The sequence below is a fragment of the Ensifer sp. R1-3 genome (assembly GCF_056739175.1).
The window spans coordinates 1,410,615-1,524,848 of record NZ_CP096515.1; the positions used below are offsets into that span (position 1 = coordinate 1,410,615).

Annotated in this window: 99 protein-coding genes and 3 tRNA genes (1 of these 102 cut by a window edge); 42 read left to right on the plus strand and 60 right to left on the minus strand. The window is 62.7% G+C overall.

Going from position 1 to position 114,234, the window contains the following annotated elements; genetic code table 11:
* Together M1D43_RS06845 and M1D43_RS06850 are read right to left on the minus strand one after the other, a co-directional pair.
* Positions 1–2,234: the 5' portion of a penicillin-binding protein 1A gene (locus M1D43_RS06845; RefSeq protein WP_127541600.1), read on the minus strand. The gene continues 220 nt to the left of window position 1, outside the view; the window shows 2,234 of its 2,454 coding nt (coding positions 1–2,234); it begins with the start codon at positions 2,232–2,234; its stop codon lies off the left edge, out of view.
* 364 nt (positions 2,235–2,598) lie between these two features.
* Entirely contained in the window at positions 2,599–3,831 is a 1,233-nt protein-coding gene (locus M1D43_RS06850) for an N-acetylmuramoyl-L-alanine amidase (protein WP_192923464.1), read from the minus strand.
* A gap of 758 nt (positions 3,832–4,589) precedes the next feature.
* Between M1D43_RS06850 and M1D43_RS06855 the strand changes: the two genes are divergently transcribed.
* Positions 4,590–7,364: an Rne/Rng family ribonuclease gene (locus M1D43_RS06855; protein ID WP_153314177.1), complete on the plus strand. Its 2,775-nt coding sequence runs from the start codon at positions 4,590–4,592 to the stop codon at positions 7,362–7,364.
* A gap of 165 nt (positions 7,365–7,529) precedes the next feature.
* Positions 7,530–7,745: a hypothetical protein gene (locus M1D43_RS06860; RefSeq protein WP_153314175.1), complete on the plus strand. Its 216-nt coding sequence runs from the start codon at positions 7,530–7,532 to the stop codon at positions 7,743–7,745.
* 470 nt (positions 7,746–8,215) lie between these two features.
* Here M1D43_RS06860 and M1D43_RS06865 read toward each other — a convergent pair whose 3' ends face one another.
* Positions 8,216–9,373 (minus strand): pyridoxal phosphate-dependent aminotransferase, encoded by a 1,158-nt coding sequence (locus M1D43_RS06865; RefSeq protein WP_003533080.1) that lies wholly within the window; start codon positions 9,371–9,373, stop codon positions 8,216–8,218.
* Positions 9,374–9,601: 228 nt separating this feature from the next.
* On the opposite strand from M1D43_RS06865, the gene M1D43_RS06870 reads away from it, so the two are divergent.
* The 5 genes from M1D43_RS06870 (at position 9,602) to aat (ending at position 13,435) form a co-directional block, all read left to right on the plus strand.
* A complete protein-coding gene (locus tag M1D43_RS06870; RefSeq protein ID WP_003533078.1) occupies positions 9,602–10,369 on the plus strand; it encodes a DsbA family protein in 768 nt (255 codons plus the stop codon).
* A 139-nt stretch (positions 10,370–10,508) separates the two neighbouring features.
* Positions 10,509–10,955: a type II 3-dehydroquinate dehydratase gene (gene aroQ, locus M1D43_RS06875; protein WP_003533076.1), complete on the plus strand. Its 447-nt coding sequence runs from the start codon at positions 10,509–10,511 to the stop codon at positions 10,953–10,955.
* A 23-nt stretch (positions 10,956–10,978) separates the two neighbouring features.
* Positions 10,979–11,455, plus strand: a complete 477-nt coding sequence (gene accB, locus M1D43_RS06880; RefSeq protein WP_003533074.1) for an acetyl-CoA carboxylase biotin carboxyl carrier protein — start codon at positions 10,979–10,981, stop codon at positions 11,453–11,455.
* Positions 11,456–11,467: 12 nt separating this feature from the next.
* Entirely contained in the window at positions 11,468–12,811 is a 1,344-nt protein-coding gene (accC, locus tag M1D43_RS06885; protein ID WP_003533072.1) for an acetyl-CoA carboxylase biotin carboxylase subunit, read from the plus strand.
* 9 nt (positions 12,812–12,820) lie between these two features.
* Positions 12,821–13,435 (plus strand): leucyl/phenylalanyl-tRNA--protein transferase, encoded by a 615-nt coding sequence (gene aat, locus M1D43_RS06890; protein ID WP_003533070.1) that lies wholly within the window; start codon positions 12,821–12,823, stop codon positions 13,433–13,435.
* 94 nt (positions 13,436–13,529) lie between these two features.
* On the opposite strand, the gene M1D43_RS06895 is transcribed toward aat, so the two are convergent.
* From M1D43_RS06895 to gatB, 4 genes are all read right to left on the minus strand, one after another.
* A complete protein-coding gene (locus tag M1D43_RS06895; protein ID WP_003533068.1) occupies positions 13,530–13,982 on the minus strand; it encodes a DUF2155 domain-containing protein in 453 nt (150 codons plus the stop codon).
* Positions 13,983–14,100: 118 nt separating this feature from the next.
* Positions 14,101–14,496 (minus strand): NADH:ubiquinone oxidoreductase subunit NDUFA12, encoded by a 396-nt coding sequence (locus M1D43_RS06900; RefSeq protein WP_003533066.1) that lies wholly within the window; start codon positions 14,494–14,496, stop codon positions 14,101–14,103.
* A gap of 167 nt (positions 14,497–14,663) precedes the next feature.
* Positions 14,664–15,161 carry a GNAT family N-acetyltransferase gene (locus tag M1D43_RS06905; protein ID WP_003533058.1) on the minus strand — a complete coding sequence of 166 codons (498 nt, stop codon included), beginning with the start codon at positions 15,159–15,161 and terminating at the stop codon, positions 14,664–14,666.
* A 2-nt stretch (positions 15,162–15,163) separates the two neighbouring features.
* Positions 15,164–16,666, minus strand: coding sequence for an Asp-tRNA(Asn)/Glu-tRNA(Gln) amidotransferase subunit GatB (gene gatB / locus M1D43_RS06910; protein WP_028011285.1), 1,503 nt, complete (start codon positions 16,664–16,666; stop codon positions 15,164–15,166).
* Positions 16,667–17,000: 334 nt separating this feature from the next.
* Here gatB and M1D43_RS06915 point away from each other — a divergent pair, with 334 nt between their 5' ends.
* Positions 17,001–17,255, plus strand: coding sequence for a YjhX family toxin (locus M1D43_RS06915; RefSeq protein WP_003533053.1), 255 nt, complete (start codon positions 17,001–17,003; stop codon positions 17,253–17,255).
* Between the two features lie 104 nt (positions 17,256–17,359).
* Here M1D43_RS06915 and gatA read toward each other — a convergent pair whose 3' ends face one another.
* The 3 genes from gatA to M1D43_RS06930 all read right to left on the minus strand — a co-directional run bounded on the left by gatA (position 17,360) and on the right by M1D43_RS06930 (position 19,987).
* Positions 17,360–18,841, minus strand: a complete 1,482-nt coding sequence (gene gatA, locus M1D43_RS06920; protein ID WP_028011286.1) for an Asp-tRNA(Asn)/Glu-tRNA(Gln) amidotransferase subunit GatA — start codon at positions 18,839–18,841, stop codon at positions 17,360–17,362.
* A gap of 49 nt (positions 18,842–18,890) precedes the next feature.
* On the minus strand, positions 18,891–19,178 hold the full coding sequence (gene gatC, locus M1D43_RS06925) for an Asp-tRNA(Asn)/Glu-tRNA(Gln) amidotransferase subunit GatC (RefSeq protein ID WP_003533050.1): 288 nt from the start codon (positions 19,176–19,178) through the stop codon (positions 18,891–18,893).
* Positions 19,179–19,282: 104 nt separating this feature from the next.
* Positions 19,283–19,987: a metal-dependent hydrolase gene (locus tag M1D43_RS06930; protein ID WP_003533048.1), complete on the minus strand. Its 705-nt coding sequence runs from the start codon at positions 19,985–19,987 to the stop codon at positions 19,283–19,285.
* 123 nt (positions 19,988–20,110) lie between these two features.
* On the opposite strand from M1D43_RS06930, the gene ruvX reads away from it, so the two are divergent.
* Entirely contained in the window at positions 20,111–20,608 is a 498-nt protein-coding gene (gene ruvX, locus M1D43_RS06935; protein ID WP_010969171.1) for a Holliday junction resolvase RuvX, read from the plus strand.
* Here the strand turns inward: ruvX and M1D43_RS06940 are convergent.
* Both M1D43_RS06940 and M1D43_RS06945 read right to left on the minus strand, forming a co-directional pair.
* Positions 20,542–20,877: a DUF6105 family protein gene (locus tag M1D43_RS06940; RefSeq protein ID WP_003533044.1), complete on the minus strand. Its 336-nt coding sequence runs from the start codon at positions 20,875–20,877 to the stop codon at positions 20,542–20,544. The genes ruvX and M1D43_RS06940 overlap by 67 nt on opposite strands.
* The gene (locus tag M1D43_RS06945) at positions 20,874–21,029 is read right to left on the minus strand and encodes a hypothetical protein (RefSeq protein WP_192923465.1); all 156 of its coding nucleotides are present in this window, start codon (positions 21,027–21,029) and stop codon (positions 20,874–20,876) included. Before M1D43_RS06945 ends, M1D43_RS06940 begins: the two co-directional genes overlap by 4 nt.
* 205 nt (positions 21,030–21,234) lie before the next feature.
* Here M1D43_RS06945 and M1D43_RS06950 point away from each other — a divergent pair, with 205 nt between their 5' ends.
* Positions 21,235–22,170: an AEC family transporter gene (locus tag M1D43_RS06950; RefSeq protein ID WP_003533040.1), complete on the plus strand. Its 936-nt coding sequence runs from the start codon at positions 21,235–21,237 to the stop codon at positions 22,168–22,170.
* Here M1D43_RS06950 and M1D43_RS06955 read toward each other — a convergent pair.
* Complete coding sequence (locus M1D43_RS06955) at positions 22,152–23,804, minus strand: acyl-CoA dehydrogenase family protein (protein ID WP_003533037.1); 1,653 nt, start codon at positions 23,802–23,804, stop codon at positions 22,152–22,154. The genes M1D43_RS06950 and M1D43_RS06955 overlap by 19 nt on opposite strands.
* 142 nt (positions 23,805–23,946) lie before the next feature.
* Here M1D43_RS06955 and M1D43_RS06960 point away from each other — a divergent pair, with 142 nt between their 5' ends.
* The 10 genes from M1D43_RS06960 to rpmG all read left to right on the plus strand — a co-directional run bounded on the left by M1D43_RS06960 (position 23,947) and on the right by rpmG (position 35,899).
* The gene (locus M1D43_RS06960; protein WP_003533035.1) at positions 23,947–24,888 is read left to right on the plus strand and encodes an aspartate carbamoyltransferase catalytic subunit; all 942 of its coding nucleotides are present in this window, start codon (positions 23,947–23,949) and stop codon (positions 24,886–24,888) included.
* Positions 24,885–26,177 (plus strand): dihydroorotase, encoded by a 1,293-nt coding sequence (locus tag M1D43_RS06965; RefSeq protein WP_153314173.1) that lies wholly within the window; start codon positions 24,885–24,887, stop codon positions 26,175–26,177. Before M1D43_RS06960 ends, M1D43_RS06965 begins: the two co-directional genes overlap by 4 nt.
* Positions 26,178–26,212: 35 nt before the next feature.
* The gene (gene plsY / locus M1D43_RS06970; protein WP_027989611.1) at positions 26,213–26,818 is read left to right on the plus strand and encodes a glycerol-3-phosphate 1-O-acyltransferase PlsY; all 606 of its coding nucleotides are present in this window, start codon (positions 26,213–26,215) and stop codon (positions 26,816–26,818) included.
* Positions 26,818–27,969 carry a DNA-processing protein DprA gene (dprA, locus tag M1D43_RS06975; protein WP_153314171.1) on the plus strand — a complete coding sequence of 384 codons (1,152 nt, stop codon included), beginning with the start codon at positions 26,818–26,820 and terminating at the stop codon, positions 27,967–27,969. The genes plsY and dprA overlap by 1 nt, the downstream gene beginning before the upstream one ends.
* 209 nt (positions 27,970–28,178) lie before the next feature.
* Entirely contained in the window at positions 28,179–30,863 is a 2,685-nt protein-coding gene (gene topA, locus M1D43_RS06980; protein ID WP_153314168.1) for a type I DNA topoisomerase, read from the plus strand.
* A gap of 2 nt (positions 30,864–30,865) precedes the next feature.
* Positions 30,866–33,235, plus strand: coding sequence for a ribonuclease R (gene rnr, locus M1D43_RS06985; protein ID WP_028002974.1), 2,370 nt, complete (start codon positions 30,866–30,868; stop codon positions 33,233–33,235).
* 36 nt (positions 33,236–33,271) lie between these two features.
* Positions 33,272–33,727, plus strand: coding sequence for a DUF983 domain-containing protein (locus M1D43_RS06990; protein WP_010969162.1), 456 nt, complete (start codon positions 33,272–33,274; stop codon positions 33,725–33,727).
* The gene (locus M1D43_RS06995; RefSeq protein WP_153314166.1) at positions 33,724–34,440 is read left to right on the plus strand and encodes an NUDIX hydrolase; all 717 of its coding nucleotides are present in this window, start codon (positions 33,724–33,726) and stop codon (positions 34,438–34,440) included. Before M1D43_RS06990 ends, M1D43_RS06995 begins: the two co-directional genes overlap by 4 nt.
* Positions 34,441–34,452: 12 nt before the next feature.
* Positions 34,453–35,637 (plus strand): MFS transporter, encoded by a 1,185-nt coding sequence (locus M1D43_RS07000; RefSeq protein ID WP_127541591.1) that lies wholly within the window; start codon positions 34,453–34,455, stop codon positions 35,635–35,637.
* Positions 35,638–35,731: 94 nt separating this feature from the next.
* Positions 35,732–35,899, plus strand: coding sequence for a 50S ribosomal protein L33 (gene rpmG, locus M1D43_RS07005; protein ID WP_003537640.1), 168 nt, complete (start codon positions 35,732–35,734; stop codon positions 35,897–35,899).
* 486 nt (positions 35,900–36,385) lie between these two features.
* On the opposite strand, the gene M1D43_RS07010 is transcribed toward rpmG, so the two are convergent.
* Together M1D43_RS07010 and M1D43_RS07015 are read right to left on the minus strand one after the other, a co-directional pair.
* Positions 36,386–37,753 (minus strand): PleD family two-component system response regulator, encoded by a 1,368-nt coding sequence (locus M1D43_RS07010; RefSeq protein WP_153314164.1) that lies wholly within the window; start codon positions 37,751–37,753, stop codon positions 36,386–36,388.
* A 17-nt stretch (positions 37,754–37,770) separates the two neighbouring features.
* Positions 37,771–38,142 carry a response regulator gene (locus tag M1D43_RS07015; protein ID WP_003537642.1) on the minus strand — a complete coding sequence of 124 codons (372 nt, stop codon included), beginning with the start codon at positions 38,140–38,142 and terminating at the stop codon, positions 37,771–37,773.
* A 156-nt stretch (positions 38,143–38,298) separates the two neighbouring features.
* Between M1D43_RS07015 and M1D43_RS07020 the strand changes: the two genes are divergently transcribed.
* The 3 genes from M1D43_RS07020 to M1D43_RS07030 all read left to right on the plus strand — a co-directional run bounded on the left by M1D43_RS07020 (position 38,299) and on the right by M1D43_RS07030 (position 41,424).
* A complete protein-coding gene (locus M1D43_RS07020; RefSeq protein ID WP_153314162.1) occupies positions 38,299–38,568 on the plus strand; it encodes a DUF3572 domain-containing protein in 270 nt (89 codons plus the stop codon).
* 206 nt (positions 38,569–38,774) lie between these two features.
* Positions 38,775–40,067, plus strand: a complete 1,293-nt coding sequence (locus M1D43_RS07025) for a DNA polymerase IV (RefSeq protein ID WP_153314160.1) — start codon at positions 38,775–38,777, stop codon at positions 40,065–40,067.
* Positions 40,068–40,197: 130 nt separating this feature from the next.
* Complete coding sequence (locus M1D43_RS07030) at positions 40,198–41,424, plus strand: L,D-transpeptidase family protein (RefSeq protein WP_498814163.1); 1,227 nt, start codon at positions 40,198–40,200, stop codon at positions 41,422–41,424.
* A gap of 279 nt (positions 41,425–41,703) precedes the next feature.
* Here the strand turns inward: M1D43_RS07030 and dnaE are convergent, their stop codons facing one another.
* The 4 genes from dnaE to proS form a co-directional block, all read right to left on the minus strand.
* A complete protein-coding gene (dnaE, locus tag M1D43_RS07035) occupies positions 41,704–45,213 on the minus strand; it encodes a DNA polymerase III subunit alpha (RefSeq protein ID WP_153314155.1) in 3,510 nt (1,169 codons plus the stop codon).
* A gap of 468 nt (positions 45,214–45,681) precedes the next feature.
* Complete coding sequence (locus M1D43_RS07040) at positions 45,682–46,368, minus strand: ABC transporter ATP-binding protein (RefSeq protein ID WP_010969157.1); 687 nt, start codon at positions 46,366–46,368, stop codon at positions 45,682–45,684.
* Between the two features lie 17 nt (positions 46,369–46,385).
* Positions 46,386–47,699, minus strand: a complete 1,314-nt coding sequence (locus M1D43_RS07045) for a lipoprotein-releasing ABC transporter permease subunit (protein WP_003531874.1) — start codon at positions 47,697–47,699, stop codon at positions 46,386–46,388.
* Positions 47,700–47,716: 17 nt separating this feature from the next.
* Positions 47,717–49,045 carry a proline--tRNA ligase gene (proS, locus tag M1D43_RS07050; RefSeq protein ID WP_003531873.1) on the minus strand — a complete coding sequence of 443 codons (1,329 nt, stop codon included), beginning with the start codon at positions 49,043–49,045 and terminating at the stop codon, positions 47,717–47,719.
* Between the two features lie 415 nt (positions 49,046–49,460).
* Here proS and M1D43_RS07055 point away from each other — a divergent pair, with 415 nt between their 5' ends.
* Complete coding sequence (locus tag M1D43_RS07055; protein ID WP_234889495.1) at positions 49,461–49,835, plus strand: hypothetical protein; 375 nt, start codon at positions 49,461–49,463, stop codon at positions 49,833–49,835.
* A 209-nt stretch (positions 49,836–50,044) separates the two neighbouring features.
* Here M1D43_RS07055 and M1D43_RS07060 read toward each other — a convergent pair whose 3' ends face one another.
* The 22 genes from M1D43_RS07060 to M1D43_RS07165 all read right to left on the minus strand — a co-directional run bounded on the left by M1D43_RS07060 (position 50,045) and on the right by M1D43_RS07165 (position 69,754).
* Entirely contained in the window at positions 50,045–50,314 is a 270-nt protein-coding gene (locus M1D43_RS07060) for a DUF1467 family protein (protein WP_013844284.1), read from the minus strand.
* 139 nt (positions 50,315–50,453) lie between these two features.
* On the minus strand, positions 50,454–50,858 hold the full coding sequence (gene mce, locus M1D43_RS07065; RefSeq protein ID WP_153314153.1) for a methylmalonyl-CoA epimerase: 405 nt from the start codon (positions 50,856–50,858) through the stop codon (positions 50,454–50,456).
* Positions 50,859–50,916: 58 nt separating this feature from the next.
* Complete coding sequence (locus M1D43_RS07070) at positions 50,917–52,584, minus strand: ribonuclease J (RefSeq protein ID WP_498814165.1); 1,668 nt, start codon at positions 52,582–52,584, stop codon at positions 50,917–50,919.
* A gap of 27 nt (positions 52,585–52,611) precedes the next feature.
* Positions 52,612–53,379, minus strand: a complete 768-nt coding sequence (locus M1D43_RS07075) for a biotin--[acetyl-CoA-carboxylase] ligase (protein ID WP_153320621.1) — start codon at positions 53,377–53,379, stop codon at positions 52,612–52,614.
* The gene (gene nuoN / locus M1D43_RS07080) at positions 53,376–54,818 is read right to left on the minus strand and encodes an NADH-quinone oxidoreductase subunit NuoN (protein WP_003531859.1); all 1,443 of its coding nucleotides are present in this window, start codon (positions 54,816–54,818) and stop codon (positions 53,376–53,378) included. The genes M1D43_RS07075 and nuoN overlap by 4 nt, the downstream gene beginning before the upstream one ends.
* Before the next feature lie 19 nt (positions 54,819–54,837).
* Positions 54,838–56,349, minus strand: coding sequence for an NADH-quinone oxidoreductase subunit M (locus M1D43_RS07085; RefSeq protein WP_003531857.1), 1,512 nt, complete (start codon positions 56,347–56,349; stop codon positions 54,838–54,840).
* Complete coding sequence (gene nuoL / locus M1D43_RS07090; RefSeq protein ID WP_003531855.1) at positions 56,349–58,343, minus strand: NADH-quinone oxidoreductase subunit L; 1,995 nt, start codon at positions 58,341–58,343, stop codon at positions 56,349–56,351. The genes M1D43_RS07085 and nuoL overlap by 1 nt, the downstream gene beginning before the upstream one ends.
* 7 nt (positions 58,344–58,350) lie before the next feature.
* Entirely contained in the window at positions 58,351–58,659 is a 309-nt protein-coding gene (gene nuoK / locus M1D43_RS07095) for an NADH-quinone oxidoreductase subunit NuoK (protein WP_003531854.1), read from the minus strand.
* Between the two features lie 29 nt (positions 58,660–58,688).
* Positions 58,689–59,303 (minus strand): NADH-quinone oxidoreductase subunit J, encoded by a 615-nt coding sequence (locus tag M1D43_RS07100; RefSeq protein ID WP_003531851.1) that lies wholly within the window; start codon positions 59,301–59,303, stop codon positions 58,689–58,691.
* 151 nt (positions 59,304–59,454) lie between these two features.
* Positions 59,455–59,946 carry an NADH-quinone oxidoreductase subunit NuoI gene (gene nuoI, locus M1D43_RS07105; protein WP_003531850.1) on the minus strand — a complete coding sequence of 164 codons (492 nt, stop codon included), beginning with the start codon at positions 59,944–59,946 and terminating at the stop codon, positions 59,455–59,457.
* A 64-nt stretch (positions 59,947–60,010) separates the two neighbouring features.
* Positions 60,011–61,054, minus strand: coding sequence for an NADH-quinone oxidoreductase subunit NuoH (gene nuoH / locus M1D43_RS07110; RefSeq protein WP_003531848.1), 1,044 nt, complete (start codon positions 61,052–61,054; stop codon positions 60,011–60,013).
* 20 nt (positions 61,055–61,074) lie between these two features.
* The gene (gene nuoG / locus M1D43_RS07115) at positions 61,075–63,156 is read right to left on the minus strand and encodes an NADH-quinone oxidoreductase subunit NuoG (protein WP_003531846.1); all 2,082 of its coding nucleotides are present in this window, start codon (positions 63,154–63,156) and stop codon (positions 61,075–61,077) included.
* Between the two features lie 200 nt (positions 63,157–63,356).
* Positions 63,357–64,001 carry a helix-hairpin-helix domain-containing protein gene (locus M1D43_RS07120; RefSeq protein ID WP_153313281.1) on the minus strand — a complete coding sequence of 215 codons (645 nt, stop codon included), beginning with the start codon at positions 63,999–64,001 and terminating at the stop codon, positions 63,357–63,359.
* Between the two features lie 6 nt (positions 64,002–64,007).
* Positions 64,008–65,312: an NADH-quinone oxidoreductase subunit NuoF gene (gene nuoF, locus M1D43_RS07125; RefSeq protein WP_003531839.1), complete on the minus strand. Its 1,305-nt coding sequence runs from the start codon at positions 65,310–65,312 to the stop codon at positions 64,008–64,010.
* Between the two features lie 14 nt (positions 65,313–65,326).
* Complete coding sequence (gene nuoE, locus M1D43_RS07130) at positions 65,327–66,154, minus strand: NADH-quinone oxidoreductase subunit NuoE (RefSeq protein ID WP_010969146.1); 828 nt, start codon at positions 66,152–66,154, stop codon at positions 65,327–65,329.
* A 16-nt stretch (positions 66,155–66,170) separates the two neighbouring features.
* Positions 66,171–66,425, minus strand: coding sequence for a hypothetical protein (locus tag M1D43_RS07135; RefSeq protein WP_153313282.1), 255 nt, complete (start codon positions 66,423–66,425; stop codon positions 66,171–66,173).
* Positions 66,425–67,615 carry an NADH-quinone oxidoreductase subunit D gene (locus M1D43_RS07140; RefSeq protein ID WP_153313283.1) on the minus strand — a complete coding sequence of 397 codons (1,191 nt, stop codon included), beginning with the start codon at positions 67,613–67,615 and terminating at the stop codon, positions 66,425–66,427. The genes M1D43_RS07135 and M1D43_RS07140 overlap by 1 nt, the downstream gene beginning before the upstream one ends.
* Positions 67,616–67,671: 56 nt before the next feature.
* Positions 67,672–68,277 (minus strand): NADH-quinone oxidoreductase subunit C, encoded by a 606-nt coding sequence (locus M1D43_RS07145; RefSeq protein WP_003531830.1) that lies wholly within the window; start codon positions 68,275–68,277, stop codon positions 67,672–67,674.
* Between the two features lie 17 nt (positions 68,278–68,294).
* Entirely contained in the window at positions 68,295–68,873 is a 579-nt protein-coding gene (locus M1D43_RS07150) for a NuoB/complex I 20 kDa subunit family protein (protein WP_003531828.1), read from the minus strand.
* Positions 68,864–69,229 (minus strand): NADH-quinone oxidoreductase subunit A, encoded by a 366-nt coding sequence (locus M1D43_RS07155; RefSeq protein ID WP_003531826.1) that lies wholly within the window; start codon positions 69,227–69,229, stop codon positions 68,864–68,866. Before M1D43_RS07155 ends, M1D43_RS07150 begins: the two co-directional genes overlap by 10 nt.
* Positions 69,230–69,531: 302 nt before the next feature.
* A tRNA-Asp gene (locus M1D43_RS07160) sits at positions 69,532–69,608 on the minus strand.
* Between the two features lie 69 nt (positions 69,609–69,677).
* Positions 69,678–69,754 (minus strand) — tRNA-Asp (locus M1D43_RS07165).
* Between the two features lie 443 nt (positions 69,755–70,197).
* Here M1D43_RS07165 and M1D43_RS07170 point away from each other — a divergent pair.
* Positions 70,198–70,273: transfer RNA gene (locus M1D43_RS07170), tRNA-Val, on the plus strand.
* A 945-nt stretch (positions 70,274–71,218) separates the two neighbouring features.
* On the opposite strand, the gene M1D43_RS07175 is transcribed toward M1D43_RS07170, so the two are convergent.
* From M1D43_RS07175 to M1D43_RS07190, 4 genes are all read right to left on the minus strand, one after another.
* Entirely contained in the window at positions 71,219–72,397 is a 1,179-nt protein-coding gene (locus tag M1D43_RS07175) for an IS110 family RNA-guided transposase (protein WP_192923391.1), read from the minus strand.
* Positions 72,398–72,728: 331 nt separating this feature from the next.
* The gene (locus M1D43_RS07180) at positions 72,729–73,127 is read right to left on the minus strand and encodes a (R)-mandelonitrile lyase (RefSeq protein ID WP_153314783.1); all 399 of its coding nucleotides are present in this window, start codon (positions 73,125–73,127) and stop codon (positions 72,729–72,731) included.
* 88 nt (positions 73,128–73,215) lie between these two features.
* Positions 73,216–76,677 carry an ATP-binding protein gene (locus tag M1D43_RS07185; RefSeq protein WP_153314782.1) on the minus strand — a complete coding sequence of 1,154 codons (3,462 nt, stop codon included), beginning with the start codon at positions 76,675–76,677 and terminating at the stop codon, positions 73,216–73,218.
* Entirely contained in the window at positions 76,677–77,969 is a 1,293-nt protein-coding gene (locus M1D43_RS07190; protein ID WP_153314780.1) for a metallophosphoesterase family protein, read from the minus strand. The genes M1D43_RS07185 and M1D43_RS07190 overlap by 1 nt, the downstream gene beginning before the upstream one ends.
* A gap of 254 nt (positions 77,970–78,223) precedes the next feature.
* Here M1D43_RS07190 and M1D43_RS07195 point away from each other — a divergent pair, with 254 nt between their 5' ends.
* The gene (locus M1D43_RS07195) at positions 78,224–78,697 is read left to right on the plus strand and encodes a MarR family winged helix-turn-helix transcriptional regulator (protein ID WP_003531815.1); all 474 of its coding nucleotides are present in this window, start codon (positions 78,224–78,226) and stop codon (positions 78,695–78,697) included.
* 186 nt (positions 78,698–78,883) lie between these two features.
* Here M1D43_RS07195 and M1D43_RS07200 read toward each other — a convergent pair whose 3' ends face one another.
* The 7 genes from M1D43_RS07200 to M1D43_RS07230 form a co-directional block, all read right to left on the minus strand.
* Entirely contained in the window at positions 78,884–81,076 is a 2,193-nt protein-coding gene (locus tag M1D43_RS07200; RefSeq protein WP_153314776.1) for an esterase-like activity of phytase family protein, read from the minus strand.
* A 230-nt stretch (positions 81,077–81,306) separates the two neighbouring features.
* Positions 81,307–81,579, minus strand: coding sequence for a DNA-binding protein HupB (hupB, locus tag M1D43_RS07205; RefSeq protein ID WP_003531811.1), 273 nt, complete (start codon positions 81,577–81,579; stop codon positions 81,307–81,309).
* 221 nt (positions 81,580–81,800) lie between these two features.
* A complete protein-coding gene (gene lon, locus M1D43_RS07210) occupies positions 81,801–84,221 on the minus strand; it encodes an endopeptidase La (protein ID WP_003531808.1) in 2,421 nt (806 codons plus the stop codon).
* Positions 84,222–84,694: 473 nt separating this feature from the next.
* The gene (clpX, locus tag M1D43_RS07215) at positions 84,695–85,972 is read right to left on the minus strand and encodes an ATP-dependent Clp protease ATP-binding subunit ClpX (protein WP_003531807.1); all 1,278 of its coding nucleotides are present in this window, start codon (positions 85,970–85,972) and stop codon (positions 84,695–84,697) included.
* Positions 85,973–86,265: 293 nt separating this feature from the next.
* Positions 86,266–86,892: an ATP-dependent Clp endopeptidase proteolytic subunit ClpP gene (clpP, locus tag M1D43_RS07220; RefSeq protein ID WP_003531805.1), complete on the minus strand. Its 627-nt coding sequence runs from the start codon at positions 86,890–86,892 to the stop codon at positions 86,266–86,268.
* 276 nt (positions 86,893–87,168) lie between these two features.
* On the minus strand, positions 87,169–88,734 hold the full coding sequence (locus tag M1D43_RS07225; RefSeq protein ID WP_127515188.1) for a phospholipase D family protein: 1,566 nt from the start codon (positions 88,732–88,734) through the stop codon (positions 87,169–87,171).
* A gap of 108 nt (positions 88,735–88,842) precedes the next feature.
* The gene (locus M1D43_RS07230) at positions 88,843–89,700 is read right to left on the minus strand and encodes an endonuclease/exonuclease/phosphatase family protein (protein ID WP_003531801.1); all 858 of its coding nucleotides are present in this window, start codon (positions 89,698–89,700) and stop codon (positions 88,843–88,845) included.
* Positions 89,701–89,871: 171 nt separating this feature from the next.
* Here M1D43_RS07230 and M1D43_RS07235 point away from each other — a divergent pair, with 171 nt between their 5' ends.
* The gene (locus M1D43_RS07235) at positions 89,872–91,119 is read left to right on the plus strand and encodes a cytochrome P450 (RefSeq protein WP_153314774.1); all 1,248 of its coding nucleotides are present in this window, start codon (positions 89,872–89,874) and stop codon (positions 91,117–91,119) included.
* Between the two features lie 987 nt (positions 91,120–92,106).
* On the opposite strand, the gene M1D43_RS07240 is transcribed toward M1D43_RS07235, so the two are convergent.
* The 3 genes from M1D43_RS07240 to M1D43_RS07250 are packed head-to-tail and all read right to left on the minus strand — an operon-like array spanning position 92,107 to position 94,203.
* The gene (locus tag M1D43_RS07240) at positions 92,107–92,448 is read right to left on the minus strand and encodes a cupin domain-containing protein (RefSeq protein WP_498814168.1); all 342 of its coding nucleotides are present in this window, start codon (positions 92,446–92,448) and stop codon (positions 92,107–92,109) included.
* Positions 92,449–92,466: 18 nt separating this feature from the next.
* Positions 92,467–93,747 carry an O-acetylhomoserine aminocarboxypropyltransferase gene (locus M1D43_RS07245; protein ID WP_153313621.1) on the minus strand — a complete coding sequence of 427 codons (1,281 nt, stop codon included), beginning with the start codon at positions 93,745–93,747 and terminating at the stop codon, positions 92,467–92,469.
* Between the two features lie 27 nt (positions 93,748–93,774).
* Complete coding sequence (locus M1D43_RS07250) at positions 93,775–94,203, minus strand: CoA-binding protein (RefSeq protein WP_153313620.1); 429 nt, start codon at positions 94,201–94,203, stop codon at positions 93,775–93,777.
* Positions 94,204–94,394: 191 nt separating this feature from the next.
* On the opposite strand from M1D43_RS07250, the gene M1D43_RS07255 reads away from it, so the two are divergent.
* Positions 94,395–95,231 carry an EamA family transporter gene (locus M1D43_RS07255; protein WP_192923420.1) on the plus strand — a complete coding sequence of 279 codons (837 nt, stop codon included), beginning with the start codon at positions 94,395–94,397 and terminating at the stop codon, positions 95,229–95,231.
* 86 nt (positions 95,232–95,317) lie between these two features.
* Here the strand turns inward: M1D43_RS07255 and M1D43_RS07260 are convergent, their stop codons facing one another.
* Positions 95,318–96,139: an enoyl-CoA hydratase gene (locus tag M1D43_RS07260; RefSeq protein WP_153313618.1), complete on the minus strand. Its 822-nt coding sequence runs from the start codon at positions 96,137–96,139 to the stop codon at positions 95,318–95,320.
* Positions 96,140–96,308: 169 nt separating this feature from the next.
* Between M1D43_RS07260 and M1D43_RS07265 the strand changes: the two genes are divergently transcribed.
* From M1D43_RS07265 to argC, 5 genes are all read left to right on the plus strand, one after another.
* On the plus strand, positions 96,309–96,740 hold the full coding sequence (locus tag M1D43_RS07265) for a PaaI family thioesterase (protein WP_127514035.1): 432 nt from the start codon (positions 96,309–96,311) through the stop codon (positions 96,738–96,740).
* 219 nt (positions 96,741–96,959) lie between these two features.
* Positions 96,960–97,424, plus strand: coding sequence for a 50S ribosomal protein L13 (gene rplM, locus M1D43_RS07270; protein WP_003529229.1), 465 nt, complete (start codon positions 96,960–96,962; stop codon positions 97,422–97,424).
* A gap of 2 nt (positions 97,425–97,426) precedes the next feature.
* Entirely contained in the window at positions 97,427–97,894 is a 468-nt protein-coding gene (gene rpsI / locus M1D43_RS07275; protein ID WP_153313617.1) for a 30S ribosomal protein S9, read from the plus strand.
* 154 nt (positions 97,895–98,048) lie between these two features.
* The gene (speB, locus tag M1D43_RS07280; RefSeq protein WP_153313616.1) at positions 98,049–99,005 is read left to right on the plus strand and encodes an agmatinase; all 957 of its coding nucleotides are present in this window, start codon (positions 98,049–98,051) and stop codon (positions 99,003–99,005) included.
* 93 nt (positions 99,006–99,098) lie between these two features.
* Positions 99,099–100,031: an N-acetyl-gamma-glutamyl-phosphate reductase gene (gene argC, locus M1D43_RS07285; RefSeq protein ID WP_153313615.1), complete on the plus strand. Its 933-nt coding sequence runs from the start codon at positions 99,099–99,101 to the stop codon at positions 100,029–100,031.
* 70 nt (positions 100,032–100,101) lie between these two features.
* Here the strand turns inward: argC and M1D43_RS07290 are convergent, their stop codons facing one another.
* Entirely contained in the window at positions 100,102–101,205 is a 1,104-nt protein-coding gene (locus M1D43_RS07290) for a COX15/CtaA family protein (RefSeq protein ID WP_153313614.1), read from the minus strand.
* Between the two features lie 175 nt (positions 101,206–101,380).
* On the opposite strand from M1D43_RS07290, the gene M1D43_RS07295 reads away from it, so the two are divergent.
* Positions 101,381–101,593, plus strand: coding sequence for a DUF2842 domain-containing protein (locus M1D43_RS07295; protein ID WP_003529239.1), 213 nt, complete (start codon positions 101,381–101,383; stop codon positions 101,591–101,593).
* 11 nt (positions 101,594–101,604) lie between these two features.
* Positions 101,605–102,345: a metallophosphoesterase family protein gene (locus M1D43_RS07300; RefSeq protein ID WP_153313613.1), complete on the plus strand. Its 741-nt coding sequence runs from the start codon at positions 101,605–101,607 to the stop codon at positions 102,343–102,345.
* 3 nt (positions 102,346–102,348) lie between these two features.
* Here M1D43_RS07300 and M1D43_RS07305 read toward each other — a convergent pair whose 3' ends face one another.
* Positions 102,349–102,999 carry a CatB-related O-acetyltransferase gene (locus M1D43_RS07305; protein ID WP_153313612.1) on the minus strand — a complete coding sequence of 217 codons (651 nt, stop codon included), beginning with the start codon at positions 102,997–102,999 and terminating at the stop codon, positions 102,349–102,351.
* Between the two features lie 281 nt (positions 103,000–103,280).
* Between M1D43_RS07305 and M1D43_RS07310 the strand changes: the two genes are divergently transcribed.
* Positions 103,281–104,534 carry a GNAT family N-acetyltransferase gene (locus M1D43_RS07310; RefSeq protein ID WP_153313611.1) on the plus strand — a complete coding sequence of 418 codons (1,254 nt, stop codon included), beginning with the start codon at positions 103,281–103,283 and terminating at the stop codon, positions 104,532–104,534.
* A 2-nt stretch (positions 104,535–104,536) separates the two neighbouring features.
* Here M1D43_RS07310 and M1D43_RS07315 read toward each other — a convergent pair whose 3' ends face one another.
* Positions 104,537–106,675 carry a GumC family protein gene (locus M1D43_RS07315; RefSeq protein WP_153313610.1) on the minus strand — a complete coding sequence of 713 codons (2,139 nt, stop codon included), beginning with the start codon at positions 106,673–106,675 and terminating at the stop codon, positions 104,537–104,539.
* A gap of 209 nt (positions 106,676–106,884) precedes the next feature.
* Here M1D43_RS07315 and M1D43_RS07320 point away from each other — a divergent pair, with 209 nt between their 5' ends.
* From M1D43_RS07320 to M1D43_RS07345, 6 genes are all read left to right on the plus strand, one after another.
* Positions 106,885–107,460, plus strand: a complete 576-nt coding sequence (locus tag M1D43_RS07320) for a polysaccharide biosynthesis/export family protein (RefSeq protein WP_003529250.1) — start codon at positions 106,885–106,887, stop codon at positions 107,458–107,460.
* Positions 107,461–107,465: 5 nt separating this feature from the next.
* Positions 107,466–108,635 carry a glycosyltransferase family 4 protein gene (locus M1D43_RS07325; RefSeq protein ID WP_127514048.1) on the plus strand — a complete coding sequence of 390 codons (1,170 nt, stop codon included), beginning with the start codon at positions 107,466–107,468 and terminating at the stop codon, positions 108,633–108,635.
* Positions 108,636–108,693: 58 nt separating this feature from the next.
* Positions 108,694–110,256, plus strand: coding sequence for an undecaprenyl-phosphate glucose phosphotransferase (locus M1D43_RS07330; protein ID WP_010969121.1), 1,563 nt, complete (start codon positions 108,694–108,696; stop codon positions 110,254–110,256).
* Positions 110,253–111,497: an O-antigen ligase family protein gene (locus tag M1D43_RS07335; protein ID WP_028010344.1), complete on the plus strand. Its 1,245-nt coding sequence runs from the start codon at positions 110,253–110,255 to the stop codon at positions 111,495–111,497. Before M1D43_RS07330 ends, M1D43_RS07335 begins: the two co-directional genes overlap by 4 nt.
* The gene (locus tag M1D43_RS07340) at positions 111,494–112,738 is read left to right on the plus strand and encodes a glycosyltransferase family 4 protein (RefSeq protein WP_153313609.1); all 1,245 of its coding nucleotides are present in this window, start codon (positions 111,494–111,496) and stop codon (positions 112,736–112,738) included. Before M1D43_RS07335 ends, M1D43_RS07340 begins: the two co-directional genes overlap by 4 nt.
* A 370-nt stretch (positions 112,739–113,108) precedes the next feature.
* Positions 113,109–113,372 (plus strand): hypothetical protein, encoded by a 264-nt coding sequence (locus M1D43_RS07345; protein ID WP_003529259.1) that lies wholly within the window; start codon positions 113,109–113,111, stop codon positions 113,370–113,372.
* A gap of 178 nt (positions 113,373–113,550) precedes the next feature.
* Here M1D43_RS07345 and M1D43_RS07350 read toward each other — a convergent pair whose 3' ends face one another.
* Positions 113,551–113,817, minus strand: coding sequence for a hypothetical protein (locus M1D43_RS07350; protein ID WP_153313608.1), 267 nt, complete (start codon positions 113,815–113,817; stop codon positions 113,551–113,553).
* Between the last annotated feature and the right edge of the window lie 417 nt (positions 113,818–114,234).

Consider the following 114,234-nt stretch of genomic DNA (forward strand, 5'->3'; position numbering starts at 1 on the left):
GGCACCACGAACTTGCCGGGACGAGTACCCTCCACGGCCTTCTGCATGAAGGTGTTGAAGATCGGCGCTGACAGGCCGCCGCCGGTCGCCCCGCGCCCGAGCGGTGCCGGATCGTCGAAGCCGAGATAGAGCCCCGCGACGAGGTCGGGAGTGTAACCCACGAACCAGGCGTCCTTCTCGTCATTGGTCGTGCCGGTCTTGCCGGCGACAGGGCGATCGAGCTTGATCTTGCCTGCCGCGGTCCCCCGCGCGACGACGCCTTCCATCATGGAGGTGATCTGATAGGAGGTCATCGGATCGAGGACCTGCTCACGATTGTCGATCAGCACCGGCTCTTCCTGAGCTTCCCAATCGTCGGCATTGCAATTCTCGCAGGCCCGGTCCTCGTGGCGGAAGATGGTCTTGCCGTAACGGTCCTGGATCCGGTCGATCAGCGACGGCTTGATCTGCTTGCCGCCATTGGCGATGACGGCATAGGCGGAAACGAGACGCAGCACCGTCGTTTCGCCGGAACCGAGCGACATCGCAAGAAGCGGTGCCATCTTGTCGTAGATCCCGAAACGTTCGGCATATTCGGCGACGATGTTCATGCCCAGGTCGTTGGCAAGCCGGACCGTCATCAGGTTGCGCGATTTTTCGATGCCGAGGCGGAGCGTCGACGGTCCGGCAGAGCCGCCGCCGTAGTTTTCGGGGCGCCAGACCTGACCGCCCGCGACGATCTCGATGGGCGCATCCAGAATGACCGATGCCGGCGTATAGCCGTTGTCGAGGGCGGCCGCGTAGACGAAGGGCTTGAAGGCGGAACCGGGCTGACGCATCGCCTGCGTCGCGCGGTTGAACTCGGACTGTCCGTAGGAGAACCCGCCGACCATCGCCAGCACGCGGCCGGTATGCGGGTCCATCGCGACCAATCCGCCCTGAACCTTCGGCGGCTGGCGCAGCCGATATTCGCCGGCCTCCTCCAACGGCTCGACATAGACGACGTCGCCCGGGCCGAAGACCTCTTCCGGCGACTTGGCGCTCTTGCGCTTGCCGCCGGCGGAGCGGTGGGCCCACTGCATGTTCTTCGCGGCAATGCGCCCGGTCACCCGTTCAGGCACGATCTTGCCCGAGACTTCCTTGTCCGGCTGGATGCCGATTTCGGCGCCTTCGCTGTCTACCGAGAGCACGACCGCCAGTTTCCATTCCGGCACGTCGCTGAGCATGGGGATCTTGCTCAGCGGCTCGCCCCAGTCGCCGCCGATCTCGATCGTTTTCACCGGACCGTGGAAGCCCCGCCGCTCGTCGTAGCTCAAAAGTCCGTCCTGAAGCGCCTTGCGCGCCGCAATCTGCAGCCGCGGATCCAGCGAGGTACGCACGGAAAGCCCGCCCTCGTAAAGGGCCTTGTCGCCGTATTTCTGGATGATCTGGCGGCGCACTTCCTCGGCGAAGAAGTCGGAGGCGAAGAGGTGCGCGCCGCCGCGGCGCGGCTTGACGCCGAGTGGTTGCTGCTTTGCCTCCTCGCCGTCAGCCTTGGTGACGTAACCATTTTCGACCATCCGATCGATCACCCAGTTGCGGCGCTCGATCGCAGCCTCGACCTTGCGGAACGGGTGGTAATTGGCCGGCCCCTTGGGCAGGGCCGCAAGATAGGCGGTCTCGGCAATCGTCAGTTCCGTCACCGACTTGTCGAAATAGGTCAGCGCCGCGCCGGCGATGCCGTAGGAATTCAGCCCGAAGAAAATCTCGTTGAGATAGAGCTCGAGAATGCGGTCCTTGCTGTAGGCCTGTTCGATGCGGAAGGAGAGGATCGCTTCCTTGATCTTGCGATCGAGCGTCTGGTCGGAGCTCAGAAGGAAGTTCTTGGCGACCTGCTGGGTGATCGTCGAGGCGCCGACGGGGCGCCGACCGGAGCCGAAATTCTGCAGGTTGACGGCGATGGCGCGCGCGAGGCCCGTCACGTCGATGCCCGGATGCTGGTAGAAGTTCTTGTCTTCCGCCGAGATGAATGCGGCCTTGACGCGATCGGGTATTGCCTGAATGGGCAGATATAGCCGGCGCTCGCGCGCATATTCGGCCATCAGCGCGCCGTTACCCGCATGGAAGCGTGTCGTCACCGGCGGAGCATAATTGGCCAGAACCTCGTAATCGGGGAGGTCCTTCGTGATGGCGCCGAGATAGATCGCGACGGCCGCGGCTGTGCCAAGCAGCAGAAACGCACCAATGCCGAAAAAATATCCAATCAGTCTGATCATCAGTCAGGTACCGGTATCTAATTATCGTCCCATTGCGAGGTCGCCGAATGCCCGAACGCTCGTTTTCCGCGAAGGAAGCCGACCTCGCCAAACTCTTCCAAAGAAATCGTCTGGCATTTGCAGTTATACGCGTTTGGGCTCCCTCATATGGCCAGGAACCTGAAGCATCAACACCGTTTCCCAACAAATCGGGACGCCCTCCCCCTAAGGGGCCCGGATTGTGAGTAAAATAGGGCTGTTATCGGATTATACGGTGCGCATCTGCTGAAAAGCATATCGCTGTTACCGGCTCGACACAAATCACATCCCCAGTCAGTGGCGTCGGGCAGGCGCGAAATCAAGGATCCCGGAACGCCCTGCGCATTCAACCGCCGTTTGCAACAGCGGAGTTCCGGTAGCGCTGCACGGCGTCCGCAAGCAGCGTGGATACCTTCTTCCTCCATTCCGCATCGAGCAGTTGCTTCTCATCTTCCTTGTTCGACAGGAAACCGAGCTCGAGCAGCACCGAGGGCACGTCCGGCGCCTGCAGGACGCGGAACCCCGCATGACGGTGGGGATTGTTGATCAGCTTGATCTGCCCTTCAAACGAGGAAATGACGCTTCGGGCGAGATTGACCGAGAAAGCCTGCGTTTCGCGGCGGGTGAGATCGATGAGGATATCCGCGACTTCGGCCGGCTCGCTTTCGAGCGGAATCCCGGCAATCTCGTCGGAGAGATTCTCGCGTGCGGCAAGATCGGCCGCGAGGTGGTCGGACGCCTTGTCGGAGATCGTGTAGACCGTGGCGCCCCGAATTTCCTTTTGCCGCAACGTGTCGGCGTGAACCGAAATGAACAGGTTGGAGCCTCGCTGGCGTGCGATCTGCACGCGTTGAGGCAGGGAGAGAAATTCGTCGCGCTCCCGCGTCAGAAACGCCTCGATGCCGGGTTCGTGATTGAGCCGTTCCACCAGCTCCTTCGCGAAGGCAAGGGTCACATGTTTCTCTTCGGTTTTCGTGACGCCGCCGATCGCACCGGTATCGATTCCGCCATGCCCGGCATCTATCGCAACCACGAAAACGCCGGCCTTCGGGGGCGGCGCGGCGGCCGGCCGGTCGGTCTTGGCGGAGGGCACCGTGCCCGTCCACTGCTGCTCGGCCAGGAGCTTGTCGAAGCGGTCCTGGCCGATCCTCTCAGCATCGAGCACGAGGCGAAAGCCCTTCCCGTCCTCCACCGGCTTCACTTCCGCATGGGTCACCTCCGTCGGCCCGTTGGCGGAGAGCACGAGCCGCGAGGTCCCTGCCCCCATTCCGCCATAGCGGATGGCGTCGAACAACCCGCGAGGCTGCAGGCTCTCCGGCTTCAGTCCGAACGACGTTTCCGGCAGGTCGACGATGACGCGAACGGGATTGGCGACGTAGTGGATGGAGAAGGCCGGCTCGCGATCGAACTCGATGACCAGGCGCGTGCGGGCATCGTCGCCGGCAATCCGCGCGGCATAGGCGAGGAGAGGCACCGGCTCGCCGGCGCGCACGACCGCCACGGGTGACAAGAGAAGCAAAACGGCACCAAAGGCAGCGACGAACATGCGCATGCCGCGATGACGCCCGATCGCCTCCATTGAACACAGCCTAGTCGCCGAACGCTTCACCTGAAACCCCGCATCCATCCAATCAATATACCGGCGAAGGTCTCCCCGGCTGCCCTTATCCGCCCCTCAACCAATGAACCCTCAGGGTTAACCAAAGCTTGACACGGGGGCCGCCGCACCGCCCCTCAGCCGGCGCAGTCTTCTCCTGAAGGTCCGGTTACACCCGCGCAAGCGAATCGATCAATATTGTGGCGGCAAAGGCTTTTCCCTTGCCAATGTGACATGGAAAACATAAAAGCGTCACAAGGAGAAAGTGTTGACGGGATAGAATCGTCGGCCGGGCAGCCGGAGCTTTTAGACGAGCTTGGCGCCAGGGAGTGATCGAGCCGGAACAACCGGTTGCAACCGTATCAAGCTTCCGCGGCCGCAGGAATTCATCCGCCGTCGCCGCATTTCCTCCTCCGTATACTGGTTCGCAAATTTCCGGCGGTGGCCGGAGTTCTTGATGGTGAATTTCACCGGATGCCCGCAAGCGGGCGCATTCATCGGGCCTCTTTCAGAGGTCCAGGACATTGGCATTCTTGTTTGGTCTTTGATGTGACTCAGCAGTATCGGTCAGAAGTAGAGCGGCCCCGGGACCTTAGCGTTCCGGCTGCCGTCTGGCTGCTGCACCATCGCTTGCGCCAAACAGGACCTTTTATATCCGGCGCAGCCTCCGACGTCTTCGACAGCCTTCTTGAAAAAGGCACTCTGTCTGTCGTCCCGCCGCGCCGAGGAGCACAGCTTAGATGGCAGAGAAAATGCTTATCGATGCGTCTCACTCAGAGGAGACGCGCGTCGTTGTCGTACGCGGAAACCGCATAGAAGAATTCGATTTCGAATCGGAACATAAGAAGCAGATCCGCGGCAATATCTACCTGGCGAAGGTAACCAGAGTGGAGCCGTCGCTCCAGGCGGCCTTCGTCGATTACGGCGGCAATCGCCACGGGTTTCTGGCCTTCGCCGAAATCCATCCCGACTACTACCAGATTCCCCTCGCCGATCGTCAGGCCCTGTTGAAGGCGGAAGCCGAAGAGGCTCGCCGCGACGATGACGAGCCGAACGACACCGTGGCGGAACAGAAATTCGCGCCGGCTGGCGATACGGTTGCCGAAGTCGTGGCACAGGCCGAAGCCGCCGAGGCAGCCGGAGAAGCCGCTGAGGCCGCTGCGGAGAAGCCGAAGGCCAAGGCCAAGCCGAAGCGTACCCGCCGCGCGAAGCCGAAGGCCGACGAAGAGGCCGTGGCGCCTGAAAGCGGCCCGTCGGAAGACGGCGAAGGCGACAAGAACGAAATGGCCGCGGTGGTCGATACCGACTCGATCTCCGAGGATATCGACGCGCGCCGTCAGCGTGACGACGACGATGACGACGACAATCACGACGGCGAAAAGGAAATCATCGAATCCGTCGGCGCCGAAGATGCCATGGAAGAGGTGGCGGATCGTCATATCCGCAAGCCGCGCAAGCAATACCGCATCCAGGAAGTGATCAAGCGCCGGCAGATCCTGCTGGTGCAGGTCGCAAAGGAAGAGCGCGGCAACAAGGGTGCGGCACTCACGACCTATCTTTCGCTCGCCGGCCGCTACTCCGTTCTCATGCCGAACACGGCGCGCGGCGGCGGTATTTCGCGCAAGATCACCAATCTGCAGGACCGCAAGCGTCTGAAGGAGATCGCCCGCGGTCTCGACGTGCCGCAGGGGATGGGTGTGATCCTGCGCACCGCCGGAGCCAATCGCACGAAAGTCGAGATCAAGCGCGACTTCGAATATCTCATGCGCCTGTGGGAGAACGTCCGCACGCTGACGCTGAACTCGACTGCCCCCTGCCTCGTCTACGAGGAGGGCAGCCTTATCAAGCGATCGATCCGCGACCTCTACAACAAGGACATCAGCGAGATCGTCGTTTCGGGCGAGGAAGGCTACAAGGAAGCCAAGGGCTTCATGAAGATGCTGATGCCGAGCCACGCAAAGGTGGTGCAGCCCTATCGCGACGTGCATCCGATCTTCTCCCGCTCCGGCATCGAAGCACAGCTCGATCGCATGCTGCAGCCGCAGGTGACTCTGAAGTCGGGCGGCTACATCATCATCAACCAGACCGAAGCTCTGGTTTCCATCGATGTGAACTCCGGTCGTTCGACGCGCGAGCACTCGATCGAGGATACGGCTCTCCAGACGAATCTCGAGGCAGCCGAGGAAGTAGCGCGGCAATTGCGCCTTCGCGACCTTGCCGGCCTGATCGTCATCGACTTCATCGACATGGAAGAGAAGCGGAACAACCGCTCCGTCGAGAAGAAGCTCAAGGATTGCCTGAAGAACGATCGTGCCCGTATCCAGGTCGGCCGCATCTCGCATTTCGGCCTGCTCGAAATGTCTCGCCAGCGCATCCGCGCCTCGGTGCTGGAAAGCACGATGCAGACCTGCCCTCACTGCAACGGCACGGGCCACATTCGCTCGCAATCCTCCGTTGCCCTGCATGTCCTGCGCGGCATCGAGGAACATCTGCTCAAGAACACCACGCACGACATCAGCGTGCGGACGACACCCGATATCGCGCTCTACCTGCTCAATCAGAAGCGCAGTTCGATCACGGACTACGAGCAGCGCTTCGGTGTCTCCATCTTCATCGAAGCGGACGCTCATGTCGGTGCGCAGCACTTCGCGATCGATCGCGGTGAACCGGTCGAAAATCCGGTGAGGATCGACCAGATCCTGCAGTTCGAGCCGGAGCCGGAAGACGAAGAAGAGGTCCTCATCGAGGAGGAGTCCGACGAAGAGGAAGTGGAAGAGATTGCTGCCGAGCGTCAGGACCCGAAAAAGGGGCAGACCGACGAACAAGGCGGCCGCAAGCGCAAGCGTCGTCGCCGCCGGCGCGGCAAGGGTGCGGGTCAGGGGGCGGACGAAGCCTTCGCTGACGCCGCCGACGCGGCTGAGGACGAGACCGGCGACGAAGCCGCCGTGGACGATGCCGAGGATGAAGGCGACGCTACGGATGCCCTGAATGGCGATAGCGAGCAGAAGCGCAAGCGTCGCCGCCGCGGCAAGCGTGGCGGCCGCCGCAGTCGTCAGGACGAACTGGCCGAAGCCGAGGGCGAGACCGGCATGGCTGCAGAAGCCGGCGAAGGAGCCGGCGACGACGCAGAGGCGGAAGTCGCCCCAGCCGCGGCAGCCGAGGAGACGTCACCGGATATCGCGGCAGCCGCTGCCGTCGAGGCAGCAGCGGAGGAGCCGAAACCGGCAAAACCCCGGCGCAGCCGCAAGAAAGCAGTCAAGGCCGAGGAGCCGGCCGAGAGTGTCGATGAAGTAGCCGAGAAGACCGTCGAGGCCCAACCCGAAGCAACCGAAGCCGCCCCCGAGGCCGTGGAGGAAGCTGTTGCCGATCTGGAAGGCGCAAAGCCCGCGCGCGCAAACCGGGATCTGTCGGCGATCGCTACCGAGCCGGTCGTGACGTCCAGCAAAGGCGAGGGCGAAGAGGAGCCGACAAAACCCAAAAAGGGCGGCTGGTGGCAGCGCCGCGGTTTCTTCTAAGAAGAATAGGAAAAAGCCCGGAGCGATCCGGGCTTTTTCATGGCTGGGGCCGCGTGGCGGCTCAGTTGTGACCTGCCTCTTTGAAAACTCCGCACTTTCCGGACGGAAAGCGGCACACGCTTTTCCTTATCCCGCTCTATACTTTCCCGAAGGGAGGACGAGGCCATGCGCAAGTTCACAGTCATCGTTACGGAAGAGTTCGAAGCCGACACTGCCGAGGAGGCCGCCTTGCTCATGTATCAGCAACTGACCAACGGGCCGGCACCTCTGCATTATTCGGTCACGGATGAAACGAAGATTGCAACCAGCCTGACACTGGACCGGAAAAAGGCAGATGAATTTGCCAGTGTCGATCACACTGCAGACCCCGGCAATTGGTAAGCCACGCGTAACCGGCCGATGTGCGGATACCCATGTCTGGAGCAGAGCACTTCCACGCAAAGCATGACAGCTCTCCGTCGGAGGTGCTTGGTCGAACGACCGAAAGCGTTTCGCCGTCCAGTGAAACGTGAAGCGCTCTAAAGGCCTGTTGAGATCCGGGATACCCGGGGCGGCTTGTTTGATTACCTCATCCCTGTGCTCGTCACAGGATGAGGTGAGGAGAGATTGCAGTCCTCCGATAGGTTTCACAGGCCGGTTAGAGCCAGGCCATGCGCGCCGACAAAACAGCCCAGAGCTCCAACGCCATCACCCATCTCGCAGCAGCCGTCATAAACTCCGGATGAACCTCAACAGGCCTTAGAGCGGGATGAGGAAAAGTGTGTGCGGTTTTCCGCCCGCATCCCGCTCTAAACTATTGGAATCGATCACGTTCATGTTTTTAGGTCGACCCGACCTAAAAACATCGTGATCTAGGCCAGCCAGCGCGCGATGCGGTTCATCGCCTCCTCCATCTCGGTAGCCGCGCCCGCATAGGAAAAGCGCATGGTGCGATGCCCTTCGAGGGGATCGAAGTCGAAGCCGGGCGTTGCCGCAACGTCGATCTCGGCCAGCATCCGACGGGCGAAGGCCATGCTGTCATTGGTGAAGCGGCTGACATCCGCATAGGCGTAAAATGCGCCGTCCATCGGCGAGGCGATCGAAAAGCCGATCTGCGGCAGCCGTTCGAGCAGCAATGCGCGGTTCGCGGCATAGGCGCGCTTGTAGCCGTCGAGCTCCTCATGCGCGCCGAGGGCCGCCTCTGCGGCAATCTGTGATAGCTCCGGCGGCGAAATATAGAGGCTCTGCGCGATGCGCTCGAAGGCACGCACCCGCGCCTCGGGCAGAACCATCCAGCCGATGCGCCATCCGGTCATACAATAATATTTGGAGAAGGAGTTGATCACGACGGCGTCGTCGGCGACTTCAAGCGCCGTCGTCTCTTCCCCGGCGAAAGTAAGGCCGTGATAGATCTCATCGGAAATGAAGGCTATCGAGTGGTCCCGGCAATAGTCGGCGAGCGCCTTCAGCTGCGCCTTGCCGGTCACCGTTCCCGTCGGGTTCGCGGGGCTTGCGAGAAGCACGCCCTTCAGCGGTTTTCCGGCACGTGCCGCGGCGCGCTCGAGGCTGTCCGGGGTCAAAGTGAAGCCGGCCTCGGCATTGGCTTCGATCTCGACCACTTCGAGGCCGAGCGCAGCCATGATGTTGCGATAGGCGGGATAGCCCGGCCGGGCGATGGCCACGCGATCGCCCGGATCGAACAGGGCGAGAAAAGCGAGATTGAACCCGGCCGACGATCCGGTCGTCACCGCAATCCGCTGCGGATCGAGCGTGATGCCGTGCCGGCTGTGATAATGAGCGGCAATCGCCCTCTTCAGGGAGAGTGTGCCAAGAGCGTCCGTATAGCCGAGCCGACCGTGATCGAGCGCCCTCCTTGCAGCATCGAGTGCCGCTTTCGGCGCCGGATGCGCGGGCTGACCGACCGCCATGGATATGACCGGGTGGCCGCAATCGCGCCGCCGCGTGGCTTCGGCCAGCACGTCCATGGCGTGGAACGGCTCGACTGCGCTGCGTTTCGACATCTGTGCCAAATGACTGGTCCTCACGAGTTTCTCTATGCCCTTTGCCCCATCGCTTACGGCTTCACAAGTCCGCGAACGCCGCAATTCGGCCCATTTTGCCGTTTCGTTTGCCCGGGCCAGGTCCTATGGTTCAACCAATCGGCGCAAGCCGGGACTTGTCGTCGTCTTCAAACTGGCGCATTGACGCAAGCGTGCGGACTCTACGACCGACATAGAACAGCAGACCACGAGGAAAGAATGACGCTCAAGATGAAGATGATTGCCGCAGCATCCCTGATCGCGCTTGCTGCCGGCGTCGCCCTGCCCGGGCCGGCGGCGGCGCTCGATGCCAAGCAGAAGGAGGAATTCGGCGCCTTCATCAAGGAGTACCTGCTCGCCAATCCGGAGATCATGCTGGAAGTGCAGGAAGCGCTCACCTCCAAGCAGCGGGCCAAGCAGCAGGAAACCGCCCAGGCGGCAATCGCCGACAACAAGAAGGCGATCTTCAACTCTGACTACGACATAGCCCTCGGCAATCCGGATGGCGATGTGACGATCGTCGAGTTCTTCGATTACAACTGCGGCTATTGCAAACGGGCCATGTCCGACATGGACGACATCCTCGCCAAGGACAAGAATGTCCGATTCGTTCTCAAGGAGCTCCCAATTCTCGGACCGGATTCGCTCGCGGCCCACAAGGTCAGCGCCGCCTTCCGCGTGATCGCACCGGAGAAATACGGCGATTTCCATCGCGCCCTGCTCGGGGCAGAGGAACGGGCGACGGAGGAAACCGCGATCGCCGTTGCGGCCAAGCTCGGGGTGACCGAAGCGCAGTTGCGCGAAAAGATGGATGACGGACCGTATGATGCCTCGGTGCGCGAAGCCTATACGCTCGCCAACGAGCTCGGCATCACGGGAACGCCTTCCTATGTCGTCGGCAACGAGGCGGTCTTCGGCGCTGTCGGGGCGCCTGAGATCGAACAGAAAGTCGCCAACATGCGTGCGTGCGGCAAGACGGTCTGCTGACGGCCGGCCGGCACGCCGGCGGCTTTCGCCCTATCGGAACAGCACGACTTGTGGACAAATCCCGCGGGAACCCAGGGGGCTTTTCCTCGGGGAACCATCAGTCTATAGGTAACCCTCCATCACCGGACCGGAATCCCTTATGCCTTCGACTATCTTTGTGCTGAACGGCCCAAACCTGAACGCGCTCGGCAAACGCGAACCGGGTATCTATGGCGGCAAGACGCTTGCCGACATCGAAGCCATGTGCAAGGAGGAGGCCAAACTCCTGGGCTTCGACGTCGACTTCCGGCAGTCGAACCATGAAGGCACCTTGGTCGACTGGTTGCACGAGGCTGGCGAAAAGGCAGTCGGCATCGCCATCAATCCCGCCGCCTACGGACACACCTCCATCGCCATGCACGATGCCATTCGGGCGATCACCGTCCCCGTGGTGGAGCTGCATCTTTCCAATATTCATGCGCGCGAAGAATTCCGGCACAAGTCGATGATCGCGCCGGCCGTCAAAGGCGTTATCTGCGGTTTCGGCGCACAGAGTTACATTCTGGCGCTGCATGCGCTAAAGAACCTGACGGAAAAATCCAAATAAGAAGAACACGAGGCTCATATCCCATGGCTGAAAAGAAACCGGGTATCGATCAGGCGCTGATCCGTGATCTCGCCAATATCCTCAACGATACCGACCTGACCGAGATCGAAGTGGAACAGGACGATCTGCGCATCCGCGTTTCGCGGAACGGCACGCCTGTTGCCATGTCCATGCCGGCGATGCCCGCCTACCAGGTGCCGCCCGCCATTGCCGCCGGCCAGCCGGCTGGTGCGCCCCAGGGTGCCGCCGAAGGCGGTCACAATGCCAAGAACGCAGTGACGGCCCCCATGGTCGGCACCGCCTATCTCGCCCCGGCTCCGGGTTCCCGCCCCTTCATCGAAGTCGGTGCGGTGGTAAAGGAAGGTCAGACGATCCTGATCATCGAGGCAATGAAGACGATGAACCAGATTCCCGCCCCCCGCTCCGGCAAGGTGACGGAAATTCTCGTGCAGGACGCCGCTCCGGTCGAATATGGCGAACCCCTGATCGTGATCGAGTAGGGCACGGTGGCGATGATCTCGAAAATCCTCATTGCCAATCGCGGCGAAATTGCTCTGCGCGTCCTGCGCGCCTGCAAGGAGCTCGGCATCGCGACCGTAGCCGTGCACTCGACGGCGGACAGCGACGCCATGCATGTCCGGCTCGCCGACGAGAGCGTCTGCATCGGCCCGCCGCCTTCGCGCGAGAGCTATCTGAACATCCATCAGATCGTTGCCGCCTGTGAGATCACCGGTGCGGATGCGGTGCATCCGGGTTACGGCTTCCTCTCGGAGAACGCAAAGTTCGCCGATATCCTCGATGCGCACGGCATCACTTTCATCGGACCGACTGCCGAGCACATCCGCCTCATGGGCGACAAGATCACCGCCAAGAAGACGGCGGAAGAACTCGGCATTCCGGTCGTTCCGGGCTCCGATGGCGAAGTGAGGCCGGAGAATGCCCTGGAGATCGCCCGCCAGATCGGATTCCCCGTGCTGATCAAGGCGACGGCGGGTGGCGGTGGCCGCGGCATGAAGGTCGCCCGCACCGAGGAGGAACTCGAAAATGCGGTTGCGACGGCACGTTCCGAAGCCGCGGCCGCATTCGGCAACGACGCGGTCTACATGGAGAAGTTTCTCGGCAAGCCGCGCCATATCGAAATACAGGTCGTCGGGGACGGCGAAGGCAATGCGATCCATCTCGGTGAACGCGACTGCTCGCTGCAGCGCCGCCATCAGAAGGTATGGGAAGAAGCCAACTCCCCGGCCCTGAACGTCGAACAGCGCATGAAGATCGGTCAGGTCTGCGCCGACGCGATGAAGAAGTTGAAGTATCGCGGCGCCGGCACGATCGAATTCCTCTACGAGAACGGCGAGTTCTACTTCATCGAGATGAACACGCGCCTGCAGGTCGAACACCCGATTACCGAAGCGATCACCGGGATCGACCTCGTGCACGAGCAGATTCGCGTGGCGTCCGGAGCCGGCCTCTCCGCCAAGCAGGAGGATATCGTCTTCTCCGGTCACGCCATCGAATGCCGCATCAATGCCGAAGATCCGCGCACCTTCGTCCCTTCCCCGGGCACGATCACGCATTTCCACGCCCCGGGCGGCCTCGGTGTGCGCGTCGACAGCGGCGCCTATCAGGGTTACCGCATACCCCCCTACTATGACAGCCTGATCGGTAAGCTGATCGTCCACGGCCGGACGCGCGTCGAGTGCATGATGCGGCTGCGCCGCGTGCTTGACGAATTTGTCATCGACGGAATCAAGACGACTCTTCCCCTTTTTCAGGACCTGATCAACAATCAGGATATCGCAAACGGCGATTATGATATCCATTGGCTGGAGCACCATCTGGCCACAACATCCGCATAGGATACGACATTGAAGGAGACGCGCAGCAAACAACCGGATATCACGCCGGACATGTTGTTGCGCGCCTACTCGATCGGTCTCTTCCCCATGGCCGACTCGGCCGACGATCCGGAACTTTTCTGGGTCGAGCCCGAGATCCGCGGCATCATTCCGCTGGACCGGTTTCACGTCTCGCGCAGCCTCGCCAAAGCGATCCGCAGGCGCCCCTTCGACATTCGCTTCGATACGGCCTTCGCTGAAGTCATGGAGGGGTGCGCGCAGCCCGCACCGGACAGGCCGACGACCTGGATCAACGACACGATCCGCTCCCTCTATGCGGCCCTGCACAATATGGGCCATGCGCACAGCGTCGAGGCCTGGGAGGGAGATGCGCTCGTCGGCGGCCTCTACGGCGTTTCACTCGGCGCAGCCTTTTTCGGCGAGAGCATGTTCTCGCGCCGCACCGGCGCATCCAAGATCTGCCTCGTCCATCTGGTCGAGCGATTGAGGTCGAAGGGGTTTCAGCTCCTCGACACGCAGTTCACGACCGAACACCTGAAGTCCTTCGGCGCAGTCGACGTGCCGAAGGCTCAGTACGAAGTTCTGCTCGCGAAAGCGATCGCCTCGCCAAATCTCGAATTTTGAGGATTATGCCTTCTCAAAGGGAAGGCTTACGCTTTGCGTCGCTCCAGTGACACGCACAGGGAGAACGATCGCAGAAGGCGCCCTGTCAAGTGCTCTATTGCTTTGCCGCAGTGTCGGGCGGCGGAACTTCGGAGGTGGACTTGCAGGATTGCAGCCAAACGTCATAGACGGGGTGCTCGACGGCGTTGAGCCCCGGGCTGTCGGCAAACATCCAGCCGGTAAAGATGCGGCGGATCTTCCGGTCGAGCGTGATTTCGTCCACCTCCACAAAGGTGGTCGTCTTCGGCGCTTCCGTTTCGTCGCGGCTGTGGCAAACGCGCGGAGTTACCTGCAGCGCACCGAATTGCACCGTTTCGCCGATATAGACGTCAAAGCTGGTGATGCGGCCGGTGATCTTGTCGATGCCGGAGAAGACCGCCACGGCGTTGGAAAGGCGTGCCGCCTGCGCGGTTTCGACGGCAGACGTCACCGGAGCGGCAAGGAGAAGGGCAATGGCCGCAAACCGCCCTCCCCGGCCAATCAAATCCCGCAGACAGAAACCCGCCATTACCGCCAATCCCCCGCACATTGCTGTTAGTCCCGGATGGACTTCAGGCGCTAAACCCGAAATGTGGCTGCGCCGTGATCGTCCCGCAAGTCGCGGGACGATGCCCGAGAAGCCCGGCTCAGGAGCGCGGCGTCCAGGCGTCGTAGTCGCCGGTCACACGCGGGCGCTTGCCGGCACCGGCAATCGACCCCTTCGGCCGGTAGGCATTGGGCGTACCGGTCGGGTTGGCGCGGTGCGGCTTCTGCCATTCGCGGACCGCATATTTCTCGTCGGCGGGGGAGACGTCGGTGCGATGATGCATCCAGCCATGCCAGCCCGGCGGGATCGCAGACGCCTCGGCGGGACCGTTGTAGATCACCCAACGCCGCGTCCGTCCCTCGGAGTCCGTGCCGCCCTGATAGTAGACGTTGCCGAATTCGTCTTCCCCGACGCGCTGGCCATGGCGCCAGGTGTGAAACCGGGTACCGATCGTCTGTCCATTCCACCAGGTGAAAATCTGCAGCAGGAGCTTCATATGCATCGTCCTTTACCGGCCGATGGGAGCCGGCCGGATATCAAAATCTCGCCCCCGCTTATGCCGCGCCGCTTTCGCCTTGTCCAGTGATTCCGCTCCCGGCTCGGGTCTTTCACCCGCATCTCGAGGCCGAAGCGCCTGTGTTCGCATCGATGCGGCGTGAAAGGTCAGGAAAGGCGCTTTTCCAGGATGAGCGCCGGTATGCCGGACTGCTCGTCGCCGCAACTGGATGTTTTTGCGACTTCCACAAATCCGTGTGCGCGATAAAAGGCGAGCGCGTGCAGGTTCTGCGGCTCCACCTCCACCCGCATGCGTTCCGCATCCGGGAAGCAGGTCTCGAGCTCCGCGAACATGTCGCGGCCGACGCCATGGCGTTGATGCTTCGGCAGCACATAGAGCTGGTGCAGCACGGCTGTCTTTTCCAGCGACTCGGACATGGCGGCATAGCCCATGCCGGCAAGCTCGCGGCCGTTGTCGGCGACGACAAACTCGGAATGCTTGCGCTGCAGGCGCGCGCGAAGGGCCTCGATCGAATGCCACTTCGCCGTCAGTTCATTGACCTTTTCGGCACCGTAGAACGTATCGTAGGTCGCGTGCCACGTCTCGGCGAGCAGAGCGCGAACCTTCTCGAGGTCACGCTCGCTCGCGGTTCGGACGAAGAACATCGTCACTCCTCGATGCCGAGTTTGGATTTTACCAGGGCCTGCACCGCCTGCGGATTGGCCTTGCCGCCGGTCGCCTTCATCACCTGCCCGACGAACCAGCCGGCGAGCGACGGCTTCGCCTTGGCCTTTTCCACCTGGTCGGGATTGGCGGCGATGATCTCGTCGACCGCCTTCTCGATCGCACCGGTGTCGGTGACCTGCTTCATACCGCGGCTCTCGACGATTTCGGCCGGATCGCCTCCCTCGTTCCAAAGGATTTCGAAGAGGTCCTTTGCGAGCTTGCCGGAAATGGTGCCATCCTTGATGAGATCGATGATGCCGCCGAGCTGCGCCGGCGAGACCGGCGTTTCCTCGATGGTCTTGCCGGCCTTGTTCAGCGCGCCGAGAAGATCGTTGATCACCCAGTTCGCCGCCGCCTTGCCGTCACGGCCTTCGGCCACGGCTTCGAAGTAATCGGCAATCGCCTTTTCCGAGACGAGAACGGACGCATCGTAAACGGACAGGCCGAGATCGCGAACGAAGCGTTCCTTCTTGTCGTCCGGCAATTCGGGGAGGTCGGCCTTGAGCGCTTCCACGAAGGCATCGTCAAACTCGAGCGGCAGGAGATCCGGATCGGGGAAGTAGCGGTAGTCGTGCGCCTCTTCCTTCGAACGCATGGAGCGGGTCTCGCCCTTGTTGGCATCGAAGAGCCGGGTCTCCTGGTCGATCGCGCCGCCGTCTTCAAGGATCGCGATCTGGCGACGGGCCTCGTACTCGATCGACTGGCCGACGAAGCGGATCGAGTTGACGTTCTTGATTTCGCAGCGCGTGCCGAAAGCTTCGCCCGGACGGCGAACCGAGACGTTGACGTCCGCGCGCATCGAGCCCTCGTCCATATTGCCGTCGCAGGTGCCGAGATAACGCAGGATCGAGCGAAGCTTGGTGAGATAGGCTTTCGCCTCGTCCGACGAACGCAGGTCCGGCTTCGAGACGATCTCCATCAGCGCGACGCCCGACCGGTTGAGGTCGACATAGGACATGGCGGGATGCTGGTCGTGCATCGACTTGCCGGCATCCTGCTCCAGGTGCAGGCGCTCGATGCCGATCTCGACGTCTTCGAACTGCCCCTGGCGGTCCGGACCGACGGAAATGATGATCTTGCCCTCGCCGACGATCGGGTCCTTGTATTGCGAGATCTGGTAGCCCTGCGGCAGGTCCGGATAGAAATAGTTCTTCCGGTCGAAGATCGAGCGATTGTTGATCTTTGCCTTCAAGCCGAGGCCGGTGCGCACGGCCTGCTTGACGCATTCCTCGTTGATGACCGGAAGCATGCCCGGCATTGCGGCATCGACGAGCGAAACATTGGCATTCGGCTCCGATCCGAACTCGGTCGACGCACTGGAGAACAGCTTCGAATTGCTCAGCACCTGCGCATGGACCTCCATGCCGATGATGACCTCCCAGTCGCCGGTGGCGCCTGGAATGAAGCGTTTCGGATCAGGAGTGCGGACGTCGACGATGCTCATGTCATGCTCTTCTTTGAAGCCTGAATTCGTGGTTTCTCGGTAGAGCAATTGATCCCACGGTGCAAGCTTTCAAGGCGCGGCCGCACACATGGGGCGCTGGACAATGCCGGCTCTGGCAGCCGGTCTTTGCAACCTTGACGATTGCGCGACGATCTCCTAGAAAGCGCGAGATCCGACAGGAGTATTTATGTTCCATCAGTCTGAGTCCCGGTAAGGGCCCTGCCCGCTTCCACTGAAAAGCGTGCATGGGCCGGAAACGTAAACCCCGCTCTTCTCACGAAGAACGGAACGTTTTCCTGCGTTCTGATGAACGCTATTCCGGAATACTCTAACGATGGACATTTCGCGCGCCGAACAGCGCATTCTTCACCATTTGGCCCAGGGCGGCCGCATTGAAATCACCCGCGAAGGCAAGGCGATCGCGGAAATTCGCTGCTTTACGAGAGACGGCTGGGTCTATCCCGGCGTAGATCTCGAGCTTTTCCGTAAGCTGAAACGGAAGAGAGCGATCAAGTCATCCGCCGGTAAGCCCTATCGCATTACCGAACGCGGACTGCACCTGGTCAGATCGGAGCTCAACAACCGCTGAGCGCCGGCGATCCGCATCGCATCGGATACCGGAGATATCGTCTCCGGTGTTCGATGCGGTCGGTATTGCCGCGATTTCCGGCAGCTTGCGGTCTCTTTACGCCGTCACCACCATTTAGACGGCGTGAAGCGGCCGGCTGCCTGTTCGATGACATGGGCCGTCTTGAACAGCGTTTCTTCCTCGAAGGGCTTGCCGATGAGCTGCAGACCGAGCGGCAGCCCCTTGCGGTCGAGCCCGCCCGGCACCGCAATGCCCGGAAGGCCGGCCATGTTCACCGTCACGGTGAAGATGTCGTTCAGGTACATCTTCACCGGATCGGATGCGAGGTCCTCGTCGGCAATGCCGAAGGCGGAGGACGGCGTGGCCGGCGTCAGGATCGCATCGACGCCCGCCTGAAATGCGAGCTCGAAGTCGCGCTTGATCAAAGTCCGGACCTTCTGCGCGCGCAGGTAATAGGCATCGTAATAGCCGGCGGAGAGCACATAGGTGCCGATCATGATACGACGCTTGACCTCCTGGCCGAAGCCGGCGGCGCGCGTCTTTTCATACATGTCGATGATGTCCTTGCCGTCGACACGCAGGCCGTAGCGAACGCCGTCGTAACGCGCGAGGTTGGACGACGCTTCGGCCGGAGCGACGATGTAGTAAGCGGGCAGCGCGTATTTCGTATGCGGCAGCGAGATATCGACGATTTCGGCGCCGGCGTCCCTAAGCCAGGCGATACCCTGCTGCCAGAGCGCCTCGATATCCTCCGGCATGCCGTCGACGCGGTATTCCTTGGGAATGCCGATCCGCATGCCCTTGATCGACTGGCCGATCGCGGCTTCGTAGTCCGGCACCGGCAGATCGACGGACGTCGTGTCCTTCGGATCGATGCTCGCCATCGACTTCAACAGGATCGCCGCATCGCGCACGTCGCGGGCGATCGGGCCCGCCTGGTCGAGCGACGAGGCGAAGGCGACGACGCCCCAGCGCGAGCAGCGGCCATAGGTCGGCTTGATGCCGACGGTGCCGGTGAACGCCGCCGGCTGGCGGATCGAGCCGCCGGTATCGGTCGCGGTGGCGCCGGCGCAAAGACGCGCCGCGACCGCGGCCGCCGATCCGCCGGAAGAGCCGCCCGGAACCAGGTCCAGATTCGAGCCCTTAGCGCGCCACGGGTTCTTGACCGGTCCGTAATAGGAGGTCTCGTTAGACGAGCCCATGGCGAACTCGTCCATGTTAAGCTTGCCGAGCATGACGGCGCCGTCGTTCCACAGGTTCTGGGTCACGGTCGACTCGTAGCGCGGCTCGAATCCGTCCAGTATGTGGCTGCATGCCTGCGTGTGGATGCCCTCCGTGCCGAAGAGATCCTTGATACCGAGCGGGATGCCCTCGAGCGCGCCGGCCTTGCCGGCTGCGATGCGGGCGTCCGAGGCCTTCGCCATCTCGCGGGCCTTTTCCGGCGTAACGGCGACATAGGCGTTGATCGTCTCGTTGGCTGCCTCGATCGCGCCAAGATAGGCGTCGGTCAACTCGACCGCGGTGATTTCCTTGGCGGAAAGCTTCGCGCGGGCTTCGGCGATCGTGAGGCTCGTAAGGTCGGTCATGGTGTAATCGGACTTTCGCATTCGGAACGGCGGGACGGGCGGCGGGTGGTTACTCGACCACCTTCGGAACGAGGAAGAAGTTGCGATCCGAATTCGGCGCATTGGCGACAATGTCGTCCGCCTTGTCACCATCCGCGACGATGTCGTCGCGCTTTTTCATCTTCATCGGCATCACCGACGTCATCGGCTCGACTCCGTCGACATCCACTTCGGAGAGCTGCTCGACGAAGCCCAGGATACCGTTGAGTTCGCCGGTCATCCGCTCGGCTTCCTCATCGCTGACGGCGATGCGGGCAAGGCGCGCGACGCGCTTCACGGTGGCAAGGTCTACGGACATGATCGTCTCCGGTATCGCAAAGTTTCCCCCGCTATAAAGGCGAGTTGCACAACGTGCAACTCGCGAATGGCGCCGACCGGCTTCCGGCTGGGCTGCGCTCCTCTTCAGAGGGTTACTGCGCCACCGACCTCGGGGGTGGCGACCAATGTCGAGGCGCCGTCCATGCCGGCAATGAAGGTCTCCGGCGTCTGGTCGATGATCGGGAAGGAGCCATAGTGGCAAGGGATCGCCGTGTTGAACTTGAAGTAACGCTGGCACGCGAGCGCGGCCACGGCACCGCCCATGGTGAAACGGTCGCCGATCGGCACGATGCCGATTTCCGGCTCGTGCAGTTCCTGCACGAGCGCCATGTCGGAGAAGATGTCCGTGTCGCCCATGTGATAGAGCGTCGGCTCGTCGTCGAAATGGAGAACGAGGCCATTGGCATTGCCGAGCGAATGCGAAACGCCGTCGTCGGTGATCTGCGCCGATGAATGCAGCGCGTTGACGAATGTGGCGGTGAAGCTCCCGAGCTGGATGGTTCCGCCCGTATTGCCCGGCTCCAGCTTCGAAATGCCCTGCCGGCCGAGCCACATGCAGAGGTCGAAATTGGCAAGGACCGTCGCGCCGGTTTCCTTGGCTATGGCAACGGTGTCGCCGACATGGTCGCCGTGGCCGTGGGTCAGCAGAATGTGGGTCAGTCCCGCCGTTGCGGCCTTGCGCTCCTCGTCCCGAAAGGCCGGATTGCCGGTGAAGAACGGATCTATCAGGATTTTGGCTTTCGCCGTTTCGATATGGAAGGCGGAATGTCCCAGCCATTTGATGTTCATGATGTTCTCCTCAGATCGCGCGCGGCACCCCAGGCGAGTCGGGCGATAAAATTGATCGATTTATGTCTAGGACAAGCATATGGATCAGACCAGCGCACTGGAAAGATCGAATCGGTAAATCCCATGGCAATTCTCACGATGGAGGAACTCGCGGAGCGGCTGCCGCCCTATCAGTCGGTGGCAGGCCTGGACCTCGGGACGAAAACGATCGGCATTTCGGTTTCCGATCTGGGGCGGCGCTTTGCGACGCCGCGCGAGGTGATCCGCCGCGTCAAGTTCGGCGCCGACGCGCAGGCGCTCCTGTCTTTTGCGGAGAAGGAAAAAATCGCCGCCTTCATCATCGGCTTGCCGGTGAATATGGACGGATCGGAAGGGCCGCGCTGCCAGGCGACGCGGGCCTTCGTGCGCAATATGGGAGAAAAGACCGATATCCCCTTCGTCCTCTGGGATGAACGCCTGTCCACGGTGGCAGCCGAGCGGGTACTGATCGAAATGGACGTATCGCGGAAAAAGCGGGCCGAACGCATCGATTCGGCCGCCGCTTCCTTCATCCTTCAGGGAGCGCTGGATAGATTGGCATCGCTGGCGAGAGGCGCTTCCGGCGATCGGGACGCGCCGTAACGGCGCCGATACCAGGCCGCGATCTGCCTCCGCTTCCTGAGCGCGACAAGGCCGAACACGATCAGGCTGTCGACGATCATGGCCCGGGCGACGAGCGGCGGAATGGTTTCCGGCGGGATTCCCAGGATACTCCCGTAAACCCGGAAGACGAGCTCATGCGCCTCTCGCGTCAGCATGAAGACGCCGAAGCTCATGTCATAGTAGGAGAGCCCGTACCAGCCCGTAAGCAGCATCACGGGACCGCCCCAGAAGATCAGCAACCACTTCATGAAGCGCCCCTCTCCGGCTGGTGACCGCTAAGAAGCGGAACGATTGCACGATCAAGCAGGACGAACGTGGTCAGGACGGCCGCGAGGTTCGCTATGTCGAGCGCCAAGCCGGCGAAAAAGATCACCATGATGATCAGCAAGGCAGCTCTCACCGGCCGCTCCGTTCCATCCTTAAAAAATCACACCGCCAGTATCTCCGCCTCGGAGGCAGAAGCGCAACGTAAACCATTTGTTAAGGTTAATATTCACAGTGAAAGCCGGCTTGCGGCCGCCTGTCCAGCGCTCTACAGCGAGTTCTGCGCAGCTCATGGGACGCGCGGCGCTGCGTGCGTGAACCTCCGTCTGCCTGGAGCCCTGATGACCATCGTCTTCGAAAGCATTCTGCCGGTCTTCCTGCTCGTGATCCTTGGTGTCGCGCTCCGGCGATCGACGCTTGTCGACCAGGGGCTATGGATCGGGCTCGAGCAGTTCGGCTATTATTTTCTCTTTCCCGCTCTGCTCTTCTCGACGCTGGCGAAGGCGGACCTGGCCGGCCTCGAGGCTGATGCGACGGCCGTCGCTACGGTCGGCAGCGTCACATTGATGTCGGCCGCCCTCCTCTCGGCCTGGCCTCTGCTGCGCCGAGGCGGCATTTCCGGCCCCACCTTTACATCGGTGTTCCAGACGGCCACGCGATGGAATGCCTTCATTGCACTGGCGGTCGCTGAAAAACTATTCGGCACGGCTGGACTCAGCCTGACGGCTCTCGTCATGGCACTGCTCATCATCCCGATCAATTTCTACAATATCGCCGTTCTGACCTGGTTCGGCGGCGGCAGCCGTGGCATCGGTTTTTTCTTTTTGAAGATCATCACCAATCCGCTGATCATCTCGTCGGCGCTCGGGATACTGTTCAACTTGACGGGCATCGAACTGTATGAGCCCGTGATGACGGCGGTCGACATGCTGGCGAGCGCTTCGCTCGGGCTTGGGCTGATCCTGGTCGGGGCCGGCCTCAAGATTGCCGACGCCTTGAACCCGAGCATCCCAGTCCTGTTCGCGGTCGTGCTCAAGCTGATCGTCATGCCGGTGTTCATGGTGGGCGGCAGCGCGCTTCTCGGCATCCGGGGGGATGCCCTGCTCGTCATCGCCGTGGGTGCGGCCGTCCCGACCGCGATGAACGGCTATCTTCTGGCCAAGCAGATGGGGGGTGACGCGGAGCTTTACGCCTCCGTCGCCACGATCCAGACGGCGGCCTCGTTCCTGACGATACCGCTCGTGCTCTTCGTTACGGGCTATGTTGCGGCCGGGTAGAGCAAATCGAGGACATAGGCCGAATCGAAGCGCGAATCGAGCATGCCGTAAGTCGAGCGCCAGCCGGCGGCCAGGCGCGATTCCAGGAACGCATCGGCGATGCGCCCGGCCCCGAGCCTGTAGAGTTCGGCAGCAGCCGCCGCCAGCGCCAGTTGCTCGACCAGCATGCGTGCCGCGCCCTCGTCGCGCTCGCAGAGCGACATGGCGGCACGCAGAACCTCGATCGTCTTGCGCCCGGCGGGGCCGAGATCGCGGCCGATCGTTGCGAAGAGCTGTTCGAACAGTTCCTTCCGGCGCCCGAGCACCCGCAGGACGTCGAGCGCCATAACGTTGCCGGAGCCTTCCCAGATCGCATTGACCGGGGCTTCGCGGTAGTGGCGCGCAAGCGCCCGCTCCTCGACATAGCCGTTGCCGCCCATGCACTCCATCGCCTCGTAGATCAGCGCGGGGGCGATCTTGCAGCACCAGTATTTCGCGACCGGCGTCATGATACGGGCGTAGGCGGCATCCTCCGCGCTGCTATGGGCATTATCGAAGGCTTCGGCCAGGCGGAACGACAGTGCGCTTGCGGCCGCGACATCCAGGGCCATATCGGCGAGCACCCTGGTCATCATCGGCTGGCTGACAAGCGCCTTGCCGAAGACCTTGCGGCCGCGGGTATGATGCACGGCTTCGGCGAGCGATGCGCGCATCATCCCGGCCGAGGCCAGCGCGCAGTCGAGCCGGGTCAGCGTCACCATGTCCAGGATCGTGCGGATACCGGCATCCGGCGTACCGAGCAGGAAACCGAAAGTGTCGGAAAACTCGACCTCGGAGGAAGCATTGGAACGGTTGCCCAGCTTGTCCTTCAGGCGCTGGAAACGCAGACCGTTGGCCCCGCCGTCCTCCAGCAGCCGCGGGACCAGGAAGCAGCCGAGCCCCTCCCGGGTCTGTGCCAGCATGACGAAAGCGTCGCTCATCGGCGCGGACATGAACCATTTGTGTCCGGTGAGGCGATAAATGCCCTCCCCCACCCGTTCGGCCGTGGAGGTATTGGCGCGCACGTCGGTGCCGCCCTGCTTCTCGGTCATGCCCATGCCGATGGTGACCGCGGATTTCTGCATCCACGGCCGATTGGACGAATCATATTTGCGCGAGAGGATCTTCGGCGCCCATTCCTTCTGGACGGCGGGGGAAGCGGTAATCGCCGCGACCGAGGCACTGGTCATCGTCAGCGGGCAGAGATGGCCGCATTCGAGCTGCGCGGTCAGATAGAAGCGGATCGCCCTTACCTTGTGCGAGCGGCCGCGCTCATCGGGCAGGTTCTCCCAGGCAGAAGAATGCAGACCGGTCGTCATGGAGCGGCGCATCAGCGCATGCCAGGCGGGATGGAACTCGACGACGTCGAGGCGCTCGCCGCGCGGCCCGTGCGTCTTCAGCTTCGGCACGCCTTCATTGGCCATCCGGGCCAGTTCCTGTGCCTCGGGCGAAGTCACATAGCGCCCAAGCCCATCGAACTCGTCGCGCAGCGTCTTCGGCATGCTGGACGTGATGTCGACCACCAGCGGGTCGGAGCGAAAGGCGTTGACACCGGACCAGGGCTTGGGCTGGTTCAGTTCTGCAAGTTTTTGTTCTGTCCGGTTCATCTGATTCATGGGCCGGTTTTAGAGCCTTTCCTGTCCAAATGGAAACAATTCTGTTGGCCCAAGTTTTCTTCGGAACGGGCGGCGCGCCGCTTGCCGCGCCGGGGTCCACGTTCTATAGAGCGACCGAATTCCAGAAATGCAAGGGCGGCTCATGATCACCTTCCCGCATCGCCACCTGCTCGGCATCAAGGGGCTGACGGAACAGGATATCACGCTCCTGCTCGATCGCGCCGACGAGGCCGTCAAGATCTCTCGACAGAGGGAAAAGAAGACCTCCTCGCTGCGCGGGCTCACGCAGATCAATCTGTTCTTTGAAGCCTCGACCCGTACCCAGTCCTCATTCGAGCTCGCCGGAAAGCGGCTCGGCGCCGACGTCATGAACATGTCCGTCGGCAATTCCTCGGTGAAGAAAGGCGAGACGCTGATCGATACGGCGATGACGCTGAACGCCATGCACCCGGACGTGCTGGTCGTTCGCCACTCGTCGGCGGGGGCTGCCTCGCTGCTTGCCCAGAAGGTCTCCTGCTCGGTCGTCAACGCCGGCGACGGCCAGCACGAGCACCCGACGCAGGCGCTGCTCGACGCGCTGACGATCCGGCGCGCCAAGGGCAAGCTCTCGCGGATCATCGTGGCGATCTGCGGCGACGTTCTCCACTCGCGCGTCGCCCGCTCCAATATCCTGCTTTTGAACCAGATGGGCGCCCGTGTGCGGGTCGTCGCGCCGGCGACGCTGCTTCCCGCCGGCATCGCCGAGATGGGCGCCGAGGTCTACCACTCCATGGCCGAGGGCCTCAAGGATGCGGACGTGGTGATGATGCTGAGACTCCAGCGCGAGCGCATGGCCGGCTCCTTCGTGCCTTCGGTGCGCGAGTACTTCCATTACTACGGCCTGGATGCCGAGAAGCTCAAGGTCGCGAAGGACGACGCGCTCGTCATGCATCCGGGGCCGATGAACCGCGGCGTCGAGATCGCCTCGGAGATCGCCGACGGGCCGCAAAGCGTGATCGAACAGCAGGTCGAGATGGGCGTCGCCGTGCGCATGGCGGTGATGGAAACATTGCTTCTCTCCCAGAACCAGGGGCCGCGCCTATGACCAGACCACTCGTTCTGCAGAACCTCCGCATCGTCGATCCCTCGCGGAAACTGGACGAAATCGGCACCATCATCGTCGGGGACGACGGCCGTATCCTCGCGGCCGGGAAGGATGCGCAGAACCAGGGCGTACCTGCGGACGCCTTCGTCAAGGACTGCGCCGGCCTCACCGCCGTCCCGGGATTGGTCGATGCGCGCGTCTTCGTCGGCGAACCGGGCAGCGAACATCGCGAGACCATCGAGTCGGCCTCGCGTGCAGCGGCAACCGGCGGCGTCACTTCTTTCATCGCCATGCCGGACACCGATCCGGTGATCGACGATATCGCGCTTGTCGAATTCGTGCAGAAGACCGCGCGCGACAAGGCGCTCGTCAACGTCCATCCGGCGGCGGCCCTGACCAAGGGACTGCTCGGCCAAGAGATGACCGAGATCGGGCTGCTTCGCGATGCGGGCGCCGTCTGCTTCACCAACGGGCGACAGCCGGTGCACGATACGCTCGTGCTTCGCCGCGCGATGACCTACGCGCGCGAGTTCGGTGCCGTCGTCGCGCTCGGGACGCGCGACAAGTATCTCGGCGCCAACGGCGTCATGAATGAAGGGCTGCTTGCGAGTTGGCTCGGCCTTCCCGGCGTGCCGCGCGAAGCCGAGATCATTCCGCTCGAACGCGACCTGCGCATCGCCGGCCTGACGCGTGCGGCCTATCACGCGGCTGAAATTTCCGTTCCCGAATCGGCCGAGACCATTCGCATCGCCCGCGAGCGCGGCACCAACGTCACCTGCGGCATCTCGATCAACCACTTGACCCTGAACGAGAACGACATCGGCGAGTACAGGACTTTCTTCAAACTCTCGCCGCCCTTGCGCACCGAGGGCGATCGCGTCGCGATGGTCGAGGCGCTGGCCGACGGAACGATCGATATCATTGTCTCGTCTCATGATCCGCAGGACGTCGACACCAAGCGCCTGCCCTTCGCGGATGCCGCGGACGGGGCGATCGGCCTCGAAACACTGGCGGCAGCGGCGCTGCGGCTCTATCACAGCGGCGAAGTGCCGCTGATGCGGCTGATCGATGCTCTGTCCACCCGCCCGTCCGCGATCTTCGGCCTGGATGCCGGCACGCTGAAGCCCGGCGCCCGAGCCGACATCGCCGTCATCGACCTTGACGAGCCTTGGGTTCTCCACAAGGAGACGCTCGTCTCACGCTCCAAGAACACGCCTTTCGAAAATGCACGCTTTACCGGACGGGTCGTCCAAACCTATGTTGCTGGCGAACTCGTGCATTCGGCATAACCGGCGCGGGTCAGCGGAAGGGGGGACCGGTGGACATGTTTTCCTGGCAGTTGGGGCTGCCTTCGACTCTCGCATGCCTTGTTTTCGGTTATCTGCTGGGCTCGATCCCGTTCGGCCTCATTCTGACGCGAATGGCCGGCCTCGGTGACGTACGCAAGATCGGCTCCGGCAATATCGGCGCGACGAATGTGCTCAGAACCGGCAACAGGAAGCTTGCCGCCGCCACGCTGCTGCTCGATGCCCTGAAGGGCACGGCTGCCGCAGCGATCGCATCCTACTGGGGTGTCGAAGCGGGCATTGCCGCCGGTTTTGCCGCCTTTCTCGGGCACCTTTTTCCCGTCTGGCTTTCCTTCAGGGGCGGCAAGGGCGTTGCGACCTACATCGGCGTACTGCTCGGCCTCGTGCCGGTAATGGTGCTCCTTTTCGCAGCCATCTGGCTGGCGATGGCAAAGATCACCCGCTACTCCTCTCTTTCGGCACTCGTCGCGACCGCCGCCGTCCCCATCGCGCTCTATGCAGCCGGCAACGGCAAGGTGGCCGGGCTCTTTGCGGTCATGACGGCCATCGCCTGGATCAAGCACCGCGCCAACATCCAGCGACTCCTGAGCGGCACCGAAAGCCGGATCGGAGAAAAGGGCTGATGCCGCCGGGCGGCGCTCGACGGACCGGGACCGCGCTCAGCGAACGGCAGAAGATCGCATGGTTGCGGCTCATCCGAAGCGACAATGTCGGCCCGGCAACCTTCCGCGATCTGATCAGCCATTTCGGCAACGCAGAGGCGGCGCTCGAGGCGCTGCCGGAACTTTCGCGTCGTGGCGGGGCGGACCGGTCCTTCCGCATTGCCACGGTGGACGAAGCCGAGCGAGAACTCGAGGCCGCACACCGGTTCGGTGCCGTGTTCGTGGGCATCGGCGAACCCGATTATCCGGACGCGCTCAGACAGATCGACGGCGCCCCGCCGCTTCTCGCGACGAAGGGCAATTTGAACGCGACGGCCCGTCCCTCGCTTGGGATCGTCGGCTCACGCAATGCCTCGGTCAGCGGCGCGAAGTTCGCGGCGATGATCGCCCGCGACGCCGGAGCTGCCGGCTATGTCATCACATCAGGGCTCGCCCGCGGCATCGACACCGCCGCGCACCGCGCCAGTCTGCGGACAGGCACGATCGCCGTGCTCGCCGGTGGCCTCGACCGCCCCTACCCGCCGGAGAATCTCGGCCTCCTGCAGGAAATCGTCTCCGGCGAGGGGCTGGCGGTCAGCGAGATGCCCTTTGGCTGGGAACCGCGCGCCCGGGATTTCCCGAGACGAAACCGGCTCGTCGCGGGCATCAGCCTCGGTGTTGCGATCGTCGAAGCCGCGAACCGTTCAGGGTCACTGATCACTGCGCGCTATGCCGCCGATTTCGGCCGGCTGGTCTTTGCCGTTCCCGGGTCGCCTCTCGATCCGCGCTGTCATGGCACGAACGATCTCCTGAAACAGGGGGCGACCGTCACGACCTCTTCGGCGGACGTGATCGAGGCGCTGGTGCCTCTCAGCCGCGACGACCTTTTCTCGCGGCTGGAAGCCAACGAGCCAAGCGCCGAGGAGCCGCGGCCGATGCCGCAGCCGCCGGACGACACAGATCGCTCGCGCGTCGTCGAGGCTCTCGGGCCGACGCCGGTCGCAATCGACGATCTCATCCGATATACCGGCCTTGCCGCACCGCAGATCCATATGGTGCTCGTCGAACTGGATCTTGCCGGTCAGCTCTGCCGTCACGGAGGCAATCTCGTATCCCTCGCGACGGCCGAATGACGGCCAGGACCTGTCGCTCCGCCGCGTCAAAGACAGCGGCAAGAATGACGACCACTGGTTGAGCCGATTCGAATGTTGCCGCTTGGTTGCGGTCGAGCGTGATATAGCTATTTTCGATCAAACCCCTTGACCGCGCCCGAATCCCTGTCCATGTCGTGGCGTCGGATTGGCGCGCAGGGTCGCCAAACAAGTTGTTTCAGAGAATGTCGATGAATGTTGTAGTGGTGGAATCGCCTTCCAAGGCCAAGACGATCAACAAGTACCTGGGCCCAGGCTACAAGGTGCTTGCCTCGTTCGGCCACGTGCGTGACCTGCCTGCCAAGGACGGATCGGTTCGCCCCGACGAAGACTTCGAGATGTCCTGGGAGGTCGACGGCGCTTCCGCCAAGCGGATGAAGGACATCGCCGATGCGGTAAAATCGTCCGACGGTCTCATTCTCGCGACCGACCCCGACCGCGAGGGCGAGGCGATCTCCTGGCATGTGCTCGACCTTCTCAGGAAGAAAAAGGTCATCGGCGACAAGCCGGTCAAGCGCGTCGTCTTCAATGCGATCACCAAGAAGGCCGTGCTCGATGCGATGGCCGAACCCCGCGACATCGATGCCTCGCTTGTCGACGCATATCTCGCACGCCGCGCTCTCGACTACCTCGTCGGCTTCAATCTTTCGCCCGTGCTCTGGCGCAAGCTGCCGGGCGCACGCTCGGCGGGCCGCGTGCAATCGGTGGCGCTGCGCCTCGTCTGCGACCGCGAGGCGGAGATCGAGCGCTTCGTCACCGAAGAATACTGGAACATCTCGGCGCTTCTGAAGACACCGCGCGGCGACGAATTCGAAGCGCGCCTCGTTTCGGCCGACGGCAAGCGGCTGCCGCCGAAGGCGATCGGCAATGGCGAGGAAGCCAACCGGTTGAAGTCCCTGCTCGACGGCGCGAGCTACGTCGTCGAGAGCGTCGAGGCCAAGCCGGTCAAACGCAATCCCTCCCCGCCCTTCACCACTTCGACGCTGCAGCAGGCCGCCTCCTCGAAGCTCGGCTTCTCGGCATCGCGCACCATGCAGGTGGCGCAGAAGCTCTATGAAGGCGTCGATATCGGCGGAGAAACCGTAGGTCTCATCACCTATATGCGAACGGACGGCGTGCAGATGGCGCCGGAAGCGATCGAGGCCGCGCGCCAGGCCATCGGCAGCCAGTTCGGAGAGCGTTATCTTCCGGAAAAGCCGCGCTTCTATTCCACCAAGGCAAAGAATGCCCAGGAAGCGCACGAGGCCATTCGCCCGACCGATTTCGACCGCACGCCCGACCAGGTCCGGCGCTTCCTCGACGGCGACATGCTGAGACTGTACGATCTTGTCTGGAAGCGCGGTATCGCGAGCCAGATGGCGTCTGCGGAGATCGAGCGCACCACCGCCGAGATCGTCGCCGACAATGCCGGCAAGAAGGCGGGTCTCAGGGCAACCGGCTCGGTCATCCGCTTCGACGGCTTCATCGCTGCCTATACCGACATGAAGGAAGACGGCGAGCAGGCGGATGACGGCGACGAGGACGGCCGCCTTCCGGAAATCAACGCACGCGAAAATCTTGCCAAGCAGAAGATCAACGCCAGCCAGCACTTCACCGAGCCGCCGCCGCGCTATTCGGAAGCGATGCTCATCAAGAAGATGGAAGAGCTCGGTATCGGCCGCCCGTCAACCTATGCGGCGACCGTCACGACCCTCATCGACCGTGACTATGTGGAGATCGACAAGCGCAAGCTGGTGCCGCAGGCGAAAGGCCGTCTGGTCACTGCGTTCCTCGAAAGCTTCTTCACCCGCTATGTAGAATATGATTTCACCGCGTCGCTCGAGGAGAAACTCGACCAGATTTCGGCAGGCGAACTCAATTGGAAGGACGTGCTGCGCGACTTCTGGAAGGACTTCTTCTCCCAGATCGAGGACACCAAGGAACTGCGCGTCACCAACGTGCTCGATGCGCTCAACGAGGAACTGGCTCCGCTCGTCTTCCCGAAGCGGGAAGATGGCGGCGACCCGCGCATTTGTCAGGTCTGCGGCACCGGCAAGCTGTCCCTGAAGCTCGGCAAATACGGCGCTTTCGTCGGATGCTCCAATTACCCGGAATGCAACTACACGCGCCAACTCTCCTCCGACAGCAACGGTGACGCCGAAGCAGCTGCAGCGAACGAGCCGCAAAGCCTCGGCAAGGATCCGCATACCGGCGAGGAAATCACGCTGCGCAACGGCCGCTTCGGCCCCTATGTCCAGCGCGGCGACGGCAAGGAGGCGAAACGCGCCAGCCTGCCGAAGGGTTGGACGCCGGCGGCGATCGATCACGAGAAGGCCCTCGCCCTGCTCTCCCTGCCGCGCGATATCGGGCCGCATCCGGAAAGCGGCAAGATGATCTCCACCGGCATCGGCCGCTATGGCCCCTTCGTGCTTCACAACGGCACCTATGCCAATCTGGAATCCGTCGAGGACGTCTTCTCTATCGGTCTGAACCGCGCGATTTCCGTCCTTGCCGACAAGCAGTCCAAAGGGGCTGGCGGCGGACGCGCTAGCGCGGCGGCCCTCAAGGAGCTTGGGGAACATCCGGACGGCGGCGCGATTACTGTTCGCGACGGACGCTTCGGGCCCTACGTCAACTGGGGCAAGGTGAATGCCACGCTGCCGAGGGGTAAGGACCCGCAATCGGTCACGGTCGAGGAAGCGCTTGCGCTCATCGCCGAGCGCGAAGCGAAAGGCGGCGTGACCAAGGGCAAGGCGGCAAAGGGAAAATCGGCCGGGGGAAAATCGGCCGGAACGAAGTCTGCCAAGGCTGCATCGGCCGGAACTGCGAAAGCGGAGAAGCCGAAATCAGCAGCGAAGACGAAAACGAAAGCGGCCGCGAAGGCCAAGAAGGACTGACCTTGACCAGGATTCCGCGCGACCCGACCGAAACGCCCGCAAAGGGCGCAGGCAAGAAGAACGGCCGCGCGGCCAGGACGGCACCGGCCGGAGAAAAGGAGACGATCGTTCATGGCGTCGTTCCTTCCCGCGAGGTGCTGATGCGCTTCATCGCCGAGAACCCGCAACACGCCTCGAAGCGCGAGATCGCCAAGGCGTTCGGCCTGAAGGGCGAGGCACGGGTAGAACTCAAGGGACTGCTGCGATCGCTCGAGGAGGACGGACTCGTCGAGAAGAAGCGCAAGTCGCTCGTTCGCCCCGGCGGGCTCCCGCCCGTCACCGTTCTTGACATTACCATTCGCGACGTCGATGGCGACCTGATCGGCCGGCCGGCCGAGTGGCTCGACGACGACGGCGTCGCGCCCGCAGTCCTGATCAAGCAATCAAGCGTCGCCAGGGCCAAGGGCAAGACGCCGGTAGGCGGTCTCGGCGACCGGGTGCTCGCGAAGATTTTCCCGGCCAAGGAACGCGGCGGCCCTGCCTATACCGCGCGTATCATCAAGGTGCTCGACAAGCGCAAGGACGCGGTCCTCGGCGTCTTCCGCGCCACGCCCGGCGGCGGCGGCCGGCTGATGCCGATCGACAAGCGTGGCGAGGAGCTCCTCATCGATCCGGAATTCACCGGTGAGGCCAAGGAAGGCGATCTCGTCGAAGCGCATCTTTCGCGGATCGGCCGCTACGGCCTGCCGCGGGCGCAGGTGCAGAACGTCATCGGCTCGGTCGCGTCCGAAAAGGCGATCTCGATGATCGCCATCCATGCCCATGGTATCCCGCACGTCTTTCCGGAGAGGGTGCTGCAGGAGGCGGAAGCCGCGCGTCCTGCAACCATGGCGCATCGCGAGGACTGGCGCACCCTGCCGCTCATCACCATAGACCCGGCGGACGCCAAGGATCACGACGACGCGGTCTACGCGGAGCCGGACCCGTCGCCGGACAATCCCGGCGGGGTCATCGTCACGGTCGCGATCGCCGACGTCTCCTGGTACGTCAGGGCACGCTCGGCCCTCGATCTTGAGGCGTTGAAACGCGGCAATTCCGTCTATTTTCCCGACCGGGTCGTACCGATGCTGCCCGAGCGCATATCCAACGACCTCTGCTCCCTGAAGGAAGGCGTCGACCGCCCGGCGCTTGCGGTCCGGATGCGCTTTTCCAAGGAAGGCCGCAAGGCCGCGCATACGTTTCACCGCATCATGATGCGAAGCGCCGCCAAGCTCTCGTACCAACAGGCGCAGACCGCGATCGACGGTGCTCCCGACGACAAGACCGGCCCCATACTGGATACGATCCTCAAGCCGCTCTGGGAAGCCTATCGTACCCTCACGCGCGGAAGGGAGCGCCGTCAGCCGCTCGAACTCGACGTGCCGGAGCGCAAGATCATCCTGAAGCCGGACGGCACGGTCGATCGGGTCTTCGTGCCGGAACGCCTCGATGCGCACAAGCTCATCGAAGAGATGATGATCCAGGCGAATGTCGCCGCAGCCGAGACGCTGGAACAGAAACGTCAGGTTCTGATCTATCGTGTCCACGACCAACCCTCGCTCGCCAAGCAGGAGAGCCTTCGCGAATTCCTGGCGACGCTCGATATCGCGCTCGCCAAAGGTGGCAACATGCGGGCGAACCATTTCAACGGCATTCTCGCCAAGGCCGACGGAAAGCCTTACGAGACGATCGTGAACCAGATGGTGCTTCGTTCGCAAAGCCAGGCGATCTACAGCCCGGAAAATATCGGTCATTTCGGCCTGAACCTGTTGCGCTACGCCCACTTCACCTCGCCGATCCGGCGCTACGCGGATCTGATCGTGCACCGCGCGCTCGTTTCCGCGCTCGGGCTCGGCGAAGGCGGCATAATGCCCGAGGAAGAAGCAGCGCTCGACGATATCGCCGCCGAAATCTCGACCTTCGAGCGGCGCGCCATGGCGGCTGAACGCGATACGATCGATCGGCTGATCGCCCACCATCTGAACGGCCGCGTCGGCGAAGAGTTCGACGGACGGGTTTCCGGCGTCACCAAGGCGGGACTTTTTGTCACCCTCCCCGCCTATGGCGCCGACGGCTTCATCCCTATATCTACGCTCGGGCGCGACTATTTCATCTATGATGAGGCGCATCAGGCCCTTTCCGGCGAGAAATCCGGACTGGGTTACCGTCTCGGGGACCCGGTTCAGGTCAAGCTTGTAGAAGCGGTGCCGTTGGCCGGTGCACTCCGTTTCGAAATGCTGAGCGAGGGACGAAAGATGCCGACGGCAATGCGCTCCTTCCACAAGGCCGGCCGCCGCGACCGGACGGGTGCGCGCAAACGCCCGGGAACGCGACCGCCCCGCGGCAGGCACTGACAGCCGGACGCGCGACGTCCGGCACGAGGATTGGACATGAAGGCAACGGCGACGGACATGCTTCAGCTCGGCGGAGCGGAGGGCGACAAAAGGCCTGTCGGCCGCTCGATCAAGCGTGGCCTTTTCGGGACCTGTCCGGCCTGCGGCCGCGGCCGGTTGTTCCGCGCCTTCCTCAAATCGGTGGACGCCTGCGACGCCTGCGGCGAACGCATGGATCACCACCGCGCCGACGACTTCCCGCCCTATATCGTCGTCACGATCGTCGGCCATGTCGTGCTCGGCGGTTATATGATGACCGATCTCGTGCTGCCGCTTACGACATGGCAGCATCTCGCGATCTGGGCGCCGGTTACGCTTGCCAGTTCGCTCGCCCTGATGCAGCCCGTCAAGGGCGCGGTCATCGGCCTGCAATGGGCGTTGAGAATGCACGGCTTCGGCGGTCACGACGATCTGCCTGAAGACGTCCTCCCGCCGCGAGATCCTTCGGCATGACCCCGGAGCCGCTTGGCGGCCGCGCTTTCGCACTCAAGGCCGAAGCGGCGAGTTCTCCTACGGTCAGGACGCGCGATGCGGCCTCCATCATGCTTCTCGACAGATCCGGCAAGGACATTCGCGTGTTGATGGGCAAACGCCACAGCGCCCACGTCTTCATGCCGGACCTTTACGTCTTTCCGGGTGGCCGCCGCGATCCCGGCGACCATCGCCTGAGATTTGACGGCGATCTTCATCCGGCGGTTCTGCGATCTCTCAGGGCAGGCGACGGGCGGGCGATCACCGAGGCTCGCGCACGGGCGCTAGCACTTGCGGCCGCGAGGGAACTTTACGAAGAAGCCGGGGTAAGCCTCGGCCGGACGCGCGAGCGCCAAGGCGCGGTGCTTCCGTTTCTTCCCGATCTTTCGAACTTGCGCTATATGGCGCGGGCCATTACTCCTCCGGGACTGCCGAGGCGGTTTGACACGCGGTTCTTTGCCGTTTTCGCGGACGAGGCCGAGATCGATCCCTCACTGGTGGCGGAAAGCCGGGAGCTTCAGGATTTGCAGTGGATCGATGTCAACGACTTTTCCGCGCTTCGCGTGCCGGAGATCACCGCAATCATCCTCTCGGATCTGAGAAACGATCTCATGTCGGATCCTTCGCTTCCGCCTGAAAGAACCGTTCCATTTTATTTTACGCGCCATGGGCGCTTTCACCGCACGCTTCTCTGAGGGCCCTATCGCATGTCGAAGCCGCCGCCCGGTACGTCAGGACCGGTTGACGAAATCCACTGGCCTTCATTGATCGCCGCGCTCGCGTCGATCACTGCCGTCGGCATCGCGATCGGCCTGGGGCTCCCGCTGCTCAGCGTCATCATGGAAAAGCGCGGCATCGCGCCCACGCTGAACGGGCTGAATGCGGCAATGGCCGGCCTCGCATCGATGGCCGCCGCCCCGTTCACGATGAAATTCGCCCATCGTCACGGCGTCGCTCCGACCATGCTGCTGGCGATAATGTTTGCGGCCACGAGCTCGCTCGGTTTCTACTACCTCACGAATTTCTGGCTCTGGTTTCCCCTGCGCATCGTCTTTCACGGCGCAATCACCGTCCTCTTCATCCTTTCGGAGTTCTGGATCAACGCCACCGCGCCCCCCAACAGGCGCGGCTTCGTGCTCGGGATTTACGGCACGGTACTCTCGCTCGGCTTCGCGAGCGGTCCCCTGCTCTTCTCCATCCTGGGCAGCGAAGGCTTCCTGCCCTTCGCTGTCGGCGCGGGCGTCATCCTGCTTTCCGCGATCCCGATCTTTCTCGCGCGCAATGAAAGCCCGGTGCTGGACGAAAAGCCGAAGCGCCATTTCATGCGTTATGTCTTCCTGGTGCCGACCGCGACGGCCGCCGTCTTTATCTTCGGCGCAGTGGAATATGGCGGGCTTTCCCTGTTTCCCATCTTCGGGACCCGCGCGGGTTTCAGCGAATCGCAGGCAGCGCTGCTGCTGACGGTCATGGGCGTCGGCAATTTCATCTTCCAGATCCCCCTCGGCATGCTTTCCGACCGCGTGAAGGACCGCCGTACGATCCTGTCGGCGCTGACCCTGATCGGGCTCGTAGGCGCCCTGTTCCTGCCTACGCTGGTTGAAAACTGGTTCCTGATGGCGCTTGTTCTTCTGTTCTGGGGCGGATGCGTCTCCGGTCTCTATACGGTCGGCCTCAGCCACCTCGGTTCCCGTCTTCAGGGAGCGGACCTTGCGGCCGCCAACGCCGCCTTCGTGTTCTCCTACGCCGTCGGCACGGTAGCGGGTCCGCAGGTGATCGGGGCGGCCATGGATGTGACGGGCAATGACGGCTTTGCCTGGGCAATCGCCGGCTTCTTCGGGCTTTATGTCGTACTTTCCCTGGTCCGCATCGTTTTGAAACCAAAACGGCCTTGACTTTTCGGTCGTGATTTGTAGTTTCGCGGCAACTTGACCGTGGCCCGCAATCGGTTGTCCACGGCTTTCAATTTTTCATAAAGGCAGGACGACCATGGCGAAAGCTACCACCATCAAGATCAAGCTGCTGTCGACGGCCGACACCGGTTACTTCTACGTCACCACCAAGAACAGCCGCACGATGACGGACAAGATGACGAAGACGAAATACGATCCGGTCGCGAAGAAGCACGTCGAATTCAAGGAAGCCAAGATCAAGTAAGATCGCCGCTTTCTTCGATCGAGGAGCGCCGCCCGCAGGGCCGGCGCTTTTTCTTTGCGCTTTTCCGTTCTTTGCGCTTTTCCGGCGCTTGAACCTGAAACGAACGGAAGAGACGAAAACGCCGCCTCTTTCGAAGCGGCGTTTCGAATGGGGGTCGACTGGTCCGGTTGCAGCACGAGGAATCCGCAAGTCCGAGGCCAGCCGACCGACCCCACGACCCAGGAGATGCGGCGGACCTGAGCATCATGGGGTAACCGAATGCTGTGGAAGTTTCCTTCCTCGCTTATCAGCATTGCCTGAAACTAAAAAAAAATCAATGCATTCTTAATCGCCGAAGAGGGGTTGCTCGGCGTTTGGTTAATTCTGTTTCAGAATCGGACAGTGTCGCCTGCAGATGTGCTTACCCCGGCACGGGCCACGCGAAGAAAAACGGAACCTGAAGGAACCCGCGCGCGAGGCCCTGAAAAGCTCAGCATGTGCGGCGGATCAGGCAGCGGCAGCGACGACGCGGTTCCGTCCGCCGTTCTTCGCCTGATAGAGCGCCATGTCGGCCCGCTTCAGCAAAGCCTCGGCCGTATCGCCATGCGGCCTCAGGGTTGCAATGCCGAGCGACGCCGTTACGTTCAGGACCGTCGCGGCCTGCGGAATGTCGAAGCCACGGCTCTCGACCGCCAGTCGAAGCCTCTCCGCAACGATTGCAGCCATTTCGGGCGGCGTATCCGGCATGACGACCACGAACTCCTCCCCGCCGAAACGGCAGGCAAGATCCGCGCCGCGCACCGTGGCGCGAACACGGTTGGCAAATTCGCGCAGTACATCGTCACCGGCATCATGGCCGTGAGTGTCGTTCACACGCTTGAAGCGATCGATATCCGTGATGCAGATCGACAGCGGACGCCCCCTTGTGGTCGCGCGATCGATCAGCAGCTTCAGGTGGTTTTCCAGATAACGCCTGTTGTGGAGGCCGGTGAGATCATCGGTCACGGCCAATTCGATCGTCTGCTGGACACTTGCGCGCAGGCGATCGTTGCAATGCTTGCGCCGGATCTGCGTGAGGGAGCGGGCGACAAGTTCGTTCGGATCGACGGGTCGCATGATGTAGTCCGTCACGCCCAGTTCGAGTGCGCGGACGATTCTCTCATCGTTTCCTTGCTCGGTTACCAGCAGGATCGGAATGAAGCGGGTCCGCTCGAGCGAGCGCAATTGCGAACACAGACGCAAGGGATCGTAATCGTCGAAATTCGCGTTGACGATGATCAGGTCGAAACTGCTTTCGGCGGCCTCGAACAGAGCGGCCTGCGGGTCCGATATGACGGCGACATCGGCGATCGGCTTCAGGGCACGGGTGAGCCGTTCCTGTGATGAAGCGCGGCCATCGACCAGTAGCACGCTGCCGGGCTCGTCCGGCCGATCGACACGGGGCAGTTCCTGCAGCCCGATCGTTTGCGCCGTCTGGGCTCTGAGACGCAGCTCGTCGCTGACGTTCTTCAGGCGTACGAGGCTTTTCACGCGCGACATGAGCTGCAGATCGTTCACGGGCTTGGTCAGGAAGTCGTCGGCGCCGGCCTTCAGCCCGCGCACACGATCGGACGGCTGATCGAGCGCCGTTATCATCACGACCGGAATATGCGCGGTCCGGCTGTTCGCCTTCAGTCTTTCGCAGACCTCGAAACCGTCCATCCCCGGCATCATGATATCGAGCAGGACGAGATCCACCGGCGTCTTTTCGCATGTCGCCAAAGCGGCGTGCCCGTCCCCGGCCGTAAGCACGTCGAAATATTCGGCCACGAGCCGCGCTTCCAGGAGCTTCACATTGGCTGGTACGTCATCAACGACGAGGATGCGCGCAGTCATATCGATCTTTCCGGCAGTCAGGCATCGCCCAGATATGTTTTGATCGTCTCAATGAATTTTGGAACGGAAATCGGCTTGGAGACATAGGCCTCGCATCCCCCTTGGCGGATGCGTTCCTCGTCGCCCTTCATGGCAAAAGCGGTTACGGCAATGACCGGAATCACGTGAAGCTCATCATCTTCCTTGAGCCATTTCGTGACCTCAAGGCCGGAGACCTCCGGCAATTGGATGTCCATCAGAATCAGGTCGGGACGATGCTTGCGCGCGAGTTCCAGGGCTTCCATGCCGTTGCGCGTCTGGATCGTCGCGTAGCCCGAAGCCTCAATCAGGTCGCGGAAGAGCTTCATATTCAGCTCGTTATCCTCAACAATCATTACCTGTTTGGGCATGTCGATCCCTTGCTGTCTGCCGCCGCCTTGCAAGTCTCCGGGAGAGATTTAAGTTGCAACAACGGCGACTCGACCCATTTCGTCGATCGCCAGGCTAGCGCGATTTGGTTGAAAAATAGGTAATTGCGGCCGCCAAACGAGAAGAGAGCGCATATCATGAAGAACGCTGACGATACGGCGATCGCCATCCTCACCTGGCTCGCGAACGAGCCTGAGCTGATGTCGCGCTTTCTGGCGCTTACCGGCACCGATCCCGCCTCCCTGCGCAGCGCCATCGGCGAGCCGGGCTTTATGGGCGGACTCGTTGCGTTCCTGATGGAGCACGAACCGACGCTGATGGCCTTCTGCAACGAAACGCAAACCTCGCCGGAAGAGGTCGTCCGGGCGCACCATGTCCTCTCCGGCTCACGTGACTTCGAGGACTGAATGGTGCCGATACGCGATGTGCGCGGCGCGGTACACCGCCCGACGCCGAATGCGCCCTGACGACCAAACAGTACCCCGAAGTCCGGCCGGCGATCGGCCGGCACCATCTCAAACTTAACAGCGATATCCAAAACAGCCTCCAGCCGCCGCCTTGAGACTCAGCAGCGTAGAGCGTAAAGTCGCCGCGTTCAACATTTGTTCCGGATATGATCGACAGCGCCGCCCCACCCTCCGGCTTCTGCCGTGATTGCCTCAAGGAGCAAGCCGCCCATTCACGGCGGTGCCTCGCCTGCGGCAGTCCGCGGCTCCTCCGGCACTCCGAACTCTACCGGTTGACCCTCGCGCATATCGACTGCGATGCCTTCTATGCCTCGGTCGAGAAGCGCGACAATCCGGAGCTCGCCGACAAGCCCGTGATCATCGGCGGCGGTAAGCGTGGCGTCGTCTCCACGGCCTGTTACATTGCCCGCATCCATGGCGTGCGCTCCGCCATGCCTATGTTCAAAGCCCTCGAAGCCTGCCCGCAGGCCGTGGTGATCAAGCCCGACATGGAGAAATATGTGCGCGTCGGGCGCGAGGTCAGAGCGATGATGCAGGAGCTGACGCCTCTCGTGCAGCCGCTGTCGATAGATGAGGCCTTTCTCGATCTGAGCGGCACCGAGCGGCTTCACCACGATCCGCCCGCCCGAACGCTTGCCCGCTTCGCCAAGCGTGTAGAGCAGGAAATCGGCATCACCGTTTCCGTCGGGCTTTCCTACTGCAAATTCCTGGCCAAGGTCGCCTCGGACCTTCAGAAGCCCCGCGGCTTTTCGGTCATCGGCCAGGCCGAAGCCGTCGACTTCCTGAAAGCCAAGCCCGTTACCCTCATCTGGGGCGTCGGCAAGGCCTTCGCCGCCACGCTCGAAAGGGACGGAATCCGCGCGATCGGGCAGCTCCAGACGATGGAAGAGGCGGACCTCATGCGCCGCTACGGCACGATGGGCCGGCGGCTCTACCGGCTTTCGCGCGGCCTGGACGAAAGGTCCGTGGAGATCGACGGAGAAGCGAAGAGCGTCTCCTCCGAGACGACCTTCAACGACGACCTGGCGCGCCAGGAGGACCTCGTAGCGCATCTGAGGGGCCTCAGCGAACAAGTGGCATTCCGCTTGCGAAAATCCGCGCTGGCAGGGCAGACGGTGGTGCTGAAGCTCAAGACCGCGGACTTCAAGACCCGAACGCGCAACCGCCGGTTGGAAAGCCCGACCCGCCTGGCCGACCGCATCTTCCGCACCGGCCTGCAGCTGCTCGAGAAGGAGGTAGACGGGACGAAATACCGGCTGATCGGCATCGGCGTCAGTGATCTGGTCGATCCCGATCTCGCCGATCCGCCGGATCTTGTCGATCCGCAGGCCTCCCGGCGTGCCGCCGCCGAGGACGCGATCAACAGGCTGCGCGACAAGTTCGGAAGGACAAGCGTCGAGACCGGCTACACATTCGGCAAGGGGCGGCGCGGACAATAGCCGTCACGGTTGCCCGACCGGACGGCTCCCGCATCGTATGGGGCAATTCCTTAAAGATTGGACGGTAGCCTGCTTCCACGGCTCCGTCGTCCGTCTTGCGGCGCCGCCACTGTCTGAACGAGGGTAGGTGTTGCGTTTCGCTCTCCGGATGGTATTCGCGGTTTTCGTCATGGCGTCGCCGCCCGCGATTGCGGCCGGCGCCAAGACGCCGTTGCAGGTCGTCGTATCGAGGGAGCAGCAGTCCCTCGTCGTCTATGACGGCGACACGGTGGTCGCCACGTCGAAAGTGTCCACAGGAAAGGCCGGGCACGCAACGCCGACGGGCATTTTCTCGATCCTGGAGAAGCGCCGACGTCACGAGTCGAACATCTATTCGAATGCGCCGATGCCGTTCATGCAGCGGCTTACCTGGTCCGGCATTGCGCTGCATGGCTCAAACCATGTACCGGATTATCCGGCTTCGCACGGTTGCGTGCGGCTGCCGAGCAAATTCGCGGCGAGCCTGTTCAAGATGACGGGCTACGGCATGCATGTGGTCATATCGGATCGGCAGATCGCCCCTGTCGAGGTCGCGAGCGAAATGCTTTTCCAGCCAAGCGAGTCGCGACCGCAGGGACCTGCCCTGTCGGACGTCCCCCTGCGGCCGGCGATCGGGGAGTTCAACCAGAGCGCAATTGAAGTCGCCATGACCGACAAACGCCCCTCGCCCGTCGCATCCGACGAGGAGAAGGTCCCGATACGCATTCTGATTACCCGGCGCGGTACGCAAGAGAGCGTGCGCGACCTCCAGACGCTCCTCAATACGCTCGGCTACGATGCAGGCCTGCCGGATGGCTTCAGCGGTCCGGCGACGGCCGCCGCAATCGAAGCGTTCCAGAGGGCCGAAGGGCTGCCCGTCGAAGGCAAGATAACGCCGGAGCTGATCGAAGCCGTCTTCCGCAAGGCGGGCCGCAGCGCACCGCTGAATGGCGTATTGCGGGTGCGCCGGCAATTCCAGCCGCTTTTCGAGGCCGAGGTCGCCATCGCAGAACCGGAAATGGCGCTCGGAACACATTTACTGCAGTTCCAGGATCTCGACACGAACACCGGACGGGGCAAGTGGTTCGGCATGTCGCTCGAGAACAGGCTGCCGAAAACGACCAAGAAGCGACTTGGCATCACAGCGGAAGGCGAGCCAGACCGGCCCGGCGCGCTGGAGCGAACGCTGAGCCGCATCACCGTACCCAAAGACGTTCGCGAACGCCTCGCCGGCTTCCTTGCAAACGGCTCGTCACTCTCGATCACCGATACCGAATCGGGGCTGGAGACCGGCAAAGGAACGGATTTCATCACCGTGACGAGGGAGCGGCGCGGGTGAGGAATGGGGTGATTTCCGCACCCTGGTTTGCCCCTCATCCCCCTGCCGGGACCTTCTCCCCGCAAGCGGGGCGAAGGGACAAGCGGCAAGCGCCCGCTTTCGACGGAGTGATTTAAGGGCTGTTGAGATTCGGGATACCCGCCGCGGCTTATTTGATCTCCTCATTCCTGTGCTCGTCACAGGAATCCAGCCAGCCCAAGTCCTTGGGCTGGAAGAACTCTTCCCCGCGCCGCAGACGCGACGCTGCTGCATCTCTGTGACAAGCACAGAGAACAGACCTTAAACCAGCTCGACGTCCACCACTCCGGGAGCGGAGCGAAGGGCGGCGGCGATCTCGGGTGAGATCCGGTATTTCTCGTTGAGCTCGACTTCGATCTCCCGCTGTCCGTTGTCCTTGATGACGATAAAGGAAACCAGGCCGTCCCCCTTGGCGTTCAGATGCGAGGCGATGGAGCGCAGCGGTCCGCAGTCGCGCACATAGACGCGCAAGGCCTTCTGCATCTGCAGCGATTCCTCCTCGAGCGAACGCAGGGTTCGGATACGAAGGCCGATCCCTTCCGGCCGCTCCTCCGCATCGACCGTCATCACCAGCGATTTGCCGGGCTCCAGAAGATCGCGATACTGGTTCAGCATTTCGGAGAAGAGCACGGCCTCGAACTGGCCCGAAGCGTCCGAGAAGGCGACGATCCCCATCTTGTTGCCGGTGCGCGTCTTGCGTTCCTGCTTCGACGTCACCGTACCGGCGAGGCGGCCCGCCGCCGCTCCCTTTTTCACGGCTGCCGAGAAATCCGCAAATGTCTGCACGCGCATCTTCGCGAGCAGATTATTGTAGGTGTCGAGCGGATGGGCGGAGAGATAGAAGCCCAAGACCTGGAACTCGCGATGCAGCTTCTCCGAGGCGAGCCACGGCGTATAGGAAGGTAGCGCGATCTTCTCGGGCCCCGTCGCGGCGCCCGCGCCGAACATGTCGCTCTGGCCGCTCACCTTGTTTTCCTGGGCGCGCTGCGCGAAACCGAGGATGCGATCGAGCCCGCCGATGAGCTCCGCCCGGTCGTAGCCGAAGCAGTCGAAAGCACCGGCGGCGATCAGACTTTCGAAAACACGTCGGTTCAAGAGCTTCGGATCGATCCTCAGGCAGAAGTCTTCGAGACTTGCGAAGGGCCGATCGCCACGCACGGCGACGATGTGGTCGACGGCCGACTCGCCGACGCCCTTTAGGGCGGCGAGCGAGTAATAGATGCGGTTGTCGCCGGTTTCGAAGTGGCGGTGGGAGGTCTGCACGGACGGCGCGACCACCTGAATGCCGAGGCGCATCGCGTCCTGACGGAAATCGTTGATCTTGTCCGTGTTCGACATGTCGAGCGTCATCGACGCTGCGAGGAACTCGACCGGATAATGCGCCTTCATGTAGGCGGTCTGGTAGGAGACGATGGCGTAGGCGGCGGCATGCGACTTGTTGAAGCCGTAATTGGCGAACTTGGCGAGAAGGTCGAAGATCAGGTCGGCCTGCGGCTTCGAGACGCCATTCTTGACGGCGCCATCGACGAAGCGGGCGCGTTGCTTGTCCATCTCCGCCTTGATCTTCTTGCCCATGGCGCGGCGCAGGAGGTCGGCCTCGCCGAGCGAATAGCCCGAGAGCACCTGAGCGATCTGCATCACCTGCTCCTGGTAGACGATGACGCCCTGCGTCTCCTTGAGCAGGTAATCGATCTTCGGATGGATCGATTCGATCTCTTCCTCGCCGTGCTTGCGGGCGTTGTAGACCGGGATGTTCTCCATCGGACCCGGGCGATAGAGCGCCACGAGCGCGATGATGTCCTCGATGCAGTCCGGGCGCATGCCGATCAGCGCCTTGCGCATGCCGGCGCTTTCCACCTGGAACACGCCGACCGTCTCGCCACGCGAAAGGGTCTCGTAGGTCTTCGGATCGTCGAGCGGAATGCTTGCGAGGTCGATATGGATGCCGCGCTTGCCGACGAAGTCGACGGCGGTCTTCAGAACGGTCAGCGTCTTCAGGCCAAGGAAGTCGAACTTCACGAGACCCGCCTGCTCGACCCATTTCATGTTGAACTGGGTCACCGGCATGTCGGAGCGCGGATCGCGGTACATCGGCACGAGCTGCGAGAGCGGCCTGTCGCCGATGACGATGCCGGCCGCGTGCGTCGAGGCGTGGCGGTAAAGCCCCTCGATCTTCTGGGCAATGTCGAGGAGACGGGCAACGACCGGCTCCTTTTCCGCCTCTTCCTGCAGGCGCGGTTCCTCCTCGATCGCCTTGGAAAGCGGCGTCGGGTTGGCGGGATTGTTCGGCACCAGCTTGCAAATCTTGTCGACCTGGCCATAGGGCATTTCCAGCACGCGGCCGACGTCGCGCAGTGCTGCACGCGCCTGCAGCGATCCGAAGGTGATGATCTGCGCCACCTGCTCGCGGCCGTATTTCTGCTGCACGTAGCGGATGACCTCCTCGCGCCGGTCCTGGCAGAAATCGATATCGAAGTCGGGCATCGACACGCGCTCGGGATTGAGGAAGCGCTCAAAAAGCAGCGAGAAGCGCATCGGATCGACATCGGTGATCGTCAGGGCATAGGCGACCAGCGAGCCGGCACCCGAGCCGCGGCCCGGCCCGACCGGAATGTCATGCTGCTTGGCCCATTTGATGAAGTCCGCAACGATGAGGAAGTAGCCCGGAAACTTCATCCGCTGGATGACGCCGAGTTCGAAGGCCAGCCGCTCCCGATAGTCCTCTTCCTTGTAGCCGGGCGCCATGCCGAGCTTGGCAAGGCGTTCCTCCAGCCCCTCCTCCGCCTGCCGGCGCAGTTCCGCTACCTCCGCGCGTTCAGCCTCCTCCGGATCATCCGAAGCGCCGGTAAAGCGCGGCAGGATCGGTCCGCGGGTCTTCAACATGAAGGAGCACCGCCGCGCCACCTCGATCGTATTCTCCAATGCCTCGGGCAGATCCGCAAAGAGCGCCGCCATCTCCTTGCGGCTCTTCAAATAATGGTCCGGGGTCAGACGGAAGCGGCTGTCGTCGGACACCATCGCATTGTGGGCGACGGCCATCAGCGCATCGTGGGCATCATAGTCGGACGGCGACGGGAAAAACGCCTCGTTGGTGGCGACGAGCGGAACGTCGAGCCGATAGGCGAGATCGATCATGCGGTTCTCGTGACGCCGGTCGTAATTCCCGTGCCGCTGCAGTTCGACATAGAGGCGATCGCCGAAAAGCTCGATCAAGGCTTGCAGGCGTGCCTCGGCCAGAGCCGGCGAACCCGACTTCAGCGCCATGTCGACCGGGCCGGCTCCCGCACCGGTGAGCGCGATCAGGCCGGTCGTGCCGCCAGCCGCAAGCCAGGAGCGGCTTATTCGCGTTTGCTGGTGACCCTCGCCTTCGAGATAGGCGCGGCTCACGAGCTCGACGAGGCGGGCGTAACCGTCCTCGGTCGCCGCGATCAGCACGATCGCGGGAAGTTTGACGAACTGATGGGCGTGTCCGCGCCGCTCGCCTTCCGCCTCGTCTTCCATATCGATCGAGAGCTGGCAGCCGATGATCGGCTGCAATCCGTCGTCGGCGGCCTTCTGCGAGAATTCGAGTGCCGCGAAGAGATTATTGGTGTCGGCGATGCCGATCGCCGGCTGATCGTCGGCGACCGCCTTGCCGATGATCTTCTTCAGCGGCAAGGCGCCTTCCAGCAACGAATAGGCGGAATGCACCCGCAGGTGAACGAACTGCGGATCGGCCGCAGCCCCTGTGCCGTGCCCGATACCCTGCCCGATACCCTGGTTGCCTGTCATCGCCGCACTCCGATTCTTGTCCGGCGTCGAGGATATCCTGTTTCCCGTCCCAACTGTCCAGTCTCAAGGACGGGCCGCCGGGGTTTTTGCCCGGCTGTGGTGTTTACTGCGCGTTCGACAGGACGCGGAGCACGCTGGATAAATCCCGGTCACAGGCCGAGAGCGATTACCGAGATGCTCACGATGAAAAGGCTCATCGAGGCGAAGGCAGCAAGATCACGTACGAAATCAGCCATAACTTGTCTCCTTTCCGCTACTGTTCCCTTTTTGTTCTATTTCCGTTCGATAGTCAAGGAAGTCTGCATGGAAGACCCGCTATTCAGTGGCTATGGTTAATGTGCACCGACGGCCCCCATTCGCGCATGCGTTCCGAGGAGCGACACGCCTCGAACGGAACATGCAAGGAACGCCAAGCGGTGACCGCGCCTCGAGCGAGGTCGGGGCTGAATACGCGCCGCCGCGGCCGGACTATTTCAGTTCGACCACCTTGCCGTCCTCGATCGTCACGCGGCGATCCATGAGCGAAGCGAGTTCGTGATTGTGGGTGGCGATCAGCGCCGCGAGCCCGGACTGGCGCGCCAGGGCTTCCAGCGCCTCGAATACATAGCCGGCCGTCTCGGGGTCGAGGTTGCCGGTCGGCTCGTCCGCCAGAAGGATGAGCGGCGCATTGGCGACCGCCCTGGCGATGGCGACGCGCTGCTGCTCGCCGCCGGAAAGCTCGGTCGGGCGGTGGCTGCCGCGATGGCCGATGCGCATATAGTCCAGAAGGGCCGATGCCCGCTCCGCCGCCTCGGCCTTGGGCAATCCGGCGATCAGTTGCGGCATCATGATGTTCTCCAGCGCCGAGAATTCCGGCAGGAGATGGTGGAACTGATAGACGAAGCCGATCTCGTTGCGGCGGATTGCCGTTCGCCGGTCGTCGCTGAGTCCGTTGCATGAGGTGCCGTTCACGAGCACCTCGCCCTCATCCGGGTGTTCGAGCAGCCCGGCGATATGAAGCAATGTCGACTTTCCGGTACCGGACGGTGCCACGAGGGCGACTGTCTCGCCGCTTCGCAACGTCAGGTCGGCTCCCTTGAGGATCGGCAGAAACGTGTCGCCCTCGCCATAATGCCGCTCGATGCCGGAGAGCTGCAGTGCCACGCGCGCATTCATTTAAGCTGTTGTCCTTGTTATTCGTACCGCAGGGCCTGCACCGGATCGAGGCGCGAGGCGCGCCAGGCCGGGAAGATCGTGGCAAGGAAGGAAAGCGCAAGCGCCATGACGACGACGGTGACGGTCTCGTCGGCATTCATGTCGGCCGGAAGCTGGCTGAGGAAATAGAGCTCCGGATCGAAGAGCGTGGCGCCGGACACCCAGGAGAAGAACTGGCGGATCGACTCGATGTTGAGGCAGACGACCACCCCGAGGGCGACGCCGGCGATGGTTCCCGTAACCCCGATTGCGGCGCCGGTCATGAAGAAGATGCGCATCACCGAACCGGAGGTCGCGCCCATCGTCCTGAGGATCGCGATATCGCTGCCCTTGTCCTTCACCAGCATGATCAGCCCGGAGATGATGTTCAGCGCCGCGACCAGCACGATCAGCGTCAGGATCATGAACATCACGTTCCGTTCCACCTCGAGCGCGGAAAAGAATGTCCTGTTGCGTTCGCGCCAGTCGGTAATAAATATCTGCCGGCCGGCGGCGTCCTCCACCGGCTTGCGAAGCTCGTCGACCGCGTCCGGATGCTCGGCGAATATCTCGATCGACTGAACGAGGCCTTCGGCGTTGAAATAGAGCTGCGCTTCCTCGAGCGGCATGAAGATGATGGTCGCGTCGTATTCCGACATGCCCATCTCGAAGATGGCCGAGACGGTATAGGCCTTGACCCTCGGATTCATGCCCATCGGCGTGACGTCGCCGTTCGGCGAGGTGAGCGTGATCGTCCCGCCCACCCGGATGCCCAGCTGCTCGGCCATGCGCGAGCCGATGGCGACGCCGCTGCCCGAGGCGAAGCCGACGAGGTCGCCGGACTGAATATGCTCGGAGATCGACTTCAGCTTGGTGAGGTCGTCGGCGCGTATCCCGCGAACGAGCGCACCCGTCGACGCATCGCCCAGGCCTTGCGCGAGAACCTGGCCCTCGACGATCGGAATGGCCATGGTCACGCCCGGAACGGCGGAGAATCTGGTGGCTAGATCGGCGTAATTGGTGAGCGGGCCGTCCAAGGGCTGGACGATCATATGGCCGTTCATGCCGAGAATGCGTGAAATGAGCTCGGTTCGGAAGCCGTTCATCACCGCCATGACGATGATCAGCGTTCCCACCCCGAGCATGATCCCTATGAAGGAGAAGCCGGCGATGACCGAGATGAACGCTTCCTTCCGCCGCGAACGCAGGTAGCGCCAGGCGACCATACGCTCGAAGGCGGAGAAGGGACGGCTGGAAGATATGCTGGATGGAGCGGCAGCTTGCACTTGCTCATCCGTCGCCGCGGTCATCATCGATCCCTTCGTCTCTGTTATCTCGCCGCGACCAGTTTGTTGATCGCCGCTTCGACGGTCATCGTCTCCCGCGCGCCGGTCTTGCGGTCCTTCACTTCGACTTCGCCGTTCGCGATCGAACGCGGTCCGACGATCACCTGCACCGGCACGCCGATGAGGTCGGCGGTCGCGAACTTCCCGCCGGCGCGCTCGTCGGTGTCGTCAAGAAGAACATCGAATCCAGCCTTGCCGAGATCGGAGTAGACCTTGCCGCAAGCCGCATCGCAAGCTTCATCGCCCGTTTTCATGTTGATGACGACGACGTCGAACGGGGCGATGCCCTTCGGCCAGATGATGCCGTTGTCGTCATGCGAAGCTTCGATGATCGCCGGCACCAGGCGGGTCGGACCGATGCCGTAGGAGCCCATATGCACGGTGTGTTCCTTGCCGTCCGGCCCAAGCACCTTCGCACCCATCGCCTCGGAATATTTGGTGCCGAAATAGAAGATGTGACCCACCTCGATGCCGCGCGCGGACAGGCGCTCGCCTTCGGCGATGGCGCCGAAGGCGGCCTCGTCATGCATTTCCGAGGTCGCCGCATAACGCGACGTCCATTTGTCGAAGATCGTCTTCAGGCCGGCGACGTCGTCGAAATTCGTATCCTCGCCCGGAATGTCGAAGCCGAGGAAGTCCTTGTGGCAGAACACCTCGGACTCGCCGGTGTCGGCAAGGATGATGAACTCGTGGCTCAGGTTTCCGCCAATGGGACCCGTGTCGGCACGCATCGGTATGGCGCGCAGGCCCATCCGGTCGAAGGTGCGCAGATAGGCGGCGAACATCTTGTTATAGGCGTGCTCCGCCCCTGCCCGGTCGAGATCGAACGAATAGGCGTCCTTCATCAGAAACTCGCGCGAGCGCATGGTGCCGAAGCGCGGGCGGATCTCGTCGCGGAACTTCAGCTGGATATGATAGAGGTTCAGCGGCAGATTGCGGTAGGACTTGACGTAGGAGCGGAAGATGTCGGTGATCATCTCCTCGTTCGTCGGCCCGTAGAGCATCGGCCGGTCCTGCCGGTCCTTGATGCGCAGCATCTCCTTGCCATAGGCGTCATAGCGCCCGCTCTCCTGCCAGAGCTCCGCCGATTGCAGCGTCGGCATCAGCAGTTCGATGGCGCCGGAACGGTTCTGCTCCTCGCGAATGATCGCATTGACCTTGTCCAGCACGCGCTTGCCGAGCGGCAGCCATGTGTAGATGCCGGCGGACTGCTGGCGGACCATGCCCGTCCTCAGCATCAGTCGATGGGAAACGATTTCCGCTTCCTTCGGATTTTCCTTCAAGATGGGCATGAAAAAGCGGGACAGGCGCATGACAGGTTCCAGAACTGGTGAATTCGCACTATCGACGGATTCAGGCGAAATGACGTTGTGCTTCGGCCGCCCCTTCGCCTGAGATCAGGGTAGGCAGCTGTTGCCATTCTAACAGGGCTCTTGATTTTCCCGGCGACGCATCGACGGGAACCTTTCGAGTTCAGCGTTCATAGCCGCTTCGCGCACGGAAGGGAACCCTGCCGTAGGGGTGGCGGGACGCTGCATCGACACATATCCCGGATGAGAAACACCAGGCCCGGCCTGCGGCAAAAGAGCACGCTAGTAACAGGACGAAGACAGTTGGTGTCAACGGAAAAATTTTACCCGACTGTAGCAAAAATGCAAAAAAAGCAGATGACAGCGCCCAAGGTTTGAGCTAATTTCGGCTCACAAAACAGGCAGGAAGACCAAATTCTTGCCGAAATTCGCGGTCAAGTCTTGGGAGGATAAGATCTTAGGCGCGCTTGTTCGCTGCCGCCGGAAACGGATTAAAGATCACGCGACACTTAAAAACAAGGCTTTGGCCTTGTTTTTTTTTGGTTTTTTCAACTCACAGATTACGGCGAAGCAGCTGAACAGTGTCTTTTTGTTGGCTGTCAAGGGCTGGACCCGCCCGGTCGGCGCCCCGGAACCCCTCGAACGAAATGCCTCGGCAGCCCCGCCACCCCTCTTTCGCGGCTTGTTTGATCTCCTCATCCCTGTGCTTGTCACAGGGATCCAGCCAGACCAAGTCCTTGGGCTGAAAGAACATTCCCCGCGCCGCAGACGCGGCGCTGCTGGATCTCTGTGACAAGCACAGAGATGAGGAAGAGGAGAAATTGCAGTCCTCCGAGGTTCCCACAGCGCGCCGCGCGTCTTATCAGTCTAGCCCACGAGATCAGCCGGAGCATGCCGAGGATTAGGCCGAGGCCGCGGTGGCGGCGCCCGCTCTCAATCTGAGGCTTTGCCCGGTGTCATGCTGCTTGCTCGCGATGCCGGTTCCGTCGCCACCGCAATCGCTCAGTAGAATTTCGGCGCGAAGCGGGGAATGGCGTCGATGTCGTAGCCGAGCTTCACCGAAAGGACGTACCAGCCGAGATGGATGACCGCGGCGATCACCGTCGTGAGCAGCACGACCCTCAAGGCGCGGAAGCGTGCAGGAGCACTCTCGACGGTTCCGGGGACGACATCGTTCTCCTCGGCCTGCGTGCGCACCCCCAGCGGCAGCACGACGAAGAGCGTGATCCACCAGATGATGAAATAGATTGCGAAGGTCGAAAAGACGGACATCGAAAATCTCTGGAGCACTTCCAGGAAAAGCGGGTAGCGGATTTCCGTGCGGAAGTGCGTAGCTTCAGGAGTTGGAGCGTTCGCCTGCCTTATAACGCCGAGCGGCCAATGCGGCAAACCTCTTCCCCGCGCCCGACTGTCACACCTGTTCGAGCTCGATCAAGGTGCCGTGAAAGTCCTTGGGGTGAAGAAACAGGACCGGCTTGCCATGTGCGCCGATCTTCGGGTTGCCATCGCCGAGGATACGGGCACCTGCCTGCCTCAGCCGGTCGCGCGCGGCGATGATGTCTTCCACCTCATAGCAGATATGGTGCATGCCGCCGGCCGGGTTTTTCTCGAGGAAGGCGGAGATCGGCGATCCCTCGCCGAGCGGCTCGAGCAATTCGACCTTGGTGTTGGGCAGCGTCACGAAGACGACGGTCACGCCGTGTTCAGGCAGGGCCTGCGGTTCCGTAACCGATGCACCGAGGGTGGAGCGATAGCTTTCGACTGCGGCCGAAAGGTCCGGGACCGCAATCGCCACATGATTCACTTTTCCCAGCATCGAACACTCCACTCCTTGCCCTGCAGCTGACGCCCACGGCGGGCGTCGCGCACGGAAGTCAGACCTTCGTGATAAAAACCGTCACGACCGGCTTCTTGCCCCAGACCTGGTTCGTGGTGCTGCGCACGGCGCGGCGAACGGCTTCCTGCAGCATCGCGAGGTCCTTCCGCTTTGCCCGCGGGATGCTTTCCACGGCGCCGAGCACCGCATCATAGAGCGTGTCCTCCATCGCCTCGCCTTCGTCGTCGAATTCCGGAAGGCCGATCGGCACGACGTCCGGGTCACCCAGAAAGTCGTAGCGGCTGTCGAGTACGACACTGACGGAGACGTGGCCGGCAAAGGAAAGCTTGCGGCGTTCGCCGATCCCCATCTCTTCGAAATCGCCGATGAGGGTGCCGTCCTTGTAGATGCGGCCGTGCGGCGCCTCGTCGATGACTTCCGCGGGGCCCGGCGCAAGCCGTAGCATTTCGCCATTGCGCAGCCGCGGCACGCTCGGGATGCCCGATTGCAGCCCGAGCTCCGCATGTGCCGTCAGATGCGCCGCCTCGCCATGCACCGGCACGAGGATCTGCGGCTTCACCCATTGGTACATCTGCTGGAGCTCGGTGCGCCGCGGATGGCCGGAAACATGCACCAGCGCCTCGCTATCCGTGATGATGTGGATGCCTTGCTCGATAAGCCCGTTCTTGATGTCGTTGATCGCTTTTTCGTTGCCGGGGATGGTGCGCGACGAAAATACGATCGTGTCGCCGGCCGAAAACGCCACGTTGCGCATCTCGTCGCGAGCGATCTTGGCAAGGGCCGCGCGCGGCTCGCCCTGGCTGCCCGTCAGGATGACGACGACCTTGTCGCGCGGGATGTAGCCGAACTCGTCCTCTGCGAGGAACGGCTTCACGCCTTCCATGAGCCCGACATCGCGCGCAACGTCGACGACGCGCTTCATCGAACTGCCGAGTAGAAGCACCTCCCGCCCCGCAGCCTCCGCCGCTTCCGCAACAGAGCGGATGCGCCCGACATTGGAGGAGAAGGTGGTGATCCCGACGCGGCCCTCGGCATCGGCAATGATCTTGGCGAGACTTTCGGAGACTTGCCGCTCGGACGGCGACACGCCTTCGCGCAAGGCATTGGTCGAATCGCAGACGAGCGCGAGGACGCCTTCCTCCCCGATCTGGCGAAACCGCGACTCGTCGGTCAGAGGCCCCAGCGAAGGCTCGAGATCGATCTTCCAGTCGCCCGTGTGCACGACGGTGCCGAGTTGAGTGCGGATGACGAGTGCCATCGGCTCGGGGATCGAATGATTGACCCCCACGGCTTCGACGCTGAAAGGTCCGACATTGATGCGGTCGCCCTGCTTGAAGATCGTGATCGGGATCTCGCTGCGGGACTTTTCGAATGCGCGCTTGGCATCCAGCATGCCCGCGGTAAAGGGCGAGGCGTAGACGGGAACGTTCAGGCCCGGCCACAGGTCGTTCAGAGCCCCGTAATGGTCCTCATGTGCATGCGTGATGATGATCGCCTTGAGGTTGCGGCGCTGTTCGGCCAGAAAGGCGATATCGGGCAGAACCAGATCTACGCCGGGCAATTCCGGGCCGGGGAAGGTAACGCCGCAATCGACCATGATCCATTGGCGGTGACCTGGCCTTCCATAGCCGTAAAGGCCGAGATTCATGCCTATTTCGCCGACGCCGCCGAGCGGCAAGAACACCAGTTCTTCATCTTGCGCCATGTCGTGATGCGCCTTTGCTTTTTTCAATCATCCAAAAAATACGTCGCCCGCCGCAATGGTTTGCGGCGGGCCGGAACCCGTGTCGAGTAGAAGCCGGCCGTCCCGATCGATACCTGCAAAGCGGCCGGAAAGCGAGCGGTCCGGCAGGTTGACCGTGATCGCCTCGCCGATGCCCTTGGCCGCGGCGCGCCACTGATCAATGATTGCGGCGACGCCGGCGCCACCGTCCCAAACGGCGAGCGTCTCGGCCATGGTTACGAAAAGATGCGCGAACAGCTCCTCGGGAGAGATTGTCGCGCCCTCGCGCCGAAGCGATGTGACGGGGTAAAGTGCGTCTTCAGGCATGACGGCGACGTTGATGCCGCAGCCGATCACCAGGGCCCTCCGCCCGTCGGCCAGAACCTCGCCTTCGAGAAGAATGCCGCAGGTCTTCCGCCCGTCGATAAGAATGTCGTTCGGCCACTTGATCGCGGCCTCGGCTCCGCCCGGCGGCATCACCCGGCGGATGGCCCGATGAACGGCAACCGCTGCCGCAAGCGGCAGCGCATGCAGCCTGTCCACCGGCGCCGGATCGATGAGCAGCAGGGATGCGTAGAGGTTCCCCGGCTCCGAGAACCAGGCGCGGCCACGCCTGCCCCTGCCTCCGGTCTGGCGCACCGCGGTGATCCAGAGATTGCCGGGATCACCCTCGCGCGCCCGCAGAAGGCACTCGCTGTTGGTCGAGACCGTTTCGGCGAGCGCGACGTGCCGGAAATCTTCAGGCGAACTCCGGCCGCCGCTTCGTCCGCCGGTCAAAAGAATGTCCGCGCCGCGGCTTCGGCGGCGGTTCCGAGCGGACCGCCGATGAGCACGTAGCCGAGCACGAAGAGGCCGGACAGGCCGAACACAAGCCTAAGCTCGCCCGCCGTCCGGGCAAACTCGCCTCTCGGCTCCTCGAACCACATCACCTTGATGACCCGCAGATAGTAGTAGGCGCCGACGACGGAAGCGAGCACGCCGATGATTGCCAAGCCATAGAGCTGCGCCTCGATTGCCGCGACGAAGACGAAGTACTTGGCGAAGAAACCTGCCAGCGGGGGGATGCCGGCGAGCGAGAACATGAGGATCGTCAGCACCGTCGCCATGAAGGGGTTGGTCTGTGAAAGACCGGCAAGATCGTCGATGCCTTCGACATGCTCGCCTTCCCTGCGGCGCATGGCGAGGATGCAGGCGAATGTGCCCAGCGTCATGACCATGTAGATCAGCATGTAGAGGATCACGCCGCGCACGCCGGCCATGGAGCCGGCCGCGAGGCCGACGAGCGCATAGCCCATGTGACCGATCGAGGAATAGGCCATCAGCCGCTTGATGTTGCGCTGGCCGATCGCGGCGAAGGAGCCGAGCAGCATCGATGCGATCGAGATGAAGACGACGATCTGCTGCCAATCGGCGACCACCGGCTCGAAGGCATTGATGACGATGCGAACGAGGATCGAAATGGCCGCGACCTTCGGTCCGGCGGCGAAGAATGCCGTCACCGGCGTCGGGGCGCCTTCATAGACGTCCGGCGTCCACATATGGAAGGGAACGGCGGAGATCTTGAAGGCGAGGCCTGCAAGAATGAACACCAGACCGAAGACGAGGCCCAGCGACCGGCCCTCGGCCGTGAGCGCCGCCGCGATCTCGTCGAAGCCGGTATGCCCCGTGAAGCCGTAGACGAGCGACATGCCGTAAAGCATCATCCCCGAAGACAACGCACCGAGAACGAAATATTTCAGGCCCGCTTCCGTCGAGCGGACGCTGTCGCGGTTGATTGCCGCCACGACGTAAAGGGCGAGCGACTGCAGCTCCAACGACAGGTAGAGCGAGATGAGATCGTTGGCCGAGATCATCAGCAGCATGCCGAGGGTGGCCAGAACCAGAAGCACGGGGAACTCGAACCGGTCGATCTGAGCCGAACGCGCGTGGCCGACGGTCATCACCATCACGGTGATCGAGCCGATCAGGGCCAGCACCTTCATGAATTTGGCGAAAGGATCCGACAGGAAGGCGCCGCCATAGGCCTCCCCCTCGCCCGTCTTCAGCACGAGCCACAGCCCGGCGATGATGAGCACCGCGACCGCAAGGCCGGTCACGGTCGGTGTGGCTCGTTCGCCCGAGAAGACGCCGATCATCAGGAGTGCCATCGCGCCGACCGCAAGGATCAGCTCGGGCATCGAAAGTTGCAGGCTGGCGATAAGGGTTTCAGCAGTCATGTCACATCACGTCCCTTGATCATTGCACCGAAAGCGCAACGTCTTGCGCTGCCTGCAGGGCGGCGGCGTAGTTGTTGACGAGCAAGTCCACGGAGGCCGCGGTCGCGTCGAAGACCGGTGCCGGATAGACACCGAAGAAGATGGTCAGGATCACCAGCGGATAGAGAATGAGTTTCTCGCGCGCCGACAGATCGAGCAACGCCTTCAAGCTTTCCTTTTCCAGCGCACCGAAAATGACCCGGCGGTAGAGCCAGAGAGCGTAGGCGGCCGACAGAATGACGCCGGTCGTCGCGAACAGGGCGACCCAGGTGTTCGCTCGGAAGGCGCCCACCAGCGTCAGCACTTCGCCGACGAAGCCCGACGTTCCCGGAAGGCCCACATTGGCCATGGTGAAGACCATGAAGGCGACGGCATATTTCGGCATGTTGTTGACGAGGCCGCCATAGGCCGCGATCTCGCGCGTATGCAGCCGGTCATAGACGACGCCGACGCAAAGGAAGAGCGCGCCCGAGACGATGCCGTGCGACAGCATCTGGAAGATCGCACCCTGGACGCCCTGAACATTCGCCGCGAAGGTTCCCATCGTCACATAGCCCATATGCGCAACCGAGGAATAGGCGATGAGCTTCTTGATGTCGGTCTGCATCATCGCCACCAGCGAGGTGTAGATGATCGCAATGATCGACAGCGTGAAGACGAACGGCGCGAAGAAGTCGGACGCCAGCGGGAACATCGGCAGGGAGAAGCGCAGGAAGCCATAGCCGCCGAGCTTCAGGAGGATGCCGGCCAGGATGACCGAGCCTGCCGTCGGCGCCTGCACGTGCGCATCGGGAAGCCAGGTGTGCACCGGCCACATGGGCATCTTCACCGCGAAGGAAGCGAAGAAGGCAAGCCAGAGCCAGGTCTGCATTTCACGCGGGAACTGATAGGCCAGCAATTGCGTGATGTCGGTGGTGCCCGCCTGCCAGTACATCGCCATCATGGCGAGCAGCATCAGAACGGAACCGAGAAGCGTGTAGAGGAAGAACTTGTAGCTCGCGTAGACGCGCTCCTTGCCGCCCCAGACGCCGATGATGATGAACATCGGGATGAGGCCCGCCTCGAAGAAGACGTAGAAAAGGATGATGTCGAGAGACACGAAGACACCGAGCATCAGCGTTTCCAGGATCAGAAACGCGATCATGTACTCCTTCAGGCGCTTCTCGATCGTGACCCAGCTTGCCAGCACGCAGAACGGCATCAGGAATGCCGTCAGCGGGACGAAGAGTATGGAAATGCCGTCGACGCCCAGATGGTAGGAAATGCCGGTGCCGAGCCACTCCCGCTTCTCTACCATCTGGAAGCCCGGGTTCGACGGGTCGAACTGGTACCAGATGTAGAGCGACACGAGGAACGTGAAGACCGTCGTCAGCAGCGAGACGTTCAGGATGTTGCGGCGGCCGTAGGCGCTGTCTTCCCTTGTGAGCAGGAGAAGCAGAACGCCGACGAGCGGCATGAAGGTGACCGCGGAAAGTACGGGCCAATCGGTCATCAGAAGGAACTCCCGAGCATCATCCAGGTAACGAGCGCTGCAATACCGATCAGCATGGCGAACGCGTAGTGGTAAAGGTATCCGGTCTGCAGGCGGACCACCCGATCGGTCACGTCGAGAACGCGCGCAGCGATACCGTTCGGGCCGTACCCGTCGATCACCCGTCCGTCACCCTCCTTCCAGAGGAAGGTACCGAGGCGCTTGGCGCTGCGGACGAACAGGAAATCGTAGAGTTCGTCGAAATACCACTTGTTGAGCAGGAACTGGTAAAGCCCGCGATGCTGCTCGGCGAGATATTTCGGCGTCTCCGGCGAGCGGATGTACATGTACCAGGCCGTGAAGAGACCGAGCGCCATGGCCGCAAACGGGCTCCATTTCACCCATAGCGGAACGTGGTGATACTCCTCGAGAAGTTCGTTTTCGGCCGACGTGAACAGAGCGCCCTGCCAAAATTCGGCGTAGTGGTGACCGAAGAAATAGTCGTGGAAGAGGAAGCCCGCAACGAGGGCGCCGGCGGCCAGGATGTAGAGGGGCACCAGCATGACCTGGGGCGACTCGTGGACGTGATGCATGACGTCGGAGGAAGCGCGCGGCTTGCCGTGGAACGTCATGAAGGTCAGGCGCCAGGAGTAGAAGCTGGTGAAGAGCGCTGCGATGACCAGCAGCACGAAGGCCAGACCGGAAACGACGCTATGCGACGCGAAGGCGGATTCGATGATCGCATCCTTCGAGAAGAAGCCCGCCGTGCCGATGACCGTACCGGGAATGCCGACACCGGTGAGCGCGATCGTACCGATGAACATCATCCAGTAGGTGACCGGAATATGCGTGCGCAGTCCGCCCATGTAACGCATGTCCTGCTCGCCGTCGACGGCGTGGATGACCGAGCCCGCGCCCAGGAACAGGAGCGCCTTGAAGAAGGCATGCGTGAAGAGGTGGAAGATCGCCGCGCCATAGGCGCCGACACCGAGCGCGACGAACATGTAGCCGAGCTGCGAGCAGGTCGAATAGGCGATGACGCGCTTGATGTCGTTCTGGACGAGACCGACCGTCGCCGCAAAGAATGCGGTGATCGCGCCGATCAGCGTGACGACCGTCAGGGCGTCCGGCGACAGCTCGAAGAGCGGCGACATGCGGGCGACGAGGAAGACGCCCGCGGTCACCATGGTTGCGGCATGGATAAGGGCCGAAACCGGGGTCGGGCCTTCCATGGCGTCCGGCAGCCAGGTGTGCAGCAGGAACTGCGCCGACTTGCCCATCGCGCCCATGAAGAGCAGCAGGCAGGTGGCCGTCAGGGCATGCCCCTTGTCGAGCTGCATTCCGAAGAGATTGATGACCGCATCCCCCGCCGCAGCACCCTCGGCCGGCAGATAGTTCTGCGCGGCGGCGAAGATGGTCTCGAAATTGATCGAGCCGAAGAGGACGAAGACGCAGAAGATGCCGAGCGAGAAGCCGAAGTCGCCGACGCGGTTGACGATGAAGGCCTTCATCGCCGCCGCATTGGCGGACGGCTTCTTGTACCAGAAGCCGATCAGCAGGTATGATGCGAGACCCACGCCTTCCCAGCCGAAGAACATCTGCAGCAGATTGTCCGACGTGATGAGCATCAGCATCGCGAAGGTGAAGAGCGACAGATAGGCGAAGAAGCGCGGCCGGTTCGGATCGTGGTGCATGTATCCGATCGAATAGATGTGCACCAGGGTCGAAACCGTGTTGACGACGACGAACATGACGGCCGTCAGCGTGTCGACGCGGAAAGCCCATTCGACATCGAAGCTTCCGGACTGGATCCAGCGCAGCACCGAAACCTTGATCATCTCCTCCTCGCCGAGAGCGACGTGGAAGAAGACGAACCAGGAGAGCGCGGCGGTGACGAGCATCAGGCCGCTGGTCACATATTCGGATGCCTTGGCGCCGATCTGCGTGCCGAGAAGGCCGGCGATCAGGAAGCCGATCAGAGGCAGGAAAACGATAGCCTTGACGATGGTATCCATAGCCCTGTCAGCCCTTCATCATGTTGACGTCTTCGACGGCGATCGAGCCGCGGTTGCGGTAGAAGACGACGAGAATTGCAAGTCCGATCGCGGCTTCGGCCGCCGCAACGGTCAGGATGAACAGCGCGAACACCTGGCCGGTGATGTCGTTCAGGAAGGCCGAGAAGGCCACCATGTTGATGTTGACGGCCAGCAGGATGAGCTCCACCGACATGAGGATGATGATGACGTTCTTCCGGTTGAGGAAGATGCCGAAGACGCCGAGCGTGAACAGAATGGCGCTGACGGTCAGATAGTGGGAAATTCCGATTTCCATAAGTGTAGTCCCTCGACCTCGCGTCCCGATTAGATGCCCTGCCCCGGCTTGACCGTAACCACCTCGACGGCGGTTTCGGGGGTGCGGGCAACCTGTTGCGGAATGCTCTGACGCTTGATGTTCTGACGGTGACGCAGGGTCAGCACGATGGCGCCTATCATGGCGACGAGCAGCACGAGCCCCGCGATCTGGAAGAAATAGACGTAATGGGTATAGAGGACATCGCCGAGCGCGGCGGTGTTGGTGCGCTCGCTGGGTGCCGGTATCGGCATTGCGATGCCCTTGGCGATCTCAGGTGAGAAGGCCGAGCCGCCGACAACGACGATCAGTTCGGCGGCAAGGATCAGCCCGATCAGCGCGCCGATCGGCGCATATTCGAGCACGCCGGCGCGAAGCTCGGTAAAGTCGATATCGAGCATCATGACCACGAAGAGGAAGAGAACCGCGACGGCCCCGACATAGACCACCAGCAGGATCATCGCCAGGAACTCGGCACCGGTCAGCAGGAAGAGTCCGGCCGCGTTGAAGAAGGTCAGGATCAGGAACAGAACCGAATAGACCGGATTCCTGGCCGCGATGACCATGAATGCCGACGCCACGGCGATGAAGGCAAAGAGATAGAAAAAAAGAGCCTGCAGACCCATGATCGGTGCCTTTTTCGTCTTGCTGGCGTGAAGGCCCCCAGGCCCGCACTCCATGAGGCAAAGCCGGACCACATGTCCGGCCGATGCCCAAACCCGTTTTGCATGCACCGTCTTCGATCAAGCGGCGCGATGCTGCGTTGCGCGAATGGCCTCAGCGGTAGGGCGAGTCCATCGCAATGTTGCGCGCGATTTCCCGCTCCCACCGGTCACCGTTGGCGAGCAGCTTCTCCTTGTCGTAGTAGAGCTCTTCGCGCGTCTCGGTGGAGAACTCGAAGTTCGGCCCCTCGACGATCGCATCGACCGGGCAGGCTTCCTGGCAGAAGCCGCAATAGATGCACTTCACCATATCGATGTCGTAACGCACCGTGCGGCGCGTGCCGTCGTTGCGGCGCGGCCCGGCCTCGATGGTGATGGCCTGCGCAGGACAGATCGCCTCGCACAGCTTGCAGGCGATGCAACGCTCTTCGCCGTTGGGATAACGGCGCAGCGCGTGCTCGCCGCGGAAGCGCGGACTCACGGGCCCCTTCTCGAAGGGATAGTTCAAGGTCGCCTTCGGACGGAAGAAATAGCGCATCGACAGAAGGAATGCGCCGACGAATTCCTTGAGGAACAGCGAGCTGACGGCGTTCGAAAGACCGGCCATCATTAACCTCCAAACTTGCCGGTCTGGGAGAAACCGGCGGTATGCAGCGAAGCTTGAGCGGCCATCATGCCCAGCCCGTCAGCTTCAGGACGAATGCGACGATGACGACCATCGCCAGCGAAAGCGGCAGGAAGACCTTCCAGCCGAGGCGCATCAGCTGGTCGTAGCGGTAGCGCGGGACGAAGGCTTTCACCATGGCGAACATGAAGAACACCAGCGACGCCTTCAGCACGAACCAGATGATGCCCGGGACCCAGTTCAGGAGCCAGATGTCGACCGGAGGCAGCCAGCCGCCGAGGAACAGGATCGTCGTCAGCGCGCACATCAGGCAGATCGCCGCGTATTCGCCGAGCATGAACATCATGTACGGGGTCGAGCCGTATTCGACCATGAAGCCGGCGACGAGTTCCGATTCGGCTTCCGGAAGGTCGAAGGGCGGACGGTTCGTCTCGGCGAGCGCCGAGATGAAGAAGATGATGAACATCGGGAAGAGCGACAGCCAGTGCCAGTCGAGGAACGAGGCAGGCAGGCCGAGCATGGTGCCGAGACCGTCGTTCTGCGCGTTTACGATGTCCGTCAGATTGAGCGAGCCGACGCAGAGCAGCACAGTGACGATGACGAAGCCGATCGAGACCTCGTAGGACACCATCTGCGCCGCGGAGCGCAATGCGCCGAGGAAGGGATATTTCGAGTTGGACGCCCAGCCGCCCATGATGATGCCATAAACCTCGAGAGAAGATATGGCGAAGACGAAGAGGATGCCGACATTGATGTTCGCGATCACCCAGTTCGCATTGAGCGGAATGACCGCCCAGGCGGCGAGCGCCAGCGTCACGGAAACGAGCGGCGCGAGCAGAAAGATCGTCTTGTTGGCGCCGGCCGGGATGACCGGCTCCTTGAAGACGAATTTCAAAAGGTCGGCGAAGGACTGGAACAGCCCAAAGGGACCGACGACGTTAGGGCCGCGGCGAAGCTGCACGGCCGCCCAGATCTTCCGGTCGGCGAGCAGGACATAGGCGATGAAAAGCAGCAGCGCGACCAGAAGCAGGAGCGACTGGCCGATCATGATGGCCGTGGGCCAGACATAGGTTGAAAAGAAAGCGTCCATGATGCTCTATTCCCTCGCGCTCATTCCGCGGCAGCTTTGAAATTGTTGCGCGCCAAGGCCGAGCATTCGGCCATGACGGCGGATGCGCGCGCTATCGGGTTCGTCAAATAGAAGTCTTTGACCGGAGACGCAAACACGGATTTCGCCATCGCACCGGCTTTTTGCGCAAGTGCGGCAATTTCGTCGCTGCTGCCGGCGGCGATCTCGTCGACTGCAGCGAAATGCGGATGGGCCGCATAGAGCTTCGCGCGCAATTCGCCGAGCGAATCGAAAGGCAGCTTCCTGCCGAGCACGTCGGAAAGCGCGCGGATGATCGCCCAGTCCTCGCGGGCTTCACCCGGTGCGAAAGCGGCGCGGTTGCCCATCTGGACGCGTCCCTCGGTATTGACCCAGGTGCCGGACTTTTCCGTGTAGGTCGCGGCGGGAAGAATGACATCCGCCGCATGCGCGCCGTTGTCGCCGTGCGAGCCGATGTAAACGGTGAAGCCGGCCTTCCTGGCCGAGAGATCGATTTCGTCGGCACCCAGCAGGAAAAGGACATCCATGGCGTCGACCATTTCGCCCGCCGACTTGCCGCCCTGACCGGGAACGAAGCCGAGATCGAGACCGCCGACGCGGGCGGCCGCACTGTGAAGCACGGCAAATCCGTTCCACTCGGCGTTCACCGCGCCAACGGCAACGGCGAGCTTCGCCGCATTGGCGAGAACGGCCGCACCGCCCTCCCCTGCCAGGGCCCCCTGGCCGACGATGATCAGCGGACGCGCGGCCTTTTCCAACGTCGCGAAGAACGTCCCCTTGCCGGAAACGAGTTCGGCGAGCGTGTCGGTACCCGCACCCAGATATTCGTATTCGTAACGCAGCTCACCCGCCTCACCGATCACACCGATGGGGAAATTGGCCATGCGGTAGCGCTTGCGGATGCGGGCATTGAGGACCGACGCTTCGAAGCGCGGATTCGAGCCGATGATGAGCAGCGCATCGGCGCTTTCGATACCCTGGATCGTCGGGTTGAAGATGTAGCTCGAGCGGCCGAACGACGGATCGAGCGCTGCGCCGTCCTGCCGGCAGTCGAGGTTCCCGGAGCCGAGCGAGGAGACGAGCTCCTTCAGCGCATACATTTCCTCGACCGAGGCGAGATCGCCGGCGATCGCGCCGATCCTGTCGCCGGACGTTCCGGCAACGGCGGTCTTGATCGCCTGGAAGGCTTCGCCCCAGCTTGCCGGCTGCAGGCGTCCATCCTTCTTGACATAGGGGCGGTCCAGGCGCTGCGTCTTCAGCCCGTCCCAGATGAAGCGCGTCTTGTCGGAGATCCACTCTTCGTTGATCTCCTCGTTGACGCGCGGCATGATCCGCATGACTTCGCGGCCGCGCGTATCGACGCGGATGGCCGAGCCGACCGCGTCCATGACATCGATCGATTCCGTCTTGCCGAGCTCCCACGGGCGCGCGGTGAAGGAGAAGGGCTTGGAGGTCAGCGCACCGACCGGGCACAGGTCGACGACGTTGCCCTGCAGTTCCGAGGTCATCGCCTGTTCGAGATAGGTGGTGATCTCGGCATCCTCGCCGCGGCCGATCAGGCCGAGTTCGGCGATGCCGGCGACTTCCGTCGTGAAACGCACGCAGCGCGTGCAGTGAATGCAGCGGTTCATCACCGTCTTGACGAGCGGACCGATATATTTGTCCTCGACCGCGCGCTTGTTTTCCTGATAGCGCGAGCTGTCGATGCCGAAGGCCATCGCCTGGTCCTGCAGGTCGCACTCGCCGCCCTGGTCGCAGATCGGGCAGTCGAGCGGGTGGTTGATGAGCAGGAACTCCATGACGCCTTCGCGCGCCTTCTTGACCATCGGCGTGGTCGTGAAGACTTCCGGCACCTCGCCGTTCGGACCGGGACGAAGGTCGCGCACGCCCATGGCGCAGGAAGCCGCCGGCTTCGGGGGTCCGCCCTTGACCTCGATCAGACACATGCGGCAGTTGCCGGCAACCGAAAGCCGCTCATGGAAACAGAAGCGCGGGACCTCGGCGCCGGCCTCCTCGCATGCCTGAAGCAGCGTGAAATGATCCGGGACCTCGATCTCTTTTCCGTCGACTTTCAGCTTTGCCATCTTCGTACTCAATCCTGTCTTCAGTCCGTCTGCTCTTCTACAGCGCCGCGCGTCTTGTCAGGCGCGCAAGGATCGCTGCGGCACTTTGGTTTGCTGCATGTTTCCTTTAACCGGCTACGATTAAAGGAAACATGCAGTAGGCGACGGACAATTTCTTCACGGTCTCGCCGCTTGCCGTGACGACCGCACGGGTCGTCACGTTATTTCTCTCGCGCTCCCGTGAGCGCCTTTGCCTGCCCGATCCAATCGTCGCGGACCACGCGGCCGGCAAGGCCGAGTTCGCTATCCAGTCGCTCCACGTCGGCCCTGCTCAGGGCGGCGATGTCGGCGAAGCGGAAAATGCCCCTCCCGTTCAGCACCTGCTCGAGCTTGGGGCCGATGCCGGAGATACGCTTCAGGTCGTCGTTTGCGAGGCTTGCCACCGGTGCCGCAGCCCGCTTGACGGGCCTGCGCGATTTGCGCGTCTCGCCCGCGGAGACCGGAGCTTTCCGCGCCTGCGCCGCCTTTTGCGGTCTTGCGACCGGAGCAGGCTTGGAGACCTCCGCCTGATCGGGCGCGGCAACGCTTTTCTGCAGCGTGCTGGCCGCCCCCTGCATCGCGCCGAACATCATGCCGGCGATGTGACTGGACAGACCGAAGCCGAGAGCCGTCGCCGCTGCAACGGCCGCCGCCGGATGCGCCATCAACGGATGCAATCCGACGCTTGGCAAGCCGGCGTTCGACAGGTTCTTCATCCATTCGCCCATGCCGAACGGATCGGCCGGGTCGGCGCCCTGAGTCCATGCGAATGGACCGGCCGCGCTCGCGGCTGTCCTCTCCTGTCCGTCCTTGCGTGCCCCAGCCATGGTTTCTTACTCCGCCGCCTCCAGCACGGCGCCATGCGAGGTCGCATTGCGCGTGTATTCGTCGATCCGCTTCTCCATTTCCGGACGGAAATGCTTGATAAGGCCCTGGATCGGCCATGCCGCCGCATCGCCGAGCGCGCAGATCGTGTGGCCCTCGACCTGCTTCGTCACGTCGAAGAGCATGTCGATCTCGCGCTTCTGGGCGCGGCCCTGCACCATGCGCTCCATGACGCGCATCATCCAGCCGGTGCCTTCGCGGCAGGGCGTGCACTGGCCGCAGCTCTCGTGCTTGTAGAAGGCCGACAGCCGCCAGATCGCCTTGATGATGTCGGTCGACTTGTCCATGACGATGACGGCAGCCGTGCCGAGGCCCGAGCCGAGCTCGCGCAGGCCGTCATAATCCATGATCGCGTCCTTCATCTGCGCGCCGGGCACGCAGGGGACCGAAGAGCCGCCGGGGATGACCGCCAGCAGATTGTCCCAGCCGCCGCGAATGCCGCCGCAGTGCTTCTCGATCAGCTCATGGAACGGGATCGACATCGCGTCCTCGACCGTGCAAGGGCGATTGACGTGGCCGGAAACCGAATAGAGCTTGGTGCCGTGGTTGTTGGGGCGGCCGAAGCTCGTGTACCAGCCGGCGCCGCGGCGCAGGATGGTCGGCGTCACCGCAATCGACTCGACATTGTTGACCGTCGTCGGGCAACCATAAAGGCCCATATTCGCCGGGAAAGGCGGCTTCAGGCGCGGCTGGCCTTTCTTGCCTTCGAGGCTTTCGAGCAGCGCCGTCTCCTCGCCGCAGATATAGGCGCCGGCACCGTGATGCACGTAAATGTCGATGTCGTAGCCGAGCTTGTTGTTCTTGCCGAGCAGGCCGTATTCATAGCATTCGTCGATCGCCGCCTGCAGCGCTTCGCGCTCGCGGATGAACTCGCCGCGGACGTAGATATAGGCGGCATGCGCACCCATGGCGAAGCTCGCAATCACGCAGCCTTCGATCAGCGTGTGCGGATCGTGGCGCATGATGTCGCGGTCCTTGCAGGTACCGGGCTCGGATTCGTCGGCATTGACGACGAGATAATGCGGGCGCCCGTCGCTTTCCTTTGGCATGAAGGACCATTTGAGACCGGTCGGGAAGCCGGCGCCGCCGCGGCCGCGAAGGCCGGAGGCCTTCACCTCGTTGATGATCCAGTCGCGGCCCTTTTCGAGGAACTGCTTCGTGCCGTCCCAATGGCCGCGCGCCATCGCGCCCCTCAACGACTTGTCCTTGAGGCCGTAGATGTTGGTAAAGATGCGATCTTCATCTCTAAGCATGGGGTATCACCTCTTCACCGCGGCTTCTTCGCGGGCTTCGACTTATCGACCGTTTCGCCCTCGATCTTGACGTTCTTCGCCGCCGCCTTCCTGGCGGTGGCCGGCGTCTTCAAGGTCGGGTTGGTGACGTCCGTCGCGGTCGACGGCTTTGCCGCGTTCGACGGAGGCACGCTCACCGCCTGTTCGTCCTTCGCCTTGCTCGCGCGGACCGATTTCTTCTCTTCGACCGGCTCCGGCGCCTGCAACGTCGTCAGGCCGCCGATCGGCGCGGAATAGACGCGGTCGATCTGCGGGCCCGGAACGACTTCCGACCCTTTGCCGGCCTCGAAGCGGTCGATGATCTCCTCGAGCCGCTCCGGCGTCAGATCCTCGAACGTGTCCTTGAAGATCATGACCATCGGCGCGTTGACGCAGGCGCCCTGACATTCGACCTCTTCCCAGGAAAGCGTGCCGCCCTCATTGAGGGTGAACGGTTCGCTGGCGATCTTCTTCTTGCAGATCTTGATCAGGTCTTCGGCGCCGCGCAGCATGCAGGGCGTGGTGCCGCAGACCTGGACATGGGCACGCGTTCCGACCGGCTGCAGCTGGAATTGCGTATAGAAGGTAGCGACTTCGAGGACGCGGATATAGGCCATGCCGAGCATGTCGGCGACCGACTCGATCGCCGCCCTCGTCACCCAGCCATCCTGCTCCTGAGCGCGCATCAGCAGGGGAATGACCGCCGACTGCTCGCGGCCTTCGGGATATTTCTTGATCGTTGCCTCGGCCCAGGCAGCATTTTCCTTGCTGAACGCGAAGGCCGCTGGCTGGACTGTGTCTTCGGCTAGTCGACGAACGGACATTCTAGTGGACACCTTATCAGTTAATCGAACCGCACCGCGATTTCGTCAGCGAGACAAATTCGCAGGCATAGGCTGACTGGTCTTTCTGCAAAAACACGATGTAGCGCGCGCCGTTGTTGACGGCTGCCTTGATCTCGTAGCCCCTCGACAGGAGCGCCGACATGCTGCCGCCCCTGAGCGCAGCGAACGACTCGCTGCCGACGTCTTCCTGGGCCGAAGCCCCGGAGGCGAGCGCAAGAAGTCCGACAGCGACGAGCGGCACCAGACGCATCAGCGATCCACCTCGCCGAAAACGATATCGAGGGAGCCCAGCACGGCCGAAACATCGGCAAGCTGGTGTCCGCGACAGAGGAAGTCCATCGCCTGAAGATGCGCGTAACCCGGAGCGCGGATCTTGCAGCGATACGGCTTGTTGGTGCCGTCGGAGATCAGATAGACGCCGAACTCGCCCTTGGGCGCCTCGACCGCGGCGTAGACCTCGCCGGCGGGCACGTGATAGCCCTCGGTATAGAGCTTGAAGTGATGGATCAGCGCCTCCATCGACCGCTTCATCTCGCCGCGCTTCGGCGGCACGATCTTGCCGTCGAGCGAGGAGACCGGACCGATCTTGGCATCGCCGAGCAGGCGATCGACGCACTGGCGCATGATGCGCGCCGACTGGCGCATTTCGATCATGCGGATGAGATAGCGGTCGAAGCAGTCGCCGTTCTTGCCGATCGGAATGTCGAACTCCAGGTCGGAATAGCATTCATAGGGCTGCGAACGGCGCAGGTCCCAGGCCGCACCCGAGCCGCGCACCATCACGCCCGAGAAACCCCAGGCCCAGGCGTCTTCGAGGCTGACGACGCCGATATCGACGTTGCGCTGCTTGAAGATGCGGTTGCCGGTCAGAAGCTCGTCGATATCGTCGACGGTCTTCAGGAACGGGTCGATCCAGTTGCCGATGTCTTCGACCAGTTGGTGCGGCAGGTCCTGATGTACGCCGCCCGGACGGAAATAGGCCGCGTGCATGCGCGCGCCGCAGGCCCGCTCGTAGAAGACCATCAGCTTCTCGCGCTCCTCGAAGCCCCAGAGCGGCGGCGTGAGCGCGCCGACGTCCATGGCCTGAGTCGTCACGTTGAGGAGATGCGACAGGATACGGCCGATCTCGGAATAGAGAACGCGGATCAGCTGACCGCGGATCGGCACTTGCGTACCGGTCAATCTTTCGACCGCAAGCGCGAAGGCGTGCTCCTGGTTCATCGGCGCGACATAGTCGAGCCGGTCGAAATAGGGTATCGCCTGCAGATAGGTCTTGGCCTCGATCAGCTTCTCCGTGCCGCGATGCAGGAGGCCGATATGCGGATCGACGCGCTCGACGATCTCGCCGTCAAGCTCCAGCACCAGACGCAGAACGCCGTGCGCCGCCGGATGCTGCGGGCCGAAGTTGATGTTGAAGTTGCGGACGTTATGTTCGGTCATACCGATTGCTCCAGGCCGGATGGCGTCCTTCGCGGACTGCCGCGGGCCGACTTAATTCAGCGTGGTCTCGCCTTTTCGTCGCCGGGCAGCACGTATTCCGTGCCTTCCCAGGGCGAAAGAAAGTCGAAATTGCGGAATTCCTGCTTCAGCTCGACGGGTTCGTAGACGACGCGCTTGGCTTCGTTGTCGTAACGCACCTCGACGAAACCGGTCAGCGGGAAGTCCTTGCGCAGCGGATAGCCTTCGAAGCCGTAGTCCGTCAGGATGCGCCTCAGATCCGGGTGACCGGTGAAGAGGATGCCATACATGTCATAGGCTTCGCGCTCGAACCAGTCGGCGCCGGGGAAAACTGACGTCGCCGACGGGACGGGCTCGTTCTCGCCGGTCGCAACCTTCACGCGGACGCGCTGGTTCTGGCGCGGCGAGAGAAGATGATAGACGACATCGAAGCGGTCCGGGCGCTGCGGATAATCGACCCCGCAGACATCGATGAAGCTGACGAAACCACACTGGACGTCGTCGCGCAGGAAAGTCAGGAGCGCGATGAGGTTCTCGGCTTTCGCCGTCACCGTCAGTTCGCCGTATTTGACCTCCGCATCGGCGATCAGCGCGCCACGCGCCTCGCGGAGATAGGAGGCAAGCTCGTTCAGGGCTTCACTCATCTTAAGTTCCCCTGCCCTTAGCGCTCGATCGTGCCGGTCCGGCGGATCTTCTTCTGCAGCAGAAGCACGCCGTAAAGCAGCGCTTCTGCCGTGGGAGGACAGCCAGGCACATAGATGTCGACGGGCACGACGCGGTCGCAGCCGCGCACAACCGAATAGGAATAGTGGTAGTAGCCGCCGCCATTGGCGCAGGAGCCCATCGAGATCACGTAACGCGGCTCGGGCATCTGGTCGTAGACCTTGCGCAGCGCGGGCGCCATCTTGTTGGTGAGCGTGCCGGCGACGATCATGACGTCGGACTGACGCGGCGAGGCGCGCGGCGCAAAACCGAAGCGTTCGGCATCGTAACGCGGCATCGACATCTGCATCATTTCGACCGCGCAGCAGGCGAGACCGAAAGTCATCCACATCAGCGAACCGGTTCGGGCCCAGTTGATCAGCTCGTCGGTCGAGGTGACGAGAAAGCCCTTGTCGGCGAGCTCGTTGTTGATCTCGCCGAAGAAAGCGTCATTGCTGCCGATCGGCTTGCCGGTCGCGGGATCGAGGATCCCCTTGGGCTGCGGCGCAACGAGCGTGGTGCCGGATGCTAATTCCATTCCAGCGCTCCCTTCTTCCATTCATAGATAAAGCCGACCGTCAGGACCAGAAGGAAGACCATCATCGACCAGAAGCCGAACCAGCCCATCTCCTTGAACGAAACCGCCCATGGGAAGAGGAAGGCGACTTCGAGATCGAAGATGATGAAAAGGATCGACACGAGATAGAAGCGGACGTCGAACTTCATGCGGGCGTCGTCGAACGCATTGAAGCCGCACTCGTAAGCCGACAGTTTTTCCGAATCAGGCGCCTTGAAGGCGACGGCGAAAGGAGCGACCAGAAGTGCGAGGCCGATCACCAGCGCGATCCCAATGAAAATCGCGATCGGTACGTAGGAACCGAGAAGTTCTGTCATTTTATCCGTCCCTGCCTGCGGAGGGCGCCATGAAAGCGCTTCAACGAAGAATGCCGCAGGCCGAAAAGCATGTTGCAACGCCAGAGTGGTTAGCGCAGCCGGCGCCCGGGCGCAAGCCTCGAAGGGGCATTTAAACCGGTTCGCGGCGCATAGCGGACATGCGCCCACCGCGGGATGCGGGGCAATGCGCGCAATCGCGGGAAACCGGGCCTCCCGGCGCCAGGAATTCCGCGGCGAGACACTTTGCCGCAATGCAAAAAAAGGAAGTACCGAAAAAGGGAGACGGCCACTCGAGAAGAGAATGGCGCGAGTGACGGGGCTCGAACCCGCGACCTCCGGCGTGACAGGCCGGCACTCTAACCGACTGAGCTACACCCGCGCATTATGGCCATCGCTGGCCATTATCTCATCATCGGCACTTTTTGAGAATGCCGCAGTCTTTCAAGAGTGGCGCGAGTGACGGGGCTCGAACCCGCGACCTCCGGCGTGACAGGCCGGCACTCTAACCGACTGAGCTACACCCGCATCTCTTGACGTTCCAGACGCGCTCGCGCGCCCCTGCCCGAAGCGGCCTTGCCGTTCGATGAGCGGCTAACTAAGCGGTTCGCTTTGGGGTGTCAAGCGCGATTGAAAACAAATCCGTGACGGAACGTTTTTTGGTCCACAGCATGTCTTTTCGGAAGGATTTGGCCGCCTGTGGAAGCACGCTCCAAAGGTGAGCACCCGTTCACCCCCTCGGGGGCTCGCCCTCCTTATATATATGCGGGCCCAGCGGAGCGACCAACAATGCGCCGCCTGCCTCGATAACTGCCGCTCGTCGCCGCCCTATTTGTCCACAGGCTTCATAACGGGCGCCCCGGCCCGCGATAAAAAATTCGAAAAAATCGCTCGAACGCTCTTGCGGTTTTCGCCGGTTACGCATAGATCACGCCCACCGACGCGGCGGACACTTGTCCGGCAACGCGAGAGGGCGATTAGCTCAGTTGGTAGAGCGCCTCGTTTACACCGAGGATGTCGGGAGTTCGAGTCTCTCATCGCCCACCATTTTTCCATATGGCAGGCAATGTTGGCGCAGGTGGCTCCCGCGAGTCGTCTAACCGCTTTTTGAACCGCAGCGATGCCGGAAGCCGCGCTGTCTGCGTATCGCCGCCCTCCGACCGTCATTCCTGTGCCTGCCACAGGAATCCAGCAAAGCCAAGTCCTTGGGCGAACAGGCTTTTCCGCGCCGCAGACGCGGCGCTGCTGGATCCCTGTGACGAGCACAGGGATGAGGAGGAGGGAGTGCCGTCCTCAGAGCACCTCCCGTAGGCCGTACGGAAGTCAGGAGACTGCGCGCGTATCCCCAGGTGAACGTTGATGTAGCCCCGCAACCCCCCTCATTCCTGTGCTTGTCACAGGAATCCAGCCAGCCCAAGTCCTTGGGCTGAAAAACTCGCAGGCGATGGGCGGGCGGTGACCTGCCGGGAGACGACGGACAGGGCTGGTTTCGTCGCCCCTCACATGAGGAATTCGCTGTCAATCCCTGCCGTGTAAGAGGACTTTCCTCGTTGTTCGACGGGTGCGGTCTTCCTCTCGTCCCGACCTTGTGCGTTTTTCTGGGATCGGGGGTGGATCGGGGCAAGGGTCGGCCATCGGCCGGCCGCGCAGCGGCTTGCCCTTGCGGCGATCCACCCCCGATCCCACGATGGCGTGTCGGTCGGGGGTCCGTGGTTGCATGCCCGTGTGTCGAGGCATTGCCGCGTTGCCTGCGATCGTTTTCGCGAGAAGCCGGGGAGCCCTTGTCACCATGCGCGTCGGACGGGCCGTTCGGCGCATAACCTCACATACGGTCGCCGCCGGCCGGCGGCTGCACCAATCTTCCGCTTGCAGCGGGAGGGCTCGGGAGAACGGGACCAGTCTCATCCACGGCGTTGTCTGCCAAGGGGCAGTCGGTTCGTTCACCCGGATTCTCCGAAGCCGATCAGGCTGCGGAGAAAGCGTGCAGCGGCATCAGGCGGTGGTCATCGCCATGCCCTCGATGTCGACGCCTTGGGTGACGTATTTCCACACCGCCACGAGAAGCTTGCGCGCCAGCGCTGTGATCATCACCTTTTTGAAGCGGCCGCCGTTCTGCCTGACCCGGTCGTGGAACCAGCGGCTGAGTGCGGTCTGCGGCTGATGGCGCAGCCACAGCCAGGCCAGCTGGATCAGCGTCGCGCGCAGCCGCGGATTGCCCGCCTTGGAGACGCCCTGCTCGTAATCGATCGTGCCGCTTCGCCAGGGCGTCGGCGCCAGTCCGGCATAGGCGGCTACTTGCCGGCGGTTGGCGAACGGCCGGAACAGGCCTTCGGTGAAGAGGACGCTGGCAAAGCCCAGGCCGATGCCCTTGATCTCGAGTAGCCGCGCCATGACGGCGGCGTCCGTCCCACTGGCGGCCGCCTGCGCCTCGGCCGCCAGTGCCTTGAGCGCCGCCAGCAGCGCCTTCAACTGCTCAAGAAGCAATTCCAGCCGCTCGAGCAGCCGCGCGAGTTGCGCCTGCAGATGCGGCCCGAGCGCACGTCCGTCGCCGCCGCGCAGCTCCGCCAGGCGCTGCCGGCGGTCGCGGCGCAGCGGCCGGTAGTCGCGGATCCCCTGGGCGAACAGCAGGCCCTTGATGCGGTTGACCGCGCGGACGCGCTCGGCGGTCAATTCCTGGCGCTCCCGCACCAGCCGGCGGCGATCCTCATGCTCCGGCGTCGGCGCCTTGACCATCGCGCAGACGCGCGGCTCGCCGCGCTTGAAGGCCAGCAGCGTGCGCACCAGCATCTCGCCATCGATCCGGTCCGTCTTCGTCCGCCGGCGCCGCCGCGGCATGGCGATCGAGGCAGGATCGACGACATGGCTCTCGATCCCCTCGGCCTCCAGAGCCCGGTGGATCCAGAAGCCGTCGAGACCGGCCTCCTGGACGACGATCACCGGAAAGCGGCGACCGGTGCGCGCCTCGGCCTTGCGCCTGAGCGTCGCGAAGCGTTCGAGAAGCCCGGCCAGATCGCCGCCATCCACCTGGTGCCGCGACATCTTCTCGCCCCCGCCCGGCGACAGCGACGTCACCAGCCATGTCGACCGCGACAGTTCCAATGAAACGAAAATTGCGCCAAGATCAGTGCGGATAGTGCCCGTGCAATCGGGGCTTCGTGTAATCACAGCCATGAGACCCTCCAAGGTGCTGGGTTGGTAACACCACCACTTTGGCAAAAGCCGCGGCGCTATCCACCCCCTCATGGAATCTCATCCGGCTGCCGGCCACCTTCTCCCCGCAAGCGGGGCGAAGGGGACTCGCGGCGTGGCTCTGCACTTAGCCGCTCACGGGGGAGCGGCGGGCCCGAGGCTTGCCCCTTCTCCCCGTCATACGGGGAGAAGGTCGCGGCAGCGGGATGAGGGGCTGCGACGAATCGAAAACACCCGGCGCAGCAGGTCCGTTACCCCTCCCGCCATAAGCGTGGAAAAGCCCGGGGGCCTTCGACATCGTCACGCACGACCCCTACCCGCCCCGATACTGCTCCTCCGTCACATGCTCGAGCCAGTCCACCACCTTGCCGTCGAGCGCCTCCTGAATCGCGATATGCGTCATGCCGGTATCGGACGCGGCGCCATGCCAGTGCTTTTCTCCCGGCGGGAACCAGACGACGTCGCCGGCGCGGATCTCGCGCAGTTGCCCGCCCCAGCTCTGCGCCAGGCCGCGGCCTGCGGTGACGATCAGGGTCTGGCCGAGCGGGTGCGTGTGCCAGGCGGTGCGTGCGCCGGGCTCGAAGGTCACGGTCGCGCCGCGTACCCGTGCGGGTGACGGCGCCTCGAAGGCTGGGTCCACGCGCACGGAGCCGGTGAAATATTCGGCCGGGCCGCGCGCCGAGGGTCTCGATCCGCATTCGAAGATTTCCATTGGTGCCTCCTTTGAGGGACTTCGCCGGGCCAGCCGACGGGTGATGCAGGGCCAAGGCGCATGCAGCTTACCTCCTTCCGGCAAGCGGCTACAACCGGTGGATCGTCACGCCCGGGCAGGCGCTCCGCGCAATGTCGCAAAGATGCTCGTGGTGGGTCAGATAGATCACCTGCCCGACATCGGCCATTTCCGCCATCAGCTCGAAGGCGCGGCCGGCGCGGCCGTCGTCGAAGGTTTCCATGATGTCGTCGGCGATGAAGGGCAGCGTCTCCCGCGTCGCCGCGACCTCGTGGTAGCCGGCGATCCTGAGCGCGAGATAGAGCTGGAAGCGCGTGCCCTTGGAAAGATCGCGGGCGAGCTTCGATCCGCCGGCGGCGGTATTGGCGATGAGGAATTCCTGGCCCTTGTCGGCTTGCGTCGAGAGACCGGAATACTCGCCGCCGCTGATATGCATGAAAGTTCGCGAGGCGCGCTGCATCATGGCGCTGCGGTGGCGCTCGCGAAACAGCCTGAGCGCCTGTTCGGCGGCGATCACGCCCGCACGCAGCCGGAGATAGCCGATCGCCTTGCTCTCGATGTCGAGAAGCAGCGTGCGGCGCCGCTGTTCGAGCTCCGCCACCCGGTCGCCGCCCTCGACGGCGGCAAGCGCCCTCTCCCGGGTCCTGACATCGGCGTGCAGCTCGCTGACATCCCGGTCGGCCGCGTCGATCGCCTCCTCCAGCCGCGCGAGTTCCAGGCCGAGCTCCCGGTCGTCGAGGTCGGCTAGAAGCGCTTCGGCCTCGGCGGCGGTCGCGACGCCGAGCCGCGCAGCCAGATCGCTTTCCATTTCCGAGCATCTCTGCCGCAGCCGCTGCTCTTCGCGGGCGGCTTCCAGGCAGGCGGCCGCTTCGTCGAGAGTCCCGCAGTCGAAGAAGTCGAGGACCCTTCGCCTGTTGGCGGCGTGGAGCCGCTCCTCGGCGCGCAGCGAGTCGAGGCTCTCCTCCATGCGCTCGATATTGCCCTGAAGCGCCAGGCGGCGCTCCTCCTTCTGAAGTGCGGCGGCAACGCGATCGCGCACCGCGCAAAAGAGCGTGAGGACATCGCCGGCCTGTCTTTCGCCAAGTACCGCGGCCAGGCCCACGACGCTTTCCGTGAAGGCCGCCTGATCCCTGCGCATGCCCGCCACGCGATGGTCGAGCTCCGCCTTCTTCTGCATCAGCTTGTCGAGGTCCTGAAGCACGGCAAGCACGGGGCCGATTTCCTGCGGCTGTGGCCGCTCCACCTGCCGGGAAAGCCATGTGCCGGCGAGCGCCTCATCCCATTCCCCGCACCAGGACGCCATCGCAGCCTCCGCGGCCGCAAAGACGGACCGCCGCTTTTCGAGCGCCTCCGAGGCACGTTGGAACTGCGCCACGGCATTCCGGTAGGCCGCGGATGCGGCCTCCGCGCGGGAGGAGACAAGTTCCGCCACCGCGAGCAAGGCGTCGAGCCGCTCCGGCAGCGCATCGGTGATCCCGAGCCGCGCCAGCTCCGCCCGAAGGCTGCAGACCGCCGCCTTCTCTTCGGCGACCGCCCGGTCGCGCTCCTTCAGCGCGGTGCGCAGTTCGCCGCGCAATTCGAGCGCGGATGCGCGGGCCGCAAGCCAGGCCTCCAATTGCGGCAGCCCCGTTATGCAAGGCAAGCCACAGGCGCGTGCGGCGGTGCCGATCTCGGCGCTCAGCCTCTGCCGCTGCTCCTCCGCGGCTTTCCTTTGCGCGTCCAGCGACTGTAGGCGGGCGCTCCGCTCGGTGACGGCAAGCGTCAGGCTGCGTATCTCGGCCACGCGCTCCGCCTGGGCAAGCCGAAGCGCCGTGATTGCATCATGCTCGTTCAGTGCGGTCTCGAATGCGATCGCCGTCTGCTCGCCGAGATCGGCACGATGCCGCTGCCAGGCAGTATCGCGGCGCCGCCTCAGTTCGCAAACGGCCGCGTCATCCACGACGCCGCCATTGGCCGCAATGGCGGCAAGGCGCGCCTCGTCTCCGGCCTGGCGCTCGCTTTCATCGGCGATCCTGTCGGCGAGGCGCAAGCGCCGCTCCGCCTCGGCGTGGTCCTCGGCCCGCCACGCTTCCACGACGGCCGGTGCCGGAGCGGGAAGCGCGGCCAGATCGTCGATCGTACCGGCGAAGGGCCGCAATTCATCCAGTCTGTCGCAAATCGCAGCCTCGAGCCGGTGGATCTCTCTTGCCGACGACTGCTGGCGCAACAGGCAATCGCTCTGCCGGAGGAGATGCACGCGCTCGGCGAGGAACGCCGGGTCGGCCGCCCCCTCCTTCAGCCGGGCGGCTTCGCGCTCGGCGTCGCCGTGGTTCCCTTCGGCGGTTTCCGTCTCCTCGCGCGCCGACGCAAGCCTTTCCGAAAGGCTTGCATGCCGGCGCATCAGATCCTGCAGGCGGACGGCGCGCGCCGCCGGCAGCAGGAGCGAGGCGAGATCGGGATTGCCCGCCTCGCCGAGGCGGACCAGGCAGGCATCGATCTCGGCGGCCGTCTTCGCAAGTTCCTCCAGACGCGCCGGCATGTCGCGGTCCCCCGTCAGATAGCGGGCTTCGAGGGCGGTCTCACGCAGAGCCCCGAACCGTTCCGCGATCGCGAGCGCCTGCTCGTCCCGAGGTAACCCGGCAAGCTCTTCGCCCCGCCGGGTGAGTTCCTCGTGCACCTGCCGGAGCGCCGCGGAGATTTCCGCATCGCGCCGGCGAAGAACCGGCAACTCCTCCTGCCACTCCGCCGGCGGCACCGGCAACGGGTCCCGCCCGGCAAGCTCCTGCCTTGCGCCGCGAAGCCGCGCGAGAAGCGGCAGGGCGTCGCGCTGACCGCGCATCCTGTCCCGGTCGGCGCGCAACTCGTTGCGCAGCCTCGCCGCCGCCTCGTGGCGTGCGCGCATGCTCGCCAGGGCCTTGCGGAGTGCTGCATATTCGCGTGCATTCACGTCGATCTCGTTCCGCTCCGCCTTCAACGCATCGAGATCAGCCTTCAGTTCGGCAAGCTGGTGCTTGCGCGCCTGCGGGCGGAAGAAGGAATCCGCTTCGGCTCGAAGCCCGGCAAGCACGGCGGTGCTGTCCGGCAGACCGGAACTCGCGGAAAACAGAAGGGACCCGAGTTCGCCCTCGCTCTTCAGTATGGCTTCCCCGCCCTCTTCGATGCTGTCGTCGTCGAGCGAGAACATCGTGCTGTAGGTTGCCCGGTCGATGGAGCCGAGGGCTGTGGAAAACAGGCCGTCGGGCAGCGGCTGCTCGTCGGGGCCGATCAGGCTGTTGGCATTGCGCTTGATGCGGTAGGCGTGATGCAGGCGGTTACCGGCCGCGACGATGCCGCCGATCCGCATCGTCTGATAGGGATGCAGGAAGCCGTAGGGGCTCGAACGTTCTATGCCGAAGATGAGGTCGAGGAAGCCGGAGAAGAGGGTCGACTTGCCGGCTTCGTTCGGGCCGTAGATAAGGTGAAAATCCGGCTCGCCCAGCTTCGCCTCGCCGAAATCGAGATGCCGCTCCGTGAATTTGCCGTAGCGGACGAGCTCCAGTCGCTGAAGCCGCATCAGTCGGTGCCTCCGGCGCCGGCACGGCCGTGAAGATGCGCCAGCACATCCGCACTCCCCGCAAGCGCTGCCTCCAGCGCCAGCCGCTCCAGCGCCTCTTCGTCGCCCGCCAGCACTTGCCTGAGTTCAGGCGGCAATTGCTGCAGGAGCTCCTTGGCAACGCCGCTCAGTTCGGCGCGAAAGCCGAAGGAGGGCAGAACGTCGTTTTCGACGAGTGCCGCCAGTTCGCCGACCGGATCGGCCGCATTTTGCTCCGCATTGCCGGTTGCCTGGCAGCTCATTTCCGTGTTCTCGATCCAGCATCCGCCGATCCCGGCCGCGATGTTGACGATCTCCGCCTCCAGGAGATCCGCGTCGCGCCTGAGGCGCCAGGCAAGCGGCGTCGCGCCGGTCAGCGTCAAGCGCAGGATCAGATTGTCCGCCGCCATGTTCTTTCGAAGGAGGATCAATTCACTGGTCACCGCATCCAGCATGTCGCGCCAGTCCGCAATCCCGCTCACGTCGATCTCGTGCCGCTCGAACGCGGCGGTGCCGGTCGGCCGTTCATCCAGCGTAACCAGCCCTTCATCGTCGATCGTCACGACCGTGACGCCCTTCGTCCCCGCTTCGTTGATGTCTCGGCCCTGCGGCATGCCGGGCATGACGATGCAGGGCTTTTCGCAGTGCACCTGCCGCTGGTGGACATGGCCGAGGGCCCAGTAGTCGAAACCGTGCCGCTGAAGCTCGGCGACGCTGCAGGGCGCGTAGGGGTCGTGGGCCGCGGATCCGGAGAGGCTGGTATGCAGCATGCCGATATTGATGCCGCCGGCGACCGGCGGATGGAACTGAGGCAACAGGCTTTCCGGAGCGTGGGGGTCGCCAAAGCTCACGCCGTGGACGTGCACCGTGCGGCCGTTCGCAAGCGTCTTGACATGAACCGTCCTGCTCTTGCCGGCAAATACATGCACCGAAGGCGGCAGGGTGAGTTCGCGCGTCACCTGCGACTGGGAATCGTGATTGCCGCGAATGATGAACGTCCGGATGCCGGCCTCGTCGAGCCGCCGAAGCTCGCCCGCCAGGAAGAGCGCCGTGTTCATTGAAGTCTGGCTGCCGTCATAGAGATCGCCGGCGATCAAAAGCGCATCGACGCTTTCGGCAATGCAGAGATCGACGATGCGGACGAGCGCATTGCGCGTCGCGCTTCGAACGAGGCCGGCAAGCTCCGCATTCCGGAGTGCCAGGCTGCGCAAGGGCGAATCGAGATGGAGGTCTGCGGTGTGAACAAATCGGAAGGGCATGGCCGGGCGGACCATGGCCCGGCGCCGCCGCTTTCGTCAATGGCCGCAGGACCAGGTATCCACGGAATGCTTGAATGCGAGCAGCATCGCAACGCCAACTGCCGGCAACTCTTCGCTTCACAAACAAAGGCATCGCGAGCAGGAAGCGTTTCTTACAGCCGGCGGTCATTCCCAAGTTTTAGGTGGTTTTGGTCGACAAATGCGGCAATTGTGACTATCAATAATGTCACTGCCATTTCACATGGCCCCTCATAATAACTCATAAGGTCATGAAGAAGACATTCGAGGTTTCCGACAAGCTGTTCGAGCTCTACCATCGCGTTCATCGGCTGGTGAACGAGTCCATGACGGAAGAAGGCGTATCGCTTGCCAGGAGCAAGTTCCTGTTCTTCCTGAGCAAGCTCGGACCCTGTCGGTCTACCGACATAGCCTGTGCGCTGAATTTCGCTCCGCGAACGGTGACCGAGGCGATCGACGGACTGGAACGCGACCGTCTGGTCATGAGAAAGCCCGACCCCGAGGATCGCCGCGCGAAGATCGTCTCGATAACAGAGACCGGCCGGGCCGTACTTCAGGCTGCAGAACATCCGCGCAAGCAGCTCATCGAAGAGATCTTTTCGGCGCTCGACGACGAGCAACTCGACCAACTCTATGACATCGTCAGCAAACTCGTCGAGAAAACCGACGACATCCGCAAGCGCAAGGAAGAAGCGGAAGCCGCCGAGATTGCCGTCGCGCGCTAGATCACGATGTTTTAGGTCGGATCGACCTAAAGACATGAACGTGATCGACTCCAAAAGTTGGAGCGGGATGCGGGCGGAAAACCGCGCACACTTTTCCTCATTCCGCTCTGAGCTTCGCTTCGAATGCAAAAGGAAGAGGCCGGGACGTCATGTCCCGGCCTCTTCCTTTTTCTCGGGATGGGACGCTTACATGGCGTCCATCGCGCCTATGGAGAAGAACAGCGTTTCGCCGGAGGAATCGTCGACGCCGTCATTGTCGGTGACGACATAGCCGTTGCCGGCTGCGTCGACTGAAAAGCCTTCGACCTTGTCGACGACATAGCCGTTGAGCGACTGCAGGTCCGGAATGAGGTCGCGCACCTCTTCCTTGTTCACGACAGGCAGTTCCCCGCCGAGCGCCGCGGGTTTCAAATCCGCAAGCGCAACGCGGTAGAGCTTCTTGAGCTTGGCGGCTTCGCCGATCAGATTGTCACGCTCGACGACATAGGCGTAGTCTCCATGAACGGAGATTTCCGACAGGCCGACCCAGCCTTCCTCCGACTTTTCAAGCGGATAGCGCACGGCGCCCCATTCTTTGCTCGACGGCTTGTAGGAGACGAGCTTGACGAAGCCCTTCTCGTCATCCTTCCATTCGCGCTGCACAGCCATCCAGAGAACCTGATCGTCCCCTTCGCCCACGACTGCGACGCCTTCGAAGCCGTAGCGGATCTCGTTGGCGCGCAATTCCTCCGGCAGCGCGATCTCCTGCTTGATCTCGCCCTTCTTGTTCACGTGCAGCAGCGCGTGGCTGTAGAGCTTGTCGGAATTGCCTTCCGAAGCGAGCCAGAAGCCGCCTTCGCCATCATTGGCGATGCCTTCGATGTCGAGCTTCTGGGCGGGAGCGCCGTCACGGATGATCGGCAGGGCTTCCGTGATCAGCGCGGGCTTCTGCGTAGCGTCGATCGTGAAGATGGTCGGCTGCGACGAGAAGACGGAATCGTTGACCGCATGCAGGAAGCCGGGCTTGTCGGCAGCGGCAAGACCGGAAAGCGCCCCGAAGCCGATGGGCAGCCCGTCCTTCTCCACGGAACGGATCTGCGGATAGGCAGCCTTCCCTTCGCCGCGCTCGTAGATCATGACATGCGACCGCGCCCCGCCGTCTTCGACGAGATCGACCTCGTTGGCGGTCGCAAACAGGTTGCGCCCGGGAATGGCGACAGCGCCCTCGGGCGAAACGCCGGAGGGCAGAAGCTGGACGAGCTCCGGTTCGCCGCCCGTATCCTTGTAGACGCCGACGATCGAGGCACGCTCGGACAGAACGAAGAAAAGCTTGTCTTCCCCGAATTGCGCCATTTCCAGGCCTTCCGGCTCGACGCCCTTCGCCGAGGAACGCTTTTCCGGATAGTGGCCGATCGACGCGATAGCGCGCTCGAAGCCTGCTCCCGATTCGTAGAGGACCTTCCCGGTCGTGTCGAAGATCGTGAAGCCGCGGCTCCCGCCCTCGTAGTCGCCCTCATTGGCGACGACCAGACGATCGTCGTCGAGCCACTTGATCGCATCGGGCTCGCGTTTGCGGCCCGCCTGCTCGCCGGTGAAGGCGATGGAGCCGTCACGCTTGGTGTCGATAGCTTCGAGATCGACCGTGCCCGCAGGGAAATGCGTCTTCACGGTCGCGGACTTGCCGTCGATGACGACGATGTGGTTGTTCTCCTGGAGGGTGAGTGCAATCTCGTCCCTGCCGTTGAAGGCAACGAACTCCGGCTCGGGATCGTCGCCGGCGACCTCGGCGAGACCGGTCAGCGTCACATGCTTGATCGTCGCGCAATCGGCCGCCCCGTCCTTCAGCGACAGGATCACGAGATCGCCTGCAGGCATCTGCGGGATCTGCCCGTCATTGACGTCCTCGTCGCGCTCGTTCTCGATCGCGATTGCGGCAAGCGTCCGATCCTTGTTCACGGCCACCGAGTCCGGCTGGCCGCCGAGATCGCAGGTGGCGTCCACCTTCCTCCCGGCAATGTCGACCACGGCGAGCACGCCGGACGGCTTGGTAAAGCTTTCGCTCGTGTTGACGGCAACGAGCGCTTTGGCGCCGGCTACCGCGACCGAGGTCGGCTCCCCGCTGAAAGAGACGATACCGCCTGCCTCAGGCGCCTTGGCATCGGTGATGTCGATGAACCCGATGCGCTTGCCGGGACTGTCGGAATAGATCAGCGTATTGCCGTCTTCGCTTGCGGTGATGATTTCGGCCGATGTCGGCGCGTTCCGCTCGGCTCCCTCGGGCAAATTCGTGGCCACCGCAAAGGATGCGATGCGGTTGAATACCTGTTCGGCCTGAACGACCGACGCCGTCGATGCGGCGAGCGCCGCGGCCAATGCCGTGGTGATGGAAAATGCTTTCATCTGTCCCTCCTTGTCGCGACACGCCTTTGCGCTTCCGCGTGCGTCCGAAAACGTCGGACGGGAGGCTTTTGCAACTGTCCTGTAACAGCTGGATGACAGCGAGGCTTGGAATGAAAAGAGGCCCGGATGACCGGGCCTCAATCAACCTGCCGAATGCCGCCTGGGCGGTATCGCGACAGATGGAACATGAACCAGTAGCGGACGGAGGCACCCGCCGCTCAATCGGTAAATTAGTTGACGGCGTCCTTGAGGCCCTTGCCGGCCGTGAACTTCGGCACGTTGCGTGCCGGGATGTCAACTTCCGCACCCGTCGACGGGTTGCGGCCCTTGCTGGCTTCGCGGCGCGATACGGAGAAATTGCCGAAGCCGACGAGGCGGATGTCGCCGCCGTTCTTCAGTTCGCCCTGAATGGTCTCAAAAACTGCATCAACGGCAGAAGACGCATCTGCCTTCGAGAGTCCGGCCTTGTCGGCTACGGCAGCCACGAGCTCATTTTTGTTCATGTTTCCACCCCTTTCATGCTGGTTCGAAACGACTGTCTTCTTAAGGCGGGGCTGCGAGAGCAATGCCCACGTCTTGCCATTCCCAATTGCGCCTAATCCCTTGGAATGCAAGGGTTGCAGCGTGCTTTTACAACAAAAAAGACCGGCAGAACGCCGGTCTTCCTTGTTTTTCTGGCCGAAGGGCGCAAGCGGGACACACTTACCACCCTATCTGTACTGCCTCAGTGGGCAATCGAAGTGCCCGCTTCGTCCTGCGAATCAACGGACGGCAGGGCGGCCGGCTGGCTTGCCGGATCCCATTCGATGGGCTCCGGAAGCCGCAGCAACGCGTGCGCGATCACCTCGCCCATCCGCGAAACGGGGATGATTTCGAGGCTGTTCTTGACGTTGTCAGGGATGTCGGCGAGGTCCTTGGCGTTCTCCTCGGGGATCAGCACCTTCTTGATGCCGCCGCGCAGAGCCGCCAGCAACTTCTCCTTCAAACCACCGATCGGCAGGACGCGTCCACGCAGGGTGATTTCACCCGTCATCGCCACGTCCTTGGAGATCGGGATACCGGTCATCACCGACACGATCGCCGTCGCCATGGCCACACCGGCGGACGGACCGTCCTTCGGAGTTGCGCCCTCGGGCACGTGGACGTGAATGTCGCGCTTGTCGAACAGCGGCGGCTCGATGCCGAAATCGATCGCGCGCGAGCGGACATAGGATGCCGCTGCCGAAATGGATTCCTTCATCACGTCACGCAGGTTGCCGGTAACCGTCATGCGGCCCTTGCCGGGCATCATCACGCCCTCGATCGTCAGCAGTTCGCCGCCGACCTCGGTCCAGGCGAGACCGGTGACCACCCCGACCTGATCGTCGCGCTCGGCTTCGCCATGGCGGAAGCGCGGCACACCGAGATAGTCGTGGATGTTCTCGGCCGTCACTTCGACCTTCTTGGTCTTGCCCTTGAGGATCTCCGTCACCGCCTTGCGCGCCAGCTTCATCAGCTCGCGCTCGAAGTTGCGCACGCCCGCTTCTCGCGTGTAGTTCTGGATGACCGCCATAAGGGCGCCATCGGTCACGGAGAATTCGTTCGGCTGGAGCGCATGATCGCGGATCGCCTTCGGCAGCAGGTGCCGCTTGGCAATCTCCCGCTTTTCATCTTCGGTATAGCCGGCAATGCGGATGACTTCCATGCGGTCCATCAGCGGCGGCGGAATGTTGAGCGTGTTCGCCGTGGTGATGAACATCACGTTGGAGAGGTCGTATTCCACCTCCAGGTAGTGATCCATGAACGTCGAGTTCTGTTCCGGATCGAGCACCTCCAGAAGCGCCGAAGACGGATCGCCACGGAAGTCCTGGCCCATCTTGTCGATCTCGTCGAGCAGGAAGAGCGGATTGGACTTCTTCGCCTTCTTCATCGACTGGACGACCTTACCCGGCATGGAGCCGATATAGGTCCGCCGATGGCCGCGAATTTCGGCCTCGTCGCGAACGCCGCCCAGTGCCATGCGGATATATTCGCGGCCGGTCGCCTTGGCGATCGACTTGGCGAGCGACGTCTTGCCGACGCCGGGAGGACCGACGAGGCACAGGATCGGCCCCTTGATCTTGGACGAACGGGCCTGCACCGCCAGGTACTCGACGATACGTTCCTTTACCTTGTCCAGACCGAAGTGATCGGTATCCAGCACCTTTTCGGCGTGGTTGAGATCGGTCTTGATCTTCGACTTCTTGCCCCAGGGCAGGCCCAGCAGCCAGTCGAGATAGTTGCGGACCACAGTCGCTTCCGCCGACATCGGGCTCATCTGGCGCAGCTTCTTCAGCTCCGCATCCGCCTTTTCGCGGGCTTCCTTGGAGAGCTTCGTCTTGGAGATGCGCTCTTCGAGTTCGGCCATCTCGTCGCGGCCGTCCTCGCTGTCGCCGAGCTCCTTCTGAATCGCCTTCATCTGCTCATTGAGGTAGTACTCGCGCTGCGTCTTCTCCATCTGGCGCTTGACACGCGAACGGATGCGCTTTTCGACCTGAAGAACCGAAATCTCGCCTTCCATGAAGCCGAGCGCCTTTTCGAGGCGCATCTTCACGCTCGTCGTCTCCAGCATTTCCTGCTTTTCGACGATCTTGATCGACAGGTGGGATGCGACGGTATCAGCGAGCTTCGAGTAGTCTTCGATCTGGCTCGCGACGCCGACGACTTCCGGCGAAATCTTCTTGTTGAGCTTCACATAGCTCTCGAATTCGGAAACGACCGAACGGCTCAGCGCCTCGATCTCGACCGGATCCTCGTCCGGTTCGGGCAGTGCATGGGCCATGGCCTCGTAGAAATCGTCACGCGGCGTATAGCGCTCGATCTCGGCACGCGACCGTCCTTCGACCAGAACCTTCACGGTGCCGTCGGGGAGCTTCAGAAGCTGCAGCACGTTTGCAATCGTGCCGACTTTGTAAATGGCGGAGGGTTCCGGATCGTCATCCGTAGCGTTGATCTGGGTCACGAGCATGATCTGCTTGTCCGTACCCATGACCTCTTCGAGTGCACGGATCGACTTTTCCCGGCCGACGAAGAGCGGCACGATCATGTGGGGGAAGACCACGATGTCACGCAGCGGCAGAACCGGATAGGTCGCGCTTTCAGTCGCCGGAGACGTTTTGTTCGTCATATCATTTCCTTTCCGTCCCGATGTTCGGGCCCGTTTCCGGGAGCCTCTACGGCACTCCCGGCTGTCACATTTCGTACATGAAAGTGGAGTGCAAGAGAGGCCTTTTCAAGGTACGGCGCAATCCCCGCCTTCATGGATAATCCCCGACCTTTAAGCTCGGATGCTGTTGCAGACCTTGCGACCTGCCCGGATATCGCGGTCCGCAAATACGCATCCATTGAATCGGCACATCATCGCGTTGTTGCGGCACTTTAGCAACAATCGATTGGTGCGATCACCATGATTTTGAACTGAAACATTCGAGCGAACGGGCCGGAACGGCGCCTGCAGAGCCGTCCTCCAAAACGCCGGTCCCCCCACCCCTTCGCCGCCACGATCGCAACGGCGCACCATGAAAAAGCCCGCACGCGGCGGGCTCTTCAAACAATCGTGAGCGGCGTTGCGCGCCCGATAAGACGCGCGGCGCTGTGGCCTCAAGCCGAAACGTTGGTCTTCTCCTCGGAACGCTCCGAGTAGATGTAGAGCGGCCTCGCCGTCCCCTTGACGACCTCGTCCGAAATGACGACTTCGCGAACGCCTTCCAGCGTCGGCAGTTCGAACATGGTGTCGAGCAGGATCTTCTCCATGATCGAACGCAGGCCGCGTGCGCCGGTCTTGCGGACGATGGCACGGCGGGCGATCTCACGCAGCGCGTCCTCGTGGAAGTTCAGTTCGACGTCTTCCATCTCGAAAAGCCGCTGATACTGCTTGACCAGAGCGTTCTTCGGCTCGGACAGAATCTGGATCAGCGCATCCTCGTCGAGATCCTCGAGCGTCGCCAGAACCGGCAAGCGCCCGATGAACTCCGGGATGAGGCCGAACTTGACCAGATCTTCCGGTTCGAGCTCGCGCAGCACCTCGCCGACGCGCCGGTCTTCCGGAGCGCGCACAGTCGCGCCGAAGCCGATCGACGTCTTCTCGCCGCGGGCGGAGATGATCTTGTCGAGGCCCGCAAAAGCGCCGCCGCAGATGAAGAGGATATTCGTCGTATCCACCTGCAGGAATTCCTGCTGCGGATGCTTACGGCCGCCCTGGGGCGGTACCGAGGCGACGGTACCTTCCATGATCTTCAGAAGCGCCTGCTGCACGCCCTCGCCCGAAACGTCGCGAGTGATCGACGGGTTGTCGGACTTACGGGAAATCTTGTCGACCTCGTCGATGTAGACGATGCCGCGCTGGGCGCGCTCGACGTTGTAATCGGCCGCCTGCAGGAGCTTGAGGATGATGTTCTCGACGTCCTCACCGACATAGCCGGCCTCCGTCAGCGTCGTCGCGTCGGCCATCGTGAAGGGAACGTCGATGATGCGGGCGAGCGTCTGCGCCAGATAGGTCTTGCCGCAGCCGGTCGGCCCGACCAGCATGATGTTCGACTTCGCCAGCTCCACGTCGCTGCTCTTTGCCGCATGGGCAAGGCGCTTGTAGTGGTTATGCACGGCGACCGACAGGATGCGCTTGGCCTGCTGCTGGCCGATGACGTATTCGTCGAGGACCTTGATGATCTCCTGCGGCGTCGGAACGCCGTCGCGGGACTTGACCATCGAGGTCTTGTTCTCTTCGCGGATGATGTCCATGCAGAGTTCGACGCATTCATCGCAGATGAACACGGTCGGTCCGGCAATCAGCTTGCGGACTTCATGCTGGCTCTTGCCGCAAAACGAACAATAGAGGGTATTCTTCGAGTCACCGCCGTTGCTACCGCTGACCTTGCTCATTTCCACTTCCTTCCAGCACGCCGGACACCTTCGGAAAGATATCACGGACACTCAGTTCGCCTTGCACGTCGGCTCCAGGCGCCGCCCAAGGCTCTTGGGAGTACTCACCGTCCGGGCGGAGGCCCGATCACCGGTTGCAACGACTCTCCCCATCAAATCCGAATGCTATGCCCCTTGTTCCAACATAGCATTAAGGATTCATATTAACGGCTTTGCCCCTCGGATAAAGCCCCTTCGCCATTACAAATGTGTCACAATTACATCTGTGGCGACACAAAAGCCCGTGTTCGAACCTATTCCATGCCCTCGACCGCATCGCGCGACGTGATCACCTTGTCGATCAAACCCCAGTCGAGCGCTTCGTCCGCACTCATGAAATGATCGCGGTCGAGCGTCTGCTCGACTTCTTCGTAAGTGCGGCCGCAATGCTTGACGTAAACCTCGTTCAGCCGGCGCTTCATCTTGAGAATGTCGCGTGCATGCCGTTCGATGTCGGACGCTTGGCCCTGGAACCCGCCGGAGGGCTGGTGGACCATGATGCGCGAATTGGGCGTTGCGAACCGCATGTCCTTGTGACCGGCGGCAAGCAGCAGCGAGCCCATCGAAGCCGCCTGGCCGATGCAGAGCGTCGAGACCGCCGGCTTGATGAACTGCATGGTGTCGTAGATCGCCATGCCCGCCGTCACGACACCGCCCGGAGAGTTGATGTAGAGAGCGACTTCCTTCTTCGGGTTTTCCGCCTCGAGGAACAGCAGCTGTGCGCAGACCAGCGTCGCCATGTGGTCTTCGACCGGTCCCGTCAGGAAGATGATGCGCTCCTTGAGCAGTCGCGAATAGATGTCGTAGGATCGCTCGCCGCGATTGGTCTGCTCAACAACCATCGGCACCAGCGCCATGGCCGTATCAACTGGATTTCTCATATCGAACCTTCATCAATCGGGACCGCATCCCTTCGCGGACCGGAATCATCGGATAAGCCTCAGACCTTACATAGAGTGTCAATGCCCTTCACTTCAAGACGCGAACATTCGATAAACTGAATAGTCGCAGGCCCGGGGTCCAGAGCTTTTCATCGGCGTGGCGGATTGGCGGTAGAACAATTTTCCAATTCTTGATGCCGTCGCGCATGCCCCCGGCCACCTTCCTCACAGGCATTCGCAATAGCGCGGTAAACGACCGGTAAATTCCGTCGCCTCTCAAAGCTGTGACTCCAACGGCAGAAAGCGGATCACGCCGGCGATCAGCCGCCGGAGAATGCCTGCGTCCGGCTCGCGCCGCAGCAGCCGCAGGGAGCCGTTCGTCCGATCCCGCCATGCGGGCCGGCCGTCCTTCAGCATCAGGCGATAGCTCCGTTCCGGCGCCGTTTCCTCGTCGAATATCGATTGGAGCTCGGCGGCGAGCGCCTCGTCGGAAAAGACGATGCCCATCTCGGTGTTGAGCGACGCGGAACGCGGATCGAAGTTCATGGAGCCGACATAGCCGCAGAGGCCATCGACGACGAAGGCCTTGGTGTGGAGGCTCGCGTTTCGCGCTCCGAACAGCGACATGCGGTGGCGATCGAAGAAATCGCCGCGCTCCTTGAGCTCATAGAGCTCGACACCGCCGTCAAGCAGCCCTTTGCGATACTTCACGTAGCCGCCATGCACTGCCGCGACATCGGTTGCAGCGAGCGAATTCGTCAGCACCGCCACCCTCGCGCCCTTACCCGCGAGGAGCGCCAGCACGCGCGTCCCCGCTGCGCCGGGGATGAAGTAGGGCGAGATGATCCGCAGATCACGGCTGGCGCCCTTGATCAGCGGGAACAGTTCGCGCAGCAGCCAGTTCTGCCGCTTCTGCATCAGCGCCTTTTCCGGCGGGTCGAACGCCATGCGCACATCCGCGCTGCGATGGAGGGTCCGGCTTCCCCAGTATGAGCCGGGACCCGCAGCCGCCGCGTCTGCGACCCTTTCCAGATAGAAGCGCGCGGCCGCCGTGCGCGCCAGCCCGTCCAGCGCCTCTCTCAGCGCCGGAAGGTACTGCTTGCGCGGCGTCCTGAGGGCTGCGATCGGCAGCACCGACGTGCTGTTCCAGTAGAGATCGAACATGGCCGTCGCCTGGTCGACGACCGGACCCGCCATCCAGACGTCGAGGTCACGGAAGTTCGACAGTTCGGCCGCGTCGAAATAGGCATCACCGATGTTGCGCCCACCGGATATCGCCAGCCGGCCATCGGCAACCCACAGCTTGTTGTGCATCCGGCGCGTCGCACTGAAGGCCCGTATCGCCATTTCGAACCCGCGGCGGAAGCGGTCCGTTCGTGCCCGGCTTGGATTGAAGAGGCGCACGTCGACATTCGGATGGGCGTCGAGCGAAATGCAGAGACGATCATGGATTCCTGCATTGATATCGTCGAGCAGCAGGCGGACGCGAACGCCGCGGTCGGCCGCCCGGATGATCTCGCGCGTCAGCAGAAACCCCGTCAGGTCGTCCTTCCAGTAGTAATATTGCAGGTCGAGGCTGCGCCCCGCCCGGCGCGCCGAAAGCGCCCGCGCAACGAAGGCTTCGATGTTATCGGAAATGAGCGCGACCACGCTCTCGCCGGGGTGGGCGGCACCCAGCAGTGGGCCCAATTGCCGATCGATGCCCGTCTCGTCTCCGCCGATGGGGAGCGCGAATGAGGGTTCGGTCCGCGGCCTGCGGCCAAACCAGCCGTAGACATAGAGGACCGCGACCAGGAAGAGCCCGCAGAGCGCTACGAGAAAAAGTGCAACCCACGACCACATCAGATGCTGCCCTGCCGCATGTTTCACCGGAGCCGGATCAAGGGTGAAACATGCAGAAACCAAAGTACGACGGCGACCATTGCGCCTTCTATGAGGCGTGCGACACCGCTATCCCTGCCCCGCATCGGCCAATCGGGCCTCCTCATCCTCGGGGCCGTCCTTCTGGACAACCTTGAGATCGATCGAGGCCTTGACGGGCAGATGGTCCGAAGCCACGCGCGCCAGCGGCGTGTCGTGCACGGCCACCGAGGTCACCAGATGATGCGGATTGCCGAGAACCCGGTCGAGCGGCAGCAGCGGAAAGCGCGAGGGAAAACTGGCAACGGCTGAATGCGACGGGTCGAATATCGGACTGAGGAAGCTGAGCGAGGAGCGTTTGCCCATGCGCCATTCGTTGAGGTCGCCGATCAGCAGCGTCGGCCGGCCGGCACCGTCCGCCGTCGCCTTCAAAAGCGTTTCCGCCTGGCGCGCCCGGGAATGACGCAGCAGGCCCAGGTGAGCGGCGATCACCCGCAACGGTCCCGCTTTCAGGTCGAGATCGACGACGAGGGCACCGCGCGGCTCGACGCCCGGCAATTTCAGCTGCCGCACGTCGGAAACCGCACCCTCACGGATAAGCAGGACGTTGCCATGCCATCCGTGGCCTTTCTCGCTAAAAGGCGAAATCGGAACGGAGACAAGATGCGCCTCACGGCGCAGGTGCTCGAGATCCAGGAGCCCCGCGCGCTCGCCGAATCTCTGGTCGGCCTCCTGAAGCGCGACGATATCCGCACCGATCTCGGCGATGACCTGCGCAATTCGCGGCGGGTCGAAGCGCCCGTCGGTGCCCACGCATTTGTGGATATTATAGGAGGCGATCACGATGTCGCCGCGGTTCACGGCGGCATCACGGTTGACGACCGTGGGCCGTCGCTTTCGTATCGCCGCCATAATGCCCGCGGATAGATTGCCTTGCGCCTTTGCCATGCCGCTCCCTGCTTGCTGCCGCATCATGCTCAAATAGGTCGGGCGGTGCTACCGAAAAAGTATCTATCGCCGATGTTGTTCCTTCCGGTGCCGAGGCACTTGCAGTCAGCCCTCATGGCGCAATAGAGATGCGGATCGCCATCCGATTGCAGCATTCGAAGAGTCGATATCATGTCCATCGCCCCCGGTATCACCATCGACGGCCCCGCCCGGCGCGTCTCCCTTGACGTCCGCAACCCCCGTTTCTTCCGCAATCCGCTGCCGGCCTACGCGGCGCTCCATGCGCAATGTCCGGCCTTTTTCTGGGAAGAGCCGCAGCAGTGGTTCTTTGCGGGCTACGAGCAGCTGAACAGCCTGTTGCGCGACCGTCGCTTCGGCCGACAGATCCTGCATGTCGCGACCCGGGAAGAACTCGGCATGCCGGAGCCGAAACCGCATCTGAAAGATTTCGATGCACTCGAGGCGCACTCGCTGCTCGAACTGGAGCCTCCGGCCCATACGCGGCTGCGCACGCTCGTCAACCGCGCCTTCGTCTCCCGTCAGATCGAACAGCTCAGGCCGGAAATCGAGGCGCTCTCGCATGCGGTGATCGACGGCTTCGAGAAGGATGGCGAGACCGAGCTGTTGAAGACCTATGCCGAGACGATCCCGGTAACCATCATCGCGCGGATGCTCGGCATTCCGGTCGAAGCGGCGCCGCGTCTGCTCGACTGGTCGCACCGCATGGTGAAGATGTACGTGTTCAATCCCAGCCTGGAAACGGAGTTCGACGCCAACAATGCATCGGCGGAGTTCGCCGGCTACCTGAAAGGGATCATAGCCGAGAAGCGGACAAACCCGGCCGACGACCTGCTCACGCATATGATCACCTCGGAGAAAGACGGCGAGCGCCTGTCGGACGCGGAGCTGATTTCGACCACGGTCCTCCTTCTGAATGCGGGCCACGAGGCGACGGTTCATCAGATCGGCAATGCCGTGCGCACGATCCTGCAGTCCGGCCTCTCGCCCGCCGAACTTTTCTCGGACGAGAAGGCGACGGAGCGCACGGTGGAGGAGTGTCTGCGCTTCGCCGCGCCCTTGCACATCTTCCAGCGCTACGCCCTCATGGATATCGAGCTGGAGAACGGCATCGCCCTCAGGAAAGGGGACAAGATCGGCCTGATGCTGGGGGCGGCGAACGTCGATCCGCGCAAATTCTCCTCTCCCGATACGTTCAGGCCGGACCGCAACGAAGGCGCCAATGTTTCGTTCGGCGCCGGCCTGCACTTTTGCATCGGCGCACCGCTGGCACGGCTGGAGTTGCAGATTTCGCTGCCGATCCTGTTCCGGCGGCTTCCCGGGATGCGGCTCAAGAACGAGCCGCCGGTCAAGGACGCCTTCCACTTTCATGGTCTGGAGCGGCTCGATCTCGTCTGGTGAGCGGCGGCTTGAAATCGCTACTCTCCCCTCCTCATTCCTGTGCTTGTCACAGGAATCCAGCCAGACCAAGTCCTTGGGCTGAAAGACTCTTCCCGCGCCGCAGACGCGGCGCTGCTGGATCCCTGTGACAGGCACAGGGATGAGGGCGAAAGGAGGGACGGATGCAGTCCGTCGATACGTCGATACTATCCTCAGGCCGAGCCGCAGGTGAAATATGCCCGCACACCCACAAGCGGACACTGCCCGTAACGCATACCTTCCCCCAACCTCATTCCTGTGTCCGGCACAGGAATCCAGCCAGACCAAGTCCTTGGGCTGAAAGAACTGTTCGGCGCCGCAGACGCGGCGCTGCTGGATCCCTGTGACAAGCACAGGGATGAGGGTGGAAGTGGGGACGTCCGTCGATACGGAGATACTATCCTCAGGCCGAGCCGCAGGTGAAATATGCCCGCACACCCACAAGCGGACACTGCCGTAACGCATACCTTCCCCCCAACCTCATTCCTGTGCTTGTCACAGGAATCCAGCAAGCCCAAGTCCTTGGGCTGAAAGACTCTTCCCGCGCCGCAGACGCGGCGCTGCTGGATCCCTGTGACAAGCACAGGAATGAGGGTGGAAGTGGGGACGGATGCAGTCCGTCGATACGTCGATACTATCCTCAGGCCGAGGCGCAGGTGAAATATGCCCGCACACCCGCAAGCCGACACTGCCGTAACGCATACCTTCCCCCAACCTCATTCCTGTGCTTGTCACAGGAATCCAGCAAGCCCAAGTCCTTGGGCTTAAAGAACTGTTCGGCGCCGCAGACGCGGCGCTGCTGGATCCCTGTGACAGGCACAGGGATGAGGGTGGAAGTGGGGACGGATGCCGTCCGTCGATACGGAGATACTATCCTCAGGCCGAGCCGCAGGTGAAATATGCCCGCACACCCGCAAGCGGACACTGCCGTAACGCATACCTTCCCCAACGTCCTCATCGCGGCCGGCGTCAGACGCGGATCACGTAGTCCTTGCGAGTCGTTTCAACGACTTCCCAGGTTCCCTTGAAGCCGGGTCTCAGCACCAGGCTGTCGCCGGCTCTGAGATGAAGGGGTACCCCGCCCTCTTCGGTCACGATCGAATGACCGGAGAGGATGTGGAAATATTCCCACTCGTCATAGACGATGCGCCATTTGCCGGGCGTGGCCTCCCATATGCCCGCATAGAGCCCGCCGGCCTCCTCGAAATTCCAGGTGCGAAATTCCGGATTTCCAGAAATCAGCCTGCCGGGCGCCGGCGCCCCGATCTCAGCCTCGAGGGAAGACGGATCGAAATTCAGCATATGGCTCATGGGAAGCCTCCACGCCTCTCAGGCCTTGCCCAGCGCCTGTTCGAGATCGGCAATGATGTCGGCCACATCCTCGATGCCGACCGACAACCGGATGACGTCGGGTCCGGCGCCTGCGGCGACCTGCTGCTCCGGCGTGAGCTGCCGGTGCGTGGTCGATGCGGGGTGGATGACGAGCGAACGCGTGTCGCCGATATTGGCAAGATGGGAGAACATTTCCAGTGCCTCGACAAAGCGCTTTCCCGCCTCGTATCCGCCCGCGAGCCCGAAGGTGAAAACGGCTCCCGCCCCCTTCGGCGAGTAGCGTTTCTGCAGTGCGTGGTTCGGATCGTCTTCGAGCCCGGAATAGCGGACCCAGGAGACCTTTTCATGTCCCTTCAGCCAATTGGCGACCTCCAGCGCGTTGTCGCAATGGCGCTGCATCCTCAGCGGCAGCGTCTCGACGCCGGTCTGGATCAGGAAGGCGTTGAAGGGCGAAATGGCCGGACCGAAGTCCCTCAGACCCAATACCCGTGCGGCGATGGCGAAGGCGAAGTTGCCGAAGGCCTGGTGCAGGACGACGCCGCCATATTCGGGCCTCGGCTCCGACAGCAGCGGATACTTGCCGGATTTCGACCAGTCGAACGTACCGCCGTCGACGATGATGCCGCCCATCGAATTGCCGTGACCGCCGATGAACTTGGTGAGCGAATGGACGACGATATCGGCGCCGTGTTCGAGCGGCCGCATCAGATAGGGCGTCGCCATCGTATTGTCGACGATGAGCGGCAGTCCGTGTCGCCGCGCAACGTCAGCGATCGCGGCTATGTCGACGAAGGTGCCGCCCGGATTGGCGAGGCTTTCGATGAAGATCGCCTTGGTGCGTTCGTCGATCTGCGCATCGAAGCTTTCGGGCTCCGCCGAATCGGCCCAACGGACCTGCCAGTCGAAGGCCTTGAAGGCATGGCCGAACTGATTGGCCGACCCGCCGTAAAGCTGTCTGGCGGAAACGAAATTGTCACCCGGCCTCATGACCGTATGGAAAACCAGCAGCTGGGCCGCATGCCCCGAGGAAACGGCCAGCCCGGCGGTCCCGCCTTCGAGCGCCGCGATCCGCTCCTCCAGCACCGCCTGCGTCGGGTTCATGATGCGGGTATAGATATTGCCGAATTGCTGGAGGCCGAACAGTGCGGCTGCATGATCCGTGTCGTTGAAGACGAAGCTGGTCGTCTGATAGATCGGCGTCGCCCGCGCACCGGTCGTCGGATCGGGCTGGGCCCCGGCGTGAATTGCAAGCGTGCTGAATCCGGGTCCGGCTTTCATCGTCGTTCCTCCCTCACTTATTAAGGATCATCCGACCAGTCGCGGATATTCGATTGCCGGGCAACGGTCCATGACGACCTTGATGCCTGCGGCCTCAGCCTTGGCGGCAGCTGCGTCGTCGCGGACGGACAGCTGTCCCCAGATGACCTTGGGCAGGGCCGGCAGCGCCAGGATCTCGTCGACGAGCGCGGGCAAGGCCGAAGCCGCACGGAAGACGTCCACCATGTCGATCGCCTCCCCTATATCCGCGAGGCGCGCTACCACCGGCTGGTCGAGGATCGTACCGCCCGCATGGCCGGGATTGACCGGAATGACGCGGTATCCCTTGCGGAGAAGGAAGGCCATGACGCGATAGCTCGGCCGCTCCGGCTTCGGCGAGGCGCCGACGAGCGCGATGGTCTTCGTCTCGCGCAGGATGTCGGCAAGATAATAGTCCGGGTAGGCGTCGTGGTTCATGCTTGTTGTCCGGGCATGTTCATCATGCGGAGCGATAGTTGGCGTGGAGCGGCCGCGAGTCAACCGAGGCACCTTCCCCCGGCCATGCATTTCAACCGTTTCGTTGCGATCGATCCGTAATTCCGGTTGCATTTCGGCAAATGCGAGCCCACAACCGGCTTTCCCGCCCAATCACCCCGCCGAGGTTCATCTTGCCGCCGGACGTCATTGCGCTCGTACTTCTCGGAGCGCTGCTGCACGCGACCTGGAACGCGCTCGTCAAGGCCGGTACGGAAAAATCGCTCGACGCCGCCATGGTGTCGCTTGGCGGCGCGGTCGTGGCGCTCCCCTTCCTGCCCTTCCTCCCGATGCCCGGTTCCGAGGCCGTGCCTTACATCCTGGTTTCGGCACTTTTCCAGTTCGCCTATTTCCAGCTGGTCGCAGCCGCGTACCGGGCCGGCGACATCGGGCTGGTCTATCCCTTGATGCGCGGCGTCGCTCCTCTGATCGTTGCGGCGACGAGCAGCCTCGTCATCGGCGAGGAACTGACCGGCGGCGCGATGGCCGGCATCATGACGATCTGCGCGGGCGTGCTGACGCTCGCCTTCGAATCCCGCAAGGGCGGCAGGCACGCCATCGTTCTGGCACTGCTCAACGCCTGCGTGATCGCGAGCTATACCTATGTCGACGGAATGGGCGCCCGCATTTCCGGCAATGCCATATCCTACACGCTCTGGATGGCATTGCTGCCGCCGGTCCTGCTCTTCGGCTGGGCCTTTGCCCGACGCGGCGTCAAGCCGGTCGCGCGGCATGTGAGCCGTCACTGGTGGCGCGGGCTTATCGGCGGCGCCGGATCGATCGGCTCCTATGGCCTTGCGCTCTGGGCGATGACGAAAGCCCCGGTCGCCACCGTCGCGGCGCTCCGCGAAACGGCAATCCTCTTTGCCGTGGTCATCTCCTTCGTGTTCCTCAAGGAGCGCGTCAGCGCCTGGCGCATCATCGCCGCCTGCATCATTGCGCTCGGTGCCTTGCTGCTCAGGCTCGCCTGAGGCCTAGGACATAAAGCGCGCCGCGCTGTAGGTCGTTATCATGCATGTCGTATCCAAAACCGCTGCACACTTTTGGGCGGCATGCACTATTCCTCCTTCCATTCCGGCATGCGCTTGCCGAGAAAGGCACCGATACCTTCCTCGGCATCGCGGGCGAGCATGTTCTCGACCATCACGCCGACAGCGAAGTCGTAAGCATCGGCAAGCGGCATTTCCGCCTGGCGATAGAAAGCCTCCTTGCCGATCTTCAGCGCCTGCGGCGACTTCGAGGCAATGATCGACGCATATTTGTCGATGACCTGGCGCAGATATTGCTGCGGTACGATGCGGTTGACGAGACCGAACTCCTTCGCTGTCCCGGCATCGATCGTCTCACCGGTCAAAAGCATCTCCATCGCCTGCTTGCGATGGGCAGCGCGCGTCAGGGCGACCATCGGCGTAGAACAGAAAAGACCGATATTCACGCCGGGGGTGCAGAAGGTCGACGTGTCGGTGCAGATCGCGAGATCGCAACTGGCGACCAGCTGGCAGCCAGCGGCGGTCGCAAGGCCGTCGACTTCGGCGATGACCGGCTGCGGCAGCCTGGTGATCGTCAGCATGACTTCGGCTGCAAGGCGAATCGTTCGCTCGAAGAACGCCCGGCCTCCGTCGGGGTCGGCCCTGTGGGAGGTCATTTCCTTGAGATCGTGGCCGGCGGAGAAGAGCTTGCCTGTCGCGGCGATCACGACGACCTTGATCTCTTTCGAGACGGACGCCTCCTCGAGCGCCGCCAGCAATGCTTCCATCAGGGCGATCGAAAGCACGTTTGCCGGGGGATTGTTCAGTGTAAGCCGCAGGACCGGGCCGTTGAACTCGCGCAGCAAGGGTCCGTTCGACTCTTCTTTCCTGAATGAAACGACGTCCGCCATGGTTCTCTCCCATATCGAAGTTCGTGCCGTGGTACGCCGCCGTCGCCGCTCTTTCAAGCCCGCGCGCCGGACTGACCCATAACTGCGTAAGACCAATTTCCCGCTTGCGCGGCGCTGCAGGACGTTCTGTAACGGGTGCAACCGAGGCAAGTAACATGGAGAGGACGCGATGACCCTGCAGCCGGTCATGAACGTCGATGAGCTCAACCGCTTTCTCGACACCGATTTTCCGCAGGTCCACACGGACGGGAAGGTCTTCGCGGTGACCGAGACCGGACCGGGCTTCGCCACGATGCGGCTCGACCCGAACGAGCGCCACATCCGTCCGGGCGGCACGGTCTCGGGCCCGACGCTCTTCGCGCTGGCGGACGTGTCGGCCTATATCGCGCTCATCGCGCATATCGGTCCGGTCGCGCTTGCCGTCACCACCAGCCTCAACATCAACTTCCTGCGCAAGCCGGAACCGGAACCACTCGAATGTACCTGCCGGATTCTCAAGCTCGGCAAACGGCTGGCCGTTCTCGACGCCTCGATAAAGCCGGTGGCAAGCCCCGATTTGGTCGCTCATGCGACGGCGACCTATTCGATTCCGCCCCGCTGAAGTGTGGTATTATGAAACCACACTATTAACTATTTGATTTTGCTTCGTCTTCTTTAATGACGCGCGGAAAGTCGGCCTTGACCTTGTTTGCGAGCTTCCGTATAAGCTGCCCCAGATCGCGGTCCGACTGGGCCGCCTTCTTTTTTGCCCTCCTCGAGGTCAAAGCAAGCAACAAGAAACGCCCGGCTTCGTTCCGGGTCCAAACGAAAGAGTTTAGATATGGCAACCTTCGTTCAGAAGCCTGCAGAGGTGGAGAAGAAGTGGATCCTCATCGACGCCGAAGGCCTCGTTGTCGGTCGCCTCGCTTCCCTCATCGCAAACCGCCTGCGCGGCAAGCATAAAGCCACCTACACGCCGCATGTCGACGACGGCGACAACGTCATCGTCATCAATGCAGAGAAGGCCGTCCTCACCGGCAAGAAGTACACCGACAAGAAGTACTACTGGCACACCGGCTACCCCGGCGGCATCAAGGAGCGCACCGCGCGCCAGATCATCGAAGGCCGCTTCCCGGAGCGCGTCATCGAGAAGGCCGTCGAGCGCATGGTTCCGCGCGGCCCGCTCGGCCGTCGCCAGATGAAGAACCTGCGTGTCTACGCCGGCTCGAACCACCCGCACGAAGCACAGCAGCCGGCCGTCCTCGACGTCGCCAAGCTGAACAGCAAGAACACAAGGAGCGCCTGATAATGGCTGACCTTTCCGCTCTCAAGGAAATCGCCACGACCGCGGAACCGGCTGCTCCGGTTCACGTCAAGAAAGTCGACGCCCAGGGCCGCTCCTACGCGACCGGCAAGCGCAAGGACGCCGTCGCCCGCGTTTGGATCAAGGCCGGTTCCGGCAAGATCACCGTCAACGGCAAGCCTTTCTCGGACTATTTCGCCCGTCCGGTTCTGCAGATGATCCTGCAGCAGCCGGTCGTCGCGGCTGCCCGTGACGGCCAGTTCGACATCGATGCGACCGTTGCAGGCGGCGGCCTTTCCGGCCAGGCCGGTGCCGTTCGTCACGGCATTTCCAAGGCCCTCACCTACTTCGAGCCGGGCCTGCGCCCCGTTCTGAAGCGTGGCGGCTTCCTCACCCGCGACAGCCGCGTGGTCGAGCGCAAGAAGTACGGCCGTGCCAAGGCACGTCGTTCGTTCCAGTTCTCCAAGCGCTAATCGCTGGCAGACTGCACTTTCGAAGGCCGGGCTCGTCCCGGCCTTTTTTCATGCGCCGTGGGCCAAGGGTTCCCTTGCACATGATTTTGACGCCGGGCTCTTGCCTTGCCCCGATCGATTGGCCAACGTCCCGTCCATCCGACGGGAGAACAGCATGGCCAACAAGTCGATCGACCACGCGATCACTGCGAAATCACTGACGGCGGCGGCCTCCGATCCGACGCATGCCGGCATCCTTTCCTTCATGCGGCGGAAATACACCAAGGAGCTCAAGGGTGCGGAGGCGGTCGTCTGGGGAATTCCGTTCGATGCAGCCACGTCGAATCGCCCCGGCGCACGCTTCGGGCCTCAGGCGATCCGCCGTGCATCGGCGATCTTCGACAACGATCCGCAATATCCGTTCCAGCGCGACCTGTTTGCCGACATGGCGACGATCGATTACGGCGATTGCCTGCTCGACTACGGCAACCATGCGAGGACTCCCCAGACCATTGAGCGCGAGGCGTCGAAAATCCTGAAGTCGGGCGCCTACCTGCTGACGCTCGGCGGCGACCACTTCGTCACCTATCCCATCCTGAGGGCCCATGCAGCCCTGCACGGGCCCCTCGCCCTCGTCCAGTTCGATGCCCATCAGGACACCTGGCCGGACGAGAAAGGCCGCATCGATCATGGCGCCTTCGTCGGCCGCGCGGCACGCGAGGGGCTGATCGACGTGGAACGCTCGATCCAGATCGGCATCCGGACGCATGCACCGGAGGATTGCGGCATTCGGATCGTCTACGGCTACGAGCTCGAGGAGATGCGCGCCGAGGAGATCGCCGATACCATCATCCGCCATGTCGACAATCGCCCCGCCTATCTGACCTTCGATATCGATTGCCTCGACCCGGCCTTTGCGCCCGGCACGGGCACGCCCGTGGCCGGCGGCCCCTCGAGCGCAAAGATACTATCGGTCCTGCGCAAACTCGGAGCGCTTCATATCGCCGGAAGCGACGTGGTCGAGGTGGCGCCCGCCTACGACCACGCGGACCTCACCGCCATTGCTGGCTCGACCATCGCCATGTATATGCTGGGCCTGCGTGCCGAGTGGCTGGCGGAGAGGCGCGGCTGATCGAAGCGGCTGCGTGCGCTCAAGAAATTGATTCAATTCTATGCCAGACTGATTCCGGAAACGCCGCTAACGGACTGCAGGAGCAGGGAAATCATGAAACCGAAGATCTTTATCGATGGCGAACACGGCACGACGGGCCTGCAGATCCGTGTGCGCATGGCCGGGCGTACGGATCTCGAACTCCTGTCCATTCCGGAAGCAGAGCGACGCAATGCGGCGATGCGTGAGGACCTTCTGAACAGCGCCGATATCGCCATCCTATGCCTGCCGGACGACGCCTCGCGGGAGGCCGTTGCCATGGTGGCCGGAAACAATCGCGTGCGCATCATCGACACTTCGACCGCGCATCGCGTCGCTCCCGACTGGGCCTATGGCTTTGCCGAGATGGACAAGGCGCAGCCCCAGCGGATCCGCGACGCGCGCCATGTCGCCAATCCCGGCTGCTACCCGACCGGAGCGATCGCCCTGATCCGCCCTCTGCGCCAGGCGGGTATCCTGCCGGATGGCTATCCCGTCACCGTCAATGCGGTTTCGGGCTATACCGGCGGCGGCAAACAGATGATCGCGCAGATGGAGGACGATCAGAATCCGGACCACATCGGCGCGCCGCATTTCCTTTATGGGCTTACCCTGAAGCACAAGCACGTGCCGGAAATGAAGATGCACGGGCTCCTCGAGCGCGCACCGGTCTTCAGCCCTTCCGTCGGCAAGTTCGCGCAGGGGATGATCGTGCAGGTGCCACTCTATCTCGAGGACCTGGCTGCCGGTGCAACGCTCGAAACGATCCATCGTGCCCTCGTCGACCATTATGCGGGACAGTCGATCGTCGAAGTCGTGCCGCTTGACGAGAGCGCCATGCTCGCCCGGATCGACGCCACGGAGCTCGCCGGCAGCGACGCCATGAAGCTTTTCGTCTTCGGCACCAAGGGCGGAGCGCATGTCAATCTGGTCGCGCTGCTCGATAATCTCGGCAAGGGCGCCTCGGGCGCCGCCGTCCAGAACATGGACCTGATGCTGTCCGCCTGACACAGCAAATCGAGACGAAAACCCCGGCAGCGTTCCTGCCGGGGTTTTCGTTCGTTCGATCGCAGGCAAATCAGTCGCGCATTTCTATCGCCGTGTCTCTCGGATAGGTGCCGACGAAACCGCGCCAATGGGCGATCGCGAAGCCGAGCACGACGAGCGCACCGCCCTGATGCAGCACGCCCCAGCCGATCGGTACCTGCAGAAGCAGCGTCGTGATGCCGATTGCCGCCTGCACCGTCACCAGCGCGAACAGGAGCACCGAGCGGCGGGCATGTGTCGTCTCCGGCGCGGCACGGAGCGACGCGATCATGTGCCAAAGCGCCAATGCGAACAGCAGATAGGCGCCGAGACGGTGTACGAACTGCACCGTCTTCGGATTTTCGAAGAGATTGATCCAGGCGGGCTGCTGCACGAACAGGCCGCCCGGGACGATCGCCCCGTCCATCAGCGGCCAGGTGTTGTAGCTCAGACCCGCATCGAGACCGGCGACGATCGCGCCCAGATAGATCTGGAAGAGGCTCATGATCGCTATGGCCCCGGCCATCCCTTGCGACCTTTTCGTCGGATGCGCGTCGTCGGAATGCGGACACAGCCCCCGGTAAATCCACATGCAGGCGGCGAAGATCAGGCAGGCGATGGTCAGATGCGTGGCGAGCCGGTACTGGCTGACTGCAGTCCGTTCCGCCAGACCGGAGGATACCATCCACCAGCCGATGAAGCCCTGAAAACCGCCGAGCGCCAGGATTCCGAGAAGCGGCAGCCGCAGACGTCGCTCGATCCGCCCTGTGACCCAGAAGAAGAAGAGCGGCAGGGCGAAGATCACGCCGATGCCGCGCGCGAGCAGCCGGTGCGCCCATTCCCACCAGAAGATGGTCTTGAACTCATCGACCGTCATGCCCTTGTTGATCTGCTCATATTGCGGAATGCGCTGGTAGAGACGGAATTCCTCCTCCCATTCCTCCGCGGAGAGCGGCGGTATGACGCCGTGGACGGGTTTCCACTCGGTGATCGACAAGCCGGATTCGGTCAGTCGCGTCGCCCCTCCGACGAGCACCAGCGCAAACAGAGCGAAGAGAACGGCGGCAAGCCAGCCGCGGATCTGCCGGCGGTTGCGCTCGGTTCTGCCGATCTCTTTGAGCAGCGTCTGTTCTGTTGCCAATTCGGCGTGGGCCATGGCACTTCCTCATCTGTCGCCGGAAACGGTACCGTTATGCCGGCGTTGCCGGTCAGGACGGTCTGAAAGCCGTTGATTTGCACCAGAGTGCCGTGCAAAACAAGGCCGAACCCTTTGCGGCATGCCGTCGCGGGCCGCCCGAGTGCCAGCGTTGCCGCCACCGAAAGAACGAAAAATGCCCGTACGCCTCCGAAAACTGATCGGCACCGTCCTGCTCATCATCCTCGTCGTCGTCTACGCACTTGCGGCCGTTACCTTCGCTTCCCTGCTGCTCGGCGCGTCTCCCTGGTGGGTGCATCTGCTTTATTTCTTCTTCACCGGCCTGCTGTGGGTTCTTCCCGCCATGCTGATCATCAAGTGGATGGAAAAACCCGCCGCCGATCATTGAGGTTTCCAGGTATGAGAATCGCGGTAATCTCCGATATTCACGGCAACGATCTCGCGCTCGAGGCCGTGCTTGCCGACATCGATGCACAGGGCATCGACGAGATCGTCAATCTTGGCGATCATCTGAGCGGCCCGCTGAATGCCGCCCGGACGGCGGAGATCCTGATCGGCCGCCGTACCGCTGCGATACGCGGCAATCACGACCGCTATCTTCTCACGCTCGGCCCTGCCCGCATGGGATTGTCCGACCGCTCCGCCCATGACGAACTCGATGAGCACCACCTCCACTGGCTGGCAGCTCTGCCGGCGACCCTTGTCTATCGGGACGCTCTCTTTCTCTGCCATGGCACCCCGGCAAGCGACGAGACCTACTGGATGGAGGCGCTGACGGGCGATGGCATCGTTCACATGGCGCGGCGCGCGGAGATCGAGCGCTTTGCCGACGGTATCGAGCATCCCGTGATCCTCTGCGGCCACACGCATGTTCAACGCGCCCTGCGGCTTTCGGGCGGGCGGCTGCTGGTCAACCCGGGCAGTGTCGGCTGCCCTGCCTATGACGACGACCGGCCGGTCGCGCACAAGGTCGAAACCGGTTCGCCGGATGCCCGCTACGCCATTGTCGAGCGGGCCTCCGGCGACTGGAACGTCACCTTCCGCTGTGTCGGCTACGATCACATGGCGGCGTCGCTCCTCGCGGCCGAACGCGGCCGCGCCGAATGGGCAAGGGCGCTCGCGACCGGATTCCTCGTCTGACTTCTACCGGGCGCCTTCCAGTGCATCGAGATCGGCGCCGGTGATCGCCGCGATGTTGCGCGTCACCTTGTCGATCGGCCAACGCCACCAGGCAATCGCCTGCAATCGCTCGATCGTTGCATCGGGGAAGCGCGATCTCACCACCCGTGCGGGATTGCCCGCGACGACGGCATAGGGAGGCACATCCTTCGTAACGACCGCTTTTGCCGCAACGATCGCGCCGTCGCCGATCGTCACGCCCGGCAAAATGGTCGCCTCCATGCCGATCCAGACATCGTTTCCGACGATCGTGTCGCCACGATAACCGGTCCTGTAGGCGTCAGGGTCGAAGCCATCGCGCCAGGCACCGGGGAAGATGCCGAACGGAAAGGTCGAGAAGCCTCCGGTCGCGTGGTTGGCCCCGTTCATAATGAACTGTATGCCGGTCGCCAGCGCACAGAAGCGGCCGATCACCAGCCGATCGCCCACGAAGTCATAGTGATAGAGAACGCACTTCTCTTCGAAGCGCTCGGGACCGTCCGGATCGTCGTAATAGCTGAACTCGCCGGCCTCGATCAGTGGCGAGCGCACGATGTTCCTGAGAAATCCGATGCGCGGGAACTCGGCGACGGGAAAGGCGGCGCCTGGATCAGGCGCGGAATGGATGGGTGGCATTATTCGCTCCAGGGAAATGGTCGTCCTAGCAGACATTCAGGCCGGCTCTGCGGTCCGGCTGCACAAAACCGCTTGAACCCGGACCTTTCTCGGTGGCGCATCTGCCCCTCCATCGAACGGCAGAGAACTTAACGCGCCTGCGCCGGCAATTCCAGCCGCCGCCTGTTCCGGCTTCATATTCCCCTAACCCTGTTGTCTGCCGGGCACGCGAGTGCCTGCCGGATTAATCAGATCTATCGGAATTTCCGCTTCAATGGCTGCATCACGCATGCGGATCGACAATGATGGCAAGTTCCGATTTCACCCTTTCGCCGGAAACCAGCGCCGGGCGGTATCATTCGGCCGGGAGCCTCGCCCATGGAGGCAGCGCTGCCGACCGGATCACCATCTCCGTCCACGCGGACATGGCCGAGCTCGAAGCGGAATGGCGAGCGCTTGACGAAAGCAGCGGCAATTCGCTGCACCAGAGCTTCGACTGGTGCGCGGCATGGACAAAGACGCATGGCAGCGAGGTGCTCATCGTCCGTGGCGCCGCCGGCAGGGAGCCGCTTTTTCTCCTTCCTTTCGAGATCGAACGCAGCCGGCTTCTCCGCGCGGCGCGCCTGATCGGCTCGGAGCACAGCAATCTCAACACCGGCCTGTTCGGCGCCGGCATCGGCAACGTGCCCGCTACGGAGCTCACGGCAGCGCTGACCGGCGGTATCGGTCGCCAGCTCCGCCGTTTCGCGGACGTGATCGTGTTCGACCGGACGCCGCGGATCTGGCGCGGCGCGCCGCACCCCCTCGCCGTTCTGGCCGGCATCGAGAACCCGAACGCCTCGTTCCAATTGCCGCTTCTCGGCACCATGGAGCGCACGCTCGCCCAGATCAATGCCAAGCGGCGGCGCAAAAAGATGCGCATATCCGAAAGGCGCCTCGCCGAGATCGGCGGCTACGACTATGTGATCGCTCGCGAAGCGCAGGAGGCCCATGCCCTGCTCGAGACATTCTTCCGGCAGAAAGCCGCCCGCTTCGAGACACTCGGCCTGCCGGATGCCTTTCGCGAGGCGGAGACGCGCACCTTTTTCCACGCCCTGATCGATGCCAGGGCCCCCGAGCCCGGCAACCTCCTGGAGCTCAATGCCATAAGGCTGAGGGGCGAACACGCCGGCCGCGTTGTCGCGGTCGCCGGTCTCTCGCGCAAGGGCGACCACGTCATCTGCCAGTTCGGCTCGATCGACGAGGAAATCGCCGCGGATGCCAGCCCGGGCGAGTTGCTTTTCTACAGAATGATCGAGCGTCTTTGCGCAGAAGGCGTCGCCCTCTTCGACTTCGGCATCGGCGATCAGCCTTACAAGCGGTCGTGGTGCACGGTCGAGACGACGTTGCGCGACATCGTTCTGCCCCTGACGTTCCGCGGCCGGCTGGCCGCCGGCGGTTTCAGGGCGATCGCCCGGGCGAAACGGTTGGTCAAGGCCAACGAAACGCTTTATGCCTTCATTCAACGGCAGCGGCAGCGGCGACAGACATCGGCTGCGAACGCGGATGAAGCGTGACGTTATGCAGCGCGGCGGTCGGGAAAATCCGGGCCGTCCTGCCCCTTCCCGGTCATCAGCACGACGTCGCGATATCCGGCTTCCCCGAAACTCATCAGCATTTCGACGATCTCATTGTCGCTGATCGACGGTGCCGACAGGATGATCTCGGTGCCCTCGTGCCGTGCCACCTTGGCCACGGCCTCCGCGTCGGCCGACCCGCATTCGATCAGGACGAGATCGTAGGCATTGGCGAGCGCATCGATGATGATCTGTAGCCGGTCGATGCCGCGCATCGCCGCATGAGGGTCGGCGTCGCCATGGGGTATGATATGTGCTTCGGACAACCTGTCCGAATGAATCGACTCGGAGAAGGCGACTTCGCCCATGAGCAGATTCGTGACCCCGGCAAGGTCCCGCGATTGTGCCATGAGCCGCGTCGGACAGGCCGAACCGGAAAGGTCGATCAGCACGACTTTCTGCTCGTCCTCGGCCAGAAGGCGCGCCAGCATCACGGTCGCCGTCGATCCCTCGTCGCCGCCCGGGGATACCGAGACCGCAATCCGCACACCGTTGGCACGAAGATGTTCGGCGACCGACTCGATCGAAAAGTCGTGCTTCGATGCCGCATTCCCCTCGTCGCCGTTTTCCTCGGGCGCAGGGTCTGCGGCGGCGAGGACAGATGCGGGATTTTCTTCGACGACACCAAGGACTGAAGGCATTTCTGCGGGCTGACCCGGGGCCGGTGCTTCGGGGACCGAGACCGGCCTCAGCGCGCGGCCGCTGAAAAGTTCGCCGAGCATGATGACGACGCAACTGACCAGGAGGCTCGCAAAGGCAGCGACGATCGTTATCGGCAGCACCTTCGGGAAACTCTGGCTGGTCGGGACCACGGCGCGCGAAATCACACGCGCATCGGCCGGAGTTGCGTTCGCCACGGTACGCGAGGTCGCCTCGCGGTATCGGGCGAGATAGGTTTCGAGCAGTTGGCGCTGCGCCGTTGCCTCGCGCTCGAGCGCGCGCAGCCCGACTTCCTCCTCGCCCGCCTGCGCCGATTGCGCCTTGAGCGTGTTCATTTGCTGAACGAGCTGCTGCTCGCGCAGTTGCCCGACCTTCGCCTCATTTTCGAGGCTCGCAAGAATCTTCCGGGTCTCCGACCGGATCGCCCCTTCGATCCCTTCGAGCTGGGACTTGAGCCCCTTCAACCGCGGATGACCGTCGAGCAGTGCCGTCGACAGGTCTGCGATCTGCGCCTGGACGTTGGCGCGGTTCTCCTTGAGACGCTGGATCATCGGCGAACCGACGATGTCGGCAAGCGTGTCCGCCGGACGGCCGTCGGCAAGCGCCGTCCGCATACCCTCGGCGCGCGCGGCCGTGTTCGCCCGCTCCGAGCGCACCCGTGCAAGCTCCGTCGAAATGTCGGTAAGCTGGCGCGTGGCAAAATTCTGCGTCTCGCCGGCCGCAAGCAGACCCGACTCGGCGCGGTAAAGCGCGACCTTCGCCTCCGCCTCGCGCACCTTCTCGCGCAGGTTGGCGATCTCCGGCTCAAGCCAGCGGCTTGCCTCGGAGTTCGAGTCGAGCTTGGCTCCGCTCTGCAGCGAAAGATAGACATTGGCCATTTCGTTCGGAATGGCGGCTGCGAGCTTCGCATCCTTCGAGGTGAAGGCGATGGCGATCACACGCGACTTTTCGACCTGGTAGACCTGCAGCTTCTCTTCGAACTCCTTCAGCACCCGTTCTTCCGGCGGCAAATCGAGAGGATTCTTCTTCAGGCCCAACATCACCAGGAGATCGGACGCAGCGGAAGGCCGTGCGGAGGGATCGAACTCGTCGAGTTCGTGAAGCTTCATGTTGCGCGCGACCTGCTTGATCAGGTCCGCCGAACGCAGGACCTGCACCTGGCTGAGGATGCCCGACTCGTCGAACATCCGGTCGGAGCCATTCTGCGAAACTTGATTGGCGCCGCTGAACTCGGGCTCGCGCGACTCTATCAGGACGCGCGTCTCGCCCTCGTAATCGGGAGCGACCATCTTGGCAGCCCCGAAAGCGACGGCAGCGGCCCCAACCGTGGCGAGCAGCACCCGCACGCGGCGCTGCCAGATGGCGCGAAAAAGCCCGCCGAGATCGATATCCACATCCTGCTGCCCGCCGATGCCCGACATGCCTGCACTCCAAAGCTTTCTCGTTTGGCGGGAAGGTAAACGAACATGGTAACCCAACGGTTAATTTCCGCTGCAACCAGAGGGCGGCATGCGTCATGGATCGGAAGGACATTCGATGCCGGAAATTCTCGTGGCGGATTTACCGGCCATTAACCCTAACGGATCGATAACATCGGCGAACGGTGATCGTTTTCGGAGCCCCTAGCCGCATGTCGACCGCAGCCAACAAGAGAACAAGCGTCTTCGCCGTTGCGATTTTGTCGGCGCTCGTCGGCGGTTGCACGAATTACCAGCCCGCCCCCAAAGGCTTCAGCCAGGCGACGGTGCAGCCCTATCGGCTGGACAGCGGTGACCGCCTGCGCATCAACGTCTTCGAACAGGCAAGCCTCAGCGGCAGCTATACGGTCGATCAGGCCGGCTATGTCGCCTTCCCGCTGATCGGGGCCGTTCCGTCACGCGGGCATACGCTTCCGGAACTGGAGGGGATGATCGCATCGAAGCTGCGCCAGGGCTTCCTCAAGGATCCGGACGTCACGATCGAGGTCGACCGCTACCGTTCCGTCTTCATCATGGGCGAAGTGGGACAGGCCGGCCAATATGCCTACGTTCCGGGGATGACGGTACAGAATGCGATCGCCGTCGCAGGCGGCTTCACGCCACGCGCCAACCAGGCAACCGCCGACATCACCCGCAAGATCAACGGCCGCATCATCACCGGACGCGTTCCGATAACCGACCCGGTTCTCGCCGGCGACACCGTCTATATACGCGAACGACTGTTCTGATCGCCATGAGCGAACGCCCCTTGCGCATTCTTCATTGCTTCAGATCCCCGGTCGGCGGCATATTCCGGCACGTGCGCGACCTTGCCGAGGCGCATGCGAATGCCGGGCATCAGGTCGGAATCCTTTGCGACAGCACCACCGGCGGTGCCCACGAGGACGCGCTGTTCGAAGAGGTTCGACCTCATCTGGCACTCGGCATCATCCGCGTACCGATCCATCGTTCGATCGGGGCATCGGACGCCGCGGCGCTATGGCGCGGCTACAAGGAAATCAGAAGTTTGCAACCGGATGTATTGCACGGGCACGGCGCCAAGGGCGGCGTGCTGGCGCGTATCGTCGGTTCAGCCCTGCGGGTCAACAAGTATCGCGTAGCCCGCCTCTATTCGCCCCACGGAGGCAGCCTTCATTTCGAGCGCCGGTCCCTGGCAGGTTCGCTCATTCTCCGCGTCGAGCGCCTGCAGGAACGCCTGACCGACGCCCTTGTCTTCGTCTGCGAATACGAACGCCGCACCTACGGTGCCAGGGTCGGCCTTCCACTGGCACGCAACGAGCTGATCTATAACGGCATAGACGACGCGGAATTCGAACCCGTCGAGACGGGGCCGGGCGCTGTCGATTTCCTCTATATCGGCATGATGCGGGACCTGAAGGGGCCCGATCTTTTTATCGAAGGATTTGCCGCAGCCGAAGAGATCGCCGGCCGCAGACTTTCCGCCTTGATGGTTGGAGATGGCCCGCAGCAGCGGCAATACGAAGAAATGACCCTGCGCATGGGCCTCGCAGATCGCGTCAGGCTGCTGCCGGCAATGAGGGCGCGCGAGGCTTTCGCTCTGGCCCGCAAGGTCGTCATTCCATCCCGCGCGGAATCCATGCCCTATATCCTTCTGGAAGCGCTCGCCGCCGGAAAGCCCGTAATCGCGACCCGCGTCGGAGGAATCCCGGAGGTTCTCGGGGCCGATAGCGAGGCGCTCGTCCCACCCGGAGATGCGGGGGCGCTCGCCCGTCTCATGGCCGACGCCATCCGGGACGCCGGCTGGGCTGCCCGGACGATGCCCGACGCGGAACGGTTCAAATCCCGCTTCGCCGCATCGGTGATGACCAGACACGTGATGCAGCTTTATCGGGACCTCACCGAGGAATCGCTTGTGCCGCAGGGGCGGCTGCGTACAACGTAAGCGTTTCTTAGTGGCTTTCTGCTATCCGGGCGAAGGACTTCAGCGCCGGAAAGCGACCATGAACCAGTTTGACAGGCCAGAGACCTTCGATCCCGAAGCGCTTCGCAAGAAGGTCTCGGAGATCCGCAAGACGACCACCGAACAGAAGGACGGGACAAGGGGCAATGCGGGGCTCAACCCGCTGGCGAAGCAGATCGCCCTTCAGTTCCGTGCGGACACCTATACACCGGCGATGATCACCGGACTTATCCGGCTTCTCGACTTCTGCGCGCTTTTTGCCATCGGCTACGGCATCAATGCACAATATGTCGCGCCGACGCTGGAGCAGCTGCCGGTGTATCTCCTCATGCTCGCCGGCGGACCGGCGCTTGCCGTTGCCGCCATGCAGGTCGCCGACGCCTACCAGGTGCCGGCACTGCGCGCCTGGCTCAGGATGACGCCGCGCGTCCTCGGCGCCTGGACGGCTGCCTTCGGCGTGATTGCGCTCGGCCTCTTCTTTCTCAAATCGGGCCACCTCTATTCGCGATTCTGGATCGGCGCATGGTTCCTCGCCGGCGGGTTTTTCCTCGTCGCGGAGCGCGCATTCATCGCCTATTCGATCCGCCACTGGTCGAGAAACGGCACCATGGAACGGCGAGCCGTCATCGTCGGTGGCGGGCAGCCCGCGAAGGACCTGATCCGGGAGATCGAGCATCAGCCGGACAACGACATCCGCATCTGCGGGATCTTCGACGATCGAGACGAGCGCCGGTCCCCGAATGTGATTGCCGGTTATCCGAAACTCGGGACAGTGGACGAACTGGTCGAATTCGCCCGCCTCGCCCGCATCGACATGCTGATCATCTCGCTGCCGCTGACTGCGGAAAAGCGCATCCTCGCACTCCTCAGAAAGCTGTGGGTGCTTCCGGTCGACATTCGGCTTGCGGCGCACGCCAACAATCTCCGTTTCCGCCCACGCAGCTATTCGCATGTCGGGCAGGTCCCGATGCTCGACATCTTCGACAAGCCGATCGCCGACTGGGATTCCGTGGCCAAGCGCTGCTTCGATATCTTTTTCAGTCTGGTGGCGCTCGCTTTGCTCTGGCCCGTCATGCTCGCCGCCGCCGTCGCGGTGAAGGTCACTTCGCCCGGTCCGATCATCTTCAAGCAGCACCGCCACGGCTTCAACAACGAGACCATAGAGGTCTACAAGTTCCGCTCGATGTACACACATATGAGCGACCCGACCGCACGCAACGCCGTAACCAAGAACGACCCTCGCGTAACCCCCCTCGGACGCTTCCTGCGCAAATCCTCGATCGACGAGTTGCCCCAGTTCTTCAATGTGCTGAAAGGCGAGCTCTCGCTCGTCGGGCCGCGTCCCCACGCCGTGCTCGCGCAGACGAAGGACCGAACCTATTCCGATGTCGTCGAAGGCTATTTTGCCCGCCATCGCGTCAAGCCGGGAGTGACCGGCTGGGCGCAGATCAACGGCTGGCGCGGTGAGATCGACAACGACGAAAAGATCCGGTTCCGAACGGCATTCGACCTCTACTATATCGAGAACTGGTCGCTGCTGCTCGACCTGAAGATTCTCATCCTCACGCCGTTCCGGCTGCTGAACACGGAAAACGCCTATTGACCGCGGTCACCGCATCGCGGCCGGTTATCCTTCGCCCGCAGCTTGCCGCGATTTCGCTCGTCGGCTCCTGCCTGGTGACGATCGGCGTCTTTCTGTCCGGGTTCGTCATCGCCGAGCCCGCGCCCTACGAGGTCTTCATGGCGGGGCTCATCGGCCTCTGGGCGCTTTTCGGCCTCAGGATCTCCCGTGCCACGGCTCCGCTCACGGTCCTTCTCGTCCTGTTCATGATCGGCGGTATCCTGTCGCTGACGGTGATGGCCGACCTTGGGACCGGTCCGATGTATATGGCCGTTACCGGCTTCCTCTGCCTCACGGCGGTGTTTTTTGCGGCCATCATCGAAGAGAGCCACCAGCGCCTGCCGCTCATCCTCAACGCCTGGGTGGCGGCCGCAGTCATCACCGCCCTCCTCGGCATCCTCGGCTATTTCGGCGCGATACCGGGTGCGGCGAACTTCACGCTCTATGATCGCGCAAAGGGAGCGTTTCAGGACCCGAATGTCTTCGGACCGTTCCTCGTAGCCCCCACCCTCTATCTCCTTCACGGGCTGCTGACGCAGCCGATCAGCCGGGCGCCCTTGAAGATCGCCGGCCTGCTCGTACTCACGCTCGGCGTGTTCCTCTCCTTCTCGCGGGCTGCCTGGGCTCTCGACCTGTTCTGCGTCGTCGCTTTCGTCTTCGTCATGCTGCTCAAGCAGCGCAGCGGTCTCTTCCGCCTCCGGATTCTCGTGCTGACGCTCTCCGGCGCGCTGTTCGTGGTGGCAGCACTCGTGGTCGCCCTGCAGTCGGACCAGGTCGCGTCTCTCTTCTCGAGCCGCACGCAGCTCGTCCAGGAATATGACGGCGGACATCTTGGGCGTTTCGACCGGCACCGGATCGGCTTTCTGATGGCCATGGAAAAGCCGCTCGGCATCGGCCCCATGGTGTTCAGCACCATGTTTCCCGAAGACGAGCACAACGTGCTTCTGAAGAGCCTGACATCCTATGGATGGCTCGGCTTCGTCGCCTATGTCGCGCTCATCCTCTGGACGCTGTCGCTCGGCTTCCGCTTCCTGCTGCTCGAGAGGCCGTGGCAACCATATCTGATGATCGCCTGGACCACGCTGATAGGCCATGTCGGTATCGGCAACGTGATCGACACCGATCACTGGCGCCATTTCTACCTGCTTCTCGGCATCCTTTGGGGGTGCGCCGCGCTCGAATATCGCCATAGAAGGCAGATCCGCTCCGGAACGCCCGCATGACCACGAGTCGCGAGCCGCCCGACGCCCCTCTGCGCCTGCTCGAGGTACTGGAACCCGGCGGCGGAGGGTCCGGACGCCACTTTCTCGATCTTTGCCGCGGCATGCATGTGCGCGGCCACCATGTCGAAGCGATCTATTCTCCCGTTCGGGCCGAAGACGGCTTCGTGCGCGAGCTCAAGGCGCTCGGCCTTCCCGCCATTCATGCGGTCGGCATGCGCCGGGCGCCCGGCCCCTCCGACTGGTCCTGCTTACGCGCCATAAATCGCATCATCCGCACTGCCGGGCCGTTCGACGTCATTCACGGCCACAGTTCCAAGGCCGGAGCCCTGACGCGCCTGCGCCTGCCGGGAAGGCACGTGCCGCGCGTCTACACGCCGCATGCCTTCAGGACGATGGACCCGACGCTCGGGCGCGGCGGCCGACTGATTTACGGGGCGATCGAAACACTTCTCGCCCGCTTCTTCACCGACCATCTCGTCACGGTCTCCGGTGACGAATTCGCCCATGCGCTGTCGATCGGCATCTCGGGAAGGGGCATGTCCGTTATCGTCAACGGCGTCGACACCCCCTCGCCCGATATGGCGCAGACGGTGCGCGCCAGCTTCGGCATTCCGGCGGACGCCTTCGTTTTCGGCTTCATCGGCCGGCTCTCGGCGCAAAAGGCGCCCGAGCGTCTCCTCAATGCCTTCGGCAAGGCCGCATCGGCGGTCAGGAACAGTCACGTCGTCATGGTCGGATCGGGAGAATTGGAGGAAGAGGTCCGCGCCGCGATCGCCGCAAGCGGCTTGCAGAACCGCATCCATCTGACCTCGGCCTTTACGGGACCTCAGGCGGTACCCGCATTCGATCTCCTCGTCATGCCGAGCCGCTACGAGGCAATGTCCTATGTGATGCTCGAAGCGGCAGCCGCCGGCCGGCCGATCATCATTTCCGACGTCGGCGGAGCCGGAACGGCCGTCGATCACGGAGAGAACGGCTACATCGTTCCGAACAGCGAGGACGTCTCACCGCTTGCAAGAGCGATGATAGCGGCGGCCGACCCGGATATGTTTCGGCGCCTTGCCGGCGCCGCCGCGGCGCGCCGGGACCGTTTTACACTGAAACGTATGCTCGACGAGACGGAAGAGGTTTACCGACGAATGGCAGCGCAGCGCCGCCGGCAGCAGTCAGTAAGATCGAATCAAGAAGACTGGAAACCGACGGAAATGATGAAAGCCGCTCAATCACTGCATGGGGGCTAAGCGATTGATTTTGATCGTCGGAGCGGTGGATTCGAACCCGGGACCCTTGACCCAAGGAGAGAGGGCTACTTTCTGGACGCCCTGATACAAAAGGCATTGCGGCATATCCAGAAGATCAGGTCGGGAATTATTTCGGGACTCGGTGAGCGCGGTTTTGCCTCCGGGCGTTCTGAGGCTAGGGCAGGACGAACACCGCCGCCTGGTCATCTCTCGCGGCCTGTTTCCCACCGCAACCGTTCCGTCCGACAGCGTACGGCGGCTCGCGTTTCTCCGAGATGGGGCGTATACTATCTTCATCATCGGCTCATTTCCACGGGCACCGATGGCTGGGAGATCATCGCGCTTTCGCCCCAATGGTGGAGATTGCGCCATGCGCTCCGATATCCATGTCAATCCAATCAGTCCTTATGACCTCGACGTGATAGACTCTGTCTTTCGGGCTGAGTTACGCAAACGAAAGCTGTCCCGCTGCAGCGAAGAAGCAGAACAACTCGCTGCGAAGCTGATCAGTCTCTACCAGGCAGGTCGCCGGGATGCTCATGAACTCGCGGCCGCTGTGGCGGTCGCCGCCAAGGCAACCGACATCTCTGTTGATAGTTCGTCACAGCAGCACAAGTCAGGCACATCCTGCTGAGACGTCGGATATCCCCCCGGTCTTCCCGCTCTCGGATGCCTTGGCCGATGGGTGCTGCAGGTCGCCGTCATCGGTCCGGGGCGCGATACCCAACCCCGGCGACCAAGACCGGCTGAGCGAAAATGGCATTCTTTCGGTCCAGGGCAACCGCCGGCGTGTCTTCGTTCCAATACCAAGGTTAATACCGATAATATCCATAGATCGGACGAGCGCCGCGCTTGCACTTGATCTCCTCCTTGTACTCGTCATCTTCCCACTTGCGCTCGATCTTGCAGCCGCCACGGCGATATTCCTCTTTGAAGGCCCTTCGCTCATAACGAGGCCCGTCGTAGTAGCCGCGCCAGCGGCCGTGGCCGCTTTCGTCTTTCCAGGGGTCAGCAAAGGCCATACCGGCCATGCCCGTGAGCGCGACGCCAACGGAAATTGCCGTGGTTACGATCTTCATAGTCCTGCTCCTACTGACATCGGAATCTAACGTTCCTGCGATGCCTTGGTTTCCGGGAGAGGGTTCTCCCACCTGACGGTCGAGGACAGATCAGACCTTAGTCCGGCTCGTTGAAAGCAAAGGTCTTAGGCCGGTGACCGAGCGAAACCTTTGATGCATATTGGAGTTGTCACCCCCGAGCGGCCCCCCTCGTCAGCCGCTCGAGTGTGGTACCTCGGAGCTGCATAATTGTCCCTTCAATGCAGCCCTGAGGCCCACCGCCTTACAGCGCACCGTCGTAGTGGCTTGGGACCGAAACCGAGAGGATTTGGTTGATGCGCGACAGAGACGATTACGGGCTGCCGAAACACTAAGCATTATACTTTTATCGATTTTGACGATTGCCGTTTACCTGATCGCGCAGACGCATTCTTACAA

What these genes read in the sequence shown, in the direction of transcription:
- M1D43_RS06850 (WP_192923464.1), bottom strand. Translation starts at nt 3,831, where the DNA reads ATGGAGGCGATCGGGCGTCATCGCGGCATGCGCATGTTCGTCGCTGCC.
- M1D43_RS06855 (WP_153314177.1), top strand. Translation starts at nt 4,590, where the DNA reads ATGGCAGAGAAAATGCTTATCGATGCGTCTCACTCAGAGGAGACGCGC.
- M1D43_RS06860 (WP_153314175.1), top strand. Translation starts at nt 7,530, where the DNA reads ATGCGCAAGTTCACAGTCATCGTTACGGAAGAGTTCGAAGCCGACACT.
- M1D43_RS06870 (WP_003533078.1), top strand. Translation starts at nt 9,602, where the DNA reads ATGACGCTCAAGATGAAGATGATTGCCGCAGCATCCCTGATCGCGCTT.
- aroQ (WP_003533076.1), top strand. Translation starts at nt 10,509, where the DNA reads ATGCCTTCGACTATCTTTGTGCTGAACGGCCCAAACCTGAACGCGCTC.
- accB (WP_003533074.1), top strand. Translation starts at nt 10,979, where the DNA reads ATGGCTGAAAAGAAACCGGGTATCGATCAGGCGCTGATCCGTGATCTC.
- accC (WP_003533072.1), top strand. Translation starts at nt 11,468, where the DNA reads ATGATCTCGAAAATCCTCATTGCCAATCGCGGCGAAATTGCTCTGCGC.
- M1D43_RS06895 (WP_003533068.1), bottom strand. Translation starts at nt 13,982, where the DNA reads ATGGCGGGTTTCTGTCTGCGGGATTTGATTGGCCGGGGAGGGCGGTTT.
- M1D43_RS06900 (WP_003533066.1), bottom strand. Translation starts at nt 14,496, where the DNA reads ATGAAGCTCCTGCTGCAGATTTTCACCTGGTGGAATGGACAGACGATC.
- M1D43_RS06905 (WP_003533058.1), bottom strand. Translation starts at nt 15,161, where the DNA reads ATGTTCTTCGTCCGAACCGCGAGCGAGCGTGACCTCGAGAAGGTTCGC.
- gatB (WP_028011285.1), bottom strand. Translation starts at nt 16,666, where the DNA reads ATGAGCATCGTCGACGTCCGCACTCCTGATCCGAAACGCTTCATTCCA.
- M1D43_RS06915 (WP_003533053.1), top strand. Translation starts at nt 17,001, where the DNA reads ATGGACATTTCGCGCGCCGAACAGCGCATTCTTCACCATTTGGCCCAG.
- gatA (WP_028011286.1), bottom strand. Translation starts at nt 18,841, where the DNA reads ATGACCGACCTTACGAGCCTCACGATCGCCGAAGCCCGCGCGAAGCTT.
- gatC (WP_003533050.1), bottom strand. Translation starts at nt 19,178, where the DNA reads ATGTCCGTAGACCTTGCCACCGTGAAGCGCGTCGCGCGCCTTGCCCGC.
- M1D43_RS06930 (WP_003533048.1), bottom strand. Translation starts at nt 19,987, where the DNA reads ATGAACATCAAATGGCTGGGACATTCCGCCTTCCATATCGAAACGGCG.
- ruvX (WP_010969171.1), top strand. Translation starts at nt 20,111, where the DNA reads ATGGCAATTCTCACGATGGAGGAACTCGCGGAGCGGCTGCCGCCCTAT.
- M1D43_RS06940 (WP_003533044.1), bottom strand. Translation starts at nt 20,877, where the DNA reads ATGAAGTGGTTGCTGATCTTCTGGGGCGGTCCCGTGATGCTGCTTACG.
- M1D43_RS06950 (WP_003533040.1), top strand. Translation starts at nt 21,235, where the DNA reads ATGACCATCGTCTTCGAAAGCATTCTGCCGGTCTTCCTGCTCGTGATC.
- M1D43_RS06955 (WP_003533037.1), bottom strand. Translation starts at nt 23,804, where the DNA reads ATGAATCAGATGAACCGGACAGAACAAAAACTTGCAGAACTGAACCAG.
- M1D43_RS06960 (WP_003533035.1), top strand. Translation starts at nt 23,947, where the DNA reads ATGATCACCTTCCCGCATCGCCACCTGCTCGGCATCAAGGGGCTGACG.
- M1D43_RS06965 (WP_153314173.1), top strand. Translation starts at nt 24,885, where the DNA reads ATGACCAGACCACTCGTTCTGCAGAACCTCCGCATCGTCGATCCCTCG.
- plsY (WP_027989611.1), top strand. Translation starts at nt 26,213, where the DNA reads ATGTTTTCCTGGCAGTTGGGGCTGCCTTCGACTCTCGCATGCCTTGTT.
- dprA (WP_153314171.1), top strand. Translation starts at nt 26,818, where the DNA reads ATGCCGCCGGGCGGCGCTCGACGGACCGGGACCGCGCTCAGCGAACGG.
- topA (WP_153314168.1), top strand. Translation starts at nt 28,179, where the DNA reads ATGAATGTTGTAGTGGTGGAATCGCCTTCCAAGGCCAAGACGATCAAC.
- M1D43_RS06990 (WP_010969162.1), top strand. Translation starts at nt 33,272, where the DNA reads ATGAAGGCAACGGCGACGGACATGCTTCAGCTCGGCGGAGCGGAGGGC.
- M1D43_RS06995 (WP_153314166.1), top strand. Translation starts at nt 33,724, where the DNA reads ATGACCCCGGAGCCGCTTGGCGGCCGCGCTTTCGCACTCAAGGCCGAA.
- M1D43_RS07000 (WP_127541591.1), top strand. Translation starts at nt 34,453, where the DNA reads ATGTCGAAGCCGCCGCCCGGTACGTCAGGACCGGTTGACGAAATCCAC.
- rpmG (WP_003537640.1), top strand. Translation starts at nt 35,732, where the DNA reads ATGGCGAAAGCTACCACCATCAAGATCAAGCTGCTGTCGACGGCCGAC.
- M1D43_RS07010 (WP_153314164.1), bottom strand. Translation starts at nt 37,753, where the DNA reads ATGACTGCGCGCATCCTCGTCGTTGATGACGTACCAGCCAATGTGAAG.
- M1D43_RS07015 (WP_003537642.1), bottom strand. Translation starts at nt 38,142, where the DNA reads ATGCCCAAACAGGTAATGATTGTTGAGGATAACGAGCTGAATATGAAG.
- M1D43_RS07020 (WP_153314162.1), top strand. Translation starts at nt 38,299, where the DNA reads ATGAAGAACGCTGACGATACGGCGATCGCCATCCTCACCTGGCTCGCG.
- M1D43_RS07025 (WP_153314160.1), top strand. Translation starts at nt 38,775, where the DNA reads ATGATCGACAGCGCCGCCCCACCCTCCGGCTTCTGCCGTGATTGCCTC.
- dnaE (WP_153314155.1), bottom strand. Translation starts at nt 45,213, where the DNA reads ATGACAGGCAACCAGGGTATCGGGCAGGGTATCGGGCACGGCACAGGG.
- M1D43_RS07040 (WP_010969157.1), bottom strand. Translation starts at nt 46,368, where the DNA reads ATGAATGCGCGCGTGGCACTGCAGCTCTCCGGCATCGAGCGGCATTAT.
- M1D43_RS07045 (WP_003531874.1), bottom strand. Translation starts at nt 47,699, where the DNA reads ATGATGACCGCGGCGACGGATGAGCAAGTGCAAGCTGCCGCTCCATCC.
- proS (WP_003531873.1), bottom strand. Translation starts at nt 49,045, where the DNA reads ATGCGCCTGTCCCGCTTTTTCATGCCCATCTTGAAGGAAAATCCGAAG.
- M1D43_RS07060 (WP_013844284.1), bottom strand. Translation starts at nt 50,314, where the DNA reads ATGTCCGTCTTTTCGACCTTCGCAATCTATTTCATCATCTGGTGGATC.
- mce (WP_153314153.1), bottom strand. Translation starts at nt 50,858, where the DNA reads ATGCTGGGAAAAGTGAATCATGTGGCGATTGCGGTCCCGGACCTTTCG.
- M1D43_RS07070 (WP_498814165.1), bottom strand. Translation starts at nt 52,584, where the DNA reads ATGGCGCAAGATGAAGAACTGGTGTTCTTGCCGCTCGGCGGCGTCGGC.
- nuoN (WP_003531859.1), bottom strand. Translation starts at nt 54,818, where the DNA reads ATGACTGCTGAAACCCTTATCGCCAGCCTGCAACTTTCGATGCCCGAG.
- M1D43_RS07085 (WP_003531857.1), bottom strand. Translation starts at nt 56,349, where the DNA reads ATGACCGATTGGCCCGTACTTTCCGCGGTCACCTTCATGCCGCTCGTC.
- nuoL (WP_003531855.1), bottom strand. Translation starts at nt 58,343, where the DNA reads ATGGATACCATCGTCAAGGCTATCGTTTTCCTGCCTCTGATCGGCTTC.
- nuoK (WP_003531854.1), bottom strand. Translation starts at nt 58,659, where the DNA reads ATGGAAATCGGAATTTCCCACTATCTGACCGTCAGCGCCATTCTGTTC.
- M1D43_RS07100 (WP_003531851.1), bottom strand. Translation starts at nt 59,303, where the DNA reads ATGGGTCTGCAGGCTCTTTTTTTCTATCTCTTTGCCTTCATCGCCGTG.
- nuoI (WP_003531850.1), bottom strand. Translation starts at nt 59,946, where the DNA reads ATGGCCGGTCTTTCGAACGCCGTCAGCTCGCTGTTCCTCAAGGAATTC.
- nuoH (WP_003531848.1), bottom strand. Translation starts at nt 61,054, where the DNA reads ATGGACGCTTTCTTTTCAACCTATGTCTGGCCCACGGCCATCATGATC.
- nuoG (WP_003531846.1), bottom strand. Translation starts at nt 63,156, where the DNA reads ATGGCAAAGCTGAAAGTCGACGGAAAAGAGATCGAGGTCCCGGATCAT.
- M1D43_RS07120 (WP_153313281.1), bottom strand. Translation starts at nt 64,001, where the DNA reads ATGGCTGGGGCACGCAAGGACGGACAGGAGAGGACAGCCGCGAGCGCG.
- nuoF (WP_003531839.1), bottom strand. Translation starts at nt 65,312, where the DNA reads ATGCTTAGAGATGAAGATCGCATCTTTACCAACATCTACGGCCTCAAG.
- nuoE (WP_010969146.1), bottom strand. Translation starts at nt 66,154, where the DNA reads ATGTCCGTTCGTCGACTAGCCGAAGACACAGTCCAGCCAGCGGCCTTC.
- M1D43_RS07135 (WP_153313282.1), bottom strand. Translation starts at nt 66,425, where the DNA reads ATGCGTCTGGTGCCGCTCGTCGCTGTCGGACTTCTTGCGCTCGCCTCC.
- M1D43_RS07140 (WP_153313283.1), bottom strand. Translation starts at nt 67,615, where the DNA reads ATGACCGAACATAACGTCCGCAACTTCAACATCAACTTCGGCCCGCAG.
- M1D43_RS07145 (WP_003531830.1), bottom strand. Translation starts at nt 68,277, where the DNA reads ATGAGTGAAGCCCTGAACGAGCTTGCCTCCTATCTCCGCGAGGCGCGT.
- M1D43_RS07150 (WP_003531828.1), bottom strand. Translation starts at nt 68,873, where the DNA reads ATGGAATTAGCATCCGGCACCACGCTCGTTGCGCCGCAGCCCAAGGGG.
- M1D43_RS07155 (WP_003531826.1), bottom strand. Translation starts at nt 69,229, where the DNA reads ATGACAGAACTTCTCGGTTCCTACGTACCGATCGCGATTTTCATTGGG.
- M1D43_RS07175 (WP_192923391.1), bottom strand. Translation starts at nt 72,397, where the DNA reads ATGGCTGTGATTACACGAAGCCCCGATTGCACGGGCACTATCCGCACT.
- M1D43_RS07180 (WP_153314783.1), bottom strand. Translation starts at nt 73,127, where the DNA reads ATGGAAATCTTCGAATGCGGATCGAGACCCTCGGCGCGCGGCCCGGCC.
- M1D43_RS07185 (WP_153314782.1), bottom strand. Translation starts at nt 76,677, where the DNA reads ATGCGGCTTCAGCGACTGGAGCTCGTCCGCTACGGCAAATTCACGGAG.
- M1D43_RS07190 (WP_153314780.1), bottom strand. Translation starts at nt 77,969, where the DNA reads ATGGTCCGCCCGGCCATGCCCTTCCGATTTGTTCACACCGCAGACCTC.
- M1D43_RS07195 (WP_003531815.1), top strand. Translation starts at nt 78,224, where the DNA reads ATGAAGAAGACATTCGAGGTTTCCGACAAGCTGTTCGAGCTCTACCAT.
- M1D43_RS07200 (WP_153314776.1), bottom strand. Translation starts at nt 81,076, where the DNA reads ATGAAAGCATTTTCCATCACCACGGCATTGGCCGCGGCGCTCGCCGCA.
- hupB (WP_003531811.1), bottom strand. Translation starts at nt 81,579, where the DNA reads ATGAACAAAAATGAGCTCGTGGCTGCCGTAGCCGACAAGGCCGGACTC.
- lon (WP_003531808.1), bottom strand. Translation starts at nt 84,221, where the DNA reads ATGACGAACAAAACGTCTCCGGCGACTGAAAGCGCGACCTATCCGGTT.
- clpX (WP_003531807.1), bottom strand. Translation starts at nt 85,972, where the DNA reads ATGAGCAAGGTCAGCGGTAGCAACGGCGGTGACTCGAAGAATACCCTC.
- clpP (WP_003531805.1), bottom strand. Translation starts at nt 86,892, where the DNA reads ATGAGAAATCCAGTTGATACGGCCATGGCGCTGGTGCCGATGGTTGTT.
- M1D43_RS07225 (WP_127515188.1), bottom strand. Translation starts at nt 88,734, where the DNA reads ATGTGGTCGTGGGTTGCACTTTTTCTCGTAGCGCTCTGCGGGCTCTTC.
- M1D43_RS07230 (WP_003531801.1), bottom strand. Translation starts at nt 89,700, where the DNA reads ATGGCAAAGGCGCAAGGCAATCTATCCGCGGGCATTATGGCGGCGATA.
- M1D43_RS07235 (WP_153314774.1), top strand. Translation starts at nt 89,872, where the DNA reads ATGTCCATCGCCCCCGGTATCACCATCGACGGCCCCGCCCGGCGCGTC.
- M1D43_RS07240 (WP_498814168.1), bottom strand. Translation starts at nt 92,448, where the DNA reads ATGAGCCATATGCTGAATTTCGATCCGTCTTCCCTCGAGGCTGAGATC.
- M1D43_RS07245 (WP_153313621.1), bottom strand. Translation starts at nt 93,747, where the DNA reads ATGAAAGCCGGACCCGGATTCAGCACGCTTGCAATTCACGCCGGGGCC.
- M1D43_RS07250 (WP_153313620.1), bottom strand. Translation starts at nt 94,203, where the DNA reads ATGAACCACGACGCCTACCCGGACTATTATCTTGCCGACATCCTGCGC.
- M1D43_RS07260 (WP_153313618.1), bottom strand. Translation starts at nt 96,139, where the DNA reads ATGGCGGACGTCGTTTCATTCAGGAAAGAAGAGTCGAACGGACCCTTG.
- M1D43_RS07265 (WP_127514035.1), top strand. Translation starts at nt 96,309, where the DNA reads ATGACCCTGCAGCCGGTCATGAACGTCGATGAGCTCAACCGCTTTCTC.
- rplM (WP_003529229.1), top strand. Translation starts at nt 96,960, where the DNA reads ATGGCAACCTTCGTTCAGAAGCCTGCAGAGGTGGAGAAGAAGTGGATC.
- rpsI (WP_153313617.1), top strand. Translation starts at nt 97,427, where the DNA reads ATGGCTGACCTTTCCGCTCTCAAGGAAATCGCCACGACCGCGGAACCG.
- speB (WP_153313616.1), top strand. Translation starts at nt 98,049, where the DNA reads ATGGCCAACAAGTCGATCGACCACGCGATCACTGCGAAATCACTGACG.
- argC (WP_153313615.1), top strand. Translation starts at nt 99,099, where the DNA reads ATGAAACCGAAGATCTTTATCGATGGCGAACACGGCACGACGGGCCTG.
- M1D43_RS07290 (WP_153313614.1), bottom strand. Translation starts at nt 101,205, where the DNA reads ATGGCCCACGCCGAATTGGCAACAGAACAGACGCTGCTCAAAGAGATC.
- M1D43_RS07295 (WP_003529239.1), top strand. Translation starts at nt 101,381, where the DNA reads ATGCCCGTACGCCTCCGAAAACTGATCGGCACCGTCCTGCTCATCATC.
- M1D43_RS07300 (WP_153313613.1), top strand. Translation starts at nt 101,605, where the DNA reads ATGAGAATCGCGGTAATCTCCGATATTCACGGCAACGATCTCGCGCTC.
- M1D43_RS07305 (WP_153313612.1), bottom strand. Translation starts at nt 102,999, where the DNA reads ATGCCACCCATCCATTCCGCGCCTGATCCAGGCGCCGCCTTTCCCGTC.
- M1D43_RS07310 (WP_153313611.1), top strand. Translation starts at nt 103,281, where the DNA reads ATGATGGCAAGTTCCGATTTCACCCTTTCGCCGGAAACCAGCGCCGGG.
- M1D43_RS07315 (WP_153313610.1), bottom strand. Translation starts at nt 106,675, where the DNA reads ATGTCGGGCATCGGCGGGCAGCAGGATGTGGATATCGATCTCGGCGGG.
- M1D43_RS07320 (WP_003529250.1), top strand. Translation starts at nt 106,885, where the DNA reads ATGTCGACCGCAGCCAACAAGAGAACAAGCGTCTTCGCCGTTGCGATT.
- M1D43_RS07325 (WP_127514048.1), top strand. Translation starts at nt 107,466, where the DNA reads ATGAGCGAACGCCCCTTGCGCATTCTTCATTGCTTCAGATCCCCGGTC.
- M1D43_RS07330 (WP_010969121.1), top strand. Translation starts at nt 108,694, where the DNA reads ATGAACCAGTTTGACAGGCCAGAGACCTTCGATCCCGAAGCGCTTCGC.
- M1D43_RS07340 (WP_153313609.1), top strand. Translation starts at nt 111,494, where the DNA reads ATGACCACGAGTCGCGAGCCGCCCGACGCCCCTCTGCGCCTGCTCGAG.
- M1D43_RS07345 (WP_003529259.1), top strand. Translation starts at nt 113,109, where the DNA reads ATGCGCTCCGATATCCATGTCAATCCAATCAGTCCTTATGACCTCGAC.
- M1D43_RS07350 (WP_153313608.1), bottom strand. Translation starts at nt 113,817, where the DNA reads ATGAAGATCGTAACCACGGCAATTTCCGTTGGCGTCGCGCTCACGGGC.